Raw genomic sequence first — 85,032 nt, forward strand, 5'->3', positions numbered from 1 at the left:
ACAAAATCTCCGCATATACACAAAGCCCTCGGCATTGCCTACTGGCAACAACAAGGGCTGAAAAGCTTAGTGCAACGATATTCTCAAATTCGTCAAGCTTGGTGAACCGCCGTATACCGAACGGTACGTACGGTGGTGTGAGAGGACGGGGGTTAGTCGCCCCCTCCTACTCGATTATTGTGAAGGCAATCGCACAGTACGGAAAAGGGATTGCTGTTATTTTCAACGTTACCAGTCGACAAAACGAATCGAGCGGACAATGACCTCCTGCGTCCCCATGGGCATTTCCAGACGGACCGGCTCATTGACAGGATTCATCAGCAGTTGTCGACCTATAGGCGATAGGAACGAGATTCGTCCCAGATCGGGGTCAGTATGTTCCGGAAAGCAGATCGTCAGGGACTCTTCCAACCCGTCATCCACGTATTGCAAAGCAACTTGCGATCCGATCACCACTTTGGGCAATAGGGAAGTCTCTTGATCTTTCGTTTCCTTCAGCAGTGTTTCCACAGTAGAAACATATTGGTCCAGCCACTGATTGGCTTTTTGGCGTTCGTTGTGTTTACCGGCAAAATGAAGATCTAAAAAAGGAATGCGTTGTTCGTCAAAGAAAACCAACTGCTCCACCAAACGGCGGTGCATGGAATTAGGCAGGGTACTACGGTTCATCGTATTCATCTCCTGTTCGTATTGGAATGAACCAACGGTCAGCAAAGTCTGCGAGTCGCCACGGTGTTCGCCTCATTTTCATGCATAATCCCCCCATATAATAAAAGGTGGCCCCTTGCTCCATATGCAGGGGACCATACTTTCATTTTACCTAAATCCTAGAAAAAAACAACATCGTTTCCAGTTGGCACAGGCGCCTTGAAAAAGCAGACACAACAAAATATCCCCCGGTGTCCTTGGCGGATACGGGGGATTCCAATGAGTCTATGGAGCTCGCGTTGCTATCGTCATGAGGATTATTGAAGAAAGGCTGGAGCAGCTTCTTTCATTTCGATGGATTGGGCCAAGCGAGCCTTTTCGGCCTCGGTGATGAGTCCGAGGCGCCATAGAGCGATGCCCTTCAATCCATGGCGTTTGGCCAGACCGACCTTGCTGTCAATTGACTGCTCGTCTTCGCTGGCTGCTGAAATTCCGAGCAGCAGCTTTTCCTTTGGCACGTGTGCCAGTGCCATCGTGATTGCTTCATTTACTTTACCCATCGGCTCGGGACGCTTTTCGTCCTCGTACGCGTAGGCCATCAATACGAGCTCATCGGCCACCTTGCCAAGAGAGGCGTAGTCATACCCCTGATAGGAGCTGTTGAGGGGATGAAGTACGAGCGAAAGCAAAATGCCTGACTCATGCAAAGGTTTCGCCAACAACTGAACGAACTCGGTAAATTGCTGGCGGGCCAATGCGATATCGCCGCTCAGTCCAAGACCTTCGAAGTCTAGTGACACACCGGCAAACCCTTTTTCCTTGGCAAGCGAGACAATTTCAGCTATCGCACGCTCACGCAGACCGGGTTCAGACAGCAGGCGCGTCAGCTCTCCGGTGCCGTCTGTGGCAAACACCATGAGAGAGGGAGCCGTCCCTTGTTCTTTGGTGGCTTCGATGATCTTCTCGGGAGTGATGTCATTTGCCGGCTTCGGCCAATAAAAATCCTTCCCCTCAAGGGTAAGCTGAGCATTGCCGTCGATCCGGGCCCAACCAAACGCGACTGCATCAAACGCCGGGATATACTGCCGCTGCGAATAAGATGAAATCGCGTAAAACGCCGTGGTATGCAGCTTCTGGCGCGGTGAAGCAATCGAAACGGTCCGTGTGGCAGGCTCCCAGTTTACTTGCGCACCGAATTGCGTGCTGAAAAACTGCAGGGGGATCAAGGTGTGCCCGTTTTGCTCAAAGGGGGCGACGGGGAGCTGCGTGGCCACGCCGTTCACCATAACCTGCGGATTATCCAGCTGCATTTGTATGTGCTTCCCGTCCTTGTCCGCCGTAATCGTTCGCGTTTTGCCGTCCCACTGTACGTCAATTCCCAACGCTTGCGCGATTACACGGAAAGGAACCATGGTTCTGCCCTCAACAAGTCTGGGTTCAGCGGCAAAGGTCAGCGGATACCCATCCAGCAATATCGTGGGGGCGGACGGAGCTGTCGCGGCTTCGGCAGAAGGTACCAGTCCGTTCAACATGCCAAAACAGGCGAGTGCAAGCAAAAATGATCGTTTGTTCTTTTTCATCGTATCCTCTCCCAACTTCTCTCTACTCGATTCTTATATCAGTCCATGGACATTTCTGCAAGATGAAAGTTTCTGTGGATATGTAAAAATATTAAGAAAACCGGAAAAGCGGCCGGGCTGCCCAAGCCGTAAAAAACCCCGCTCATACTAGTGGGCGGGGCTTGTCGCAAACATTCGAATGGCAAGGCTTATTGTACGGTTACCGAGAATTCCTTATGGTCATGGATCTCTCCCTTTTCCACATGCACCTTGACGGTGTACGTACCCGAAGCAGGGAAAGCGGCGTTTGCCGTCGTGTATTCGCCAGGCTGTTTTTCGCTGGCATCCACATACTGGTGCTTCTCTTCGCCTTCGCGCCAGATTTCAAATTTGACCGCAGCTTCCGTCAAAGCCTGGTTGTCCTTTTGCACATGAACCGTCAAGGAAGCAGCTTCATTTGCTTTGATTGACTCAGCCGGCTGAAAGTGCATATTGACAACGGCACCGTGATGGTGTTCCTCTGACCCGTGAGAGCTGCCGTGTTCATGCGCAGCCGAATGTTCCGGCTGGGAAGCCTGATCGTGCTCGTGCGCTGCATGAGAGCCGTCAGCTTGATCAGCGGCGCCTTTTACCGTAAAGGTCTGTGTTTGCATATTGTGAAAATCGCGGGCTGTCACGTGGTACATCACGTTGTATGCTCCTGGCTCGGCAAACGTTTTTTGGGCGGTGTAGACTCCTTCTTTTTGGAGTGTCGCCGGGATGGTTTCGTGCTGTTCCTGTCCATCCTTCCAGATTTCGAATTCCGTTTCCCTGGCATCGTCGACAGGAGCACCGTCTTGGGTCACTTTTATCGAGAAGGTTACCGCTTCATTGGCTACGACCTCCTGCGGCTCAATCGTCAAGGCTACCTCAATAGGAGACCCAGAGGGGAGGGCATTCTCTTCTTTGCTGCAGCCCGCGCCCACGATCAGGGCGAGCGAGGCAATCACTGTCCATATATGTCGTTTCACTTGTACATCCTCACTTTCTGTCATCACAATTACGAGAAACCCCTGCTTTTGTCAAATTGCATCAAAAAGCGGACGGTTTCTTTTCGCTGGGGCAAGTATCCTGCCCGGCGGTGTGAAAAGTCTTTTCCTGCTCCCACAACATTATAGGCAAAAAGGGGGAGAAAAAGATGACTCAAACGGGCTATTTCCCTGTTGATTTACAAGAGTGTTCACATAAACGCCACCTTTTTTATGCGAGAACAGGAAAGCCTCCCGTAAATTGGGAGGCTGCAAGTCATTTTTTCTGTTCCTGAAACCATTGTTTCAATTCATCGGCTGTCTGTTCGCCGACCAGACGAGATACTTCTTTTCCATCTTTGTAGTGGAGAAGAGTAGGGGTGTACTCAATGGCAAACGCATCCCAGCTGGATGCAAATTCGAGCAGGTTGTGCTTCTTGACATCCACTTTCAGCTCATCGGCAACCGGAACCAGGACGGGTGTCGTTCGCTGGCAGTGTTCGCAAGTCGGACTGTAGTAGTAAATGAACAGCTCTTCTTTCCCTTCCAGCTTTGCTTTCAATTCGTCAGGGAGAATTTGATTTCCGTAATTGGGGTCATCCAATTGAGCGATCGTAGCCGGATTCAGATTTGTTTTGCCGAAAGGATTTCCTTCTGCAGCTTGCTTGTTGGCCATATCCGAATACACGACGGCTCCGATCAGAAATACAGCAGCGATGACGGATAGGATAATGATCTTTTTCATGCTTTACTTCTCCTTCCCATTGGTACGAATGAAAATAAGCAGTACGGTAATCAAAAGAAAAGCGATGAGCGCCAGGAACGGAATGGTGATAAAGCCTAGCCAGTTGATGTAGTCCGTGTTGCACGGGATGATTCCGCACGCGTTGCCGAGCTCATGCAGAGCGGGGACCTTCTGTACCAGATAGTGATAGAGTGAAATGGCTCCCCCGATAATAGACAGAGGCAGGGCATATCGCGCAATTCCGTAATCTTTTTTTGCGGAAGCGATCCCGAGCAAAAGGACCAGCGGATACATAAAAATTCGTTGGTACCAGCACAGTTCGCACGGAATGTACTTCAGCACTTCCGAGAAGAACAAGCTGCCCCCGGTTGCGACCAGGGAAACCACCCAGGCTGCAAAGAGCGCTTGCTCCACTATACTCTCTCGTCTCATATCAACACCTCGCCCATTATCTTACCATAATTACATAAAGGAAGTGACTTATGTTAAGTAACAACTTGTGAACGCTGTTTGAACTTGCCTGTTTTCACCCACGTTCACATATCGTTCAACCCTGGCCCCTCAAAGATAGCCCTGTTGAGTCATACTCAATCCAGCGGACGAGCCATATACTGAGACTGGATATCAAAGGAAAAACAATCGATCGGGAGGAACTCAACCATGAAAAAACGAATGACGCTTATTCCTGCTCTCGCTTTGGCGTGCCTGCTCGCTGTACCGGCATCGGCACATGACGGCTGGTCGCAAACCAATACACCGATTGTCTCGGCTGGCGAGGTTTCGTACGTAGAGTTGCTGTTCGGAAACCACTCCAACCATCATGGCAGCTATCGCATCGAGGGCAAGTGGAGTACCGATTCTACCAAAGTATACGTTACCTCTCCGAATGGAAGCAAAGCAGATATTACCACGACTCTCTTTTATACGGGAGAAGAGAAAGAAGTGACAGAGCCGGGGAAAAACAACTATTACGTAGCTTCTTTTTCCGCTTCCACCCCGGGTGCATACATCGTGTCCGTGGAAGGAGACAGTCTCTTTCAAAATGCCGAGGTCTCCAGCCGGACATTGCGCAGTGCTAAATCCTTCGTCGCCGTCAGCGATATCCCTTCTTTGGAAAGAGTAAAAGAGCTGAAGGGCTTCAGCCGTCCGGTCAGCCTGGATCGGGCGGAGCTGGTGCCGCAGTTCAACCCGGCAGCGGTTACACCTGATCAGAAGGTGTCTGTTCAACTGCTGCTAAAAGGGAAGCCGCTTGCAAACTCGGAAATTACCCTGATCCGCCGCAGCACCAGTGATGCGGCCATCTACAAGACAGATGCAAATGGCACGATTGCCTTTACGACTGGCCCGGCTGACTATTATCTGCTCCGGGCGAAACCGGCTACCGATGAAAAAGTGGCAGGTCAATACGATACAACCAATTACGAGGCAACCATGACCTTTTCCGTCCAGAACGGGAAGTTTTCCCTCCCGGCGCAAAAGGCGAAGGGTGCGCAGCCGCTCGTCTATATCAACGGCAAGCTGACTGACGTGTCCGGGCTGACATCGGCTGACGGGAAGACGACTGTACCAGCTACATTCGTGAAAACGGCTTTGAATCCTGCTTATCAGGGAACCGGCCAGGTGGATTTGCGGAAAGCCGCAATGGAAGCAGGAGCGACAGTCGAAGTATTGGCACCGATCGGCACTTTGCCGGAAGCGATTGTCATCACGAAGAAATAAGCAGCGATAGCCAATCGGAAAAAGCCGTCGAAAGTTTTTCGGCGGCTTTCTAGTCGTCTTCTCTGCCGGAAGCTATTTCTCGGCGGCGAAAGGGCTTGGCAAATGGAAAGGGGAACAACGTATGAAAAGATGGCTCCTTTACTTCTGTCTGTGTGTATGCATGGTGTGCAGTGTTCCGTCATTTGTGTACGCTCATGCCAATGTGGATCAATCCTCGCCACAGCAGGAGTCAGAGCTGCAAACCTCGCCGAAGGAGATACGGATATCCTTCACGGAGGAAATCAATGCAAATGTGAGCTCGCTCGTTTTGAAAACAGAGCAGGGAGAGGTCGTACCGGGTACGTTTCGGGCAGAGGGAAAAAAGACGCTCGTGATGCCGGTCTCTTCCTTGAAAAACGGTATATACCGTGTGGAATGGCAAGTGTTGTCGGTAGATACTCATGTTACGGAAGGCTCGTTCCGATTCGCTGTAGGAGTACCGCTGCCCAAACATCGTCCGGCTGATACGGTCTCCCTGGACGGGGACGAGACGACTGAAGCTGCTGTTCCGCCGCCCACTGCTCTTCCGGCACAGGAACAGGAAGCTTTGAATCAGTCAAAAAACGGACCGGCTAAACAAAACGAGAGCGCTTCGGCAGCGACGGAAAAAACAAAAGGCTCAAAAAGTGAAGAGAAGGCCGCTCCTTACGCCGATTCAAAGGCTGCCAGCCCGCAACAAGAAGTGAAAAAAGCTCCCGTTGACAGCCAAGATGCCAGGCAATCGCAAAATACAGGATCTTCACAGCTTGCAGCCCCGGGTACAGCAGGGCAGTCCTCTTCAGCGGAAGCGGATAAAAACTCCGTAAAAGCGGAACAGACATCTCCCGCCGACGAAGCCGGTCAAGCCCCATCGGTGTCCATTTCGGGGGTTCAGGCAAATAACGGACAGCAGCCTTCCGTAACCGTTGGAAAAGGAAATGGCTCCTCGGATGCCCAGGTTACAAAAGGGGAAAGCGGCGTAGAAATTGTCGCCGACAAGTTTGCCTCCCCGGAAGACCATAACCACGAGGCTCATGAGGCATGGAACAGATGGCTGCGGATGGCAGATGTGCTCGTTGCGGGAGGCTTAGGCATTTTGGTGTTTCTCTCCAGGTGGGAAGGGTTTGTCCGGGCCATCGACACCAAGTGGCTCCACAGCAGAAAGGTCAAGCTGATCATCTGGCTGGCCATGCTCTTTTTTGCGGTGAGCGGTGCCGTAAGAATCTGCCTTTTGGCTGACATGCTTCGCTTGCCGGGAGGCTTTGGGGAAAACATGCTGACGCTGCTTCGTGAAACGATGACAGGCACGATCGGATGGATTCGGCCCCTGCTCTGCTTCCTGCTTCTTCTGGCAGTGCGCTATACGGCTCATTTCCGGTGGGGAAGTACGATAGCAGTCATCGCCCTGTTTTGCACGTTCCCATTGACGGGTCACGCCATGGCAGGACAGGAGAGATTTGCTTCGATGACCTCTGACGTTCTCCATATGGCGGCGGCAGTCATCTGGATGGGGGGCTTGTCTGGATTGACGGTATTGTCATTCCGGCTCGCCATGAATCCCGATGGGCTGATTGCCATGCACAAATTGATGAGCCAATTCGCCCAGTTGGCACTGTATTCGGTCGCAGTCATTTCCGGGACAGGCATTGTCCTCGGGCTGCTCCGCTTCTCACAGCTCCAGCAGCTGGCGACCACTTCGTACGGGCTCATCCTGACCGCCAAGATCGGCGCGTTTTTGCTGGCGCTACTCATCGCCGCATTCCATCGCGGACGGGTAATGCCCAGACTGACCGTGCTTTCCGGATTGCAGGAAAAAGACGCTCTCCGCTTGGCGAAGAAGCTGTCCTGGACGCTGCGCCTTGATCTCATCATTGTCTTGGCGGCCTTGATATTGGCGGGTCTGCTCTCGGCAACTCCCCCGCCGATCATTCGTTAAGTGAGGCGTACCCGGGGAGCCGATTGCAGACCTCTGAGCGGAACATAAACATACCGGAGGGAAGGCCAGTTGACGAGGAGAATGCCGCCTTGCGGGGACGCCGCTCCGCCGTCGATGCCGATCAGGTTCCCGTGGTGCCAAGGGCCCTGTCCGGTATACCCGGGAAGCCTGGGGACGGGCGTGTGACCGAAGATAACCATTTCTTCTCCCCTGTAATGATCGTAGAACGGCTCTCGAATCCATAGGAGGTCCTCGGGACGTTGTTTGGAAAGGGGGATGCCCGGCCGAATGCCTGCGTGCACGAGCAGCGGCGGCTGCCCTCCGGTGGATTCATTGGCAGGCAGCATTTGGTAGAGAGGCAGCGATTCGAGAGTGGGGAGCAAGTACGTGTAACGGGCAAGAATATCTTCGCGCGCTGCGTTTTGCGTTTCGACGGGGGGGACTTCGCCAAGAAAGGCGCGGCGCAATGCCTGTCGCCCCAAAAACGAGCGCACGGTTGCATCTCCGCCATTCATCAGCAAATACAAAGTGGGATCCATATTCCCCTTCAGCCAGTCCTCGAACATCTGCTCATGATTTCCCTTGAGCAAGAAAATCTGCTCCGGATAAGCATTCTTCAGACTGAGCAAATACTCCAGTACCTCTTTTGATTGGGGGCCGCGGTCGACCATGTCTCCGATTACGTAGAGGCTGTCTTGGCGTTCCGGGGAAAAGGAAACCCGCTGCAAGGCTTCGCGAAGCGCTTGATACTGACCGTGGATGTCTGAGACGAGATAGATGTTCATCTTGACTGCTCCTCCCCGTGTACTTTGTCGTTGACTTCCTATAAAATATGAACAATTGTATGCATTCGTGAGAGGAGGGGAAGGCTTTGGACGAATTGAACAAGCTGCTCAAGGATGCCCGCCACGCCATCGTTTTCACGGGAGCCGGGATGTCAACGGAAAGCGGACTGCCTGATTTCCGTTCTGCACGGACGGGATGGTGGCAGGGAAAAGACCCGGCAAGACTCGCCAGCACAGATGCTCTTCGCAACAATCGGGAGGAATTTGTCTCTTTTTACCGGATGAGAGTGGAAGGGCTTCTGTCGTGTAAGCCTCACCAGGGGCATGTGATTTTGGCCGAATGGGAACGGCGGGGACAGATCAAGGGGATCATTACGCAAAATGTGGACGGCTTTCATCAGCGTGCCGGCAGCCGGCGTGTTGCGGAGCTCCACGGGACACTAGCCACGCTTACCTGCATGCGCTGTACAAACAAATACGAGTCTGCCCGCTATTTGGATCAGGGGGGGACCGCGTGCGAGTGCGGCGGGTTTTTGCGTCCTTCTGTCGTGCTGTTTGGAGAATCGCTTCCGGAAGCCGCCTTTGCACAAGCGGTGGAATGGACAGAGCGGGCAGACCTGTTCCTTGTACTGGGCTCATCGCTTGCCGTAAGTCCGGCCAACTGGTTTCCAGAGCAGGCGAAAGCAAGAGGGGCGAAGCTGGTCATTATCAATCGGGATGCTACCCATCTCGACGGTATTGCCGATCTGTTGATACAAGATGCGCCGATTGGCGACGTTTTGCGGAAGGCTGAAATCGAGTGGAAACATTAAAATTTCCTCTTGATTTTTAGCCTTCTTTTTACTAGAATAATTTTTGTAAAACGGCTGGGTATTATTTTACCAGGCAGAAAAAGAGAAACTGTCTTGAACCTGCCCCTATAGTTAAACGGTATAACAGATCACTCGTAATGATCAGTTCGTGGTTCGATTCCGCGTGGGGGCATCATTTTTCATCAAATGCTCGCCATATCGACGTTTTTATCCGATACATAATCGCCTCTTTCATTGTCTTTTACGGGCAAATGGAAGGGGCTTTTTCTATTTCGTTTGCAGGGAAACGCAAATAGTGTTAATTTGGCCTCTGATCGAAGGGTTGATCGGCATGTAAAAAATGCCACAACAGGACAAACGAAAATGAGTTGCTACTGGCATGGAAAATTTTGTCCAATCATAGTGCGATCGTTTGTGGATTGGTCCGCAACGGAAAAGAGGAGTCTCATTTTGTAGGTATTGCAAAGTAAACGGAAGATACAGAGCATTGGTGTAAGAAGCTATTCATGAATGAAACAGAGAGCAAAACTAATACAAAAGTCCCGTCAAAATTATCATGCCTATAGCTCGATATCGCAGCTTTTTTCATATATTCGATGCCCCGGCACTCTCCGATACAGAAATGAAACAAATAAGGAGCGTGTTTGCCCGTGATTCGTCCTTCCTTCTATTTTAAAGTACCGTGGAGAAAGGCCGCTGCTTTTCGGCGCGAGCTGGCCAAGATACCCGATTCCATCCCGCACATCGTCACGTCTTTTCCGAGCGGCGAAATTGCATTTATGTTCCCGGACCTCCCTGTACATCAATATATCCGCGTAGTACGTATTTTTGGGGAGAACGGAATCCCTTTGGTGATATCAGAAAACGAGTGCATGATATAACCGCGAATTGGTTTGTAGCAGGAGCTAAAAGGAATAGGTATAGGCCCCCGGACGAATGCATGGACGGGGGATTTTTTGTGGAACAGAAAAAAAGCCTGACCAATCATTGGTCAGGTGAAAAATGAAAAAGCGTCTACTACCTTTATCGTCAGAAGGGTAGGTCTTTTTTACTGTTTTCCTGTAACTTTTGTAAAAAATTTTAAAAAAGCCCATCTTTAATAACGGGAGCAAGGGTCTATAATCCTATTTTCAAAAGAGTTGATGGGTTGACACACCATTCGCCTATGTTATAATCAAAAACATCCAATCATCCTACGTTTGGTGGTGAGTGAGAATTATGAAATTAAAACAGGCAGGGAGAATGACACTGGTGGAGCAGGTTGTAGCACAGATCTATTCCCTGATCCAGTCAGGGGACTGGCCGGTTGGCACGCGAATTCCGCCAGAGCCGGAGCTGGTCAATCAGTTGGGGGTCAGCCGCAACACGGTACGGGAAGCCGTCAGGGCCTTGGTGCATACAGGTATGCTGGAAACAAGACAGGGAGACGGCACCTATGTTTGCTCTTCCAGTGAACTGGGTGCCGCTCTGCAGCGTCGTTTTCAGCGCTCTGCCTTGACAGAAACGCTGGAGGTGCGTTCTGCACTGGAGCAGGATGCCGCCCGCCTTGCTGCGCTCAGGAGAACGCCGGAAGACGTGGAAGCCATGAAGACCTGGTTGACAGCAAGCGAGGTAGCCGATAACGCCCAGACCTATATTGAAGCAGACGTGCAGCTTCACATGTCTATCGTAAAAGCAGCGCACAACAGCATCCTGTTGGAGCTTTATGAGCACATGACTGAGTCGATCCAGCAGTCCATTGGAGAGACGGTAGACAAAGTGGTTTTCTCGGCTGCGTCCAAGCGACTCGCCCTGCATAAAAAAATCCACAGAGAGCTGATAGATGCGATTGTCGCGGGCAGACCGGAAGAGGCAATACTCGCTGTCCGGGCTCATATTGAAGCAGCGCAGCAGGCTTTCGAGGATCAAGAACGGGGAGATGCAAAATGAATACAGATCAAGCTTTATCCCGTGAAGGAGCACGGGCCGGCATATGGCTGCTCGCCTTCGGGATTATACTTGTTGCCACCAATCTGCGGGCACCGATAACGGCTGTCGGTCCTATCATTGGGGAGATACGCGATCATACCGGCATTAGCAATACAGTCGCCGGTCTGCTGACCACCCTGCCGCTGCTCGCGTTTGCCCTGCTTTCACCGCTCGCCCCGAAAATATCGCGGCGGTTCGGGATGGAACAGACGATTATGTACAGCCTGCTTGTCCTGCTGACAGGAATCGTTCTCCGCTCCCTCCACTCGGTCTGGCTGCTTTTTATCGGGACCGCCTTGCTCGGCTTGGCTATCGCTCTCGGCAATGTGCTGATCCCAAGCTTGATCAAGCGGGATTTTCCGCAAAAGGTAGGAGTGATGACCGGTGCTTACTCCATGGCGATGAATTTGTTCGCTGCCATCGCTTCGGGGGTGAGCATCCCGATTGCTCACGGTCTTTCGTTCGGGTGGCAAGGCTCGCTCATCTGCTGGGCCATTTTGGCTTTTATCGCATTGGCCGTATGGGTGCCACAGCTGCGCAAAAACGCACAAACGGCAGTTTCGGTTAGAGCGGGTTCGACTGCAGGGGCAATTTGGAAATCTCCGCTTGCGTGGAAAGTGACACTGTTTATGGGGCTGCAGTCCTTGGTGTTTTATGTGGGGATAGCATGGATTCCGCAGATTCTTCAGGATCAAGGTGTAAGTCCTTCTGCTGCGGGGTGGATGCTGTTCCTGATGCAATTCGCCAGTCTGCCTGGCAGCTTCCTGATGCCAGTGCTTGCAGGGAGAGTATCCAATCAGCGTCTGCTCGTGGCCATAACGACAGGATGCATGTTCATAGGGTACGCGGGTTTGCTGGCTGGAAATACGGTGCTCATGCCGCTCTGGATTATTCTGATCGGTATCGCTGGCGGCTGCAGCTTCAGCTTGGCAGTCATGTTTTTCTCGCTGCGTACACGCAGTGCGGCCGAAGCGGCTGAGCTGTCCGGGATGGCCCAATCGGTCGGGTACCTGCTGGCTGCGCTCGGCCCGACTCTTTTTGGCTTTATCCATGACGTGACACAAGGCTGGACGATGCCGCTCTTCCTGCTGCTCATCGTAGCCTTCTTGCTATTCCTGGTCGGCTTGGGGGCTGGCAAGAATGTGTATCTCACCTCCGCCGAAAAAAGCGCGGCTTCCTGACCGCAGCAAGAGAAGCGAATGCAAGTAGCAAAGCTGCGCCAATATCAAGAAACAGGAAAGCATGGTCCGCATGCCGTCTGCAAGGACTTCGGTCCGAAGCAGTCTCGTATGTGACCATGCTTTCTGTCATTTGACGGACTTTTCTTCGTTGTCTGCTTGTGTGTCTTGATTGCCCGGGAACACCTCGTTTTCCCATTTGGTCATGAAATAACCGGACAAAAGAAATGAGCCGATGATGCCCGCGGCGATGAGTACACCAGTCATCTTCTTAATCCGGATACCTCTCGCCCTCGCCCTGGAACAGCTCGCGAACCTTGGAATGGGTCCTGGCAGGCAAATGTGGCAAGACAATCGCCAGCTGGCCTTCACTGAGATCGAGCGGGCTGCCGGGAGATTCCACAGCGTGCGGAATATTCATGGCTTCCAATGCCCGTGTATAGACAGCGGCATCATCCCAACTGGTTACGTAGTAGACGGATTTGTTTTCCAACATCATCACACTCCTCAACGCTAGTATATGCCGGAGAGGGGAGCAACTATTAAGTTGCCGTTTCGCGGAAAAACACAACGGTTTCCGTGAGGGACACGGTTTCACGGTGAGCGGGAAAAATAGATAAACGTAAGCGAAAACCCGCCGTTGATTTCGCGGCGGGTTTCATTGGGTCAGATCATGCCGTATCCGGTCATTTCTTTAGGGCAGGGCAATGGGCAATTCCATTCTCCGGCTCCCGTCCTTGGGGCTGGATTCAAACAAAACCAGAGTCAAGGTCGAATTGGGCTGGTCTTTCTTTACCTTGACTGTGAATTCGAAATCTCCCCATTCAGGAGCCCCTGCCGAGGTTTGGACGTTTCCTTTGGTCAGCTCGTTGTGACCATCCTCTACTACATATTGAAAGTTGCCTTCGAACACGCGAGCCTTGCCTTTTATCGTAAAGGTGTCTTCGCCCGTTTTTTCTACAGAGGCCACTTGAAAAATATCGTTTTTGTACGTCTCGTCATTTTTATCTTGATCGTCTGTTGGCTGAGTCGAAGTGCCAGGCTGCGGCGTTTCCGGTTGAACGGAGTCAGAAGGCTGCTGTGCCGGTTGTTCTGTGGCAGGGGGTTGCGCCGGTGTGCCAGTCGAAGGCGTCTCTTTGGAAGAAGTGCAGCCTTGCAGCAACACGGCTATCAGTAGGATTGACAGAAGTTTCTTCATGCTTACCCTCCAGTTGTGTCGTTGAAAAATCTGTTGTCACTATAGGACGAAGAAGACAGGTTATCCGTTACATTATAATTGTTTTGTAAAAGAGAGGAAACCATCCATTCCTCAAAAAAATAGCTCCCTGCGTGAGGGAGCCAAGACTTCGCCGCATCCATTATAGCACAGCAGATCGCGAAGCGAAATCTGATGGGCGAACATGTCGCATTCCAGCATATATCGCATCTACTCATCCGGCGTTCGATCGAGGAAGAGACGGGTAACAGTCGTGGAATCGCCGTTGTTTACCTCTTGCTCAGATGCTTTTTCTTCCAACTGATCATGTGTGTTCATTCCCGGAGCGACGGATGGCTCCGCTTCCGGCCGGGTCTTGTGAGAATCCATGGATGCTCCCTCCTTCTTCCTTAGAATGACAAGAAGGAAGAGGGGTTATTCGGGAATCAGGAAGAGGGCCGCGGGATTAACCGGAGGAAGGTACGCTTTTCCCGCATTTGGGACAAAAGCGGTACTCGGCTTCGACTGGTTCTCCGCAGTAGGGGCAAAATCGTCCAGTATTCTGCTTCGATTCAGAGGATGTGGAGCTGAAATGGCGGTGTAACGGGTCGCCTTCTTCTCTGGAATCCGTAATGTCAAACAAGGACATTCGCTCTTTGCCTGTCGCGTTTTTGTAATGGTAGACGGCTTGTGCGATTCCCATCCCGATAAATAAAAGGCCAAAGGCAGGGAAGATTATGCCCACTACGGGAAAAGGGGAGTCCTGCGTGATGACAAATGCCATGATGGTCCAAAATATACCGAAGATTACGGCGAAAATGCTTCCAGCGGCCCCCATGGCAGAAGGGCCGCGGCCGGGTTTTATACTTTTCAAAGGATTCACCACCTTTACTGCATACCACTATCATAAAAAAATCATGGCGGGCTGTCACGCTTCTATATGGATGCTCATGACCATGCTTTCACGAAAAGTCTGGATAGCGGAGACCATCCCGGTAAAACAATGATCGGACCCAAACGTAAACCCGCAGAGGAATGGAGGGAAAGACAATCGCCAGTTTGCCCTCCTCGAGCTCGGGAAGGTCAAGCGGGGACTGTATCGAGTAGGGAATCCCCTCTTGATCCAGCTGATATTTATACTGCTGGGCTTCGAGCCAACTGACTGGGTAGTAAAACGATTTTTCCATGAACTGCGCTTTCTCCATGAACCGCCAACCCCTTTTTCCGAAGTCACTTCCGTAAGTGTAACGGATTGAAATGAGATAAAAAAAGATCACTGCACCCATTTTTTTGAGTGAAAGTGATCTTTTTTTCTGTTTCGAAGGGGTTGCTCCCTCAATAATATTTACAAGCTGGTTCGGCTACGGCAAATCAATGAGCATAAAGAAAGTATCCACAGGTGCTGCGAGTGTAAGCTTGGGCATCTCGGTAATTCTGGCTGCATCTCGCTTCTCGAGTGTGGCCTCTTCGTTTAGCTGCAGTTGTCCTTCGATGACGAAAACGTAAATGCGACGTCCGTTTTTTTGTTGGAATGGAATCGACTGGCCTGCCTCCAGCTTGGACAGGTACATGGTCAAATCCTGATGAATCCGGGCAGTGTTTGGTCCGCCTTCAGGAGAGACGACGGGCAAGAGCTGATTTTTCAGCTTATCCTGGTCGTATGCAATCTGTTCATACGAAGGGGTCAAGCCGTATTCAGCCGGCTCAAACCAGAGCTGTAGAAAGTTGACTTCCTCACTGCTAGAGGGGTTCATCTCCGAGTGAATGATTCCTGTACCGGCACTCATTCGCTGTACTTCTCCCGGTCGAATCACTTCACGGGTGCCTGTGCTGTCCTGATGAGCCAAAGCCCCTTTTAAAACGACAGAAACGATCTCCATTTCACGATGGGGATGTAGTCCGAAGCCTCTTTCAGGCTGCACGAAATCGTCGTTAAAAACGCGAAGCGGGCCAAAGCCCATATTGTCAGGATCGTAGTATTCGGCAAATGAAAAGCTGAAATTGCTTTGCAGCCAACCGTGGTTGCTGGAATAGCGCGTGGATGCCTTGCGTATGTCGATCATGATTTACCTCCTGTGGTCCTTGCCTTTTCATACTATGTGTTGAATACGCGGCATTCATCACATGGAATACGCATAGAGTACAGTAAGTTAATTACTTTTGTAAAGCGAAAGCAAGTGTCCGGCAAAGAAGGAATGAACTTTTTCGATAGGGAATTGTTCAGGAAGGACAAATCGTTGAAGGAGGACCCGAGTAAATGTCGCAGACGCATCTGCATTTTGATATGCACATCGGCCGACAAAAGCCGGAGAACATCAGGAACCGGCAGGCGGCTTGTCCCTTCTGCTTTCCGGATGAGCTGGACGGTATTCTGGAGCAAAGAGGAGAAATGATCTGGCTAAAAAACAAATACCCGGTTTTGCAGGATGCCACTCAAACGCTGGTGATCGAGACGAGTCAATGTGACAGCGAACTGTCCGTCTATGAAAAGGACCACCTGTATGACCTGTTTGCATTTGGCGTGGAAAAATGGCTGGAGATGACGGAGAGCGGCTCCTATCGCTCTGTACTGTTTTTTAAAAACCATGGCCCTTATTCCGGGGGGAGCATCCGCCACCCGCATATGCAAATCGTCGGGTTGAAACATTACGATTACCTGAAAGATGTGGAGGGAGAGCATTTCGAGGGGATTGTCATCGATCGGGATGCGGGGGTTACGTGCAATCTCTCGACGAAGCCGCGCGCGGGATTTTTTGAATACAATGTGATTTTGTCTGAGTCGGGAAGCTTAAACAGGATGGCGGACTATATCCAAATTTTGACACATTGGATCCTTCATCACGTAAACCGCATCTGCCAAAGCTACAATTTGTTTTTTTACCAATGGGACGGGCAGATAATCGTCAAGGTTGTCCCGCGCTTTGTCGCTTCGCCGCTCTATGTCGGCTATGGCATTCCTCAGGTGGGAAACAATCTGGAGGAGGTCGTGCAGGAGCTGCGGCGCCACTATTTTTAGGAACGAAAGGGAGAGTATGAATGACAGCCTTTACATATGTCACCAAAGCAAAACCGACAGCCGAGGAATTGGACCATATCCGGGGATTGGCAGCAGTCTGCAATGGCTTCGAACAGATCAATCTGAAGCTGAATTTCGACATGCTGGAAAAGCGTCCGGGTACCGACACCAACGATTTTTTTTGCTATGACCGCGGGAAGCTCGTCGGATACGGAGGGCTGCACGTTTTCCATCAGGGAGAAGCGGAGGCAACCGGCATGGTGCACCCCGATTACCGGGGAAAGGGGATATTCCGGCATTTGCAGTGGCTGATGGAAGAAGAATGCCGGTTGCGCAAAATTCCAGAGCTGTTGTTTATTGTCCAGCGCGGGTCCAAAACAGGAAAAGGGTATATGGAGAAAGTGGCTGCGCGGTATGAGTATTCCGAGTATTGGATGGAGCGGGAGGAGTCAGGCGAAGAATTGCCGAAACAGGATGGGCGAATTCAGCTCAGGGCTTCAACCCCAGACGATAAGGAGATTTTGATTCAACTTAGCATGGCAGGGTTTCAGTTGGAGGAGACACTCGCCAGAGAGATGTTCGAGCATATGGGACAAGACCCTGCCCAGACCAATTATTTGATCACGCATGACCAAAACGAGCCGATTGGCAGGATTAGCGTTTCCCGTCAGCCGAAGCATGCCTTTATCTACGGGTTTGCCGTTCACCCTGATCATCAGCGAAAAGGGTATGGTAAAGAAGCGTTGGCAAAAACAATTGCCCTGTTGTCTGACGAGGGCTTTCCCAAAATGATCCTGGAGGTAGCCACGGAAAACAGCAATGCCCTGTCTCTCTATGAGTCTTGCGGATTCCGGGTCAAATCGGCCAATGAGTACTACAGGTTCCCGCTGCACTTCAAAAATGGCATGGACGCCGCGGACATGGTACCATAGCGGTACGAGAGAATAGGCAACAAAAGGAGTGACTCGGCATGAAACTGTTGTCGATAGAACCGACACCCAGTCCAAATGTCATGAAGCTGAATGTGGACGAGCGCTTGCCTGACGGCGTTCAGCGGGTATACAACAAGCAGTCCGGGGCGCAAATGCCGGAATTGGTGAAGCAGCTGCTGGCGATTGAAGGCGTGACCTCTATTTTTCATACGGCTGATTTCTATGCCTTGGAACGAAAATCGCAAGCAGACTGGCAGCAAATTTTGACCCATGCCCGGGAGGTTTTCGGAGCGGGGGCGGAGACCTCCATGCCAGCCTGGACGAATGAAGAGTCCGGGGAAGCGTGGGGAGAAGCGCAGGTGTACATCCAGATGTTCCGCGGCATTCCCATGCAGGTAAAAGTAACGATGGGAACCGAGCAGATACGCGCCGCCTTGCCCGAACGATTCGGAGCGGCGGCCATGAAGGCGGGTTCCGCTTCACCGAATGTAATCATGGAGCGCAAATGGGTAGAGCAAGACGTTCGCTACGGCGATTTGCGCGAGATCGGGGAAGAAGTGGCCAGCGAGGTGGATGCGGCGTATCCGCCAGAACGGGTGGAAGAGCTTGTTCAACAGGCGCTGCAGCTTGGAGTGGGAGAAGCCCCGCCCCAGCCCGAGCGGGTCAAGAAAGTCGTCACGCTGGAGATGCTCGATGATCCTGATTGGCAAAAGCGGTATGCTGCGCTGGATCGCATGGAGCCGACTGCCGAAGATTTGCCTGTTCTGAGAAAGGCGCTTCATGACGAAAAGGGCTCCATCCGTCGGCTGGCAGTCGTCTACCTGGGAATGGTGGGAGGCGATGAGGTGTTTCCTTTGCTCTACGAAGCGCTCCGTGACCCCTCTGTATCTGTTCGCAGGACGGCAGGAGATACTTTGTCCGATCTGGGGGACCCGAGAGCAAGTGAAGCGATGTGCGAAGCCCTGAAGGACCCGAACAAGCTCGTACGCTGGCGTGCAGCCCGTTTCCTGTACGAGGTAGGCGACGACTCGGCGCTGGAAGCTCTGCGGGCGGCCCAGGACGATCCGGAATTTGAGGTTCGTCTGCAAATTCAAATGGCTGTTGAGCGCATCGAGCGCGGAGAAGCGGCGAGCGGTACAGTTTGGCAGCAGATGACGAGAAGAAACGAACAACAAGGCTCCTGAGACGAGAACTTGAATTTTTACCCCTGTCGATCACTACGGAACGATGAGTGCAGGCAGGGGTAATTGTCATGCTTTTATGGTCATAATTAAGATAGGTTGACAGGAAACAGAAGGAAGAGCGAGGGGAAACGGAAAAGCCAAAAAATGGTATCATCAGTATAACAATAGACACAGTTCATTTATGGTTGACTTCTACCTTGTACATCCCTTATCCTATAGGATGATTGAGGTTTCATACATCGTGAGTATGTAAGGGAGATTGTTATGACAACGAACCACTATGACGTCGTCATCGTTGGCGGGGGGCTCGCCGGTCTTTCTGCTGCAGCCTATCTGTCTTCCAAGGGCAAAAAGGTAGCGCTTCTCGAGCGCGGAGCCCTGGGCGGCCGTGCCGTCACGCTGAAGATCAAAGGCTTTAACTTTAACTTCGGTGCACATGCCATTTACGGGCGTGACACATCGGTTTTGAAAACGTTTGAAAAAGAATTGGGTTTGAACATTGATTGGCAGGATTTCAATCCGAATAAAGCCCGTTATGATTTGGGGGACGATTTGACAGCGGTTCCCGCAAATGTGCAGGGATTGTTCCGTACGAAGCTGGTCAAGGGATTTGACAAAGTTCTGTTTACCTTTGAAATCTTGAAAACCATGTTGAAAATGGAGACGGGTCACCCGCACCTGTCGATCCAGAAGTGGATGGAGAAGCAAAATGTAAGTGAGGAAGTAAAGGAAATGATGCTGACATTGGCATCCTCCAACTTCTTTACCCGTGAGCCGGAAAAAATTCCGTCTGATGTGTTCTTCACCTACTATCGTCGGATCTTTACGACGAATAAGCCGGTTGCCTACATCGGAGGCGGGTGGCAGGCGTTGATCGAGGAATTTGTCCGTGTCATCGAAGCCAACAACGGCACGATCATGACCAAAACAAAGGTCGAATCCTTCCGTGTCGAAAATGACAAAGTGGTTGCCGCTGTCACGCCGGAAGCTGAATTTACCGGAGATGAATTCATCAGCTGCATCCCTCCAAAAGAAATGACAAAGGTGTTTAAGGATACAAAGCTGGAGCATGCTATCGCACAGTATGCAACATACGAGCCGACGGTTGTCGTCGTGTATGATATCGGTCTCAAGCAGCGTATCGATGTCCCTTACACCTATATTTATGACAAGCAAAACAACATTTTTATTACGGATATTTCGTATTACGACAAGACCTGCGTCCCAGAGGGCGGACAGCTACTGCAGGCGACCGCCTATCTGCGTCAGTCCGAAGTCGGCGTGAAAGAAGTCGTCGAGCAGCGCAAGCAAGAGATTGAACAACTGTACGACAAGCACTTCCCAGGCTGGCGGGAGGAACTCGTGGTGCCCCGCGTTTCCACCCGTGCCGTCGTCCAGGAAATCAAGTGGACGATGAACCAGGAGGCGCTGCCAATCAGCTTGCCAGATTACCGCAACCTGTTTTTTGCGGGTGACTGGTGTGAAGGCCAAGGACAATTGTCCGAGCTGTCTTTCTCCAGCGCGTACGAAGTAAGCAAGCTGATCCTTTCCAAATAGAGACAGCATCGATGCCCATTAAGGCGTTTTTCCTGCAAAGGAAGGACGCCTTTTCCTTTGTCTATATAGAATAAGCATATCCAGAATATTCCGTTTTGACAGCGGGGCTTTCGGATGCTATGTTGAGGATGTCCAGAGACTACAAAAAGGAGCCACCAAGATGGACATCTGTCCTGCCGCCGCAAGAAAGGGCGAAAAAGTCAGAGTAATCGGAATGGGAGTTGTACTTTACGGCTTCCTCAGTTATATCACCGACTATATTCCGATAGCAGGCAGCAGTTTGCGGCCGGCCATCGTCATTCTTACGATTATAGGAGCCTGCTTTGGCCCGCTGACAGGCTTCCTGTTCGGTGCCTTGGGAACTCTCCTGTCAGATGTTCTCTCCGGGCAATTGTGGATGAGCTGGATTATTGGCAATGGCGTCATCGGGCTGTTCTCGGGCTTTGCCTATTTACATAAGGAATTTGATCTGAGGAATGGAAAAGTTTCGCTTAGCCATTACGTCTGGATGGCATTGTGGGGAATCGCGGGCAATCTGATCGGTCTCGTCGGAGCTGCAGGAATGGACATCCTGACAGGGAAACCGGATGTCTCTATTTTTTACTGGGCAGTTGTACCTGCAGGAGTCAATTCACTTTGGATCGTGTTGATGGGTCTTCCGATCGTCACTGCAATCGTCAAGCGGAAGGCAGCGAACTTCAGTGCAAACGGGTGAATGGAGCTCATAAGGGACCGAATGCATGGACCCTAGGTATGGGACCCGAACGTACAGGACCCGACTGTATGAGCAAGGCCCGTCCAAAACAACGGACAGGCCTTTTTTCTACTTCGTATACAGATCGTATACCATCCGGCCGATTTGCGCCATCACGTCATTGGCTGCGACGGTCTCGATATTTTTGGATAACAAGCAGATCGTCACTGCCCGGTTGCCGATGTACATCACTCCGATGTCATGAGTCGTTCGAGTGACTGTCCCTGTTTTATTGGCCAGCTCCCATTTCGGCAGCATGCCGATCACATCGCCGTCCGGATCAGGCAGGTGATAGGGGATGCGGTCGCGATGCTGCTGTCTTTTCATGATGTTGATCATGTGGAGGCAACTGTTGTACGAGATGATTTTTCCTGTAGCCAAATGGCGAAGGTGGCTGCCAAGATCTGCCGCGGTCACCTCATTGTAGCCTTCCAGCTCCGCAGGGACGATCATCAGCTTGTTGTGAAACTGGCTGTTGACCATTCCTGTTTTGTTCATGACAGAACGGATCGCCTCAGCCCCGACAAGATCGATGAGCATATTGGTTGCCGTGTTGTCACTCTGAATGATCATCAGGGTTGTCAGATCGTAAATGCTCCACTTTGTGCCTGGCGTCATATGCTGCAGAATGCCTGCTCCGCCGACCTGATCCTCTTGTCTGAGAGTCAGTTTGTCTTCGAGAGCAAACTTGCCTGCGTAGGCTTCAGCAAACACAGCGGCCATGATCGGGACTTTGATTACGCTGGCGGCGTAAAAGCGGTCATCATGACCCTTGCCCCAGATTTCGTTTGTCTGTAAATCTTCGAGGTAGATTCCCCACTGCCCGCCACTCTTCTCAAGCAATGTGCTGAGAGCATTTTCCAATGACGCTAACATCATGACCAGCTCCTTTATCACTTTACATAGTTGTAGACAAAATTTTCGTAAGATAATATTATTTAATCATGCATCGTATAATCAAGAAAAAAAGTTTCAAGAGGGGGTTTTCCATGAAAGCGCTTCAAAAGATGTCGCTCTGTTTTGTGATGCTAAGCAGTCTGGCCTTTGCGGGCTGTGGGGGACAAGCGAGTCAGCCTGCAGAACAAAAGCCTGCGGAGACACCGGCAGCACAAGAACAAGCAGCAGCACCACAGGAGATGCGGATCAACCTGAATACGGGAGAACCAAATACAATCGATCCGGGCTTGGCTGAGGACATTCCTTCCATGTCGATTACCCGCGCCGCTTTTGACGGTTTGCTTCGTCTTGACGTAGACGGCAAGATCAAGGAATCGGTCGCGGAAAAATACGAGGTTTCCCCGGATGGCCTGACCTACACCTTCCATCTGCGTGATTCAAAATGGTCCAACGGCGACCCTGTGACGGCCCATGACTTCGAGTACGCCTGGAAGCGCGTTCTCAACCCCGAGACAGCATCCGGTTACGCCTATCAGATGTACTACCTGAAAAACGGCGAGGCGTACAATGCCAAAAAGGCAAAAGCGGAGGATGTTGGCGTCAAAGCTGCGGATGAGAAAACATTGGTAGTCACCCTGGAAAACCCGGCTCCGTTTTTCCCGCAGCTTGTGGCCTCCGTCACCTACTTTCCTGTAAACAAAAAAGTTGTCGAGGGCAACAAGGATTGGGCGGCAAAACCTGAAACCTACATAGGGAATGGGCCGTTCGTCCTCAAGAAGTGGGAGCACAAATCTTTGATCGAATTGGAAAAAAATGAAAACTATTGGGATAAAGATCGTGTGAAGCTGTCCAAGCTGACCGTCAACATGATCGAGGACGCCAATACCGAACTGGCGATGTTTGAAAAGGGCGAGCTCGACTGGGCGGGTTCTCCGCTGGGCGACCTGCCGCTCGACGCGCTCGATTCCTTGAAGGACTCCGGCAAAATGCAGTCGCAGGCGACCGCTGGAACGTACTGGTACATCTTCAACACGACGAAGCCTCCGTTCAACAACAAGCACATTCGTCAGGCGTTCGCTTACGCCGTTAACCGCCAGGAAATTGCCGACAGCGTCGTTCCGTACAAGAGCACGCCTGCCCTGGGCATCCTGCCTCCGACGATGGCCTTCAAACCGGAAGGCTACTTTAAGGACAACGATGTTGAAAAGGCAAAAGAACTGTTGGCACAGGGCATGAAGGAGCTCGGTATCAGCGAGCTGCCTGAGTTGACCCTCGCCTACAATACGACAGAAGTGAACCAACGCATTGCGACGGTTATTCAGGATCAGTGGAGAAAAGCGTTCGGCATCGAAGTGAAGCTGGTAAACAAAGAGAACAAGGTTCACCGTGAACAGATGAAAGCGGGCAACTTCGATATCGGCCGGGCGAGCTGGATTGGCGACTTTAACGATCCGATCAACTTCCTGGAAGTGTTCAAAGGCGGTCTGAACACGTCCAAATGGGAACACAAGGAGTTCCTTGATATGCTGGCTAAGTCCGCCACAGAAGGAGACGAAGCCAAACGCAACGTGAGCCTGAAGAGGGCCGATGCCATTGTAATGGATGAAATGCCCGCCTTGCCGATCTACTACTTCACGTACACATGGGTAAAGCAGGACAGTGTAAAAGATGTCGTCATTGACGCATTGGGCTTCATCGACTTCAAATACGCATCGAATGAAAAGAAATAGCAGGGAGTGACTTTCGTGCAACCGATTATTGGCGTGGCATGTACCAAGATGTTCTTTCCAAACAACAACCTTGATCAGTATTTCTATGTCGGCTCCGGATATGTGGACGGCGTAGCCCGTACTGGCGGCGTTCCGTACATTTTTCCGCTCTTGACAGTGAAGGATGCTCCTTTTCGGGCCATGATTGAATCGCTGGACGGTTTGATCCTGACGGGTGGAGATGATCCGGCACCGCATTTGTACGGGGAAGAGCCGTTGCAAGGTTTGGGTGAGGTAGAGTACGAGAGGGACCTGGCAGAGCTGGAAGTGATCAGACTGGCGCTGGAAATGAAAAAGCCTATCCTCGGTATTTGCCGCGGCATGCAGATTCTCAATGTGGCCGCAGGCGGAACTTTGATACAGGATATTCCGAGTCAGGTGCCGGGCGCGTTCCAGCACGCTCAAAAAGGTTCCCGCCAATACGGAGCGCACAAAGTGACACTGCAACCAGGCGTCGTCGCAGAGGCGCTGGGCAAAACAGAGATTCTCGTCAATACTTCCCACCATCAGGCGGTGAAAGACGTAGCTCCCGGGTTTCGGGCGACAGGAGTCGCGGCTGACGGGGTGATTGAGGCTATCGAGAGCCTCGACGGGCTGCATGTAGGGCTGCAATGGCATCCAGAGCGGATGTGGGCCCATGATGACAATATGCTGAAAATAGCGGAAGCCTTTGTGGGCAAATGCAAGCAATTGAAAATGCAATCGCTGTAAAAAAGGACCGCTCTCCCATTTTATGGGGGGCGGTCCTTTTTGTCTGGTATACTGGAGTGGGGGTGTCGCGATGCTGACAGTCGGAACGAAAGCGCCTTTGTTTGCTGCCGAGAGCACAAAGGGGCGGATCGACCTTCAAACGTTTATCGGAAAGAAAAAAATAGTCCTCATCTTTTATCCGGGAGATGACACGCCTGTCTGCACAAAGCAGCTATGCGCGATCCGCGATCGGTACAGTGATCTGGAAGCGGCTGATGCGGTTGTTATCGGAATCAATCCGGCCGACCTGACGAGCCACCGGGCTTTTTCAGGCAAGTTCGGATACGATTTTCCCTTGATTGCCGACGGGGACCATGCCATACGAAAAGCATACGGGGTAGGAAAGGTTCTCGGGTTTTTATTCCAATATACATCATTGATAAGCACGGAATGATTGCCTATGCGAGAAAAGGAAATCCTGCAGTAACGGAACTGCTCCAGGTTGTGAACAATATCCCGTAAACGATCACAGCGATAATGAACAACACGAATAGTAGCCAGGATAGAGGGAACGCCGTTCGGATAGAGTAAAAGCCACTCGGATCGAGCAAAGCTACTCCCGTTAACACCGAACCGCTGACAATTAAGGGAGCAAGGCAGGAAGGAACGCATGCTTGCAACCGGTCAAAGAAGCGGCGATAATAGGGATGAGAATGTATGTTTGGTGGTCATATCGATGAAAAAAATTTTACATGTCGATATCGATGCGTTTTTTGCCAGTGTAGAACAGCTCGACAGGCCCGAATATCGCGGCCTGCCGGTTATTGTAGGCGGCATGAGCAATCGGGGAGTTGTCTCGACGTGCAGCTATGAAGCCAGAAAATATGGTGTTTGTTCGGCGATGCCGGTCGCATTGGCGCGGAAAAAATGTCCTCAGGGGATTTTTCTGCCTGTCCGCTACGAGCGGTACGTGGAGAAGTCGGCAGAGATTCGTGCCATCTTTTCCTCCTTTACGGACCGCTATCAGACAGTTGGGCTCGACGAAGCGTATCTCGACGTATCCGGATATGAAAATGCCGTTCCGATCGCCAAGGAGATCAAACGGCGGATTCGCCGGGAAACCGGTCTTACTTGCAGTGTCGGTCTTTCCTATAATATGTCACTCGCCAAAATTGCCAGTGATCTGAAGAAGCCGGATGCATTCGTGGTGATTCGTCCCGAGCAATCGCTTGATGTTCTCCGGAATTTGCCGATCGGAACACTGCACGGTGTCGGTAAAAAAACGCAGGAGCTTCTTGCGAAAAAAGAAATTCGCACGGTTGAGGATTTTTGGCGGCTTTCCTTGGAGGAAGCTGTGAATATGCTGGGGAAACTTGGTCATGCTTTGTATTTTCGAGCACGCGGAGAGGACGACAGGGAAATCGTAACAGAGCGCTCGCCCAAGTCTTTAAGCAGGGAGACGACACTCGCCTATGATTTGTACCAGCGTGACGAGATCGCCTCGGTAGCCTTCTCGCTTTTGCAGGAGGTTGAGCAGGATATACAAGATGAGGGTGTCATCCCCCGGACGATCACGCTGAAAATCAAGTTTGCTGATTTTACGATCAGAAGCAAGCAGCGGAAAAAAGAGTACGGTGCAGCATGGAGAGATCTGTTGGAAGAACTCCTGGATGCCTTTGATTATAGCCCGGGTGTCCGGCTGGTCGGCGTCGGTTTTTCCAATTTTGCATCGCCCGATGAAGAAAGGTACGAGCAACTCAGCCTGTTTTCATGGAATATGCAATGGTGAGGTTCAGTCGAGAGGAGAATACAAAATGACAGGCGTAAACCGGTTTCATTGCTGCGCCACCTGCGTTCACTTTCGCGTGGAAAAGGAAGCAGGCGGCATTGTCTATCGATGCTCTCGACTCACCTACGAGACCAAACCTACCTATCAATTTCAATGCTGGGAGCCGAAAGAGCAGGTACAGCGGTTGATACAAAGAGAAACGAGAGCCTGAGTTTCTAGCAAAATACGCGAATGATAGGGGAGAAACGTGGCTTCGGGTCAGACAGGTTCGCCATAGTATGTACCATCCTTTGATTGAAAGGGGGTACGAGACATGGCAAAAGCGGCATATAACTTCGGAAAGTGGCCGAAAAAAGGGAAAAGCAAGGTTTTCATCGCGCAAGCTGCAAAAGCCAAATCCCAATTCGGAAATGCAGCAGCGATTAACCAGGCGGATGCAAGCATTTTCCACATCAAGGTCAAGGGAGCGGCGAATGGCCCTCTGTAAGGAGTAGGAAGTAGATTCGTACCGGTACATCTATTCCTGAAGGAGGTGCTTACCTATGCAACGGAACAATGTCAGGACGTACTCGTACAAAGTGGGCAAGAATACCGTCATTGTTGTCAAAATCACGCAGGCGGCAACAGCAAAATCACGTACGGGAAATGCTTTGGCGGCGAATCAGGCCGATGTCACCATTCTTGCAAAAAAACGGCGCAACAACCGGGTTTGACCAATTCGCAGCAGCAAAACGAGAAGGGGCCGCGGGCCTCTTCTTTTTCTTTTGCAAGGGAGTGGCTGATTATGGTATAGTAGGTGCCGAAATCGCGGTTCTCGTACACACTGCTTGGAGGTGCCCCGTGTTTCTTGAAAAGCTGATGCCAGATCAGTACGTGGAGTCGATCCACCATATTGATATAGATCAACTGCGGGAGAAGAAAATCAAGGCTGTCATTACGGATCTGGACAACACTCTGGTGGAGTGGGACAGGCCGTATGCAACGCCGGAAGTGGAACAATGGTTGAAGCGTTTGCGCGATGAAGGGATTCAGGTAACCGTTGTATCCAATAATAACCGCGAGAGGGTAGACAAGTTTTGCACGCCTCTGGGTGTGCGATTTATCTCTGCGGCCCGCAAACCGACCAACCGGGCATTTATGCAAGCGATTGCCGAGATGAACGTAAAGATTCAGGAGACGGTCGTCATCGGTGATCAGTTGTTTACCGATGTGCTGGGCGGCAACCGGCTTGGATTTCATACGATCCTCGTCGTTCCGGTAGCCCAGACGGATGGTTTTTGGACGCGGTTCAACCGCAGGATGGAGCGTATGGCTCTTTATTGGATGCGTAGAAAGGGAATGATTTCGTGGAAGACAAAAGCATGATGGAGCAAAGCTTGGGGACATGTGCAGGATGCGGCATCGCGATCCAGACAGAGGATCAAAAGCGGCCGGGATACGCTCCTGCTTCCGCGCTCAAGCGCGAGACAGTGATTTGCCAACGCTGTTTCCGGATTAAACATTATAATGAAGTAGCTCCTGTAGGAATGGGAGATGACGATTTTCTCCGAATCCTGGATGGGATCGGATCGACGCAAAGTCTCGTCGTCATGGTTGTCGACATTTTTGATTTCCATGGCTCCTGGCTGCGGGGATTGCCTCGTTTTGTCGGGAACAACCCGATATTGCTGGTGGGCAACAAAGTGGATCTTTTGCCCCAAAATATCAATTTGAATCGCGTCCGCAACTGGATGCAGCACGAAGCCAAGGAACGCGGACTCAGGCCGGCCGATGTCGTATTGGTAAGTGCCCAAAAAGGATTGCACATCGATGAGCTTTTGGGACGTATCGGGGAACTGCGCAAGGGACGGGACGTCTACATCGTCGGTGTGACGAATGTCGGCAAATCCACGTTGATCAACCGCATTCTGCACGATTACGGATCGGCTGATCTGGAAATTACGACATCACCGTTTCCGGGGACGACACTGGACAAGATTGAGATTCCATTGGAGGACGGCCGTTCTATTTTCGATACGCCAGGAATTATCAACCGGGATCAGATCGGCCATATGGTGACACCGCAAGACTTGCGGAAAATTACGCCGACCTCTCGAATCAATCCAAAAGTGTATCAATTAAACGATGGCCAGTCCCTCTTCCTCGGCGGTTTGGCCCGGATTGATTTTGTACGCGGCACGCGACAGCCGTTTGTTGTGTATGTAACGAACGATATATACATCCACCGCACGAAGCTGGAGAATGCCGATGAAGTGTTTCAGAAGCACCACGGGGAAATGCTCGCTCCGCCGACAGGCCGTGAAGCCGCAGAACAGCTGCCCGCTTTTGTCAAACATTCGTTTAAAATTCGTCCAACGGGCACAACGGACCTGGTCATTTCGGGTTTGGGCTGGGTGAGCCTTCAGGGTAAAGAAGAGGCATCCGTCGTCGTACACGCTCCGAAGGGCGTCAGTGTAGGCATGCGAAAAGCGTTGATCTGACGCGTTTTGGCTGTCTTGCCATAAGCTAGATAGAGAGAGCAGAGGGGAAGGAACGGCTTCATGATAACAAGCAAAACACATCTGGTTGGTTTGTTCGGTCATCCGGTCTCGCATTCGCAATCGCCGCTCATGCACAACGCCGCTTTTGCAGAAGCGGGATTGGACTATGTATACATGGCTTTTGATGTGGCTCCCGAGCGTCTGTCTGAAGCGGTGGCAGGGATTCGATCACTTGGAATAAAGGGTGTAAATGTGACGATCCCGCACAAGGTGGCGATCATGCCCATGCTTGATGAAATCGATCCGCTTGCAGCGCGCATTGGTGCCGTGAACACAGTAGTAAACCGCGATGGCTATTTGGTCGGCTACAACACAGATGGTCTGGGGTACGTACGCTCACTGGTGGAAACGACAGGGATTACGCTGGAACAACAGACAGTGACCATGCTCGGAGCTGGCGGCGCTGCCCGTGCAGTCGCTTTTACGCTGGCGGAGCGAGGGGTGAAGGAGATCCGGATTATCAACCGTTCCCGCGAAAGGGCGACGCTTTTGGCGGAACACGTAGGAACGATTGTCCCTACGGCTGTCATCGACCCGGCCGAAGGCAAGGAAGCCATTGAGGATGCGAGCCTGCTGATCAACACCACGTCCATCGGCATGTATCCGCAAGTGGATGAGATGCCGGTGCAAGAGGAATGGCTCCATGCCGGACTGATCGTAAGCGACCTGATCTACAACCCTCTGGAGACGCGTCTGTTAAAAGCGGCGAGCTCCCGAGGCGCTCAGGTTCATTCCGGTATCGGCATGTTTGTCAATCAGGGCGCACTCGCTTTCGAATTATGGACAGGAGAAGCGGCTCCAACTGAGACGATGCGGGAAATTGTCCTGCAGCAGCTAAGCAAAGCGACCTGAAGCACGCTGCACAGATAAATGATGGAAGAATCAGTCGTGCGTCTGCAAATGAGTTAAAATAAAGAAAGCGCACTTCAAGAACAACAGATATACACAAAAGGAGATATGTACATGCTGACCGGCAAGCAAAAACGGTTTTTACGGGCACAAGCCCATCACCTTACCCCGATTTTTCAGGTGGGCAAAGGCGGCGTCAATGAAAACATGACGAATCAAATCAAAGAGGCGCTGGAGGTCCGCGAACTCATCAAGGTGGCCATTCTGCAAAACAATCTGGACGACAAGCATGAAGTAGCCGAAGCTCTGGCGGCGGGAGCAGAAGCGGAGCTGGTGCAGCTCATTGGCCATACGGTCGTGCTGTACAAGGAGTCCAGGGAGAACAAAACAATCAAACTGCCATAACCGATGGGACAGTCAAAAATCCAAATCGGAATCATGGGAGGCACATTTGATCCCATCCATGCCGGTCACCTTCTGGCCGCTGAGCAAGCAAGGGAACAAGCGGGGCTGGATGAGGTCTGGTTTATGCCGGCACATATTCCGCCGCACAAGGAACGGGCAGGATTGACCCCAGCCGGCGATCGGCTGCGGATGGTAGAGCTTGCTGTGGCGGATCACCCTGCCTTTCGGGCAATCGACATAGAGCTCAAACGTGGCGGTCCATCCTATACCTACGACACGATGCGAAGTCTCGTTGAGATGTATCCGGATTGCCAGTTTTCTTTTATCATTGGCGGAGATATGGTAAAAACACTTCGGCAATGGTATCGGATAGACGACTTGGTCAAAATGGTGCGGTTCATCGGCCTTTCGCGTCCAGGGGCCGAGCTGATAGAAAGTGAATATCGCGATTTTGTGACCTTGGTGGAGATGCCGGCGTGGGATTTGTCTTCGACACTGATCCGGGAAAAAGCAGCCCGGGGCAAGAGCATTCGTTACCTCGTACCCCCGCCTGTCGAGCGTTATATAAAGGAGTACGGACTATATGAGTTGGTTAAATGATCGGGAAGCGCTTCTCAGCCAAGTCCGCGCCCAAATGCACGAGAAGCGGTATCAGCATACGCTGGGCGTGGCCGGAACTGCCAGACAGCTGGCGCTTCAGTATGGGGCAGACCCCGATAAAGCCGAACTGGCGGGTTTTTTGCACGACTACTGCAAATGCTGGCCGGTTGAAAGGATGCGTGACGTTCTCATTCGTCACGATCTCCCCGCCGACCTTTTGAACGGGGACAAGGAGCTGTGGCATTCATTTGCCGGAGCAATCGTCATCCAGACGGAGATGAATGTCTCCGACCCGGACATCATCCAGGCCGTTCGCTACCATACAACGGGCCGGGTCGGGATGACGCTGTTAGAAAAAATCGTTTGTGTGGCAGACTATATAGAACCAAACCGAATCTTTCCCGGTGTTGAAACGATTCGCAGCTTGGCGTCGCAAGATCTGGATAAAGCTTTGGCGCAAGCTCTCGGCAGTACGATTCAACATTTGATCCAGCAGAAAAAAACGGTGTATCCATTGACACTGTTGGCATATAACGATCTCGTATCCGGACTGGATACATAAGGAGGAGTTTCATGGTTAAAACAGTAGAAGCCCTGGCAAGACTGGTGGCAAAGGCGGCAGAGGACAAGAAGGCGGAAAATCTGATCATCATGGACATCAGCAAGCTGTCCGTCATTGCGGATTATTTCATGATTTGCCACGGGAACAATGAACGGCAAGTACAAGCAATCGTTTCCGAGATCCGTGATCAGGCTCACAAGAACGGTTACAAGGTACGCGGCATTGAGGGAGCAGACGAAGGACGCTGGGTGCTTGTCGACCTGGAGGATGTCGTCATCCACGTATTCCATCGCGAAGACCGCGAGTTTTACAATCTCGAGCGGCTGTGGGCCGAAGCCCCTATCGTCCAATTTGGAGAGGAAGGCTGAGGTAAATGGCGTATGGGCAAATGGCGGTTGTCTACGACAGGCTGATGACCGACTCCCCTTACGATCAGTGGCTCGATTGGGCAGAGGGTGTCTGGACCAGGAAAGGGAAGCCGCGTCAAGTCATTGACCTCGGCTGCGGGACCGGAAGCATCGCCATTCCCCTGGCAAAAAGAGGGTATCTGGTGACAGGAGTTGATCTGTCTGCTGACATGCTTGCAGTAGCGTACGACAAGATGAGGCGGGAGCAGGCCCAAGTCAAATGGGTCGAACAGGACATGCGCGAACTGGCATTGCCCAAGACAGACAGTGTCTTGTCCTTTTGCGACTCGCTCAGCTACTTGACGGAAGAAGAGGACGTGAAACGGACATTTTCTCTCGTCTTCGAGCATCTGCATCCAGGCGGGACCTTTTTGTTCGACGTGCACAGTCCATACAAAATCCTGCACGGTTTTGGAGACCAGACCTTTACTCTGGCCGAAGAGGAAGTTTCGTACATTTGGCAATGTTTCTGCGATCCGCTGCGGCTCGAGGTAGCGCATGAACTGACCTTTTTTCTGCGGCAGGAAAACGGCTTGTACGAACGTATCGAGGAAGTGCATGAGCAGAGGGCGTATCAGCCATATGAGCTTGCTCGCTGGCTGATGGAGACCGGCTTTGTCGATGTGGAAATAACGGCCGATTTTAGCGGCCAGCCACCGCAAGAGACGAGTGAGCGTTTGTTTTTCTCGGCTTGCCGTCCGCGAGATTGACAGCATTGGCATTGATTGTCTATAATCGAAAGTACAACCACAAACAAGGAATGCGTTGATGAGGAGTAGTACGAAAGTGAAACGGCAAAAGAGAGTTGACGGCAGGTGAAAGTCAACCCGTCCCTTTCCGAACTCGCCTCGAAGCACTCTGCCTGAAGACCGTCCAGTAGGAGCGGTTGCGTAAGGGGGAGCGTCTATCCACGATACGGATTTTTCAAGCGGGTGAGCTTATGATTGCAAGCATCAGGACTTCTGCTTTGTGTGAAGCAAAGCGATGATCGGTGTGCCGTCTGTTCACCAATGTGGGTGGTACCGCGGGAGCGTATATAATCCTCTCGTCCCTTTTCGTTTCGCGATTGGGGGCGGGAGGTTTTTATTTTTTATTGAAGTGGCCCTCTTCTTCTTAATGGGCGAAGCATCTGTTTGTTTTCATGAATCTACGATAGGAGTGCAAATCATGGCTTACAATCATCAGGAAATCGAAAAGAAATGGCAGACGTATTGGGAAGAGAATAAAACCTTTAAAACGCTGGATGATCCGAGCAAGAAGAAGTTTTATGCTCTCGACATGTTCCCGTATCCATCCGGAGCAGGCCTTCACGTAGGACACCCGGAAGGCTATACCGCGACGGATATTTTGTCCCGGATGAAACGGATGCAAGGCTACAATGTCCTGCACCCGATGGGATGGGATGCGTTCGGGCTGCCTGCTGAGCAATATGCGCTGGACACGGGCAACGACCCGGCAGAGTTTACGGAGCGCAACATCGATACGTTCCGCCGTCAAATTAAATCTCTTGGTTTTTCTTACGATTGGGACCGTGAAATCAATACAACCGATCCTGCTTATTACAAATGGACACAGTGGATTTTTACCAAGCTGTATGAGCATGGCCTGGCGTATATCGACGAAGTTGCCGTGAACTGGTGCCCAGCATTGGGAACAGTTCTGGCCAACGAAGAGGTAATTGACGGGAAAAGTGAGCGCGGAGGACATCCGGTAGAACGCCGTCCGATGAAACAGTGGGTACTGAAAATCACCAAGTATGCTGATCGTCTGCTGGAAGATTTGGAGGAGCTTGATTGGCCGGAAAGCATCAAAGAAATGCAGCGCAACTGGATTGGCCGCTCTGAAGGCGCTGAGGTTGTCTTTTCCGTTGACGGCCACGACGAGACCTTCACTGTCTTCACGACCCGCCCGGACACTTTGTACGGCGCTACCTTCGCAGTGCTTGCTCCGGAGCACAAGCTGGTGGAGAAAATTACAACACCGGAACAAAAGCAGGCAGTTGAAGACTACCTGGAGCAAGCCAAACGGAAAAGCGATTTGGAGCGTACAGACCTGGCCAAGGAAAAAACGGGCGTGTTTACAGGTGCGTACGCAATCAATCCGGTAAATGGAGAAAAACTGCCGATCTGGATTGCCGACTACGTCCTGATCAGTTACGGTACCGGTTCTGTAATGGCTGTTCCCGCTCACGATGAGCGCGACTATGAATTTGCGCAAGCATACAATCTGCCGATCAAGGAAGTAATCCGCGGCGGAGATGTATCCAAGCAAGCGTATACGGGCGATGGGGAGCACATCAACTCCGGCTTCCTGGATGGATTGAACAAGGAACAGGCAATCAGTAAAATGATTGAATGGCTGGAGGAGAACAACAAAGGAAAACGAAAAGTAACCTTCCGCCTGCGCGATTGGCTGTTTAGCCGCCAGCGTTATTGGGGAGAGCCGATTCCGATCATCCACCTGGAGGACGGAACGATGAAGGTAGTGCCGGAAGCAGAGCTGCCGGTCGTCCTGCCGAAGACGAAGGAAATCAAGCCTTCCGGAACAGGCGAGTCGCCGCTGGCCAACATCAGCGAGTGGGTGAACATCGTCGATCCGGAAACGGGGATGAAAGCCCGTCGGGAAACCAATACGATGCCACAGTGGGCAGGTAGCTGCTGGTACTTCCTGCGCTTTATCGACCCACACAACGACAAGGCATTTGCCGATCCGGAAAAGCTGAAGGAATGGCTCCCGATCGACATTTACATCGGCGGTGCGGAACACGCGGTTCTTCATCTGCTGTATGCTCGTTTCTGGCACAAATTCCTCTACGATATCGGCGTTGTACCGACGAAGGAGCCGTTCCAGAAGCTGTTCAACCAGGGCATGATTTTGGGTGAAAACAACGAGAAGATGAGCAAATCCAAAGGCAATGTCGTCAACCCGGACGAAATCGTTCACAGCCACGGTGCCGACACATTGCGCCTGTACGAAATGTTCATGGGTCCGCTCGACGCCTCTATCGCTTGGTCGACAAAAGGGCTCGACGGCGCACGCCGCTTCCTTGACCGCGTCTGGAGATTGTACGTAGATGACAATGGCGCGTTGAACACGAAAATCTCTCCAAAGGCTGACCTGCAACCGCTTGAGCGGGTGTATCATCAGACTGTGAAAAAAGTGACGGAGGATTACGAGAACCTTCGTTTCAATACCGGTATTTCGCAGCTAATGGTCTTCATCAATGAAGCGTACCGCGCTGAAGCTCTGCCAAAAACCTACATGGAAGGCTTCGTGAAGATGTTGGCTCCGATTGCTCCTCACATTTGTGAAGAGCTGTGGGAAAAACTGGGCCACAAGGAAACACTGTCCTACGAGCCATGGCCAGAATATGATGAGTCCAAGCTGGTAGAGGATGAAGTGGAGATCGTCCTGCAAATTAACGGTAAAAACCGGGAAAAACTGCTCATTCCAGCTGATGCGACCAAAGAGCAAATGGAAGAAATGGCTGGAAACAATGAGACGATCAAAGAGCTGATCGAAGGCAAGACAATCGTCAAAGTAATTGCAGTACCAGGAAAACTGGTAAATATCGTCGTTCGTTAAGAAAGTGCCAAGGAAGAGGAACGGAGCCATTCAAAAGGCTTCGTTCCTTTTTCTATGCTTCAAGACGAAGGGAGGCCGTTGCCATTGGCTGGCGGTACTGTTCGCAACTGGATTTTCACCATTTCCACGTCTTCTGCAAATTTGGAATGGGTGCGTCGGAATACCTCGCGAAAAACGCCGGGAATGCCGTTCTGAAGGGCTATAAGACCTTCGCCTGTAATCCCTCCGGGTACACAAACACGCTTTTCGAGAGCCTGGAAGGAGAACATCTCCTTTTTAAACAACTCCCCCATTCCAATGATCATTTGCATGGCCAAATGGGAGGCAGCTTCTTCCGAAATGCCGGTCTCTTCCATAGCGTCATTAATCATATGGCGAAGAATGTAGCTGACAAAAGCCGGGCCGCAGCTGGTAATATCGGAGGCCACCCGCAAAAATGGCTCTGGCACCTCTACCGGTTGACTGATGCTAGAAAAGAGATGAAGGATCTTGTCACGCCACTCGGGGGTAATGCGCATGCCGAATTCGCATAAACTGACGCCGCTGCCTGCGGCATTGGTAATGCTGGGGACCACTCTGGCAACCGGGCAGGGAACGAGCGACTCCAAATGCTCCAATGAAACAGGGCTCGTGATGGTGATTAAAAGATGATCCGAAGTCAACCAATCGCGGAGTTCAACAAGGACCTTGCTGTATTCAGACGGCTTGATGCACAGCAGCAGCACGGCGGCTTCCTTTGCCACTTGGGCATTGCTCGTGGCGACGACCAGACCGGGGTGACGGTCGGCAATTTTTTCTGCTTTGGCGACCGTCCGGTTGTAAGCGATAAATTGGCTGGGAGACAAGGCTTTGGCCGCAATCAGGGCATCGATCAATAGACTGCCCATGCTGCCCGTTCCAACAACGCCGATCCTTTCCATAGGAATTTCCTCCCTCTACTCATTCTCCCCCCATTCTATGAGATGACGAGCCCGTTCATGCTCCTTCTTACTGGATGCGGATCTGATCCTTCATCCGCTCGTAGATTTTCGCCCCGATCCCGCTGATTTGCTTGAGCTCATCCGGAGAGCGGAATCCTCCCTTTTTTGTTCTGTATTCCAAAATGGCCTTTGCGCGAGATTCACCGACACCTGGCAGCGTCATCAATTCCTCCAGGGTGGCCGTATTCACATTGACCCCCTTGCCGGCGGCGGAAGGAGAGGCGCTTCCGGAGCCTGAGCCCGAAGCGGAAGCGGAGGCAGAGGGGGAGACGGCGGAAGCCACATCTTGTTGTGAACAAGCAGAGGCGGCTCCTTTTACAGGAATGAGAATGGCGCTTCCGTCAGTCAATTTTTCCGCAAGATTGATTCGTTCCACGTCTCCGTCGGGAAGTGTTCCTCCTGCTTTTTCGATCGCGTCCGCCACTCTTGCTCCCGGCTCCAAAGCATAAAGCCCGGGGTGCTTTACTTTTCCTTTGACATCTACATAGAGGAGAGGAGGGGAAGCGCCAGTCCTCCCGCTGCCGTTGGAGGAAGCACTGGCTGAAGGAGCACTGCCAGAAGAAGCACTGCCAGAAGAAGCACCGCCAGAAGAAACGCTCCCTGAAGAGGTGCCGCCTAAAGAGACACCTTCTGACGAAGCACCAGCACCCGATAACGCCGTGTATGGACTGCCTGCCCGGTGCACCCCCATTTCTGATACAACTCCGCCTTGCTGTTGGGGATTGGAGACGGCAGCAGGCAGTAACGACTCGGATGAAGCAAGCGTTATATCCGATTCGTTGGCCGACGCCACCTCCTGAAACGGACTGCCCGCGTGCACCGTATTTTGTTGTGCTCTGTAGATCCAAAAACTTACTCCTGCAAAGACAACCGCGAGACTTATGAGTATGTACCGGCGATAGCGCTCCCACAAGTCATACAGCATGTAAACACCTCCGTGATATGCAGGCATATTTGATGGACTGCCTGCATCTACAGGCATCCTACGAAATGACAGCGGGAGTACGCAAATTTTTCGAAAAATGCAGCCAGTATCGGAAAAATGAAGCGAGTATCGGAAAATTGGAGCGATTATAGGAAAAATGCTGCGAGTATAGGAAAGCTAAGGGAGAATTCCCGGGAAAAAGAAAAAGGCCCGCCCGTCATACGACGAGCGAAGCCTGTAATGATTTTGAATACGCTGCGACTGCAGCAGCGAAAGCGGGTGTTACTTGCAAGCCTTTCGCTTAGCCAATCCTCCTCAGTCTGTTAGCCGATCCTCTCCAGAGAGTCCTTTTTTCGGCGAATCTCCACACTCGGACTGACGTAAGGGCCAAACTGATGCTTTTGCTCAATAAAGATCTGATGCCACAGCATGAAGATCAGGATGGTCCAGATTTTTCGGCTGTAGTCGGCATGGCCCTCGCGATGTTCATCGAGCATATAGAGAACGTACGCCTTGTTGATCAGATGATCTACCTTGGACTCAAAAATAAGCTCCTTGGCCCATTTGTAGAATTCATTTTTCAGCCAGTGACGGGTAGGGACTGGGAAGCCCAGCTTCTTCCTCGTCTTGATTTCCGGAGGCAGGAAGTCTTTCATGGCTTCGCGAAGAACATGCTTCGTCGTGCCGTTGGCAATTTTGTATTTGGTCGGGATGGTAGCCGCAAATTCAAATACTTTTGTATCGATGAAAGGCACGCGCAGCTCCAATGAGTTGGCCATTGTCATCTTGTCTGCCTTCATCAAAATGTTGCCGCGCAGCCAGGTATGGATGTCCAGATACTGCATCTTGGTCACATCGTCAAGTGATTGCGTACGCTTGTAAATTTCCTCCGTGACCGACCATGGGGTCCGATATGACTCCGAGTGCAGGATATCCTGTGTGACCACGCGTTCCTTCATTTCTTCACTGAAGATCAGGGCATTTCCAAAAAAGCGTTCTTCTACCGTTTTTGAGCCGCGGATCAGGAAGTTTTTCCCTTTCACCTGATCAGGCAGTTTCTCTGCCAAAAAACGGACGGAGCTTCTCATCCAGTCGGGCATATGAGAGAACATGCGCAGGGAATGTGGCTCCCGGTAGATGTTGTAACCCCCGAAAAACTCGTCTGCCCCTTCGCCGGAGAGAACGACTGTCACGTGTTCGCTGGCCATTTGAGCTACGAAATAAAGCAGGATCGCCGAAGGATCGGCTACGGGCTCATCCTGATGCCAGACGAGTCTGGGCAACTCGTCCATGTAACGCTGGGCGTTTACCACCAGCTCGTGGTGTTCGGTTCCCAAAAATTGTGCGGTCCTGCGGGCGTAGTCCAGCTCGCTGTATCCAGGGATGTCGGAACCGACAGAAAAGGTTTTGACATCCTCGAAAGTCCGCAGCATGGCGACGATACTGCTGGAATCCACTCCGCTGGACAAAAACGCGCCGCGGGGTACTTCACTGATCCGGTGTTTGTCAACAGACTCCAGCATGATGCTGCGGGTGCCTTCGACAAAGTAAGAAAAAGGCTTGCTCTCATCTGGCTTGAATTCCACGTCCCAATAACGTTCCAACTGAATCCGGTCGTTCTGGATGATGAAGAAATGAGCAGGCGGGATGCGGTAGATGCCCTGGTACATCGTTTCCGGGTCAGGTACGTATTGGAATGTCAAATAATGGTAAAAGCCGGTTGGATTTACTTCTCTTTTGACACCGGGGAGCTCCAACAGACTTTTGATTTCACTTGCAACAGCAATCGAATCCTCTGTCTCAACATAATAGAGAGGCTTGATCCCGAATTGATCGCGCGCTCCGAACAGGCGTTTATTGCGTGAATCATAAATCGTGAAGCCAAACATGCCCCGCAAATGCTTGGGCGCGTCGGTTCCGACTTCCTCGTACAGATGCAGGATCGTTTCGATGTCGGAATCCGTATGGAATACGTGACCGCACTCCTTCAACCATTGCTGCAATTCTTTGTAGTTGTAGATTTCGCCGTTGCCGATGATCCAAATGTCTCGTGTTTCGTTAAACAGCGGCTGATGGCCGCCTTCCACGTCAATGATGCTTAAACGACGAAAGCCCAGTGCGATGTTGTCTTCCAGATGAAAACCGTCATCGTCTGGACCGCGGTGCAGGATAACACGGGTCATGGCGCCAATCGTCTCTTGCAGGACGGGCGCTTGCCGCTTGTTGTAGAGTGATACGATTCCACACATATGAAATGACTCTTCCTCTCACTCAGATTGCTCTAGCTAACTCTATCACGGATTGACGGTCAAAGCAATCTTTCCAATTGCCCAAGAAGCTGTGCCAGCCGTGGCAACAGACGCTTTTCTATGAAAGGAAGGGCGACAGTCAGGCAGCTTTTGCCCTCACAAAAAGCAGGGTCTTTTTTTTGTCCCGGAGAAGCGGTGTACACTGGTTGCTCCGATGCTTGATCCGGGAGGGGGATATCTTGACTGCTTTTGGGGCTAGTCTATCGTATCTGGCAGGGGTACTTGCCGGAGCTTATTTGTCGATTGCCTGGCTGTTTCTCTTTGCAGGGCTGCTTGCTGCAGTGTGCGTGTTTATTCCCAAGGAGGCTGGAAAGAAGCTGAGCCTCGTCAGTCTGATCTGTATTGGCAGCGGATTTTATTTTCATGTCTATGATAGCATGCATCAATCCTATTTGCGTGTCCCGGCTGCGGAGGAATCGCTGATCCATTTTCGCGGAGAGATTGCGACACCTGTCAAGCGTGACGGCGATTCGGCACGTTTTTTTCTTCTGGTTGAGAGCGTCGGGGTCAGCAGGGAACAAATGGAGGATTTGCCCGGCGCAGAGCGGATTGCGTTTCGGGTTGGATTAGAGCAAGAGCAGGAGGCAATGGCCATCGAGCAATGGCTTCCGGGTGACCGGATTGCGGGCAAGATGCTGTTGAGCTTGCCCGCAGGAGCCCGCAATCCGCACGCATTTGACTACGCGCGCTACCTGAGATGGCAGGGAGTTTACGTCACAGGTGAGGCGGAATATGGGGAGCTCGTCAGGGGAGAGGCCAGGACCGGGGTGATGAGGCTGTTCCATCAATGGCAAAACGATGCCAAGGAACGGCTGGACCGCGTATTCAGAGACGACGAAACGTCCGGCTATATGAGCTCGCTATTGCTGGGGGTAACTGACGGCGTTTCCCCGGAGACGCAGGAAATGTACGCCAATCTGGGGATCAGCCATGTTCTGGCGATTTCCGGCCTGCATGTTACGCTCGTCAGCGGCATGTTCCTGTGGGGGATCGAACGTCTTGGCGTTCCGCGAAAAACAGCGCTTGTTTGCACGATCGGGATGCTCGCAGGGTATGTGCTTCTGGTCGGAGCCAGCGCTTCTGCCGTGCGTGCCGGGATCATGGGAGGCATCGGCCTGTTGTACCAGGCGATGAGCCGGAAAATGGATGGAAAAGAACTGTGGGGCTGGGCCTTGATCGGTATGCTGACTGTCAATCCGTATCAACTGTGGCATATCGGCTTTCAACTTTCCTTTGCCGTCACGCTCGGCTTGCTCGTTTACGTCCCGATCAGCCTGGCGTGCATACGGTTTGGACCTTCCTGGCTGCGGGCAAGTCTAGGCGTCACCTTTGCCGCACAAGCTGTTTCGTTTCCTTTCCTGCTCTATCACTTTCATCAGTCACACTCTGTATCCTGGCTGGTCAATCTCGTCGCCGTCCCAATCCTATCCCTCGTAGTGCTTCCCGCAGGGTATGCAGCATTGCTCGGCAGCTTGCTTCATCCTGCTCTGGCCGTGCTGCCATCAGGTTTGGCATCGTGGATACTGGAGTGGCTGCACGATCCCTTATTTCGACTCCATCAGACAAATGTTCCGTTTTCTTATTGGCCGCATCCGGATTTGTGGTGGATGATTGCCTATGCCGTCTTTTTGGTTTTGCTCCCGATATTATGGAAAAACGGCTACCATCGGCGCAGGGATTTTTGGCTCTACGTAGCGGTCTATTTTCTCTTGCTCATCCTAGCCAGGCAGCCGTTTTCAGGGACTGAAGAAGTACGAATTACCTTCCTGGATGTAGGGCAAGGGGATTCTATCGTTGTCGAGATTGGTAAAAAGAAGGTATACTTAATTGATGCGGGAGGGACACCTGTGTACCGGAACAGGGACTCCTGGAGGAAAAAACGCGATCCGTTTGAGGTAGGTAAAGATATCGTATCCCCGTTTTTACGGGCAAGGGGAATAGAACGGATCGACTATGTGGTGATGACGCACGGGGATCACGACCACATCGGAGGGATGGGAGCACTCGTATCGCGCTTTTCGATTGGTGCCGTACTAGTAAATGGCTCATCTCCCCGTGAAGAAGAAGAGAGCCTGATTGCGCGTTTCCGCGAGCGCCGTATCCCGGTACTGACAGGGAGGCCTGATCTAGCCTGGACGGATGGTCCGGGGGTGGAGTGGGTTTGGCTTCATCCTGATGGGAGCGGCACACAGACGGGCAACGATGCATCTGTTGTGCTCCAGCTTACCGCGTACGGTAAGACCGTACTCTTCACCGGTGATCTGGAGGAAAGAGGGGAAAATCAACTGCTGGCGGGGAAGCTGTCTCCGTCTGTAGATGTTTTGAAAGTAGGCCATCACGGCAGTCGCACATCCACTACTGCCGATTTTCTGGCTGCCATACAACCGAAAAACGCCGTCATTTCTGCCGGACAAAAAAACCGCTACGGGCATCCCTCGCCTGCGGTACTAACAAGATTACATGAAGCGGGTGCAAAGGTATTTCGAACCGATTTGCAGGGAGCGATCACACTCGTGATCCGGAAAGACTCCATCTATTGGGAGACGCAAATTTCCGATACATAAATACTTGCAACCTTTTTTAACAGCGCCCCGTCTGTAGGAGGGAGAGGAGAATATGGGAGAAGCAGAGTTAATCAGGAAAGCGCAATCCGGGGATCATGAAGCGCTTGTAGAGCTCCTCCGCACAATTGAGACCTCTGTCTACCGTAGCGCCTTTTACATCCTTGGCAATGAACAGGATGCTCTCGATGCCGCACAAGAAGCATTGATCAGGATTTATCGTAAAATAGATACGTACCAGGAGAAGGCGAAATTTTCCACATGGGTACAGCGGGTCGTGAGCAATGTCTGCATGGATAAATTTCGCGCGAAGAAAGAGACGGTCTCGATTGACGAGCACGAGTTAATCATTCCTGATCGTAACAACGTGGAAGACGAAATCCTTCTCAACAGTTTGTCGCAAGATATAAAAGCGGCAATTGGAAAATTGCCAAAGCAGTATCGCATGGTAGTCGTCCTGCGCTATCTGGAGGACTTCTCTTATCAGGAGATTGCCGAAGCGCTGGAATTGCCGCTAAACACTGTCAAATCGTACTTGTTTCGGGCCAGACAACAGCTTCAAGAGCTGTTGCACGACTACGAGAAAGGGGGGATAGGTTGATGACCGACGAAGAAATTTGGGAATGCATGCAGCGGGATCTGGATGGAGATCTCTCACCGGAAGAGAAGCGGCAGCTTCATGACTTACTCCTAAAGAAGCCAAGCATGCAGCTCATGTATGACCGTTTGAAAAAAGTATCCGAGCAGTTGGAACAGCTTCCCCCTGTGACACCGAGGTTTAGTATTGTCGACACGATTTTGCCGCAGCTGGAGTCCGAGAAGGTCCGGCCAGCTGCCGCAGCCGGCTCGGAAAAGGAGATTTTGCCGAAGCTGGAGCCAAAGCAGTTGACAGCGAAAACATCACCCGTGCATGAGCGGCGAAAGTGGAACCGCGTCACCCTGTGGACGGCGCGGATCGGAAGCGGTGTTGTTGCTGCCAGTTTGTTGATCGGCCTTGTAGTAATGGGGAATCCCGCAAGTTCCCCGGATGAAGACGAATACCGGCAAGGAACGTCGGTCCAGCCTCCAGAAGAGGTCCAACCGGCTGTAGTGGGGCCGCCCACTCCCCCTCCCAGCAATAATCCATCTCAACCTATCGTACCTGAGGAGGAGAAGGAGCAGTCCCAGAAAGAACAACCGGTTAAACGACAGACTCCAAAACAAAAGACAACGCCAGTAAAACAACAGCAGCAACAGGTTCCAGCAAAAACGCAAAAGCCTGATCCAAACGTGCCCAAGCCCCCACCGAAGCCGGCCGTGAAAGGTCAGGACGAGAAGCCTGCCTTTCCGTACGGTGTAGCAGTACCGGATGAAGAAGAGAAGAAGAAGGAAAAAGAAAAAAAGGAAAAAGAAAAGGAAAAGCAGGACAAGAAGAAAGATGACGACGATGATCAAGATGATCGTCAAGACAAGGACAAAGACGATGAGGATTGACTAGGAATCCCTCGTGTCGAAAGCAAATGATGACAAGTGTACTGGCACCGATCCGGCAAGGGATGCGTATAGTAAAGTATCAAGCACCCCCTGCTTACCGTTTCGGGAGGAGGTATCCCGGGGCTTCTCCCCAAAACGTTTACATAGAGGTGCCAACGGAAGAAAACCGTGACCTGATGGGTTGCGGTTTTTTCGTTTGCAGGTGCACGTCTATGCTATAATTACACCGAATACGACCTTAGGGGGGGACATCATGCCGCTTCTTTCGGCAATTCGGGAGATCAGACAAAAACAGTTCGCTCCGATTTATGTACTTTACGGACCCGAGTCCTTTCTCGCTGAGGAATTCATGACTCTAGCAAAGCGGGAAATGATCGATCCGGCATACGCGGATTTGAACCTGAGCGTGTACGACTGTACGGAAACCCCGCTGTCTCACATATTGCAGGATGCGGAGACGCTGCCTTTTCTGGGGGAGCATCGCCTGGTTATCGCCAAGCAAGCGTATTTTTTGACAGGCAGCAAGCCGCAGACGAAGCACGAGAGCGATCCGAATGTCCTGATTCCTTATCTGGAGCAACCGCCGTCATACACGACACTGATCCTGTACACGGATGCAGATAAACTGGACGAACGAAAAAAACTGGTGAAAAGCTTGCAGCAAAAAGCGAGGGTAATCCCGTTTCCGCACCTGCGAGATTCGGATTTGTACGCATGGATCGAGCGTCAAGCCCAGAAATACGAAACCAGTATGGAGAGATCGCTCGCAGCCAAGCTGGCGGAGCGGATCGGCGGAGATTTGCGCCTGCTTGACAAAGAGCTGGAAAAAATGTCTTTGTACGTTGGCGGGAAGGGCGGCGTGATTACAGACGAAGTGATCGAGAAGCTGGCCTCTCGGACATTGGAGCAAGACGTTTTTGCCCTGATCGAACAGATCGCCGCAGGCAGGCTGGACAAGGGGCTGCGCATGCTGTACGACTGTTTGAAGACGGGAGAAGAGCCGATTCGTCTGCTCGCGCTGATGGCCAGACAATTTCGTCTGTTGCTGCACGTCCGGCAATGGGCGCCCAAGGGCTATTCGCAACAGCAGTTGGCCGGGATGCTGAAGGTTCATCCATATGCAGTGAAAAAGGCGGGAGAACAGGCCCGCTATTTTTCAGAAGAGGCGCTTCGCAAGCTTCTTGCCATTTTGGCGGAAGAGGATTTCCGGATGAAGTCGGGACAGGTGGACAAGCGGCTGGCTCTGGAGCTGTTTATGACGCGCGTATTTGAGGAAAGGATGAAAGCCAAGCGGTCCTGACCGTTTGGCTTTTTGTCCGTCCAGGACGCTGCCTTTCTGTTTGCTAGAGAAAGGGCGTCGCTTCAGAAGAAAAAACGAGCTTCAGAACAGCGATGCGACAAATTTTTTCAAACAAAAAACCCGTGAACGAAATGTTCGCGGGTTTTTCCGGTTCAACGTTACGCTACAGGAGCAGACAGAACGTTGAGCTTTTTCATCAAGCGAGACTTTTGACGGTTTGCTGCGTTTTTATGAATGAGACCTTTCGTAGCGGCCTTGTCCAGCTTTTTCACAGCCACCAGAAGAGTGGATTTCGCCAAATCTACATCTTGAGCAGCTACCGCTTTCTCAAAGTTTTTCACAGCAGTACGCAGATCGGACTTTTGAGAAGCACGTTGTGCGCGGCGCTTTTCGATTTGCTTGGTGCGTTTAATCGCGGATTTAATGTTTGGCATGTGTGTCACCTCCTTAGACGACCATGGGCGTGCAATACATACAACAAAACATATTCTAGCATGCAGTTCACCCATTTGCAAGAAAGGATTCGGAATAAAAAATGATGATTCAAGCAAGCTAGTAGCAGGAACAAAATGGGGAAAGGAAGTGTCACGGTGATGGAACACAATATCGACTTGTCAAGGTACGCTATACGAACAGACCTTGCTCTGGAGGCACATGAGCTGGTACAAGAGCAGCAGAGCGCTTCCGATGTCATGCCGGGAGTGCGGATTGAAACGGATGACAGCGAGCGGGGAATCAAGGTTACCCGTCTGCAGGTGGAAACCGAGGAGGCGGGGAGAACTATCGGGAAACTGCCAGGCCACTATATCACCATCGAAGTGCCAAAGCTGCGGGACAACGATACAGCGGTCGAAGAGCAGGTCGCGCGGCGCTTTACAAAAGAGTTTGCCGCTTTTCTTGAACGCCTGGGGATTACGGAGGACAAAAAGGCGCTCGTCGTCGGTTTGGGAAACTGGAATGTGACGCCGGACGCTCTGGGACCAATGGTCGTGGAGAACCTCCTGGTGACTCGCCATCTGTTTACGCTTGCACCAGAGTCGGTAGAGGAAGGGTATCGGGAGGTAAGCGCCTTGTCCCCAGGGGTACTCGGCATTACCGGCATCGAGACGAGTGAAATTGTTTTCGGCGTGGTGGAAAAGAGCAAGCCTGACTTCGTCATATGCATTGACGCCTTGGCCTCGCGGGCGCTCCATCGGGTAAATACCACGATCCAGATCTCCGATACCGGTATTCATCCGGGATCAGGCGTCGGCAACAAGCGGAAGGCAATCGACAAACAGACGCTTGGTGTTCCGGTAATCGCGATCGGCGTTCCGACAGTCGTTTTTGCCTCGACGATTGTGAACGATGCGATTACGTATCTGCTCGGCCATTTCGGTCAATCCATGAAGGAGAGCAGCCGGGCATTCAACAAGCTGGCGATGAGCTCGCTCCCCGAGCGGAAGGAACCGTACACCGAGGAGGACCTGCCGGACATGGAGTCGAGGAAGACCTTTATGGGATTGGTAGGCTCGCTTCCCGAACAAGAGAAGCAGCAACTGATCCATGAAGTTCTGCGCCCGCTTGGTCAGGATTTGGTAGTTACGCCAAAAGAGGTAGACGATTTTATCGAGGGGGTCGCCAACGTGATCGCGACCGGTTTGAATCGTGCTCTTCACCGTGCTGTGGACGGTCAAAACAGTGCCGCATATACGCATTGAGGGAGCGTAAACGGCGAACACAAGCGGAGCAGACAAGTCCCAACCTCCGCAAAAAAACGCAAGCAAAACACAATTGAGAGAAAAGCTAGGAAGGGGTTCTATCGTCTCTATGACGCTCATAGGCTAAAGCATAGACAAGCGGTCGACGAGCAGGTCGTCTTGGATTGTCAACGCCGCAGCATGAGGAGGAGACAGATGGCACCCCTGATACAACGTCAATTTATTATCCTTTCCATACTTACCGCCTTTCTCTTTGTAGTGACTGGACTGATGTCCCTCGGCGGAAATCGCGTCATGATCGTCTCGACTGCGGTTCAACAGGCAGCCGCCCACGTGTCCAGCTTGCACATGCTGAAATGGATGGGCCAGGAGATTCCTGCCCTGACTGATACTGTACACGCCTCGACAGACAGAGGGGCAAACAGCGTGACTGGCTTCATGTTTCAGCTTGCGACAAGCATCAATCCGGGCGATTTGCGCAGCTTGCTGGGCCGAGAGATCCCCGGATTGTTGACAGGGGAAGCTCCGCGTTTTGGCAATGCGGGAGAGGGAACGGCGCTCGCCGAACATTATGCCGAGTACCCGCCTGCTCCAAAGCAGGTGATCGATGCATCTCCTCCCGCTGCAAACGCGGAGCCGGCCGTAGAAGCGACTGCCCCGGCAGCAGAAGACAATAAAAAAGATCCTGCAGCAAGACCTACGACAGGCAACAAAAAAATCGTCTATGTGTACCACTCCCACAACCGCGAGTCATGGCTGAGCGAGACAAAGCAGGTCGGGACATCCGTCAATCATCCAAAACGAAATATTTCACTGGTAGGAGAGCATCTCGCCGAAAAGCTGAACGACCTCGGGATCGGGGCAGATGTAAATCGGGATGACATTTATCAGCGTTTGCTGGACAAAGGCAGAGACTATACGCATTCTTACGCAGAATCCCTGCAAGCGATACGGACAGCAACCGAAAAAAACCGGGAGCTCCACTATTTCTTCGACCTTCATCGCGATACGCTTCCGCGAAAGGAAACGACCGTCACCATCAAGGGAAAAACGTATGCAAGAACGCTGTTCGTCGTCGGCAAACGCAACAAAAACTACGAGAAAAACGAAGCCTTTGCCGACGCTCTTCATCAGATTATGGAGAAGAAGTATCCGGGATTGTCGCGCGGCAAGCTGGAAAAAGGGGCAAAAACTGATCACGGCGAGTATAATCAGTCCATTTCACCGGGAAGTCTGTTAATAGAGATCGGAGGCACGGAAAATACGCTGCAGGAGTCGCTCAATACGGCAGAAGCGATCGCAGACGTATTCGCGGAGTACTATTGGCAGGCGGAGAAGGTAACGAAGCCCGAAACAGGGCCGCCCGCGAAAGGGTGAGTGGGAATGAATGTGACGGTAAAGCTGACAGGACTTTTATTCGTCCTGCTGATCGGAGTGGTGCTGGGCTTGCAAACGGCGGAGCGCGGCATCCAGAAGGTGAGCGGAATGCCGGAGCAGCCGCCGCAAACCTTTTCCATCAAAAAGATAGATAACGGGAAAATGGAAATCGCCGTGATGGGCAAGCAAGTCCAGACAGCGCCCGGTCAGGTGGTCAACTACATGAGCAATGCAGGGCAATCCTTGGGTCAGATCGTAAAAGACGGCGCTCGGGGCGCGATCGAGTGGCTAGCCAGTATTTTTGACCCATAAGAGTAGTTTACGGACAAACAGATTGGCGAAAAAGCAAGAGGATGCAAACAAGCCCGCCATGCGGGCTTTTCTTCATTTGGTTCCGTTATAGGTAATATTTAATATGTTTAGCCTAATTGTAATTTTCTAAATTTAATATGTTGCCAAAAAATTGGATTAATGGCATAATGTTGACAGTTAGTCATCTTGTCCCATGGAATATAAAGGTTAGAGAGGTGCACCTGCATGTCACAGCCAGTATTGGAAATCGAAAACTTGCAAACGCACTTTTTTACAGACCGCGGGCAAATACCGGCGGTCGATGGTGTCACCATTACCGTAAACAAGGGAGAAGTGCTCGGGATCGTCGGCGAGTCCGGGTGCGGAAAAAGCGTAACCTCCCTGTCTGTCATGAAACTGGTTCCCAACCCCCCGGGAAAGATTGTCGGAGGCTCCATCAAATTTAAAGGGGAGGACCTCGTGTTGGCCAGCGAAAAGCGGATGAGAGAGATTCGCGGAAACGAAATCGCGATGATTTTTCAGGAGCCGATGACCTCGCTCAACCCTGTTTATACGATAGGCGACCAGATCGGGGAAGCCATTCGCTTGCATATGAAAGTGGGCAAAAAAGAAGCGCTCGGGCGCGCTGTAGAGATGCTGAAAAAAGTAGGCATTCCGAGGGCGGAAGGAATTGTCCGCGAATATCCGCACCAGCTTTCGGGCGGGATGCGCCAGAGGGTCATGATCGCGATGGCGATGGCCTGCAATCCGGAGCTTTTGATCGCGGACGAACCAACGACAGCGCTTGACGTGACGATCCAGGCTCAGATCCTCGATTTGATGAGGCATGTGAATAAAGAGTCGGGAACGGCTATTTTGCTGATTACACATGACCTGGGCGTGGTAGCGGAAATGTGTCATCGCGTTGTCGTCATGTACGCGGGCAATGTGGTGGAGGAGGGCGATGTTCGGACGATCCTGAAAGAACCGAAGCATCCATACACCATCGGCCTGCTGAACTCCTTGCCCAAGCTGGAAGTATCGCAGGAACGGCTTTATTCCATCCCCGGAAACGTCCCGATACCCGGCTCGATACAGATGGGGTGCAGGTTCTCGCCGCGGTGCGAACAGGCAGACGACAAGTGCCGGACGCAGATGCCGGAGCTGAAGACAGTGGGAGCCAATCATCGTGCCCGCTGCTGGATGACGTAAATAAATCCCGAAAGGAGCATGCAGGTGGCTGAAGATCTGCTCATCGTCAAGAATCTGAAGAAATACTACCCGATCACAGGCGGCGTATTCGGGAAAGAGGTAGGCGTCGTCAAAGCCGTAGATGACGTCTCGTTTACCGTGAAGAGAGGGGAGACGTTTGGGCTGGTAGGAGAGAGCGGATGCGGGAAATCGACGACGGGCCGTTCCCTTTTGCGGCTGATCGAGCCCACCTCTGGAGAAGTGGTGTTCGACGGGACCGACATCATCGGCTTGCAGGGAGAAGCGCTGCGCAAGATGCGGCGCAATATGCAAATTGTTTTTCAGGATCCGTTCGCTTCTCTCAACCCTCGTCATAATATTGAAAAGATTCTGGAGGAGCCTTTGCGGGTGCACGGGATCGGTTCTCCGGCTGAACGAAAAGAGCGCGTCAGGGAGCTGCTTGAAGTGGTTGGTCTCTCCAGCTACCATGCGACGCGATATCCCCATCAGTTCAGCGGCGGCCAGCGGCAGCGGATCGGCATCGCCCGGGCTCTGATGCTCAATCCCAAGCTGATCGTGGCAGACGAGCCCGTTTCAGCCCTGGATGTTTCGATTCAGTCCCAGGTGCTCAATCTGATGCAGGATTTGCAGAGAGACTTGGGGTTGACCTATTTGTTTATCGCCCACGACCTGAGTGTCGTCCGGCATATCAGCGACCGTGTCGGAGTCATGTATTTGGGCAGGCTGGTAGAGCTTAGCCGGAGCGAGGAGCTTTACCGCCAGCCGCTGCATCCGTACACCCGAGCGCTTCTTTCAGCAGTACCTTCTCCCGATCCGGATGCGGTACGGGAGCGTATCATCCTGCAGGGAGATGTACCCAGTCCGTCCAACCCCCCGACAGGATGCACCTTCCACACGCGATGCCCGCATGTAACAGACGAATGCCGACAGGTTCGTCCGGACTTTCGGGACGTCGGCGGTGGCCACTTCGTAGCGTGCCATCTGTACAACGCATGACGCTGCCTCGCGAATTCCTTTCAAAGGGGGGATGCAAGACAACGTTGAGTGAGAAAAGCAGAGAAGAGATGTGCGGAAAATGGAAAAGGGGGAATTCATCCATGAAGAAGAAGGTTCTTACTGCAGCGATGACGAGCCTGCTCGCACTCTCCATGGTCCTTGCAGGGTGCTCAAGCTCGCAACCGGCTCAACAGCCGAGCGACCAGGGACAAGCGCAGCAGCAGACGCCGCCAGCAGAGCCCGCAAAGAACGAGCCGAAGCAGCTGATTATTGGACGTGGGGCTGACACGAAAAGTCTGGATCCGATCCGGGAAACGGATGGCGAAACATTCAGGGTGACTGAAAACATTTATGAAACGCTCGTGAGCTATGAGGATACAAACACGACGGTTATACCCGGACTGGCCGAGAGCTGGGAAATTTCCGAGGACGGCTTGACCTACACCTTCAAGCTTCGCCAGGGCGTAAAGTTCCATGATGGTACGGACTTCAATGCGGAAGCAGTCAAGTTCAACTTCGACCGCTGGATGGACAAGAGCAACAAATACCACAATCCAGAGGGATTCCCCTACTATAATGACATGTTTGGGGGATACAAAGGCGATCCTGATCACGTAATCAAAGAGATCAAGGTTGTGGACGCACACACGATTCAATTCGTTTTGAACAGGACCCAAGCCCCGTTCCTGGCAAACCTGGGCATGTCGCCGTTTGCCATCGCTTCGCCAAAAGCGATTGAAGGAGGCAAGCTGGGAGATGAGCCTGTAGGTACCGGGCCATTCAAGTTTGCGGGTTGGAAGCGCAATGACATCATCACCCTGGAGAAAAACCCGGACTACTGGAACAAGGGGTATCCGAAGCTGGACAAAGTCATCTTCAAGGTCATTCCGGAAAATACAGCGCGTCTGACAGCGCTGACGTCCGGAGAGATCGATCTGATGGATGGACTGAATCCGGACGATGCGGAAGCGGTAAAAGAAAACAAGGACCTGCAGCTGCTCCTGCGTCCATCGATGAACGTCGGTTACCTCGCGTTCAATACGGAGAAAAAGCCGTTTGACAATCCAAAGGTGCGTCAAGCGATCAGCCACGCGATCAACAAGCCCGAGATGGTGAAAGCATTCTACAGCGGCCTTGGCGAACCGGCTACCAACCCGATGCCGCCAAGTCTTTGGGGTTACAACGACCAGATCAAGGACCGCGAATACAACCTGGATCAAGCGAAAAAGCTGTTAGCGGAAGCTGGATACCCGAATGGCTTCAAGGTGCAGTTCATGGCCATGCCTGTTCCTCGTCCGTATATCCCGGACGGCAAAAAGATGGCAGAGGCGATTCAGCAGGATTTAAAGAAAATCGGCATCGAAACGGAAATCGTGACGATGGAGTGGGCTACGTATCTCGAAAAGACAAGGTTAGGCGAGTACGAGATGTGTCTGCTTGGCTGGAACGGCGACAACGGCGACCCGGACAACTTCCTGTACACGCTGCTCGACAAGAATACCATTAACGGAAACAATATTCCTCGCTACTCCAATGAAGAGGTTCATCAGCTTCTTTTGAAAGCGCAGTCCACGTCTGACCAGAAAGAGCGTGAAACCCTGTACAAAAAGGCGCAGGAGCTGATCTTTAACGACGCGCCTCTCGTTCCGATCGCTCACTCTACACCGCCGATTGCGGCCAAAGCGGGTGTTACCGGCTATCAGCCGCATCCAAAAGGCAGCGAGAGCGTAGAAAAAGTAGACATTCAGTAAAGTGTGGCAAGGGTAAGAAGAACCCTTTCTTCTTGCCCTTCTCTTTTATGTTCAACGATGGACGACGCAAGGAAAGCGAGGAGATGGCATTGCTGGCCTACACCATTAGAAGATTGTTGATGCTGATCCCAGTGTTACTAGGAATGTCGCTAATTGTTTTTGCTATTATTCACGCCATCCCGGGGGACCCGGCACTGACGATTTTGGGAGAGAAGGCAAGTCCGCAGGCTCTTGCGGATTTGCGGGAACAGCTGGGGCTGAACAACCCTTGGTATATGCAATACTTTCATTACTTGGGGAATCTTCTAAAAGGGGATTTGGGAGTCTCCTTGCACTCCAAAGCGCCAATTACCGTAGAAATGGGCCCATACTTGGCGGCGACGATTGAGTTGACTTTGGTGAGTATGCTGTTCGCAGTTTTTATCGGAGTGAATGCGGGAATCATCTCTGCCTGGAAACAGAACTCGTGGTTTGACTACACTTGCATGCTGATCGCTTTAATTGGAGTTTCCATGCCGGTATTTTGGCTGGGCTTGATGGAACAATGGGTATTTGCCCAGGAATTGAAGTGGCTGCCTTCTATTGGACGTGACAATCCGCGTGATCCAGTAGCTGAGATTACGCATTTTTATATAATTGATTCGATTCTTGCAGGTCGTTGGGATCATTTTCGAGATGTGGTGGAGCACTTGATTCTTCCGGGAATCGCGCTGGGAACGATTCCGATGGCGATTATTGCACGGATAACCCGTTCCAGCATGCTCGAAGTAATGCGGTCCGACTATATTCGGACGGCAAGGGCAAAAGGGCTTGGCCAGTTTTTTGTCGTGTACAAGCACGCCCTGAAAAATGCGTTGATTCCCGTACTGACGATTGTGGGGGTGCAAGTAGGCCTCCTGATCGGGGGGGCGGTATTAACCGAGACGATTTTCGGGTGGCCGGGTGTTGGGAGATACATCTATACGGCAATCGGAAACCGCGATTATCCCGTTATTCAGTCAGGAATTTTGGTCATCGCAACGATTTTTGTTCTGATTAACCTGGTGGTCGACCTCCTGTACGCTTACGTCGATCCGCGCATCAAATATCGCTGAGGAGGCAGTAAGATGGCAGAAACCCATGTGCAAACGGTACCAGTCAAGCAGATAAATGAGCCGATCTCCTCTCCGTGGCGCGATGCTTGGAGGATCCTGCGCAAGAACAAGATGGCCATTCTCGGATTCTGCATCATTCTTTTCTTCGTCTTGCTCGCAATCCTGGCACCGTTTATCACCCCGTACGAATACGACAAAGGAGAACTGGTTGATAAAAACCTGCCTCCCTCTGCTGAACACTGGTTTGGTACGGACTACAACGGGCGGGACGTCTTTACCCGTGTGATTTACGGCGCGCAGATCTCACTGCGAGTAGGGCTGTTTGCCGTGATCGGGTCCATCGTTGCCGGGACCTTCCTCGGCCTGTTAGCCGGCTACTACGGCAAATGGATCGATACGCTCATTTCGCGGTTGTTTGATATTATGCTTGCGTTTCCCAGCATTCTGTTGGCGATTGCGATTGTAGCTATACTCGGTCCATCTCTGGAGAATGCCTTGCTTGCGATTGCGATCGTGAATGTGCCCACCTATGGACGTCTTGTCCGTTCGCGGGTGCTTAGTCTGAAGGAAGAAGAATACGTGATGGCCGCCAGGGCGATCGGATCAAAGCATTCACATATTATCGTTCAGCATATTCTCCCTAACAGTTTGGCTCCGATCATCGTGACGGGAACACTTGGAATTGCGACCGCGATCATTGAAGCGGCAGCCTTGGGCTTTCTCGGCTTGGGAGCGCAAGCGCCTCAGCCGGAGTGGGGGTTGATGCTCTCCGACTCCCGCCAGTATATTCAAAAAGCGCCGTGGACAGTTATTTTCCCGGGCTTGTCCATCATGCTGACTGTACTTGGCTTTAACCTGATCGGAGACGGGCTGCGCGATGCGCTGGATCCGCGGATGAAAAACTAGGAGCAGCAATCGTTTTTGTGGTTGGCAGACGATGCTACCATGAGCACGGTAACGAAAAACCCCGAAATAAGCGAGGCTTGATTCGGGGTTTTTTCCTATCGGCGAACCTGACGCTTAGGCCCGGATAAGCGTTGACTCAGTATACAGACGCCGGCGACGGTGATCAAGGGCAGGGAGCCATACCGGTTTGTGTAATCCCGTATCATTGTTATGTTATCCCGTAGGACAATCAGACCGAAGAACCGGGGAGAGAACCGATAAATTCTCTGCAAAGGCGACTCAAAGACGAGGCAGTGCGAGTCACGATCTGGTGCTTTACGCCAGGGACAGCAACCAGTTTGGCTTTGGGCAGATGTTTTTCCAGAAGCTCGCCGTACGGATGCATGTGCTTGTCCTGCTGGCCGTATACGAGCAGCACAGGCTGCTTGATCTCATGCAACCGCTCTGTACAGCGATAGTGATGTCCGATCCTGTACAGGTGATGAAGAGTTTTGGCGTCCGTACGGCTGGCATGCTTTATCCACTGTTCTTTATCTGCCTGCTTGTCCAGGTGTGAGGAAGCCGTCGAGCGGGCTAGCAAGCTCACTCCTCCCAGCTTGGCAATGGCTTCGGCCAAATAAAAGCGGGAGTGCAGGTACAGCTCATTCACCTCGGAAAAACCGCTGATAAGTACAAGGCCCGCGATGGAATCTGGATGGCGCAGGCACCAATCCAGTGCGAGAGAAGCACCTTGGGAATAGCCCATTACGACGACTCGTTTATGTCCAAGAGCATGAATCATCTCCTCCAGCGTCTCGCTAAGATCGGCCATCGTAAAGGGGACAAAGAGCGGTTGACTCGCTCCGTGACCGGGAAGATCAGGCAGGATGAGTTGAAAGTGCTCGGCCAACCCGTGCAAACGGGAAAAGTTGATCATCCCGATGCCAGGTGCATGGATACATACAAGCGGCTGGCCGCTGCCGTAAAGCTGAACAGCCAGCCTGGAGCTATTTGCAGTTGGAACGATTGTATTTTCGCTCATTTTTCATTCACCTCCCCTTTATCCTGTCCTTACCTGTGCATAGTTTTTTCGTCCGTTCGCTTCTTTTTTTGGCAAGGAAATGGTATCCTCGCAGTATGATACCCAAAGAAAGGCGGTTGACCCGTTTGTATCAAGAACGCATTCAGCGCATTCTTGCTTATTTGCAAAAGCAAGGGATAGACGCTGCTTTGATTACACTGCCTAAGCACGTTTACTACCTGACAGGCTTTTTGACCGAGCCGCACGAACGTTTCATGGGCCTGGTTATTCCGGCCGCTGGAGAACCTTCCTTGATCGTTCCGGCACTGGACCGGGAAGCAGCCGCAGAAGCGTCAGGCATCAAACAAATCTTGACCCATACGGATACCGATAACCCGTATGAAGTGTTGAAACAAGCGCTTCCTTCCGGATTAAACAAGCTCGGGCTGGAAAAAAGCCATATGACCCTAGATCGTTTCGAAACGATGAGTGCACTCGTCTCTGCCGGAAGCTATGTCGATATCGAAGAGCCTCTCAGAGAGATGCGCCTGATCAAGACAGCCGATGAAGTGGCAAGGATCAAACACGCTGTCAAGCTGGTCGAAGACGCTCTTGATGAAACTGTGAAAAAAGTAAAGCCGGGTGTGACCGAGACGGAGTTAGTTGCCGAGCTGGAATACCAGATGAAGCGCCTCGGAGCGGAGGGACCTTCTTTCGCTTCGATGGTGTTGGCCGGTGAAAAGTCGGCGCTTCCTCATGGCAATCCGGGAGACCGGGACGTACGGGAAGGCGAACTGCTGCTGTTTGATATTGGCGTTTCCGCTGATGGCTACGTATCTGATATTACCCGCACTTTTGCGGTTGGAGATATCAGCGATCAGCTTCGGGACATCTACGCGACCGTTCTGGCAGCGAACGAAGCGGCTATCGCAGAGGTCCGTCCGGGCGTAACCTTCGCCCATCTCGATCAAACGGCGCGCGGTGTGATTGAAGCCAAAGGATACGGAGAGTACTTTATGCACCGTCTTGGCCACGGACTCGGCATGGATGTTCATGAGTACCCGTCCGTCCATGGGCAAAACCAGGAGGAGCTGCGTCCAGGCATGGTCTTTACCATCGAACCGGGTGTCTATGTTCCCGGGGTAGGCGGCGTACGCATTGAAGACGACGTGCTCGTCACGGAGGATGGATGCGAAGTGCTGACCCGCTATCCGAAAGAATTAACGGTAATCGGAAAAGGCTGATGCAACGGCGGAATCCCGATACGATCGGGAGGATCTCACGCAATCGCCGATCAACTGAATACATACGCTTTATGGTGTGAACCGGGTAGTCTCTTGTACCCGGCCACTTAAAAGGGAAGTTCGGTGAAAATCCGACGCGGTCCCGCCACTGTAAAGGGGAGTGTCCTTGCTGGTATCCACTGTTTCGCGGTCTAAACGCGAGATGGGAAGGGAGCAAGGCGTGATGATCCCAAGCCAGGAGACCTGCCAGAAAGCATACACGATCGACCCACGAGGATGGGGACAGTGTGACGAAGAAACGGCGCCAGACGCTATTGGTCTATCCTTTTGCCGTGTTTCTTTTGTCCGCTGCCCACAAAGGCATTCCCCGGCAAGATCGGAGGATGTCTTTTCTTTTTGAAATACAGGGGTAAGCAAGTACGATGAAACGCGAATGACAAAAGGAGGAAATAAGGATGAGAGCTTTCAACAAACGTCTTGGCTTTTTGTTTTTCGCCGGGGTTGCAGTTGTCCTGGCACTATCCGGATGCGGGGGAGCCGAGTCGAATTCGGCTGCAAACACTGTTGCCCCGACAAATGGCTCAACGCAATCAGCAGGAGGCGGAGAATCTGCAAATGCGGCGAATTCGACAAGTTCCTTGTCTCCTGTAACAATCGAAAACAATGGAAGAACCCTCACCTTTGCTGAAGCGCCGAGGAGAGCCGTATCACTCAGTCAGCATACTACCGAAATCATGCTCGCTCTGGGACTGGAAGACAAAATGGTCGGGACTGCTTATCTTGATGATCAGATTTTGCCTGAGCTTCAGGAGGCATATGCGAAGATTCCGGTGCTGTCCAAGCAGTATCCGTCAAAAGAAGTCCTCCTTGCCGCTGAACCGGACTTTGTGTACGCTGGCTGGAAGAGCGCCTTTACCGACAAAGCGGTCGGGACTGTCGAGGATTTGGAGAAAATGGGCGTTCACGCTTATTTGCAGCAATCTTCCAATATGACAGCACCGGGTCTTGAGGATGTGTACGCCGACATCCAAAATATCGGGCGCATTTTCCGAGTCGAACCAAAAGCGAATGAACTGATCGAGAAGATGAAAACGGAGATCAGGCAAATCAGCGATCACATCAAAGACGTGGCACGGCCGATTCCTGTGTTTGTCTATGACAGCGGAGAGGACAAGCCGTACACAGCTGCCAATAACTACATGACCAGGTTGATTGCGCTGGCAGGAGGCAAGAACATTTTCGACGATGTCCCGAAAGGATGGACAAGCGTAAGCTGGGAAGAGGTAGTCGCCCGCAAGCCGGAAGTGATCGTCATCGTTGATTACGGAGACAAAACCGTTGAACAAAAACGAAATCTGCTTTTGACAAAAAACGAATTGGCTGATCTGCCGGCCATTAAAAACAAGCGTATCGTCGTGCTGCCGCTCTCCGCAGCGGCTGAAGGAATTCGGGCGCCGTTCGCACTAAAAACTCTCGCGGAAGGACTTTATCCGGAGAAATTTTAACGGCAGGACCAATTCATTCCACGTTGGTTAGACCGGTCGATTTTTCCGAAGGAGTGAGAGTTGTGAAACGTACGATACTGGAGAGCTCGGCCGCCACGGATAGCCCCGGACGAAGGGTGATGAAAATCGCCAAGAGAGATATCAGGAGTTTCAGGGGCTGGTTTGCCTCAGTTCTGTTCGTGTTGATTCTGGTGTTGATCGCCAGTGCGACCCTGGCAGTCATGCTGGGCTCAGTGTCGATTCGGCCCGGCACGATCTGGAAAATTGCTTTTTCCCATATTCCGTTGATAGGAGAATGGATACAGGCGGATTGGTCAAAATCGGAAGAAACGATTATTTGGCAGATTCGCTTTCCGCGTGTCTTGCTTGCGGCAATCGTTGGCGCGGGCTTGTCAGTGGTCGGGGTGACCATACAGGCACTTGTAAGAAATTCGTTGGCGGATCCGTATTTGCTCGGGGTTTCCTCAGGTGCATCGGTAGGAGCGACACTGACAATTCTTTTCGGAGCATTCAGTCTATACGGACAGTATTCCCTGACCATTGGGGCTTTTACCGGATCGCTCCTGGCGATTGTCCTTGTTTTTGCGCTTTCGCGGCTTGGAGGGCAAAACTCGACCGTGCGCTTGTTGATGTCCGGCATTGCTGTTTCGGCTGTACTCTCGGCGATCACCAGCCTGATTATCTTTTCAGCTCCTAACGAGCATGGCATCCGTACAGTTTTGTTCTGGATGCAAGGTAGCCTCGCGGGAGCCAAATGGGAGTACCTGACCATTCCGGGCGTTGTGGTAGTGGCCGGGATGTTCGTGCTGATGACTTATTATCGCTCGCTCAATGCGATCATGATGGGAGAGGAAACCGCGAGGACGCTGGGAGTGAATACCGAACATTTCCGAAAAATGCTGCTCGTTATGACCGCGCTGCTCACAGGGGTCATCGTCTCGATCAGCGGGGCAATCGGCTTTGTCGGACTGATGATGCCGCATATTGTCCGCATCATTGTCGGCACCGATCACCGCCGCGTGCTTCCAGTCAGTGCGCTGCTGGGAGCAAGCTTTCTGATCTGGGCCGATGTCGTGGCCAGACTGGCATTCGCTCCTGAGGAATTGCCCATCGGTATCATTACATCGCTGTGCGGAGGGCCATTCTTTATTTGGCTCATGCTTCGAAGCTCGTATTCGTTTGGGGGTGGCGGAAGATGAATCTCATCGCCGAGCAAGTATCCGTCATGTTGGATGGAAAGGAAATCCTTGATCACGTCGACCTGCAGGCTAAGCCGGGAACATTCGTCGGCCTGATCGGTCCGAATGGAAGCGGAAAGTCGACTTTGCTAAAGAGCATTTACCGGGTCAGGAAGCCGGATGCGGGTCTTGTTACAGTAGATGGAGAAGACATCTATCAACTGTCGCCTCGGCAAACAGCGCAGCGAATGGCAGTTGTTCGTCAGGAAGGCACAGTTGAATTCGATTTCACCGTTAGAGAAATTGTTTTGATGGGCCGTTCTGCACATAAACGATTATTTCAGTCAGATACGGAAGAAGACTTTTCGCTCGTGGAAAGGGCGCTGGCTCGAACGGGTATGCAAGCCTTCGCAGAGCGCAGCTTTTTGTCCTTGTCCGGCGGCGAAAAACAGAGGGTATTAATCGCGCGGGCATTGGTGCAAGAGGCGAAGCTTCTTGTTTTGGACGAGCCGACGAACCATCTCGACATTCGCTACCAACTGCAAATTATGGACCTCCTGAAATCGCTCCGTCTGACCGTCCTCGCAGCGCTGCATGACCTGAATATTGCGGCGACATACTGCGACCGGATCTATGTGATCCAAGAAGGGCGGATTGCAGCCGCCGGCACACCGGAACAAGTGCTGAATCCCGAAATGCTCCGGGAAGTGTTCGGTGTCGAAACAGAAGTGTATGTTCATCCGAAGACAGGAAAGAAGCACATCGTATTTTTCTCCGGTATGGAAATGAGCGAGCAGCGGAAGGATGCGGAGGTGTCAACGGCCCTATGAGTGTTTATTCCTGCAAAGTATGCGGTTTTCGCTATGATGAGTGGCTCGGCGACAGTAAAAATGGCGTGCCGCCGGGGATTCCTTTTCAGCGTTTGACAGGCTCGGTTTGCTCTACCTGCGGCCTGTCGGGCGGAAGGCACGAGCGGCTCCCCAGTCCACCTTACAAAGGGCTGGAAGCAGCGTACTACGACCAGTTTGCGGGAAAGGCGGGCATACTTTTCTACCGCGGCTGGATACAAGCCTTCGACCGTCAGCCCGCAGTTCTGGAGCTGGGAGTAGGAACGGGAAGAATCGCCCTGGAATTGGCCAGGCAGGGTATTTCTGTCTGCGGGATCGATAACAGTCCCGACATGCTCGGGCTAGCGGAAAAGAAGAAGCGGCGGTTGGGGAAAGGCAGAGAACACCTGCTGGAGCTCATGGAACAAGAAGCGCTTCATTTGCAACTGGATCGCACCTTTACTCATGTGCTTTTGACCGAGGGGTTTCTCCAGCACTTTACGCTCCGCTCGGAACAAAGGCGGCTTCTACAGTTGATCAAGGAGCATCTAACCGAGGACGGTCTGGTAGCGATTGACCTCCTCTTGCCCCCTGCAGGTGAAAATTGGCAAACGGAACAGCGAAAATGGGTGTTTCCCGACAAGATGGTCTACCAACAGGTTCGGGGAGAAACGTCTTACGCACGCCAGCGATTCCGCTACTCTCTTGCCTATGCGACCTTTATCGACAGCGTGGAGCAGCCGCGCTACCGGGTGGACCGGGAAATGGCGCTGATGCTCCCGGGGGAGCTGGTCTTGCTGCTGGAGTCGGAGCAATTGGAGGTAACGGCGATGCACGAAAACTACATCATCGACTACCCGGCAGGCTATATCCATTCGGTTGAAGGTCTGTCTCTTGTCCATACTGTTCCATCATCGCCGGCGAGAGGCGACTATGATTTGGAAAAGTGGACGGAGGGCGGGTACCCATTTGCGGGCTTAAACGTGAGGACCAACGCGGATGTCTCGCGAATGACTCTGTTTGCTCGGAAAAAAACCTGTAACAAATAGCGGCTTCTTGCATCTAACAAGGTGAAACAGGAAGGAGGGCGCGTCTTCGTGGATAAGCTTCAGCAGACGCCAGAGGCTTCTTTGGATCGGCTCATGCAGGAATACGGGACGCGTGTCCTGCGACTGGTCACCTTGATGGTGAAGGACCGTGACCTGGCCGAAGACATTACGCAGGACGTATTTTTGAAGGTCTACCGCAACCTTTCCGGCTTTCGCGGAGAGAGCAGCATCCATACCTGGATCTACCGGATCGCCGTCAACGAATGCAAGGGCTATTTGCGGTCGTGGACGTTTCGAAATCTGTTTCCGCAAGCGTGGATACAAAAAAATGGCGAGGCGTCGACCGAAAATATCGTGCTGCAGCGAGCTGCCCGGGATGAGCTGGTCCGGCTTGTCTTGCTGCTTCCGCCACTCTATCGCCAGGCGGTAGCTCTCCACTATTATGGGGAAATGTCCATTGCGGAAGTGGCTGAGGTGCTAGGTGTGACCGAAGGGACTGTTCGGACGAGGCTTCATCGGGCGAGACAGCTGTTGAAAAAGGAAATGAATACCGGGGAGGGATGGGAATGGAACGAGACCAATGGCTGAAAGGATTGAAAGAGCGAGCCGATCGCAGCGTACTCCATGACGTCGTGTTCTCCCCGGAAATGGAAGAGAATATACGGCGAACGATCAAGCAGGAGGCAGGGCGAAAAAAAAGGACCTTTCCCCCGGGGCGATGGGGCCTTTGGGCCTCGGCAGCAGCCGCTGTCCTGCTGCTTGCTCTCGTAGGCACTGCGATAACCGGTGTAGGGCCGGGAGAACAAGCCCGGCAACCCGTTCAAGAGAAGCCTTGGCTACCCGCTACTATTGTGAATCCGCCCGATTTGTGGAAACCGTCGCCACGTTCAGATATACACAGCGAAAATCAGGTTTTCAGCTACCTCGGGGAGAAGCCTGTCCGCATCATGACAGATGAATTTGGGCTGTACGAGGATCAGGCACAGCGGATTTCATTTCTGTTGAACGGTTCATTTGGAAAAGAGGTGGAGCTGGTCGCCTACAGTACGGAGGGCAAGCGCATCAAGCTTGGTTCTTATGAAGTTCTGGGACCCCAGTATGATGCGGATGGCCATTTTTCGTCCAGCATTGCCCTTCCCGATCCGGGTGTCTGGAAGCTGCAGGTGCTCTCGGGCAGCGAGCATTTTGGGCAAGTGTTTGTTCAGGTCGAAAAAGGTGTCTCCCCCGAAAATCGGGAGTTTGTCACTCCGCTGATCACCGCGTATTTGCAAACGGCCCAGGGAAACCTGAGCTGGCTGGGAGCAGATCGCGATGTCCATATTGAACTGATCGGGGTAGAAACGCAAGCTCCGGAAAAGCGGCGTGTCTATGCTTGGGTAAGGATTGAAGGCAAGGCAGAGGAGGGGTCTCCGGGATTAAGCTGCCCGATGGTCCTGGACATCGCCTACGAACAGAAGAACGGCAAAGGCGGCGCCTACCGGGTAATCAGCCACAGTATGCCAGAGGACGGAAGCCGCTATCAACCAAGTCTAAAGAAGCTGTTTCCCGAGAAATATTTGCAGCGGTTAAGTGAAGGGAAGAAGCCTTAGCATTATACGCCGTACCTGCTTCAAATCCTGGTTCGGATCGGTCCTCGAAAAATCGTGGGAACCGCCTTATTCTCAATTGTTGCTCGCATAACCGCGCTTTGATATAATTGACGTTAGTGTATTTTTTCGGAACGCGGTCTGAAGGTGGACCAACAGGCGACGTTCAGATGGCGTGGGAGGGAACTGACAACACATGGATCGCCGTGAAAGACAAAAACGCATTCGCAATTTTTCCATTATCGCCCATATCGACCACGGGAAGTCAACCTTGGCTGACCGCATCCTGGAATTGACAGGAGCATTGTCAGAACGGGAGATGGAAGCGCAGTTTCTGGACTCGATGGATCTGGAAAGAGAGCGCGGCATTACGATCAAGCTGAATGCCGTGCAGTTAAAGTATAAAGCAGACGACGGGGAAGAGTATATTTTGCATTTGATCGACACCCCCGGACACGTCGACTTTACCTATGAAGTATCCCGCAGCCTTGCCGCTTGCGAAGGCGCCCTCTTGGTCGTCGACGCTGCCCAAGGCATCGAAGCGCAGACATTGGCCAACGTCTATCTGGCGCTGGACAACAATCTGGAGATTATTCCGGTAATCAACAAGATTGACCTGCCGAGCGCGGAACCAGAGCGGGTCAAACAGGAAGTAGAGGACGTCATTGGCCTGGATGCAAGCGAAGCCTGTCTGACTTCGGCAAAAGCAGGGATCGGGATCAAAGATGTGCTGGAGGCTGTCGTGCAAAAGGTGCCGGCTCCGGAAGGGGACCCCGACGCACCTCTGCAAGCTTTGATTTTTGACTCTTACTTTGATCCGTACCGCGGCGTAATCGCTTCCGTGAGGGTTGTAAACGGTACGCTGCGCAAAGGCATGAAAATCAAAATGATGGCGACAGGCAAAACCTTCGATGTAACCGAAGTGGGAGCATCGATGCCGCGTCAGACCCCGGTCGACGAACTGACTGTGGGTGATGTAGGGTATGTCGCCGCTTCGATCAAAACGGTAGGAGACACGAGGGTCGGTGATACGATTACCGACGCAGCTCGCCCGACGGCAGAACCGCTGCCAGGCTACCGGAAAATCAATCCAATGGTGTTCTGCGGTCTGTACCCGATCGACACCAGCGATTACAATGACTTGCGCGAGGCTTTGGAAAAGCTTCAGCTAAACGACGCGTCCCTGCAGTTCGAGCCGGAGACATCCCAGGCGCTTGGCTTCGGATTCCGTTGCGGATTCCTCGGTCTCTTGCATATGGAGATCATTCAGGAGCGGATTGAGCGGGAATTCAACATCGATCTGATCACGACCGCACCGAGCGTAATTTACCGGGTGACCATGACCAATGGCGAGGTCATCGAGATCGACAACCCGTCGAAAATGCCGGAAGTGCAGAAGATCGAAATGATCGAAGAGCCGTATGTGTCGGCTACCGTAATGGTGCCGAAGGATTACGTGGGCGATGTCATGCAGTTGTGCCAGGGCAAGCGCGGAGAATTTCTCGACATGCAGTACATGGGAGAAAATCGCGTGCAGCTGAAGTACGACATGCCGCTCTCGGAGATCGTGTACGACTTCTTTGATCTGCTGAAGTCAGGAACCAAAGGCTACGCCTCCTTTGACTATGAATTGGCAGGCTACAAGCCGTCCAAGCTTGTGAAAATGGACATTCTGTTGAACGGAGAAGTCGTGGATGCCCTGTCGTTTATCGTCCACCGCGACAGTGCCTACAACCGTGGCCGCATCATCTGCGAAAAGCTGAAGGAATTGATCCCGAGACAGCAATTCGAGGTGCCGATCCAGGCTGCGATCGGACACAAGGTTGTCGCGCGGGAGACGATCAGCGCCCTGCGCAAAAACGTCCTGGCCAAATGCTACGGCGGGGACATCAGCCGGAAGCGCAAACTCCTGGAAAAGCAAAAAGAAGGGAAAAAGCGCATGAAATCCGTCGGTTCCGTCGAGGTGCCGCAAGAAGCGTTCATGGCTGTTCTCCGGATGGACGACAAGAAATAGGCCGAAACAAACCGGTCTGCAGTTTGCAGATGTTGCAGAATACTAGACCTGACGGTGATGTCAGGTCTTTTGACTTTTCCAATAAAGGAGGGGAAGAATCTTGGCGCCCCAATCTGTTTATATCCACATTCCCTTTTGCACGAATAAATGCTATTACTGCGATTTCAACTCGTTTGTCACCAACAATCCGCAGCTGATTTGGGACTATCTGGACGCACTGGAAAAAGAGATGGAGCTGACCTTTGCCAAATGGCCGGTCCAACAAGTAAAAACGATTTTCGTCGGAGGCGGGACCCCGACGTTTCTCGATCAGGCGCAAATGCGCAGATTCCTCGAGATGGTTGAGAAGCATCTGGGACGGTATGCAGCGCCGGAACTGGAATTTTCGATGGAAGCAAATCCAGGGACGACGGACAAAGAGAAGCTGCGGTTGATGCGGGAGCTGGGAGTGAATCGGCTCAGCTTCGGGGTGCAATCGTTTGATGAAAGCCTGTTGAAGCGTTTGGGACGGATTCACGACGTGGGGCAGGTGTATCAGAGCATCGATAATGCCGTTGCGGCAGGGTTTGACAATTTGACGATTGATCTGATGTTCGGCTTGCCTGATCAAACAGAAGAGATATTCAGGGACACCCTGCAAAAAGCATTTCAATTGCCCACAACCCACTTCTCTGCATATAGTCTGAAAGTGGAGGAGAATACGCTCTTTCATACCTTGTACCAAAAGGATCAGCTGCCGCTTCCATCCGAAGAGACAGAGCTGAATATGTACCTGCTGCTGATCGAGGAAATGGAACGCCACGGCTATCATCAATACGAGATCAGCAACTTTGCCAGGCCAGGATTTGAAAGCAGGCACAACAAGACATACTGGCTTAATGAGGAGTATTACGGTTTGGGAGCGGGCGCGCACGGCTATGTCGATCATGAACGGCATGTCAATGCAGGGCCGCTGGCGATCTATTTGCAAATGTGCCGGGAAGGGTTGCCGCGTGTCGAACAGTTCGCGGTTTCGCCGAAAGAAGCGATGGAGGACCACATGATCATGGGGCTCAGGCTGCGCGAGGGCATCGATGCGGAACAGTTCAGCCGCCGTTTCGGAAAGACCATCATGGAAGAATACGGCCGTATCATAGAAGAAGAAGTAGCAAAAGGAATGCTCGAATGGAGTGACGGGCGGCTGCGCCTGACTCGCACGGCATTGCCGCTTGGGAATGAGGTATTCGCCCGCTTTTTGGGCGATTAGGCAGACAGGAAAAAGGGAAGTCGTTTCTGGGAAAACATTGACAAATTCCTCCCGTATTGATAACTTAATAAATAGATTTAGCACTCGATACATCTGAGTGCTAACAACAGGGAGGCGAAGGCAGCATGTTATCGGACCGCCAACGATTGATTCTCAATGCGATTGTCGATAATTACATTCATTCGGCCGAACCTGTAGGCTCCCGAACCATTTCCAAAAAAGATGGCATCGGCTTTAGTTCGGCGACGATTCGCAACGAAATGGCCGACTTGGAAGAGCTGGGGTATCTGGAACAGCCGCATACCTCGGCGGGAAGGGTGCCCTCCACCAAAGGGTATCGCTTTTACGTAGACAACCTGATCCAGCCGCATTTATTGAACGACCTGGAATTGGGAAAGCTGAAGCAGCTGTTTGCCGAGCGTATTCATCACTTTGAACAGGTGATCGAATACACCGCTCAAATTCTTTCTCATGTGACCAACTACACGGCTATCGTGCTCGGTCCGGAGATCTTTGAGCATCGGCTGAAACATATTCAAATCGTTCCCTTGAACGAAGAACAGGCAGTAGCCATCGTGGTGACCAATACTGGTCGTGTGGAAAACAAGCTGATCGATCTGCCAAAGGGCGTCCGGCCGCAGGAGATTGAAAAGCTGGTCAACATCTTGAACACCAAGCTGTCTGATGTTCCGCTGTGGCAGCTGCGGCAGCGCCTTTATCAGGAAATAGCAGGCGAGATGAGACGTCACGTAGAGCAGTACGAAGAGATGCTGCATATCCTGGAAGACTCTTTGACCCGGGAAGAAAAAGAACGCGTCTATTTGCGCGGAGCGACCAAGATCATGAACCAGCCGGAGTTTCGCGATGTCGATAAGGTGAAGGATATTCTTGAGCTTCTGGAGCGAAATGACCAGCTGATTCATTTGTTCGGAGCGCCCGCGGAAGGGCTGACTGTCCGGATCGGGCAGGAAAATCAGTTGGATGCCATCAAGCAGTGCAGCATCATTACGACATCCTATTCTTTGGGCGGAAAGCCTGTGGGGATGGTTGGAATACTTGGGCCTACCCGAATGGAATACAGCAAAGTCATCACCGTGTTGAATTACCTGGCGGAAGGTCTCTCGCAAATGCTGACATCAGAATTTGAGAAATAGGAATATGGGAACGTCTCGGCCGTAGTGCCTCGGCGGTCACAGGAGGTATTTGAATCTTGAACGATGAAAAAATGACCCAGGATGTTTCACCAGACAACGCAGCAGAAGAGACGACTGACAAAGCGGAGCAAACCGTCGATCCTGCTTCCGAGCAAGCGGAACAGATCGATTGGCAGCAGGAAGCGGAGCGCTGGAGAGCGCAGGCAGAAGAGAACAACAACCGCCTGTTGAGAGCGATGGCAGACATGGAAAACATGCGGCGCCGCCTGAGAAAAGAACAAGAGGATCTGGCGAAGTACGCCTCGCAAAAAGTGGTGGAGGAGCTGCTGCCTGTACTGGACAACTTTGAAAGGGCGCTTTCTGCCGACAAAGAGGCGATGACTGTCGAATCGCTTTTGACTGGTGTCGATATGGTGTACCGCCAGATGGTTCAAGTATTTGAAAAGGAAGGACTTGCACCCATTCCGGCGAAGGGACAGCCTTTTGATCCCCATGTTCACCAGGCGGTCATGCAAACGGAGGATCCTGAGTACGGATCCGGCGTGGTTGTTGAAGAGCTGCAAAAAGGCTATCAATTCAAGGACCGTGTCATTCGACCTGCCATGGTGAAAGTGAACGCCTAGCCGATTTTCTTTTTTTAGCGTCATACAGCAAGCATGAATAACTAGTGAGTGAAGTCGTGAGGAGGATTTTACAGTATGAGTCGTGTAATCGGTATTGACTTGGGAACAACAAACTCTTGCGTAGCAGTTATGGAGGGCGGCGAGCCTGTCGTTATCCCCAATCCCGAAGGCAACCGTACCACACCTTCCGTAGTTGCTTTCAAAAATGGCGAGCGTATCGTAGGTGAAGCGGCGAAACGCCAGGCGATCACCAATCCAGACAACACCGTCATGTCAGTCAAGCGTTACATGGGGACAAACCACAAGGTGACACTGGAAGGAAAAGAGTATACGCCGCAGGAAGTATCGGCGATGATTTTGCAAAAGCTGAAAGCCGACGCGGAAGCGTACCTCGGTGAAACGGTCACCAAGGCAGTTATTACGGTTCCAGCCTACTTCAACGACAGCCAGCGCCAAGCGACCAAGGACGCCGGCAAAATCGCCGGTTTGGAAGTTCTGCGGATCGTGAACGAGCCGACTGCGGCTGCACTGGCATACGGAATGGAAAAGACGGAAGACCAGACTGTCCTCGTATACGACCTGGGCGGCGGTACGTTTGACGTTTCGATTCTTGAGCTTTCAGAGGGCTTCTTCGAAGTAAAAGCAACTTCCGGCGACAACAAGCTCGGTGGTGACGATTTTGACCAGGTGATTATCGATTACCTCGTGAGCGAGTTCAAGAAGGAGCACGGTATCGATCTGTCCAAAGACCGCATGGCTCTGCAACGTCTGAAGGATGCTGCGGAAAAAGCGAAAAAGGACCTCTCCGGCGTTTTGACGACCACGATCTCTCTGCCGTTCATCACAGCAGACGCAACTGGTCCGAAACACTTGGAACTCAACCTGACCCGTGCGAAATTCGAAGAGCTTTCCGCTCACCTCGTGGAACGCACGATGGGCCCAACCCGTCAGGCGCTGCAGGATGCGGGTCTTTCCGCAAACGAAATTGACCGCGTTATCCTCGTAGGGGGCTCTACCCGGATTCCGGCCGTACAGGAAGCGATCAAGAAGTTTACCGGCAAAGAACCGCACAAAGGTGTCAACCCGGATGAAGTCGTCGCACTGGGTGCTGCCGTGCAAGCGGGCGTTCTGACCGGTGACGTGACAGACGTTGTTCTGCTTGACGTAACCCCGCTGTCTCTCGGTATTGAAACGCTGGGCGGCGTATTTACGAAGCTGATTGAGCGCAATACGACGATTCCGACCAGCAAATCGCAGGTGTTCTCTACGGCTGCCGACAACCAGACATCCGTGGAAATCCACGTGCTGCAAGGGGAGCGCCAAATGGCGGCAGACAACAAAACACTCGGCCGCTTCACGCTCTCCGATATCCCGCCGGCTCCTCGCGGCATCCCGCAAATCGAAGTATCCTTCGATATCGACGCCAACGGCATCGTAAACGTTCGCGCGAAGGATATGGGTACCGGCAAAGAGCAGCGCATTACGATCACCTCCAACTCCGGTCTGTCCGATGAAGAGATTGAACGCATGGTAAAAGAGGCCGAATTGAACGCCGAGGCCGACAAACAGCGCAAAGAAGCGGTAGAAGTCCGCAATGAAGCCGACCAGCTCGTGTTCACTACCGAGAAAACCTTGAAGGAAGTAGAAGGCAAGGTAGATCAGGCTGAAATCGATAAAGCGAATGAAGCCAAGGATAAGGTGAAAAAGGCACTCGAAGGTGGAAACCTGGACGAGATCAAGACAGCCAAGGACGAACTGTCCCAGATCATTCAGCAAATCTCCGTGAAACTGTATGAGCAGGCTGCACAAGCAGCTCAGGCCGCACAGGGAGCCAGTGCCCAGGATGCATCCGGCGATGCGAAAAAAGAGAATGTCGTAGACGCTGACTACGAGGTTGTCGACGACAAGAAGTAAGCGAATGATAGCGAGAAAAGAAGTCAAAGTCACGGAACGCTGACTTTGACTTTTTTTCGAGTCTGTCACATGCTATGATAACAGTTGACTGTCATGGGAGTGATTCAGGAGATGAAACGGGATTATTACGAGGTACTGGGAGTCTCCAAGGATGCGGATACCGAGGAAATCAAGAAGGCGTACCGCAAACTGGCTCGCAAGTACCACCCCGATGTGAATAAAGAGGCGGATGCCGAAGCGAAGTTCAAGGAAGTAAAGGAAGCGTACGACGTTCTGTCCGATTCGCAAGCTCGCGCCCAGTATGACCGCTTTGGCCACCAGGACCCGAATCAGGGCTTCGGCGGCGGTGGATTTGGCGGCTTCGACGCGAACAATATGGGCGGCTTTGGCGACATCTTCGACATGTTCTTTGGCGGCGGCAGACGTGCCAATCCAAATGCTCCGCGCAAAGGCTCGGACCTGCAGTTTGGGCTGTCCATCGATTTTACGGAGGCCGTTTTCGGAAAAGAGACAGATGTTGAGATTCCGAAAGAAGCCGAGTGCGATACTTGTCACGGCTCCGGAGCCAAACCGGGTTCCGGCGTTGAAACCTGCCATACGTGCAAGGGGACGGGTCAGCAGGAAGTGGCCGCGAATACGCCGTTTGGACGGATCGTCAACCGGCGCGTTTGTCCGACCTGCGAGGGCAAAGGGAAGGTCGTCAAAGAGAAATGCACCTCCTGCAAAGGCGCAGGTCGGGTCAAGATTCGCCGCAAAATTCACCTCAACATACCGGCCGGTGTGGATGACGGTGCCCAGCTTCGCGTTTCCGGCGAGGGAGAGCCGGGCTTCAACGGGGGGCCTCCGGGAGACTTGTACGTCGTCTTACGGGTAAAAGCGCACGAGTTTTTTGAACGTGAAGGGAACGATATTTACTGCGAGGTGCCGATTACCTTTGCCCAAGCGGCACTGGGAGACGAGATCGAGGTACCGACTGTTGACGGTCGTGTCAAGCTGAAGATCCCGGCTGGTACACAATCGGAGACCTTTTTCCGCCTGCGCGGGAAGGGTGTGCCGTTCTTGCGCGGAAACGGCCGCGGGGATCAGCATGTAAAGGCGCGCGTCGTCACGCCAAAAAAGCTGACAGACAGGCAAAAAGAACTGCTCCGGGAGTTTGCGGAGCTGTCGGGCGAGTCGCCTGGACATCCGGCATCGGAAGACAACGAGAGCTTTTTTGAAAGAATGAAACGCGCATTTCGCGGAGAGTAGTTTTGCCCAAGGAAAAGAGTAAATGGGGAGTTGGTAGTTCATGAAATGGTCTGAAGTTAGTATCCATACTACAGCGGAGGCAGTAGATGCAGTGTCCAATCTTCTATACGAGATGGGAGCCAACGGGGTTGTGATCGAAGACCCGGAGGTGCTGCATCGCGATTGGGATACCCCATTTGGTGAGATCTACCAGCTATCCCCGGATGATTTTCCGGCCGAGGGCGTATTCGTCAAAGCGTATCTGGCGGCAGACAGCAGTACGCTCGGAGATATGCTGAGCGAGTTGAAACAGCAGCTGGACGAGTTGACAGGTTATGGCTTGGATATCGGAAAGGGCACGATTGCCGTAAACGATGTTCACGAAGACGAGTGGGCCCACGCCTGGAAAAAGTACTATAAGCCGGTGCATGTTTCCGATCGCATGACGATCAAGCCGGTTTGGGAAGAGTATCAGCAAAAGAGTCCGGATGAAGTCATCATCGAGATGGACCCGGGAATGGCTTTTGGAACGGGTACACACCCTACCACCATTCTTTGCCTGCGGGCCTTGGAAAAATATCTGCAGCCGGGGGACCGCGTATTTGACGTCGGGACCGGTACGGCTATTCTCAGCATCGCAGCGGTCAAATTGGGTGCTGAGCACGTTTTGGCTATGGACTTGGATGAGGTGGCTGTCCGTTCCGCACAGGCCAATACGGAGCTGAACGGAGTCGATGAGAAAATTACGGTCAGACAGAACAACCTGCTGGAAGGCGTCGATGGACCGGTAGACCTCGTCGTCGCCAACATTTTGGCTGAGATCATCGTTCGTTTTACAGATGACGTCTACCGCGTACTCAAGCCGGAGGGAACGTTCATTGCCTCAGGCATCATCGAAGCCAAAGCGCAAGAAGTGAAAAACGCGATGGCTGCATCCGGTTTGGAGATCGTGGAAACCATTTTCATTGATGATTGGGTAGCCATTACAGCAAAAAAAAGATAAAATAGTGAGGTTAGCGGGATGCAAAGATATTTTGTCGAGCCGCACCTGTTCTCCGAACGAGAGGTCACCATTACAGGCGATGACGTTCATCATATCGTAAATGTGATGCGGGCAAAAAGCGGCGAGGAGATCATCGTCAGCGATGGAGCAGGACGTTCCGCGATTGTTCGCATCGATTCCTTGTCCGGCAAGGAAGTAGTGGCAACTGTTGTGGAGCTGCTTCGCGAACAGCGGGAGCTCCCGGTGCAGATCACGATTGGACAGGGTTTGCCAAAAGGTGAAAAGATGGAGTGGGTCCTGCAAAAGGGAACGGAATTGGGAGCGTTCGCTTTTTTTCCTTTTTCCTCCGAGCGGACCATCGTCAAGCTGGACGCCAAGAAAGAGGCGAAGAAGCTGGACCGCTGGCGCAAGATTGTCAAGGAAGCGGCGGAACAGTCGCATCGCAGTATCTTGCCGGAGCTGCTGGCACCAGTCACGTTCAGACAGATCGTGGAGGAATCATCGCGCTACACCCGTGCGGTGATTGCATACGAAAAAGAAGGCGGTACAACACTGCATGAGGTTTTGCCGGCACTGATGCCGGGCGACTCGCTGCTGGTCCTGATCGGACCGGAGGGAGGTTTTGCCCCGGAGGAAGTAGCAGCGGCTGAAGCTGCCGGAATCCGGTCCATTTCCCTTGGTCCCCGTATCTTGCGGACGGAAACAGCTTGCCAATACGTGCTGGCGGCGGCATCTTATCAGTTTGAGCGTACCCTGGGCCAATCATAAAAAATTTCAATCGTTTATGGATAGAGTGAAAGGAGGAGGCGCAATGTCTACGGTTGCTTTCCACACATTGGGTTGTAAAGTGAACAGCTACGAGACGGAAGCGATCTGGCAGCTGTTTAAAAACAGTGGCTACGAGCGGGTTGATTTTGAACAGGATGAGGCAGACGTTTACGTTATCAATACATGTACAGTTACCAACACCGGAGACAAGAAGAGCCGTCAGGTCATTCGCCGTGCGATCCGCCGCAATCCTGACGCCATTGTCGCTGTTACCGGTTGCTATGCGCAAACCTCCCCGAGCGAAATCGCTCAAATTCCGGGAGTAGACATCATTGTCGGAACTCAGGGGCGCGAGAAGCTGATCGAGTATGTGGATCAGATCCGTTCTGAGCGCAAGCCGATCAACGCAGTAGCAAACATCATGAAAGCGCGCGAATTCGAGGAGTTGGACGTACCCAACTTTACCGACCGCACGCGGGCTTCGCTGAAAATTCAGGAGGGCTGCAACAACTTTTGCACCTTCTGCATTATTCCATGGGCGCGGGGCCTGATGCGTTCCCGCAAACCGGAAAGTGTCCTTGAGCAAGCGAGACAGCTGGTTGCGGCGGGGTACCTGGAGATCGTTTTGACCGGTATCCACACAGGCGGCTACGGGGAAGATCTGGAAGATTACAACCTGGCCAAGCTGCTTGTCGACCTGCATCAGGTAGAAGGCTTGAAGCGCATCCGCATCAGTTCGATTGAAGCGAGCCAAATCACGGATGAAGTGATCGACGTAATCAATCATTCAGACCGCGTCGTGCGCCATCTGCACGTACCGCTTCAGGCCGGCGACGATGACGTGTTGAAACGGATGCGCCGGAAATACACCACGGCAGAGTTTTATGAAAAAATGGTCAAGGTTCGCGAGGCGCTGCCTGGCGTTGCTTTGACAACAGACGTGATTGTCGGCTTCCCAGGCGAGACGGACGAGCAATTCCGCAATGGATACGAGTTCATTCAAAAGATCGGCTTTGCCGAGCTGCATGTGTTCCCGTACTCGATGCGGACAGGCACTCCAGCGGCACGGATGACCGATCAAATTCCGGAAGAAATCAAGCACGAGCGCGTAACCCAGCTTCTGGGGCTGAACCGAGAGCTGACGCTTCAATACGCCCAGCAATTTGTCGGAGAGGTCCTGGAGGTTATTCCTGAGCGTCCTTACAAAGAAGCGCCCGAAAGCGGCCTCTTGATGGGGTATTCGGACAATTATCTCAATCTCGTTTTCCCTGGCGATGAATCCATGATCGGCAAGATTTGCAAGGTACGGCTGGATGAAGCAGGCTCTGAATACTGCAAAGGCACGTTTGTCCGCGTTCTGGACACACCGATCCCGATGCAGTTGAAGGAACACGTGGGATGAAGGAAATCTCTGCTGGCGGCGTCGTCTACCAAGCAACAGACAGCAACCTGCTGATCATGCTGATAGAAGATCGCTACGGAAAAGTTACACTCGCCAAAGGGAAGCAGGAACTAGGGGAAACGATTGAGGAAACAGCTCTCCGCGAGGTACTGGAGGAGACTGGGGTGAGAGGGCGTCTGGGAGAAAAGCTGGACACCATCTATTACGACTACCATCATCCTGTCACGGGAGAACTGGTCAATAAAGAGGTCCACTATTATCTGGTAGAAGCGTATTCTACCGAGATCGTTGTTCAGGAGGAAGAGATCAACGCTGTCCATTGGCATTCTCCGGATGAGGCGTGGGCGCTGCAGCAAAAGCGCGGGTACCGGAACAACGATAATGTGCTTCGCCTAGCTTTGCACCATTTCGGGATTGAGGTGTAAGAATATGAAATTGAACAAGTATATCGACCATACCCTGTTAAAGCCTGATGCGACCGCTGCGATGATTGACAAGCTGTGCGCGGAAGCAAGAGAACATGATTTTGCCTCGGTTTGCGTAAATCCTTACTGGGTCAAACGCTCTGCCGAACTGCTGGCGGGAACGGATGTAAAGGTGTGCACGGTCATCGGATTCCCTCTCGGGGCAAACTCGACGGCAGCCAAGGCAGCGGAAACCCGCGATGCGATTGCGAACGGTGCGACGGAAGTTGACATGGTCCTGAATATCGGTGCACTCAAATCAGGTGATCTTGAGGCCGTCAAGCAGGATGTAGCCGCCGTGAAGGAGGCTTGTGGCGATGTACTCCTGAAAGTGATCCTGGAAACGGGGCTTTTGACCGAGGAAGAAAAAGTAACGGCTTGCAAACTGTGCGTCGAAGCAGGAGCAGATTACGTAAAGACTTCTACCGGTTTTGGTCCGGGCGGCGCGACTGTCGAAGATATCGCACTTATGCGGAAAACGGTCGGGCCCGAAGTAGGTGTAAAAGCTTCCGGCGGTGTCCGTGATCGTGCTGCAGCACTTGCCATGATCGAAGCAGGAGCCACTCGCATCGGCGCCAGCTCCGGTATCGCGATTGTAAACGGTGGGGAAGCAGCGGGAAGCGGCTACTAAACAACGGAAAGCCTGACCGTTTGATGGTCAGGCTTTTTTATTCTTTTACGAGGCTGCTGCAGTCTGTTTTCTGTTATACTTTTGCAACAGATGTCACCATCTAACGGAATTTCAGCCCGGCAAGGCGTGTTTGCCCTAAGCCGGGCACAGTTGTTTGTCATAGGGAGATCAGATAAGGAGAGAGGAGAGCGAGTTTTCGTGAAGACCATCAAAGGCATCATTTTGCTGCTCGCCTTTTATGGGATCGGAACGATGGCGAGCCAGTGGCTTCACATTCCACTGCCGGGAAACCTTCTGGGAATGCTCCTGCTGACGCTTGCCCTGATCACCGGGGTTGTCAAGCTGGATTGGGTAGAAGAAGCAAGTCATTTGCTGATTCGCCATATGATGCTGTTTTTTGTGCCGATTCTGGTAGGAGTCGCATCCTATTTACAGACAGTAGCGCAAAATCCGCTGCCGCTGATTTTGGCGATGGTGCTGGGGCCCGCTTTTGTCATGATTGTATCCGGGAAGGTGATCCAATGGTATCTGGATCGGAAACGGGAAAAGACGGCTGCTCCGACCCCGGCAGAAGCAGAGAGGAGGTCGCTGGATGCTTAGTCCATTGCTTGCGATAATCGTAACGCTGGCGGCCTATAAGATGGCGATGTATGCCGCTGCGCGTTTTCCTATTATCCAGCCCGTTTTGGTGGCATCGGTTTGCGCCTGGTTTATCTGGTGGGTCATCAATGGCGACTGGGATGCTTATCGGCTGGGGGGAGACTGGATTTCCTTCTGGGTAGGCCCGGCCACAGTGGCGCTGGCTGTTCCCCTGGCCAAACAGATACGCGAATTTGCCCACATCTGGCGGGGCGTGCTGCTTGGCGTCGGGGCTGGCTGCGCAGTCGCGATACTCACTGTCTTTGGATTGGGCTTGTTGTTTGGAACGGATGATGTGCTGACAAAAAGCATGCTGACCAAATCGGTCACGACACCGATCGCGGTTGAGCTGAGCAAAAACATCGGCGGAGTCCCCGCATTGGCCGCATTCTTTACAGCGCTGACCGGGATTGTCGGCATCGCTTTTGCCCGTCCGCTGCTTGCGCTAGTCGGGGTAAAAGATGACTGGGCGATCGGTATTGCCGTCGGAACGAGCGCACATGCGATCGGAACGGCAAGTCTGAACCGCGTTTCCCAAGTCCAGACCGCTGCCTCCAGTGTAGCGATGATTATGGCCGGAGTTGTCACCGCCATTTATTTAATTCCTTTCTCACTCTGATTTTACGCCAGAAACGCGTTTACGTCCTTTTTTTGTCAGGGACCATCCACCTGACGAACGCAGCAATTTGACGAGTAAAGGGCAGGGCAGCCAGCGAGCAGATGACATTGAAGATCGTCTGCGAATGAGCGATCTGCATCGAGGGACTGTCCGTTAAAAATGCGCTGACCAGGGCAAGCTGAGAAAGAAACGGCAAAAACAGGAGAGCACCGGCACCGTTGAACAAGGTATGGCACCACGCCACCTGTCTGGACGCAGCATTCGTTCCAAAGCTCGCGATCACGGCGGTAAAGCACGTGCCGATGTTGGCCCCAAGCACAATCGCCAAGGCCGTCTCCATCGAGAGAATGTGATGGGACATCAGCCCCATTGTAATTGCGGTGGTAGCCGAGCTGCTGTGGATCAACGCCGTAAAAATCGTACCCGTGAGTAAACCGAGCCAGATGGAATGGCTGCTTTCCAGAAACAAGGCGCGAAACGTATCGGACTGTTGGAGCGGTCCGGCCATGACCTGCATCGTGTCAATGCCGAGAAAGATCAAGCCAAAGCCCGCTACGACCAGCCCGATACAGCGCGGCAGCCGGCGCGGCAGAAGCCACATGGCGACGCCTACCAGCAGCATCGGCACGGCAAAAGACTCGAGGCGAAGGGCAATCAATTCAGTCGTTACGGTCGTTCCAACGTTTGTTCCGAGAATGATTCCCACCGTCTGGGCGAAGCCGATCATGCCTGCGTGCGTAAGTCCGATGGTCAAGACCGTTACCGCGCTGGAGCTCTGCAGGACAAAGGTGGAGAGCAGCCCCACCCAAAAGCTGTGCACAGGAGTACGGGTAAAACGGGCTAGCCAATCAGCCATGCGTTTGCCGGCCAGATTCTGAAAGCCGGTTCGCATGGCGTACATACCCAATAGAAAAAAGCTCAGTCCAAACGTAAAGGGAGCGAGGACAGCACCGATCACAAGCGATCCTCCTTACCTGTCGGGTTATATATTACGCTATGCCTGTACCGAGACGAGCATGACAAGGAGGATCACCAAGTGGCACAAGTGAAGCTTCATCAACACAGGAAAAAACGGCTGGAAACGGGACATCCGTGGATTTTTCAGTCAGAGGTAATGGAAATTGCAGGAGAGGTCGAACCGGGGGATATAGTAGAAGTGACGAACCACAAAGGTCACTTTTTGGCAAAAGGATATATCAACCCCTCCTCGCAAATGATCGTGCGCATTCTCAGCTACGACCCGCAGGAAACGATCGACTATTCTTTTTTCCTGCGCCGGATCAGACAAGCTGCCGAGTTTCGTACCCGATTTGTGGATAATCCGCGGGCCTGCCGGGTGATTTATGGAGAAGCAGACTTTTTGCCAGGATTGATCGTCGATCGCTACGAAGACATTTTGGTCGTCCAAATTCTTTCGCTCGGGATGGAAATGCGCCGGGAATGGATTCGGGATGCATTGGTTGAGGTATTTGCGCCGACGGGCATCTATTTGCGAAATGACGTGCCTGTCCGTGAGCTGGAGGGCCTGACCCAAAGCAAAGAAGTGATGTATGGCAAATGTCCGCGGGAAGTGACGATCGAAGAGAATGGATTAAAGTATGTAGTCGATATCGTAGAGGGACAAAAAACCGGATTTTTCTACGACCAACGGGAAAATCGTGCGGCAATCGCTCCTCTGATGAAAGGCTGGGGAGAGGCTCACGGAATTACGATGCATGAAGTGGACGTAGATGGGGAAAAGATGCTTATCCCTGTAGACCGCAGGGGGAAAATCGTCAAAAATCCGTTTTGGGATGGAGCGGAAGTGCTGGAGTGCTTTACCCATACCGGTTCCTTTACGTTGAACGCCTGCAAGCACGGTGCGAAAAAAGTGACGGCCCTCGATATTTCCGAACTTGCGATTGAGACAGCCAGACGGAATGTCGCATTGAACGGTTTCCTGCATCGTGTCGATTTTGTCACAGCCAATGCCTTCGACTATTTGCGGGAGAGCGTAGAGGCCAAGCGTTCATGGGACGTCGTAATTTTGGACCCGCCAGCGTTTGCGAAGTCACGGGGAGCGGTTAAGGGTGCCTGCCGCGGGTACAAAGACATCAATCTGCATGGGATGAAGCTGGTGAGGCCGGGAGGGTTTCTGGTGACCGCATCGTGCTCCTATCACATGTCTCCCGAGCTCTTTTTGGAAACGATTCAAGAAGCGGCGGTGGATGCGAAGAAAATTTTGCGGCTGATCGAATGGCGGGGAGCGGGAAAAGACCATCCGCAAATCAGCGGCGCAGAAGAAGCCCATTACTTGAAATTCGCCATTTTTGAAGTGCGCGATCGAAAATAGCCATGCGGTAGGCAACAAAAAAGAGCGGGAGCGTATGTCCCGCTCTTTTTAGCGTTAAAAGCGGAACCTCAAGACGAGGAAGCTTGCTTTTCAAAGATAAGTTCAAAGTACATGGCGGCACCCTCGCCGCCTGTTGCCGGAGCGAAAATCTGTACTAATCTCCAGCCCTGTCTGGCGTGCTCGGCTACAATCGCCTGATAATCCTGCTTGGGACGGCGGCGGAAAGGGGACAACTCGACGCGGACGAACTTGTATTCAAACATGGCACGACCTCCCTGCGGCTATTTCTCTATCAATCTATACGTATCTCTAGCTGGCAAAGTTGCAAGAAGAGTGCCTACTCCAGTGCCTGTTTTTCCGCCAGCGCGCTCCTGAGAAGCTCGAGGGCGCGTTTCAGACCGAGCTCCCTGCCGAGCAGAACTTGTCCTTCTGCCGGGGTTGAAGCGCGAATCTCCGTGATATTTTCCAGTTCGTGTACGAGCAGATGCTCCAGTATATACAACTGGACCAACCCGATTTCCCGTTCGCTTCGCCGATCTCTCTCCTTGTATTTTTCAAGCGCCAGACTTTCCTCGACGAACTTGTCGATATCGTCCTGCAGAAAATGGGCGGCCGTGCAAATAATCTCCTGGAATTCCTCTGTTTTGGAGGGGATCACTCGCATCACATGCCCGACATGAGCCAGTAAAAATCGATTCAGAACGATGCTGTTGCGGGTGTACTCGTTGTGCAAAAGGGAGTACTCGCCTAAAAACATGCCCGTCTCCCGATTGTAGCTGTGGAGCAGCGTAAACATGCGGCAGTAGTTGCAAAAAAGCAGATAATCCCTCATGGACATACCTCCCGTAAAGGATTCTCCATGTCTGTTTGGTTACAGAATATGAGGAGCAATGTCAGGCGGTGCTTTCGTGACGTCCCTTGTATTTGAGAGGGGGATTGTGTATGCTGGATGATGGATTAGCCTTGTGAGTAGAAGAAAATAGGGCGTTTGCATACCATGGGAGAGAATGAGATACGGGTAGGCTCTCTGCCCGCGCAGAGGCGAAAGGAGCAAAGGTTCATGGGGAACAAAATACGACTTGGAATCATCTACGGAGGAAAGTCCTCGGAACATGAAGTTTCGCTGCGAACCGCCATGTCTATTATGAAGGCGGTTGATGCTGATAAATATGAGATCATGCCGGTCTACGTACAATTGGACGGCAGTTGGGTAAAAGGAGCGACGCTGTCCGGACAATTGCCGGAAGCGGTTGATTCGCTGCGCTTGTCGGACGGAGGCAGTCAGCAGCCAGAAGATTCAGCGGAAGGGCAGCTTGTAGCCGCCGTTCGTCCAGCATCCGTCTTTTCGATCGGGCAGGAAATTGACGTGATTTTTCCCGTCGTACATGGACCAAACGGGGAAGACGGGACGATTCAGGGGTTGCTTGAGCTGGCAAATATCCCTTATGTAGGTGCCGGAGTGATGGCATCTGCGGTAGGGATGGACAAATGGATGATGAAAAACGTGTTTGCCCAGGCCGGTTTGCCTCAAGTAAACTATGTTGGCGTGCTGCGTTCCGAGTGGGAACAAAAGCAGGAAGAGACTATCAGGCAGATCGAAGAGAAGCTGGGCTACCCTTGTTTTGTGAAGCCGGCCAATATGGGTTCCAGTGTGGGAGTCAGCAAAGCGAAGGACCGCGATCAACTGATCGAAGCGATGAACCTGGCAGCCAAGTTTGACCGCCGTCTGGTCGTGGAGGAGGCTGTAAAGGCACGCGAACTGGAGATCGGCGTGCTCGGCAATGAGGAGCTGCTTACCTCTGCGGTAGGTGAAGTCATTGCAGCCAAAGAATTTTACGATTACGAAGCAAAATACAAGGGTGCGGGTACAGAACTTCAGATACCGGCGGAGGTGCCCGCTCATGTGGCCGAGCGGATGGCAGAAATGGCGAAAACGGCATTCCGCGCCTTGGACGGTTCGGGCCTATCCCGGGTTGACTTCTTCTGGGACGAAGCCAATGATCGCCTGTACATCAACGAAGTGAACACAATGCCCGGATTTACGCCATTCAGCATGTATCCGTTGCTGTTCCAGGAGTCCGGTATCAGCTACAGCGAACTGATCGACAGACTGGTCACGCTCGGTCTGGAGCGGCATGCGGACAAACAACGAAATATCGTGGATGCCGAAGAATTGGAATAGCAGGCAGTCACATCAATAGACAAGCATGAAAAAGAGCGCGACAGGCGCTCTTTTTATGTTCTGCCGACCAGAGAAGGCCGTTGCCAGATCTTTTTGCAGTGGAAGTGAAACAAACAGGGAAGTAGGGCGTCTATAAAAGAGCTGGAAAACGATACACATAACGAGAAAGGAAGTCACTCTGCCATGAAGCGATTATTGCTTACTTATTTGACAATGGCATTACTGCTCGGCGGTTCGATTCCCGCGGCCTCGGCCGTTCAGCCATCCCCCAAACCCCAGGAGCCGCCAACAGAAATTTACAAAATAAGCGGTGACGGCAGAGCAATCAAGGCTGTAGGTCAGATGCCGGCGATGCACAGAGCCGCTATTTCCCCATCGGGCCGCTACGTTTACGGGGAGAAAATCGGCTTTTCGAAACAGGATGCAACCGTCCCGTATCTCTACGACTTGCAGACAAAAAAGCTGGTGAAGCTCCCCGGCTTCGCCAAGTGGTCTCCCCGCAAAGATCTGTTGTATATGCTGGAAAACGAACAGTTGGTGCTGTTCGAGCCTGCAACAGGGCAAAAGAAGGTTCTGGTGCACGCATCCGCTGCGTATCCGATCACAGACTTCCTGGTTGCACCTGATGAAGAATATCTCGCTTTTATCCGAAAGGACCTGAAAGGCACAGATGAGCAGGTGCGGTATCACTTGTATCTGCAGCATGTTCCCACTCTGAAAATGAAAATAAATGACCGGTTTGCGATGACTCCCAGCTACAGCCGGGATGTTCAAAGCCTGTACTGGATGCCGACATCGCGCAAGCTGTTTTATAAAACGAACGCCGCCTACAAGGAGCTCGACCTTCCGACCGGGCTCAAATACGAGCACAAGCTAAGTGCTTTTCCGTCGTATTCCAGTGACATGAAGTACAAGTATGTCAGAACACAGAACGAGGAGTATTTCCTTGATCTTCAAACAGGCAAAAAAGTAATGCAGCAAAAACAGTCCCATCTGCCGATCATGGAGCAATTCATCGACAAGATTGTCTGGTCGCCGAAAGGGCATGCTTTCGCAGCGGAATGGTTTTTCCGCCCCTCCAATGCCCAGGACAGCTACATGATGATCCGCTATCAAAAGGAGCCGAGCAGTTTTCTCTATCCTTTCGGAGGAATCGGAGAGAATAAATGGAGTCCCTACTTGTCTGCCATTGACAATATCCGGGTAATCGGATGGTCGCAAGACGGAAAATCTGTCTATGTTGCTGACCTGGCCTCTATGTATTACTCCGCGTTTTCGCCTGACAAACTCAATGAATACCGACATGTTGTCGAACAGTAGAGTTGTATAGTTGATACAGAAAAAGCCCCATTCCGGGGCTTTTTTTATCCTTGTCGCTTCTCGATTTCCTCCAGGAGCGTCCACAGCTCCATTCCGCGCGAGGCCTTGAACAAAAAGGCATGCGAGCTGTCGCAGAGGGAAGCCAGCAAATCCGCAGCTTCTTCCTTCGCAGCGAAGAAGCGCTTCTCGCCTTCGTATGCCTCGTACAGGGGACGGGCCAGCTCTCCGATGGCTACCAGCAGCGAGAACCGGTCGCGCAGCTTGCTGGCAAAACGGCCAACCTGTGCATGCATCTCTCCGCTGTCCGGACCAAGCTCGTACATTTCCCCCAATACCAATACTTTCGTGCGATCTGGCAGGATGTCAGCAAAGGTGGAGACAGCCGCTTCCATCGATGTGGGGCTGGCATTGTAGGCATCGCTGATATAAACCGCGCCGGTGACGGAATTTTTCCGTTCAAAGCGCATGGCGGACAGCTTTACAGCGGCCAAAGCCCGGATAATCTCCTCGTCGGTCATTCCAAAATGGCGTGCGATCGCTACAGCAGGCAGCGCGTTCAACACATTGTGGCTTCCGAAAAGCGGGAGGAATGCGGAAAAACGGTCTCCTCCCCGAAAACAGACGTCAAATGCCATGCCGTTCTCTTCCGCCGTTATGCGTTCCGCCCAAATATCCGCCGGACCCTCGACCGAGTAGGTGAGAACCTTGCCAGGGTACAAATGAGCGATTTTGCGCAAGTATTCATTGTCGCCGTTTAACAGAACAAAGCCGTCGGGATCCGTATGGGGCAGCAGCTCTGCCTTGGCCAGCGCGATTTTTTCCCGGGAACCGAAAAATTCCAGATGGGATTCACCGATGTACGTGATGACACTGATGCGAGGCTTTACTAAAGAGGCGAGCAGATCAATCTCTCCGGCATGATTCATGCCGAGCTCCAGAACGGCGGCCTGATGGCTGTCCGCAAGCTGCAGCAGGGAATACGGCACACCCAGGTGGTTGTTCAGATTTTTATACGTTTTATGGATCGAGAGCTTGCTTTCCAGAACGTGCGAGACGATATCCTTTGTCGTCGTTTTGCCTATGCTGCCTGTAACGGCAACCATCGGAATCGGAAAGAGCCTGCGATAATTTTTGGCCAGCTTCTGAAAGGCGCGAAGCGTATCGTTGACCAGGATCAGTCCAAAGCCTTCCGGCAGATTCTCCGGGATTTTTTGCTGATTGGAGATGATGGCAGCCTGTGCTCCCCTTTCAACCGCTTGCAGGAGGTAATCGTGTCCGTCTCGTACACCTTGAATCGCTACAAACAGTGCGCCAGCATCCAACTGCCGCGTGTCAAAATGAACAGAGGTCAGAGCGAGGGCGGGATCACCTGACAAAACCAGACCTTCTGCCATGACGGCGATCTGTTCCAGTTTCATTGGCTTCATGTAAACAATCTCCTTTTTGCGTGCATAATGTCCCCATTTCCGCGGGGATCGAAACGCCTCGACATTTTTCCCGTGCTCAACGGCGACCGCACGCTTTGATGATACGTTTGTCTCTGATGAGAAATTCATGGCAGCGCAGCGTTCGCTGTTGACCACGGACGGTATAGAAAAAAGATGCGGACTATACCGGGGAAAACTACGAAGCCATGCTACCATTCCTGTCCTGACACCGCAAGGCTTTTTTGTCCGCATAAACGACCTTTTGGCGGGCGGACATTGCATTTCCCGGAGGAACTCGGCTATCATAATACTAGTTTGGAGGAAGGCCTCGGCATCTTACCAATACATACAGCTTCTGAAATGAGAATATGTGCGGGCAGGAGGAGATTTCCCCGATGGAAAAAAGCATTTTTTCGCGTATCATGGATAAAGAAATTCCAGCCAGGTTTGAATATGAAGATGACAGGGTGATCGTGATTCACGACATCGCACCCAAAGCGAAGGTCCACCTCCTGATCATTCCGAGAAAGCCGATTCCTACGTTGATGGATGCAAAGGAAGAGGATTTGCCGCTGATTGCTCATATTCACAAGGTTGCACAGCATCTTGCGGAAAAATTGAAGCTGGACGGATTCCGTCTCGTAAACAACTGCGGAAAATCAGCCGGACAGGAAGTTTTCCATATTCACTATCACTTTATGGCAGGTTTCCAAGAATAAGTTGGAAAGAAAGGTTGACCTGCCTTGGTTTTCTGTCCTATAATGAAGTGTGACAGTCTGTTGGTAACAGGTGTCCCACGGTTTTAGCGGAGGGAGGGAAGACAGATGGCAGAAATTCGAGTCAAGAAAAACGAGTCTTTGGATAGCGCACTTCGCCGCTTCAAGCGTGAGAGCGCCAAATCTGGGGTGATGGCGGAACTGCGTAAACGTCGCCACTTTGAAAAGCCAAGCATTAAGCGCAAGAAAAAATCCGAAGCAGCTCGTAAGCGCAAGTATTAATTGACGGAGGGCCCATCATGAGTGTAATGGAGCGACTCAATCAAGATATGAAGCAAGCGATGAAGGACAAAGCTGCGCTAAAACTCTCTGTTATTCGCATGGTGAAAGCTGCGTTCCAGAACGAAGAGATTAACAAAGGTAGACAGTTGTCTGAAGACGAAGAGCTGACCATCTTGACCCGTGAGTTAAAACAGCGCCGTGAATCCCTCCATGAGTTTGAAAAAGGCGGCCGTTTGGATCTGGCCGAAAAAACACGAGAAGAAATTGAAGTGCTTTCAGCTTATTTGCCTGTACAACTGAGTGAAAACGAAGTTCGTGAGATTGTCCGGGAAGCGATTGCTTCCACCGGTGCCTCTTCCAAAAAGGAGATGGGCAAGGTAATGGGCGTCATCATGCCAAAAGTAAAGGGAAAAGCTGACGGTACACTCGTGCAAAAGATAGTATCTGAGGAACTACCAACGTAAAAAAGGAACAACCTCATATAGATACGACAGAAAAACTCAGTCTTCAAACGACTGGGTTTTTCTTTTTTTGGTGCGCCCAGCATGGGCGATAGCTATAGGGTGAAAGTCCCGAACGGGGGTTGGCTGTACCAACCGTTAGCTCAAGGCAAGGGTGTCGACCGCGAGGTCGAATCTGAAGGAAGCCGGCGGCAAAATCCCGACCTGAGGTACACGAACCCAATTTGAGGCTGTTGTA

The 85,032-nt window shown here is 52.2% G+C and carries 87 protein-coding genes, 1 tRNA gene, 1 riboswitch and 1 other annotated feature; of the genes, 65 read left to right on the forward strand and 23 right to left on the reverse strand.

What is annotated here, in order from left to right; genetic code table 11:
* Nucleotides 1-228: 228 nt before the first annotated feature.
* The 5 genes from EDM54_RS22930 to EDM54_RS22950 form a co-directional block, all read right to left on the reverse strand.
* The gene (locus tag EDM54_RS22930) at nt 229-669 is read right to left on the reverse strand and encodes a GreA/GreB family elongation factor (RefSeq protein WP_003390819.1); all 441 of its coding nucleotides are present in this window, start codon (nt 667-669) and stop codon (nt 229-231) included.
* Nucleotides 670-965: 296 nt separating this feature from the next.
* The gene (locus EDM54_RS22935; protein ID WP_024985452.1) at nt 966-2,228 is read right to left on the reverse strand and encodes a stalk domain-containing protein; all 1,263 of its coding nucleotides are present in this window, start codon (nt 2,226-2,228) and stop codon (nt 966-968) included.
* Nucleotides 2,229-2,416: 188 nt separating this feature from the next.
* Entirely contained in the window at nt 2,417-3,217 is an 801-nt protein-coding gene (locus EDM54_RS22940) for a FixH family protein (protein ID WP_024985451.1), read from the reverse strand.
* A 274-nt stretch (nt 3,218-3,491) separates the two neighbouring features.
* Complete coding sequence (locus EDM54_RS22945; protein ID WP_122958851.1) at nt 3,492-3,959, reverse strand: thioredoxin family protein; 468 nt, start codon at nt 3,957-3,959, stop codon at nt 3,492-3,494.
* Between the two features lie 3 nt (nt 3,960-3,962).
* Nucleotides 3,963-4,391: a disulfide oxidoreductase gene (locus EDM54_RS22950; protein ID WP_024985450.1), complete on the reverse strand. Its 429-nt coding sequence runs from the start codon at nt 4,389-4,391 to the stop codon at nt 3,963-3,965.
* 228 nt (nt 4,392-4,619) lie between these two features.
* Between EDM54_RS22950 and EDM54_RS22955 the strand changes: the two genes are divergently transcribed.
* Together EDM54_RS22955 and EDM54_RS22960 are read left to right on the forward strand one after the other, a co-directional pair.
* Nucleotides 4,620-5,678, forward strand: coding sequence for a DUF4198 domain-containing protein (locus tag EDM54_RS22955; protein WP_003390809.1), 1,059 nt, complete (start codon nt 4,620-4,622; stop codon nt 5,676-5,678).
* A 121-nt stretch (nt 5,679-5,799) separates the two neighbouring features.
* Complete coding sequence (locus tag EDM54_RS22960) at nt 5,800-7,632, forward strand: copper resistance protein CopC (protein ID WP_122958852.1); 1,833 nt, start codon at nt 5,800-5,802, stop codon at nt 7,630-7,632.
* On the opposite strand, the gene EDM54_RS22965 is transcribed toward EDM54_RS22960, so the two are convergent.
* Complete coding sequence (locus EDM54_RS22965) at nt 7,629-8,417, reverse strand: metallophosphoesterase family protein (RefSeq protein WP_003390805.1); 789 nt, start codon at nt 8,415-8,417, stop codon at nt 7,629-7,631. The genes EDM54_RS22960 and EDM54_RS22965 overlap by 4 nt on opposite strands.
* An 86-nt stretch (nt 8,418-8,503) precedes the next feature.
* Here EDM54_RS22965 and EDM54_RS22970 point away from each other — a divergent pair, with 86 nt between their 5' ends.
* The 4 genes from EDM54_RS22970 to EDM54_RS22990 all read left to right on the forward strand — a co-directional run bounded on the left by EDM54_RS22970 (nt 8,504) and on the right by EDM54_RS22990 (nt 12,378).
* Nucleotides 8,504-9,229 (forward strand): NAD-dependent deacylase, encoded by a 726-nt coding sequence (locus tag EDM54_RS22970; protein WP_003390802.1) that lies wholly within the window; start codon nt 8,504-8,506, stop codon nt 9,227-9,229.
* A gap of 101 nt (nt 9,230-9,330) precedes the next feature.
* Nucleotides 9,331-9,401, forward strand: a tRNA-Thr gene (locus EDM54_RS22975).
* Between the two features lie 1,046 nt (nt 9,402-10,447).
* Nucleotides 10,448-11,158, forward strand: coding sequence for a FadR/GntR family transcriptional regulator (locus EDM54_RS22985; RefSeq protein ID WP_024983694.1), 711 nt, complete (start codon nt 10,448-10,450; stop codon nt 11,156-11,158).
* The gene (locus EDM54_RS22990; RefSeq protein ID WP_003390795.1) at nt 11,155-12,378 is read left to right on the forward strand and encodes a CynX/NimT family MFS transporter; all 1,224 of its coding nucleotides are present in this window, start codon (nt 11,155-11,157) and stop codon (nt 12,376-12,378) included. The genes EDM54_RS22985 and EDM54_RS22990 overlap by 4 nt, the downstream gene beginning before the upstream one ends.
* 126 nt (nt 12,379-12,504) lie before the next feature.
* Here EDM54_RS22990 and EDM54_RS26625 read toward each other — a convergent pair whose 3' ends face one another.
* The 7 genes from EDM54_RS26625 to EDM54_RS23015 all read right to left on the reverse strand — a co-directional run bounded on the left by EDM54_RS26625 (nt 12,505) and on the right by EDM54_RS23015 (nt 15,633).
* Complete coding sequence (locus EDM54_RS26625) at nt 12,505-12,642, reverse strand: hypothetical protein (protein ID WP_161785207.1); 138 nt, start codon at nt 12,640-12,642, stop codon at nt 12,505-12,507.
* Nucleotides 12,643-12,646: 4 nt separating this feature from the next.
* Nucleotides 12,647-12,871: a hypothetical protein gene (locus EDM54_RS22995; protein WP_003390793.1), complete on the reverse strand. Its 225-nt coding sequence runs from the start codon at nt 12,869-12,871 to the stop codon at nt 12,647-12,649.
* A 198-nt stretch (nt 12,872-13,069) separates the two neighbouring features.
* Nucleotides 13,070-13,573: a Gmad2 immunoglobulin-like domain-containing protein gene (locus EDM54_RS23000; protein WP_003390791.1), complete on the reverse strand. Its 504-nt coding sequence runs from the start codon at nt 13,571-13,573 to the stop codon at nt 13,070-13,072.
* Nucleotides 13,574-13,801: 228 nt separating this feature from the next.
* On the reverse strand, nt 13,802-13,960 hold the full coding sequence (locus EDM54_RS26630) for a hypothetical protein (protein ID WP_170208371.1): 159 nt from the start codon (nt 13,958-13,960) through the stop codon (nt 13,802-13,804).
* 76 nt (nt 13,961-14,036) lie between these two features.
* Nucleotides 14,037-14,444, reverse strand: a complete 408-nt coding sequence (locus EDM54_RS23005) for a zinc ribbon domain-containing protein (RefSeq protein ID WP_172920847.1) — start codon at nt 14,442-14,444, stop codon at nt 14,037-14,039.
* Nucleotides 14,445-14,532: 88 nt separating this feature from the next.
* A complete protein-coding gene (locus EDM54_RS23010) occupies nt 14,533-14,757 on the reverse strand; it encodes a hypothetical protein (protein ID WP_122958868.1) in 225 nt (74 codons plus the stop codon).
* Between the two features lie 174 nt (nt 14,758-14,931).
* Nucleotides 14,932-15,633: a pirin family protein gene (locus EDM54_RS23015; RefSeq protein ID WP_122958853.1), complete on the reverse strand. Its 702-nt coding sequence runs from the start codon at nt 15,631-15,633 to the stop codon at nt 14,932-14,934.
* A 194-nt stretch (nt 15,634-15,827) separates the two neighbouring features.
* Here EDM54_RS23015 and EDM54_RS23020 point away from each other — a divergent pair, with 194 nt between their 5' ends.
* The 5 genes from EDM54_RS23020 to EDM54_RS23040 all read left to right on the forward strand — a co-directional run bounded on the left by EDM54_RS23020 (nt 15,828) and on the right by EDM54_RS23040 (nt 20,974).
* Nucleotides 15,828-16,586, forward strand: coding sequence for a DUF4931 domain-containing protein (locus EDM54_RS23020; protein WP_024983698.1), 759 nt, complete (start codon nt 15,828-15,830; stop codon nt 16,584-16,586).
* Between the two features lie 20 nt (nt 16,587-16,606).
* Entirely contained in the window at nt 16,607-17,518 is a 912-nt protein-coding gene (locus EDM54_RS23025) for a GNAT family N-acetyltransferase (protein ID WP_122958854.1), read from the forward strand.
* A gap of 38 nt (nt 17,519-17,556) precedes the next feature.
* Nucleotides 17,557-18,702, forward strand: coding sequence for a virulence factor (locus tag EDM54_RS23030; protein ID WP_003390780.1), 1,146 nt, complete (start codon nt 17,557-17,559; stop codon nt 18,700-18,702).
* A gap of 234 nt (nt 18,703-18,936) precedes the next feature.
* Nucleotides 18,937-20,259 (forward strand): phytoene desaturase family protein, encoded by a 1,323-nt coding sequence (locus EDM54_RS23035; protein ID WP_227278458.1) that lies wholly within the window; start codon nt 18,937-18,939, stop codon nt 20,257-20,259.
* A 160-nt stretch (nt 20,260-20,419) separates the two neighbouring features.
* Nucleotides 20,420-20,974: an ECF transporter S component gene (locus EDM54_RS23040; protein ID WP_003390776.1), complete on the forward strand. Its 555-nt coding sequence runs from the start codon at nt 20,420-20,422 to the stop codon at nt 20,972-20,974.
* Nucleotides 20,975-21,082: 108 nt separating this feature from the next.
* Here the strand turns inward: EDM54_RS23040 and EDM54_RS23045 are convergent, their stop codons facing one another.
* Entirely contained in the window at nt 21,083-21,889 is an 807-nt protein-coding gene (locus EDM54_RS23045) for a serine hydrolase (protein ID WP_003390773.1), read from the reverse strand.
* A gap of 113 nt (nt 21,890-22,002) precedes the next feature.
* On the opposite strand from EDM54_RS23045, the gene EDM54_RS23050 reads away from it, so the two are divergent.
* The 16 genes from EDM54_RS23050 to leuS all read left to right on the forward strand — a co-directional run bounded on the left by EDM54_RS23050 (nt 22,003) and on the right by leuS (nt 35,106).
* Nucleotides 22,003-23,640 (forward strand): peptide ABC transporter substrate-binding protein, encoded by a 1,638-nt coding sequence (locus tag EDM54_RS23050; RefSeq protein ID WP_003390770.1) that lies wholly within the window; start codon nt 22,003-22,005, stop codon nt 23,638-23,640.
* Nucleotides 23,641-23,655: 15 nt separating this feature from the next.
* Nucleotides 23,656-24,390 carry a gamma-glutamyl-gamma-aminobutyrate hydrolase family protein gene (locus EDM54_RS23055; RefSeq protein WP_003390768.1) on the forward strand — a complete coding sequence of 245 codons (735 nt, stop codon included), beginning with the start codon at nt 23,656-23,658 and terminating at the stop codon, nt 24,388-24,390.
* 70 nt (nt 24,391-24,460) lie between these two features.
* Nucleotides 24,461-24,823, forward strand: a complete 363-nt coding sequence (locus EDM54_RS23060; protein ID WP_307723555.1) for a peroxiredoxin — start codon at nt 24,461-24,463, stop codon at nt 24,821-24,823.
* A gap of 282 nt (nt 24,824-25,105) precedes the next feature.
* Nucleotides 25,106-26,158 (forward strand): DNA polymerase IV, encoded by a 1,053-nt coding sequence (locus EDM54_RS23065; RefSeq protein WP_122958855.1) that lies wholly within the window; start codon nt 25,106-25,108, stop codon nt 26,156-26,158.
* Nucleotides 26,159-26,183: 25 nt separating this feature from the next.
* Complete coding sequence (locus EDM54_RS23070) at nt 26,184-26,369, forward strand: hypothetical protein (protein WP_003390762.1); 186 nt, start codon at nt 26,184-26,186, stop codon at nt 26,367-26,369.
* A gap of 102 nt (nt 26,370-26,471) precedes the next feature.
* Nucleotides 26,472-26,645, forward strand: coding sequence for a hypothetical protein (locus tag EDM54_RS26635; RefSeq protein ID WP_155808003.1), 174 nt, complete (start codon nt 26,472-26,474; stop codon nt 26,643-26,645).
* A 55-nt stretch (nt 26,646-26,700) separates the two neighbouring features.
* Nucleotides 26,701-26,871, forward strand: a complete 171-nt coding sequence (locus EDM54_RS26640; protein WP_003390760.1) for a hypothetical protein — start codon at nt 26,701-26,703, stop codon at nt 26,869-26,871.
* 127 nt (nt 26,872-26,998) lie between these two features.
* Nucleotides 26,999-27,523, forward strand: coding sequence for a YqeG family HAD IIIA-type phosphatase (locus tag EDM54_RS23075; protein ID WP_003390758.1), 525 nt, complete (start codon nt 26,999-27,001; stop codon nt 27,521-27,523).
* Nucleotides 27,520-28,638 carry a ribosome biogenesis GTPase YqeH gene (gene yqeH / locus EDM54_RS23080; RefSeq protein ID WP_003390756.1) on the forward strand — a complete coding sequence of 373 codons (1,119 nt, stop codon included), beginning with the start codon at nt 27,520-27,522 and terminating at the stop codon, nt 28,636-28,638. Before EDM54_RS23075 ends, yqeH begins: the two co-directional genes overlap by 4 nt.
* Before the next feature lie 60 nt (nt 28,639-28,698).
* The gene (locus EDM54_RS23085; RefSeq protein WP_003390754.1) at nt 28,699-29,550 is read left to right on the forward strand and encodes a shikimate dehydrogenase; all 852 of its coding nucleotides are present in this window, start codon (nt 28,699-28,701) and stop codon (nt 29,548-29,550) included.
* A 111-nt stretch (nt 29,551-29,661) separates the two neighbouring features.
* Nucleotides 29,662-29,952: a ribosome assembly RNA-binding protein YhbY gene (gene yhbY / locus EDM54_RS23090; RefSeq protein WP_003390752.1), complete on the forward strand. Its 291-nt coding sequence runs from the start codon at nt 29,662-29,664 to the stop codon at nt 29,950-29,952.
* Nucleotides 29,953-29,955: 3 nt separating this feature from the next.
* Entirely contained in the window at nt 29,956-30,552 is a 597-nt protein-coding gene (locus EDM54_RS23095; protein WP_122958856.1) for a nicotinate-nucleotide adenylyltransferase, read from the forward strand.
* The gene (gene yqeK / locus EDM54_RS23100) at nt 30,536-31,114 is read left to right on the forward strand and encodes a bis(5'-nucleosyl)-tetraphosphatase (symmetrical) YqeK (RefSeq protein ID WP_039070556.1); all 579 of its coding nucleotides are present in this window, start codon (nt 30,536-30,538) and stop codon (nt 31,112-31,114) included. Before EDM54_RS23095 ends, yqeK begins: the two co-directional genes overlap by 17 nt.
* Nucleotides 31,115-31,125: 11 nt before the next feature.
* On the forward strand, nt 31,126-31,482 hold the full coding sequence (rsfS, locus tag EDM54_RS23105; RefSeq protein WP_003390745.1) for a ribosome silencing factor: 357 nt from the start codon (nt 31,126-31,128) through the stop codon (nt 31,480-31,482).
* Between the two features lie 5 nt (nt 31,483-31,487).
* Nucleotides 31,488-32,231: a class I SAM-dependent DNA methyltransferase gene (locus EDM54_RS23110; protein WP_122958857.1), complete on the forward strand. Its 744-nt coding sequence runs from the start codon at nt 31,488-31,490 to the stop codon at nt 32,229-32,231.
* A gap of 46 nt (nt 32,232-32,277) precedes the next feature.
* Nucleotides 32,278-32,577 (forward strand) — a binding site (T-box leader).
* Between the two features lie 111 nt (nt 32,578-32,688).
* Nucleotides 32,689-35,106: a leucine--tRNA ligase gene (gene leuS, locus EDM54_RS23115; RefSeq protein ID WP_024984589.1), complete on the forward strand. Its 2,418-nt coding sequence runs from the start codon at nt 32,689-32,691 to the stop codon at nt 35,104-35,106.
* Between the two features lie 59 nt (nt 35,107-35,165).
* Here leuS and comER read toward each other — a convergent pair whose 3' ends face one another.
* The 3 genes from comER to asnB form a co-directional block, all read right to left on the reverse strand.
* Nucleotides 35,166-36,026, reverse strand: coding sequence for a late competence protein ComER (gene comER, locus EDM54_RS23120; RefSeq protein ID WP_003390740.1), 861 nt, complete (start codon nt 36,024-36,026; stop codon nt 35,166-35,168).
* 67 nt (nt 36,027-36,093) lie between these two features.
* Nucleotides 36,094-37,011, reverse strand: a complete 918-nt coding sequence (locus EDM54_RS26795; RefSeq protein ID WP_255320330.1) for a helix-hairpin-helix domain-containing protein — start codon at nt 37,009-37,011, stop codon at nt 36,094-36,096.
* A gap of 323 nt (nt 37,012-37,334) precedes the next feature.
* Nucleotides 37,335-39,260 (reverse strand): asparagine synthase (glutamine-hydrolyzing), encoded by a 1,926-nt coding sequence (gene asnB / locus EDM54_RS23130; protein WP_039070549.1) that lies wholly within the window; start codon nt 39,258-39,260, stop codon nt 37,335-37,337.
* Nucleotides 39,261-39,499: 239 nt separating this feature from the next.
* On the opposite strand from asnB, the gene EDM54_RS23135 reads away from it, so the two are divergent.
* The 4 genes from EDM54_RS23135 (at nt 39,500) to holA (ending at nt 44,654) form a co-directional block, all read left to right on the forward strand.
* Nucleotides 39,500-41,884, forward strand: a complete 2,385-nt coding sequence (locus EDM54_RS23135; protein ID WP_122958858.1) for a DNA internalization-related competence protein ComEC/Rec2 — start codon at nt 39,500-39,502, stop codon at nt 41,882-41,884.
* A gap of 52 nt (nt 41,885-41,936) precedes the next feature.
* Nucleotides 41,937-42,482, forward strand: a complete 546-nt coding sequence (locus EDM54_RS23140) for an RNA polymerase sigma factor (RefSeq protein ID WP_003390730.1) — start codon at nt 41,937-41,939, stop codon at nt 42,480-42,482.
* Nucleotides 42,482-43,354: an anti-sigma factor family protein gene (locus tag EDM54_RS23145; protein ID WP_039070547.1), complete on the forward strand. Its 873-nt coding sequence runs from the start codon at nt 42,482-42,484 to the stop codon at nt 43,352-43,354. Before EDM54_RS23140 ends, EDM54_RS23145 begins: the two co-directional genes overlap by 1 nt.
* 253 nt (nt 43,355-43,607) lie before the next feature.
* A complete protein-coding gene (gene holA / locus EDM54_RS23150; RefSeq protein ID WP_003390726.1) occupies nt 43,608-44,654 on the forward strand; it encodes a DNA polymerase III subunit delta in 1,047 nt (348 codons plus the stop codon).
* Between the two features lie 158 nt (nt 44,655-44,812).
* Here holA and rpsT read toward each other — a convergent pair whose 3' ends face one another.
* Nucleotides 44,813-45,088: a 30S ribosomal protein S20 gene (gene rpsT / locus EDM54_RS23155; protein WP_003390724.1), complete on the reverse strand. Its 276-nt coding sequence runs from the start codon at nt 45,086-45,088 to the stop codon at nt 44,813-44,815.
* A 159-nt stretch (nt 45,089-45,247) separates the two neighbouring features.
* Here rpsT and gpr point away from each other — a divergent pair, with 159 nt between their 5' ends.
* The 8 genes from gpr (at nt 45,248) to nikC (ending at nt 53,981) form a co-directional block, all read left to right on the forward strand.
* A complete protein-coding gene (gene gpr, locus EDM54_RS23160; protein WP_003390721.1) occupies nt 45,248-46,354 on the forward strand; it encodes a GPR endopeptidase in 1,107 nt (368 codons plus the stop codon).
* Between the two features lie 195 nt (nt 46,355-46,549).
* Nucleotides 46,550-47,731, forward strand: coding sequence for a stage II sporulation protein P (gene spoIIP, locus EDM54_RS23165; RefSeq protein WP_003390718.1), 1,182 nt, complete (start codon nt 46,550-46,552; stop codon nt 47,729-47,731).
* 6 nt (nt 47,732-47,737) lie between these two features.
* Nucleotides 47,738-48,043 (forward strand): DUF3679 domain-containing protein, encoded by a 306-nt coding sequence (locus tag EDM54_RS23170; RefSeq protein WP_122958859.1) that lies wholly within the window; start codon nt 47,738-47,740, stop codon nt 48,041-48,043.
* A 225-nt stretch (nt 48,044-48,268) separates the two neighbouring features.
* Nucleotides 48,269-49,234: an ABC transporter ATP-binding protein gene (locus EDM54_RS23175; protein WP_024984584.1), complete on the forward strand. Its 966-nt coding sequence runs from the start codon at nt 48,269-48,271 to the stop codon at nt 49,232-49,234.
* Nucleotides 49,235-49,258: 24 nt separating this feature from the next.
* Entirely contained in the window at nt 49,259-50,230 is a 972-nt protein-coding gene (locus EDM54_RS23180; RefSeq protein ID WP_003390710.1) for an ABC transporter ATP-binding protein, read from the forward strand.
* 101 nt (nt 50,231-50,331) lie between these two features.
* Nucleotides 50,332-51,981, forward strand: a complete 1,650-nt coding sequence (locus tag EDM54_RS23185) for an ABC transporter substrate-binding protein (RefSeq protein WP_003390708.1) — start codon at nt 50,332-50,334, stop codon at nt 51,979-51,981.
* An 83-nt stretch (nt 51,982-52,064) separates the two neighbouring features.
* The gene (locus EDM54_RS23190; protein ID WP_031932405.1) at nt 52,065-53,075 is read left to right on the forward strand and encodes an ABC transporter permease; all 1,011 of its coding nucleotides are present in this window, start codon (nt 52,065-52,067) and stop codon (nt 53,073-53,075) included.
* A 12-nt stretch (nt 53,076-53,087) separates the two neighbouring features.
* Nucleotides 53,088-53,981: a nickel transporter permease gene (gene nikC / locus EDM54_RS23195; protein WP_003390704.1), complete on the forward strand. Its 894-nt coding sequence runs from the start codon at nt 53,088-53,090 to the stop codon at nt 53,979-53,981.
* 229 nt (nt 53,982-54,210) lie between these two features.
* Here the strand turns inward: nikC and EDM54_RS23200 are convergent, their stop codons facing one another.
* Nucleotides 54,211-55,002 carry an alpha/beta fold hydrolase gene (locus EDM54_RS23200; protein WP_003390703.1) on the reverse strand — a complete coding sequence of 264 codons (792 nt, stop codon included), beginning with the start codon at nt 55,000-55,002 and terminating at the stop codon, nt 54,211-54,213.
* 125 nt (nt 55,003-55,127) lie between these two features.
* Between EDM54_RS23200 and EDM54_RS23205 the strand changes: the two genes are divergently transcribed.
* The 20 genes from EDM54_RS23205 (at nt 55,128) to EDM54_RS23300 (ending at nt 76,074) form a co-directional block, all read left to right on the forward strand.
* On the forward strand, nt 55,128-56,225 hold the full coding sequence (locus tag EDM54_RS23205; RefSeq protein WP_003390701.1) for a M24 family metallopeptidase: 1,098 nt from the start codon (nt 55,128-55,130) through the stop codon (nt 56,223-56,225).
* 55 nt (nt 56,226-56,280) lie between these two features.
* Nucleotides 56,281-56,490: riboswitch (cobalamin riboswitch) on the forward strand.
* A gap of 190 nt (nt 56,491-56,680) precedes the next feature.
* Nucleotides 56,681-57,730, forward strand: coding sequence for an ABC transporter substrate-binding protein (locus EDM54_RS23210; RefSeq protein ID WP_003390699.1), 1,050 nt, complete (start codon nt 56,681-56,683; stop codon nt 57,728-57,730).
* 119 nt (nt 57,731-57,849) lie between these two features.
* Complete coding sequence (locus tag EDM54_RS23215) at nt 57,850-58,929, forward strand: FecCD family ABC transporter permease (RefSeq protein ID WP_171506873.1); 1,080 nt, start codon at nt 57,850-57,852, stop codon at nt 58,927-58,929.
* The gene (locus EDM54_RS23220; protein WP_024984579.1) at nt 58,926-59,738 is read left to right on the forward strand and encodes a heme ABC transporter ATP-binding protein; all 813 of its coding nucleotides are present in this window, start codon (nt 58,926-58,928) and stop codon (nt 59,736-59,738) included. Before EDM54_RS23215 ends, EDM54_RS23220 begins: the two co-directional genes overlap by 4 nt.
* A complete protein-coding gene (locus EDM54_RS23225) occupies nt 59,735-60,784 on the forward strand; it encodes a methyltransferase domain-containing protein (protein WP_122958860.1) in 1,050 nt (349 codons plus the stop codon). Before EDM54_RS23220 ends, EDM54_RS23225 begins: the two co-directional genes overlap by 4 nt.
* 48 nt (nt 60,785-60,832) lie before the next feature.
* Nucleotides 60,833-61,372, forward strand: coding sequence for a sigma-70 family RNA polymerase sigma factor (locus tag EDM54_RS23230; protein WP_003390690.1), 540 nt, complete (start codon nt 60,833-60,835; stop codon nt 61,370-61,372).
* Nucleotides 61,351-62,373, forward strand: a complete 1,023-nt coding sequence (locus EDM54_RS23235) for a hypothetical protein (RefSeq protein ID WP_122958861.1) — start codon at nt 61,351-61,353, stop codon at nt 62,371-62,373. The genes EDM54_RS23230 and EDM54_RS23235 overlap by 22 nt, the downstream gene beginning before the upstream one ends.
* Nucleotides 62,374-62,566: 193 nt before the next feature.
* Nucleotides 62,567-64,384, forward strand: a complete 1,818-nt coding sequence (gene lepA / locus EDM54_RS23240) for a translation elongation factor 4 (protein WP_003390686.1) — start codon at nt 62,567-62,569, stop codon at nt 64,382-64,384.
* A gap of 100 nt (nt 64,385-64,484) precedes the next feature.
* Nucleotides 64,485-65,630: a radical SAM family heme chaperone HemW gene (gene hemW, locus EDM54_RS23245; protein WP_122958862.1), complete on the forward strand. Its 1,146-nt coding sequence runs from the start codon at nt 64,485-64,487 to the stop codon at nt 65,628-65,630.
* Between the two features lie 125 nt (nt 65,631-65,755).
* A complete protein-coding gene (gene hrcA / locus EDM54_RS23250) occupies nt 65,756-66,784 on the forward strand; it encodes a heat-inducible transcriptional repressor HrcA (protein ID WP_003390682.1) in 1,029 nt (342 codons plus the stop codon).
* Nucleotides 66,785-66,840: 56 nt separating this feature from the next.
* Complete coding sequence (gene grpE / locus EDM54_RS23255) at nt 66,841-67,407, forward strand: nucleotide exchange factor GrpE (RefSeq protein WP_003390680.1); 567 nt, start codon at nt 66,841-66,843, stop codon at nt 67,405-67,407.
* A 75-nt stretch (nt 67,408-67,482) separates the two neighbouring features.
* Nucleotides 67,483-69,321: a molecular chaperone DnaK gene (gene dnaK, locus EDM54_RS23260; RefSeq protein ID WP_003390677.1), complete on the forward strand. Its 1,839-nt coding sequence runs from the start codon at nt 67,483-67,485 to the stop codon at nt 69,319-69,321.
* A gap of 111 nt (nt 69,322-69,432) precedes the next feature.
* Nucleotides 69,433-70,569, forward strand: coding sequence for a molecular chaperone DnaJ (gene dnaJ, locus EDM54_RS23265; RefSeq protein ID WP_003390675.1), 1,137 nt, complete (start codon nt 69,433-69,435; stop codon nt 70,567-70,569).
* 40 nt (nt 70,570-70,609) lie between these two features.
* Entirely contained in the window at nt 70,610-71,551 is a 942-nt protein-coding gene (prmA, locus tag EDM54_RS23270; protein WP_003390673.1) for a 50S ribosomal protein L11 methyltransferase, read from the forward strand.
* Nucleotides 71,552-71,569: 18 nt separating this feature from the next.
* Nucleotides 71,570-72,319: a 16S rRNA (uracil(1498)-N(3))-methyltransferase gene (locus EDM54_RS23275; RefSeq protein ID WP_122958863.1), complete on the forward strand. Its 750-nt coding sequence runs from the start codon at nt 71,570-71,572 to the stop codon at nt 72,317-72,319.
* A gap of 43 nt (nt 72,320-72,362) precedes the next feature.
* On the forward strand, nt 72,363-73,721 hold the full coding sequence (gene mtaB / locus EDM54_RS23280; protein WP_031932412.1) for a tRNA (N(6)-L-threonylcarbamoyladenosine(37)-C(2))-methylthiotransferase MtaB: 1,359 nt from the start codon (nt 72,363-72,365) through the stop codon (nt 73,719-73,721).
* Complete coding sequence (locus EDM54_RS23285; RefSeq protein WP_031932413.1) at nt 73,718-74,146, forward strand: NUDIX hydrolase; 429 nt, start codon at nt 73,718-73,720, stop codon at nt 74,144-74,146. Before mtaB ends, EDM54_RS23285 begins: the two co-directional genes overlap by 4 nt.
* Nucleotides 74,147-74,150: 4 nt before the next feature.
* Nucleotides 74,151-74,816, forward strand: a complete 666-nt coding sequence (gene deoC, locus EDM54_RS23290) for a deoxyribose-phosphate aldolase (protein ID WP_003390664.1) — start codon at nt 74,151-74,153, stop codon at nt 74,814-74,816.
* A gap of 198 nt (nt 74,817-75,014) precedes the next feature.
* Nucleotides 75,015-75,416, forward strand: a complete 402-nt coding sequence (locus tag EDM54_RS23295) for a CidA/LrgA family protein (protein ID WP_003390663.1) — start codon at nt 75,015-75,017, stop codon at nt 75,414-75,416.
* Nucleotides 75,409-76,074, forward strand: coding sequence for an LrgB family protein (locus EDM54_RS23300; protein WP_003390661.1), 666 nt, complete (start codon nt 75,409-75,411; stop codon nt 76,072-76,074). The genes EDM54_RS23295 and EDM54_RS23300 overlap by 8 nt, the downstream gene beginning before the upstream one ends.
* A 19-nt stretch (nt 76,075-76,093) precedes the next feature.
* On the opposite strand, the gene EDM54_RS23305 is transcribed toward EDM54_RS23300, so the two are convergent.
* Complete coding sequence (locus EDM54_RS23305; protein ID WP_122958864.1) at nt 76,094-77,032, reverse strand: Na/Pi cotransporter family protein; 939 nt, start codon at nt 77,030-77,032, stop codon at nt 76,094-76,096.
* Between the two features lie 78 nt (nt 77,033-77,110).
* Here EDM54_RS23305 and EDM54_RS23310 point away from each other — a divergent pair, with 78 nt between their 5' ends.
* Nucleotides 77,111-78,406: a class I SAM-dependent rRNA methyltransferase gene (locus EDM54_RS23310; RefSeq protein WP_122958865.1), complete on the forward strand. Its 1,296-nt coding sequence runs from the start codon at nt 77,111-77,113 to the stop codon at nt 78,404-78,406.
* A gap of 68 nt (nt 78,407-78,474) precedes the next feature.
* Here EDM54_RS23310 and EDM54_RS23315 read toward each other — a convergent pair whose 3' ends face one another.
* Both EDM54_RS23315 and EDM54_RS23320 read right to left on the reverse strand, forming a co-directional pair.
* Nucleotides 78,475-78,669 (reverse strand): DUF4177 domain-containing protein, encoded by a 195-nt coding sequence (locus tag EDM54_RS23315; protein WP_003390655.1) that lies wholly within the window; start codon nt 78,667-78,669, stop codon nt 78,475-78,477.
* A gap of 74 nt (nt 78,670-78,743) precedes the next feature.
* Nucleotides 78,744-79,238: a hypothetical protein gene (locus EDM54_RS23320; RefSeq protein WP_003390653.1), complete on the reverse strand. Its 495-nt coding sequence runs from the start codon at nt 79,236-79,238 to the stop codon at nt 78,744-78,746.
* Nucleotides 79,239-79,466: 228 nt separating this feature from the next.
* Between EDM54_RS23320 and EDM54_RS23325 the strand changes: the two genes are divergently transcribed.
* Together EDM54_RS23325 and EDM54_RS23330 are read left to right on the forward strand one after the other, a co-directional pair.
* Nucleotides 79,467-80,588, forward strand: coding sequence for a D-alanine--D-alanine ligase (locus EDM54_RS23325; RefSeq protein WP_003390650.1), 1,122 nt, complete (start codon nt 79,467-79,469; stop codon nt 80,586-80,588).
* Nucleotides 80,589-80,771: 183 nt separating this feature from the next.
* Nucleotides 80,772-81,908 (forward strand): hypothetical protein, encoded by a 1,137-nt coding sequence (locus EDM54_RS23330; RefSeq protein WP_122958866.1) that lies wholly within the window; start codon nt 80,772-80,774, stop codon nt 81,906-81,908.
* A 44-nt stretch (nt 81,909-81,952) separates the two neighbouring features.
* On the opposite strand, the gene EDM54_RS23335 is transcribed toward EDM54_RS23330, so the two are convergent.
* Nucleotides 81,953-83,335 carry a UDP-N-acetylmuramoyl-tripeptide--D-alanyl-D-alanine ligase gene (locus EDM54_RS23335; protein ID WP_003390645.1) on the reverse strand — a complete coding sequence of 461 codons (1,383 nt, stop codon included), beginning with the start codon at nt 83,333-83,335 and terminating at the stop codon, nt 81,953-81,955.
* Nucleotides 83,336-83,730: 395 nt separating this feature from the next.
* Between EDM54_RS23335 and EDM54_RS23340 the strand changes: the two genes are divergently transcribed.
* From EDM54_RS23340 to EDM54_RS23350, 3 genes are all read left to right on the forward strand, one after another.
* Nucleotides 83,731-84,054, forward strand: a complete 324-nt coding sequence (locus tag EDM54_RS23340; protein WP_003390643.1) for a histidine triad nucleotide-binding protein — start codon at nt 83,731-83,733, stop codon at nt 84,052-84,054.
* Between the two features lie 105 nt (nt 84,055-84,159).
* Complete coding sequence (rpsU, locus tag EDM54_RS23345; protein ID WP_003390641.1) at nt 84,160-84,333, forward strand: 30S ribosomal protein S21; 174 nt, start codon at nt 84,160-84,162, stop codon at nt 84,331-84,333.
* A gap of 17 nt (nt 84,334-84,350) precedes the next feature.
* On the forward strand, nt 84,351-84,797 hold the full coding sequence (locus EDM54_RS23350) for a GatB/YqeY domain-containing protein (RefSeq protein ID WP_003390639.1): 447 nt from the start codon (nt 84,351-84,353) through the stop codon (nt 84,795-84,797).
* Nucleotides 84,798-85,032 lie beyond the last annotated feature (235 nt).

The sequence above is a fragment of the Brevibacillus borstelensis genome (assembly GCF_003710865.1).
Taxonomy (GTDB): Bacteria; Bacillota; Bacilli; order Brevibacillales; family Brevibacillaceae; genus Brevibacillus; species Brevibacillus borstelensis.

Bases quoted from the DNA above. Each gene is read 5' to 3' on its own strand.
- EDM54_RS22930 (WP_003390819.1), bottom strand. From the start codon at position 669: ATGAACCGTAGTACCCTGCCTAATTCCATGCACCGCCGTTTGGTGGAG.
- EDM54_RS22935 (WP_024985452.1), bottom strand. From the start codon at position 2,228: ATGAAAAAGAACAAACGATCATTTTTGCTTGCACTCGCCTGTTTTGGC.
- EDM54_RS22945 (WP_122958851.1), bottom strand. From the start codon at position 3,959: ATGAAAAAGATCATTATCCTATCCGTCATCGCTGCTGTATTTCTGATC.
- EDM54_RS22950 (WP_024985450.1), bottom strand. From the start codon at position 4,391: ATGAGACGAGAGAGTATAGTGGAGCAAGCGCTCTTTGCAGCCTGGGTG.
- EDM54_RS22955 (WP_003390809.1), top strand. From the start codon at position 4,620: ATGAAAAAACGAATGACGCTTATTCCTGCTCTCGCTTTGGCGTGCCTG.
- EDM54_RS22960 (WP_122958852.1), top strand. From the start codon at position 5,800: ATGAAAAGATGGCTCCTTTACTTCTGTCTGTGTGTATGCATGGTGTGC.
- EDM54_RS22965 (WP_003390805.1), bottom strand. From the start codon at position 8,417: ATGAACATCTATCTCGTCTCAGACATCCACGGTCAGTATCAAGCGCTT.
- EDM54_RS22985 (WP_024983694.1), top strand. From the start codon at position 10,448: ATGAAATTAAAACAGGCAGGGAGAATGACACTGGTGGAGCAGGTTGTA.
- EDM54_RS22990 (WP_003390795.1), top strand. From the start codon at position 11,155: ATGAATACAGATCAAGCTTTATCCCGTGAAGGAGCACGGGCCGGCATA.
- EDM54_RS26625 (WP_161785207.1), bottom strand. From the start codon at position 12,642: ATGACTGGTGTACTCATCGCCGCGGGCATCATCGGCTCATTTCTTTTG.
- EDM54_RS22995 (WP_003390793.1), bottom strand. From the start codon at position 12,871: ATGTTGGAAAACAAATCCGTCTACTACGTAACCAGTTGGGATGATGCC.
- EDM54_RS23000 (WP_003390791.1), bottom strand. From the start codon at position 13,573: ATGAAGAAACTTCTGTCAATCCTACTGATAGCCGTGTTGCTGCAAGGC.
- EDM54_RS26630 (WP_170208371.1), bottom strand. From the start codon at position 13,960: ATGGATTCTCACAAGACCCGGCCGGAAGCGGAGCCATCCGTCGCTCCG.
- EDM54_RS23010 (WP_122958868.1), bottom strand. From the start codon at position 14,757: ATGGAAAAATCGTTTTACTACCCAGTCAGTTGGCTCGAAGCCCAGCAG.
- EDM54_RS23015 (WP_122958853.1), bottom strand. From the start codon at position 15,633: ATGATCGACATACGCAAGGCATCCACGCGCTATTCCAGCAACCACGGT.
- EDM54_RS23020 (WP_024983698.1), top strand. From the start codon at position 15,828: ATGTCGCAGACGCATCTGCATTTTGATATGCACATCGGCCGACAAAAG.
- EDM54_RS23025 (WP_122958854.1), top strand. From the start codon at position 16,607: ATGACAGCCTTTACATATGTCACCAAAGCAAAACCGACAGCCGAGGAA.
- EDM54_RS23030 (WP_003390780.1), top strand. From the start codon at position 17,557: ATGAAACTGTTGTCGATAGAACCGACACCCAGTCCAAATGTCATGAAG.
- EDM54_RS23040 (WP_003390776.1), top strand. From the start codon at position 20,420: ATGGACATCTGTCCTGCCGCCGCAAGAAAGGGCGAAAAAGTCAGAGTA.
- EDM54_RS23045 (WP_003390773.1), bottom strand. From the start codon at position 21,889: ATGTTAGCGTCATTGGAAAATGCTCTCAGCACATTGCTTGAGAAGAGT.
- EDM54_RS23050 (WP_003390770.1), top strand. From the start codon at position 22,003: ATGAAAGCGCTTCAAAAGATGTCGCTCTGTTTTGTGATGCTAAGCAGT.
- EDM54_RS23060 (WP_307723555.1), top strand. From the start codon at position 24,461: ATGCTGACAGTCGGAACGAAAGCGCCTTTGTTTGCTGCCGAGAGCACA.
- EDM54_RS23065 (WP_122958855.1), top strand. From the start codon at position 25,106: ATGAAAAAAATTTTACATGTCGATATCGATGCGTTTTTTGCCAGTGTA.
- EDM54_RS23070 (WP_003390762.1), top strand. From the start codon at position 26,184: ATGACAGGCGTAAACCGGTTTCATTGCTGCGCCACCTGCGTTCACTTT.
- EDM54_RS26635 (WP_155808003.1), top strand. From the start codon at position 26,472: ATGGCAAAAGCGGCATATAACTTCGGAAAGTGGCCGAAAAAAGGGAAA.
- EDM54_RS26640 (WP_003390760.1), top strand. From the start codon at position 26,701: ATGCAACGGAACAATGTCAGGACGTACTCGTACAAAGTGGGCAAGAAT.
- yqeH (WP_003390756.1), top strand. From the start codon at position 27,520: ATGATGGAGCAAAGCTTGGGGACATGTGCAGGATGCGGCATCGCGATC.
- EDM54_RS23085 (WP_003390754.1), top strand. From the start codon at position 28,699: ATGATAACAAGCAAAACACATCTGGTTGGTTTGTTCGGTCATCCGGTC.
- yhbY (WP_003390752.1), top strand. From the start codon at position 29,662: ATGCTGACCGGCAAGCAAAAACGGTTTTTACGGGCACAAGCCCATCAC.
- EDM54_RS23095 (WP_122958856.1), top strand. From the start codon at position 29,956: ATGGGACAGTCAAAAATCCAAATCGGAATCATGGGAGGCACATTTGAT.
- yqeK (WP_039070556.1), top strand. From the start codon at position 30,536: ATGAGTTGGTTAAATGATCGGGAAGCGCTTCTCAGCCAAGTCCGCGCC.
- rsfS (WP_003390745.1), top strand. From the start codon at position 31,126: ATGGTTAAAACAGTAGAAGCCCTGGCAAGACTGGTGGCAAAGGCGGCA.
- EDM54_RS23110 (WP_122958857.1), top strand. From the start codon at position 31,488: ATGGCGTATGGGCAAATGGCGGTTGTCTACGACAGGCTGATGACCGAC.
- leuS (WP_024984589.1), top strand. From the start codon at position 32,689: ATGGCTTACAATCATCAGGAAATCGAAAAGAAATGGCAGACGTATTGG.
- comER (WP_003390740.1), bottom strand. From the start codon at position 36,026: ATGGAAAGGATCGGCGTTGTTGGAACGGGCAGCATGGGCAGTCTATTG.
- EDM54_RS26795 (WP_255320330.1), bottom strand. From the start codon at position 37,011: ATGCTGTATGACTTGTGGGAGCGCTATCGCCGGTACATACTCATAAGT.
- asnB (WP_039070549.1), bottom strand. From the start codon at position 39,260: ATGTGTGGAATCGTATCACTCTACAACAAGCGGCAAGCGCCCGTCCTG.
- EDM54_RS23140 (WP_003390730.1), top strand. From the start codon at position 41,937: ATGGGAGAAGCAGAGTTAATCAGGAAAGCGCAATCCGGGGATCATGAA.
- EDM54_RS23145 (WP_039070547.1), top strand. From the start codon at position 42,482: ATGACCGACGAAGAAATTTGGGAATGCATGCAGCGGGATCTGGATGGA.
- holA (WP_003390726.1), top strand. From the start codon at position 43,608: ATGCCGCTTCTTTCGGCAATTCGGGAGATCAGACAAAAACAGTTCGCT.
- rpsT (WP_003390724.1), bottom strand. From the start codon at position 45,088: ATGCCAAACATTAAATCCGCGATTAAACGCACCAAGCAAATCGAAAAG.
- gpr (WP_003390721.1), top strand. From the start codon at position 45,248: ATGGAACACAATATCGACTTGTCAAGGTACGCTATACGAACAGACCTT.
- spoIIP (WP_003390718.1), top strand. From the start codon at position 46,550: ATGGCACCCCTGATACAACGTCAATTTATTATCCTTTCCATACTTACC.
- EDM54_RS23170 (WP_122958859.1), top strand. From the start codon at position 47,738: ATGAATGTGACGGTAAAGCTGACAGGACTTTTATTCGTCCTGCTGATC.
- EDM54_RS23175 (WP_024984584.1), top strand. From the start codon at position 48,269: ATGTCACAGCCAGTATTGGAAATCGAAAACTTGCAAACGCACTTTTTT.
- EDM54_RS23185 (WP_003390708.1), top strand. From the start codon at position 50,332: ATGAAGAAGAAGGTTCTTACTGCAGCGATGACGAGCCTGCTCGCACTC.
- EDM54_RS23190 (WP_031932405.1), top strand. From the start codon at position 52,065: ATGGCATTGCTGGCCTACACCATTAGAAGATTGTTGATGCTGATCCCA.
- nikC (WP_003390704.1), top strand. From the start codon at position 53,088: ATGGCAGAAACCCATGTGCAAACGGTACCAGTCAAGCAGATAAATGAG.
- EDM54_RS23200 (WP_003390703.1), bottom strand. From the start codon at position 55,002: ATGAGCGAAAATACAATCGTTCCAACTGCAAATAGCTCCAGGCTGGCT.
- EDM54_RS23210 (WP_003390699.1), top strand. From the start codon at position 56,681: ATGAGAGCTTTCAACAAACGTCTTGGCTTTTTGTTTTTCGCCGGGGTT.
- EDM54_RS23215 (WP_171506873.1), top strand. From the start codon at position 57,850: ATGAAAATCGCCAAGAGAGATATCAGGAGTTTCAGGGGCTGGTTTGCC.
- EDM54_RS23220 (WP_024984579.1), top strand. From the start codon at position 58,926: ATGAATCTCATCGCCGAGCAAGTATCCGTCATGTTGGATGGAAAGGAA.
- EDM54_RS23225 (WP_122958860.1), top strand. From the start codon at position 59,735: ATGAGTGTTTATTCCTGCAAAGTATGCGGTTTTCGCTATGATGAGTGG.
- EDM54_RS23235 (WP_122958861.1), top strand. From the start codon at position 61,351: ATGGAACGAGACCAATGGCTGAAAGGATTGAAAGAGCGAGCCGATCGC.
- lepA (WP_003390686.1), top strand. From the start codon at position 62,567: ATGGATCGCCGTGAAAGACAAAAACGCATTCGCAATTTTTCCATTATC.
- hrcA (WP_003390682.1), top strand. From the start codon at position 65,756: ATGTTATCGGACCGCCAACGATTGATTCTCAATGCGATTGTCGATAAT.
- dnaK (WP_003390677.1), top strand. From the start codon at position 67,483: ATGAGTCGTGTAATCGGTATTGACTTGGGAACAACAAACTCTTGCGTA.
- dnaJ (WP_003390675.1), top strand. From the start codon at position 69,433: ATGAAACGGGATTATTACGAGGTACTGGGAGTCTCCAAGGATGCGGAT.
- prmA (WP_003390673.1), top strand. From the start codon at position 70,610: ATGAAATGGTCTGAAGTTAGTATCCATACTACAGCGGAGGCAGTAGAT.
- EDM54_RS23275 (WP_122958863.1), top strand. From the start codon at position 71,570: ATGCAAAGATATTTTGTCGAGCCGCACCTGTTCTCCGAACGAGAGGTC.
- mtaB (WP_031932412.1), top strand. From the start codon at position 72,363: ATGTCTACGGTTGCTTTCCACACATTGGGTTGTAAAGTGAACAGCTAC.
- EDM54_RS23285 (WP_031932413.1), top strand. From the start codon at position 73,718: ATGAAGGAAATCTCTGCTGGCGGCGTCGTCTACCAAGCAACAGACAGC.
- deoC (WP_003390664.1), top strand. From the start codon at position 74,151: ATGAAATTGAACAAGTATATCGACCATACCCTGTTAAAGCCTGATGCG.
- EDM54_RS23300 (WP_003390661.1), top strand. From the start codon at position 75,409: ATGCTTAGTCCATTGCTTGCGATAATCGTAACGCTGGCGGCCTATAAG.
- EDM54_RS23315 (WP_003390655.1), bottom strand. From the start codon at position 78,669: ATGTTTGAATACAAGTTCGTCCGCGTCGAGTTGTCCCCTTTCCGCCGC.
- EDM54_RS23320 (WP_003390653.1), bottom strand. From the start codon at position 79,238: ATGAGGGATTATCTGCTTTTTTGCAACTACTGCCGCATGTTTACGCTG.
- EDM54_RS23325 (WP_003390650.1), top strand. From the start codon at position 79,467: ATGGGGAACAAAATACGACTTGGAATCATCTACGGAGGAAAGTCCTCG.
- EDM54_RS23330 (WP_122958866.1), top strand. From the start codon at position 80,772: ATGAAGCGATTATTGCTTACTTATTTGACAATGGCATTACTGCTCGGC.
- EDM54_RS23335 (WP_003390645.1), bottom strand. From the start codon at position 83,335: ATGAAGCCAATGAAACTGGAACAGATCGCCGTCATGGCAGAAGGTCTG.
- EDM54_RS23340 (WP_003390643.1), top strand. From the start codon at position 83,731: ATGGAAAAAAGCATTTTTTCGCGTATCATGGATAAAGAAATTCCAGCC.
- rpsU (WP_003390641.1), top strand. From the start codon at position 84,160: ATGGCAGAAATTCGAGTCAAGAAAAACGAGTCTTTGGATAGCGCACTT.
- EDM54_RS23350 (WP_003390639.1), top strand. From the start codon at position 84,351: ATGAGTGTAATGGAGCGACTCAATCAAGATATGAAGCAAGCGATGAAG.